Consider the following 114392-nt stretch of genomic DNA (forward strand, 5'->3'; position numbering starts at 1 on the left):
GCGGCGGGTCACAGCAGCGATCAGTAACGATCAAGCACATCAGGGGGTCAGAATTCAGGCGACGTCAGAGGGTCAAGATTCAGCCGTCGTTGACACGCCTTTCGGATATTGGCTGTGGTTCGTGCGTGGCTACCGGTTCGGGCGGTCATTCCGTCGTGTTCTTCCGGCCTGTCGCTGTAGTAGCTGGTAGCCAGGGACACACCGTCGAGGCCGAACAGTTCCCACCACCGCTCTTTGACGTGGAAGAGGTTGGTGTAGACCTCGACCTTCAGACCAGCACCGACCGCGTGTCGGAGGACCGGCTCAAAGGCCGGGCTGAGAGTCGGTTCTCCTCCGATGAGCTGGACGGCCTTCACACCGAGGGTTGTGGCTTCGTCGAGCACTCGAAGCCAGGCCGTTTCGCTCATGGTGCCGTGACCGGCGGTCGGCCCCGACATGGCGTAGCAGTGCAGACACGCGAGCTGGCATCGTCCGGTCAGCTCAAGCTGGAGCCGTGCTACCGCTGTTACCGAAGTGGGGCGTTCAGCGCTCCCCTGCAGTTCCATCAGGGCCGTCTCCCTCGACTGGATTACCGGCATTGAGCACTCACGGTAAAAATACCCTCGCGCTGAGCTACCAAGAGGGAACAATGCCGTCTCCCATGCCGAACCGGCGGTTCCCGTCTGACACGGCCCTCGGTTCCCGGGAAAGCACGTCCCGTTTTACCAGGTCAGCATGTTCTCTATGTGAGCCGGTAATGCGAATTTCCCGTGTTCGTGATCCTGGGCCGAGGAGCCACATCGTTCGGATCCCTTCGCCTCGGGACGTTCTCGATGACGACCCCGCCCCACGAGAGCGCGAAGGCGTACAGATGGTGCGGCGTTCGGTGCCGCTTTCTCGGGGGAATCCGACCGTCAGATCAGGGGGGCGAGACTTCATACTCGGTGGCCTTCCAGGTCAGGGATGGTGTTGTGCTTGAACCATCACCTGACGGGAGCCGCCCGGCCAGCGCACCGGCTGGTGCGCCGTTGTCGACGCGTTGTTCACGCGCTGTCGACGACAGCGATCTTCTCGCAGGTCAGCGAGGGGCGAGCAGGGTCAGCAGGGCGTGGTGGTAGGCCGCCTGGATCGTTGGAATCGACGCAATGCGGATCCGCTCGTCGGTGCCGTGCAACCCCACGTAGTCGACGCCGAACCCGGCCGTGGCCTCGATGCCGAGCCCGGCCAGGTAGTTGCCGATGTTCGACGGCCCGGCGATCTTCGCGGTAGTCGGCAGCCCGGCCGCGTCGGCGGCGTCCAGCAGAGCGGCTTTCAGCGCCGAACCGTCGCCCAGCCGGTAGGCGGGCCACCGGGTGGTGATCTCCACATGGGTCGGCTGAGTGCCGGGCCACGCGGCGTCAACGGCGGCGACGCAGCCACGCAGCAGGTTCTCGGAGGCTTGGTCGTCCAGGGCGGGGGTGAGGCGGACGTCGACGTTGAGGGTGCACAGGTCCGGGACGGTTGAGTACCCCTCACCGCCGGTGATGGCGGTCACGGTGAGCCTGGCCGGCAGCGGGAAGTCGTCGCCGGCGGTTTCCGGTAGTTCGGCGTCGCCCAGGGCTCCGATGAGCGCGGCGGCCTTGGCGATGGCGTTGGGTGTGGGCTTGCTGCCGCCGGAGTGGCCGGCCACGCCGTACACGTGCAGCCGGGCGCGCAGCACGCCCCGCCCGCCGATCACCACATGGTCCGAGCCCGGGTAACCGATCATCACGCCGTCGACACGGTCAGGGGCGCCGGGCCCCTCGAAGTAGGCTTTCGCGCCGCCGAACCGACCGGTGTGCTCATCGACGTCCAGTAACAGGACGGCGCTGCCGTACAACTCCTCTCGGATCGCCTGGAGGCGAGTGAGGATGTGCGCGAAGATCGCCGCTCCGGACTTGGAGTCGGAGGCGCCGCGTCCATGTAGCCACCCGTCGACGAGTTCCCCGGACGTCGGTGGGTGGGACCAGGCGGCCTCATCCCCGTAGGGAGCGGTGTCGAGGCAGGCGTCAAGGACGTAGCGGGGGCCGGCGTGAGCGCCGGTGACCTCGCACACCAGCGCGACCGTCGCCCCGCCCTCCTCGACCAGCCGCCGTGTCTGCAGGCCGTACTCGCCCAGCCAGGCCGCCATGTGGTCGAGCACCGGGCCGTAGGGATCGACGCCACCACGGCTGGGGATACGCACCAGTTCGCGGGTGAGCCGCACCACGGCGTCATGGTCGTCGCGGGCCGCCGCCAATGTGCCAACGATGCTCGTCTGATCGGCGGTCATACCTGTCCCCTTCGCACGACGTTGAGGCCGCTGATCTGCTGCACCGTTTCGATGCGACGGGCCGCCGCATACGCCTGCCGCCCGTGGTCCAGCAGCCGTGACGCCGGTACCGGCCCGACGGTGATGCCGAAGTCGAACGCCTCGTGTGAGGTAAGCGAGGGGATGGGGATCACGGCGTGACGTTCACTGGCGCAGAAGAACCGCTCGGGTGCCAACGCGTCCTCCATGATGCCCAGGTGCAGCGTTTTGACCCCCACACTACGGTCGTTGGGGTCGCGGAGCTTCAACAGCCGCAACAGGTGATCTTTGAGGACCTGGTGGTGCGGCGGGCCGAACAGCACCCGGTAGTAGATCAGCGTCGGCCGTTGCTTCAGCGCCGTCTCGATCGCCTGCAGATACTGCACGTCCCGGGACCTGGACCCCATCACGACCAGGCATTCGCAGGCTTCGCTGACCACGCGAACCATCGCCCGCTGCAGGTCGGGAAACCCGACCAGTAAATGCGGCGCAGCACGCTGGCTGAGGCCCTCGTCCTGATGGGCGAACAGCACATCTGCCGGTAACCCGTAGATGTCGCACAGCGTTTTGCGGTGGCCAATGCTGGTCGTGTGCCGACCAAGCTCCCATCCGCTGACCATGCTCGGCGTCACCCCCGAGTGTCCGCCGGGGGCACAGAGATCCATCTGCTCGACGACGTCTTCCAGCGTCCAGTTCCGAGCCTGGCGGGCCCGACGTAGTGGCGTCGACTCTCGTTCCGTACGGGCCATGGGCCCTCCTCCCGGCGGCGAGCGGGATGGCGTCCGAGCTGCTCACGGATGGTGCACGGTCATTTCCCTGATCGGCTCCTCCGCAAGGAGCTTCTCGCAGATCCGCAGCATGTCCAGGTTTCCTGGGTCGCGGAGCCGCAGGTAGCCCTGCGGCGGGTGCCATGAACCGAACCGGTCGCGTAAATCGTCGGCTGACAGACCCTCGTACTCGCGCACGCGCAGAATCGGGATCGCGTACGCCTGCTCCAGATCTTGGACGTACTCCAGTACCGATGCGCCGTTGCCTACCCGGGTCTGCTCGGCGATCCCGGCGATCCGCTCCGGGGTGCCCACCACCGCGGGACCCAGGTCGATGACGGCGCGCAGCCGGGAGACCGGCGCGTTCAGATAGACCCACCACTGCGTGGACTGACCGGCGAGGAACCGGCGGCGGAACTCATGCCGCTTCAGACCCTGCCAGATGAGGTCGTAGTACTCGGCGTACAGCGTCATCAGAATCGGTTCCGCTGTGTCGCCGCCGTCGAACAGGCTCTCCTGCGCCCCAACCTCCATTGACCTCCTGCCACGAGCGTCGAGCCAATGGTGCCGTCCAGCTGATCCCGGACAGGAAGTTTTGACGAACCTGGCGCATGAGGGCCGTCCCACCCGTGAGCCTCAGAGAGGCCGAGAAGGTGTCGCGGTGAGCGGCGCGTTTGGTGGGCCCGTGGTTACGTTGAGGTGTCTACGCTGGCGTGATGACCGAGCACACCGACCCCGTTGGCGGGGTGGACACGGCTTTGGACCTGGACGCCATCCTGACCGTCGGGTGGGCGGTTCCCGAATCGTTCCCGCCGCAGGAGTTCCAGCGGGCTGAGGCGTTCTGGTGGGCGCGCCGCGCCGAGGACGAGCGTCTGTTGAAGGTTCGTACGACTGCGGCCCAGCTGGTGAAGGGGTGGACCGGTCGCCCTTCGCGTGATGTCGGGTCGTTCGGCATCCAGCTCAATCTGGAAAGCAGTGACCTGGACCTGGGGATCGGCTATCCGGTCCAGGACCGGCAGGGCCTGATCAAAGCGCTTGTCTCGCATACGGCGTTCGAGGGCGAGCACAACACCCGGTTCACCAACACCCGGTTGGTGTTCTCCTTCGAGGTCGACGGCGTTGAGATCGACCTGTCGGTGCTGACGGAAGAGGGCTTCGACGTCGCGTGCCGGATGCTCGACGAGATCGACGCCGGGATGAGCCGACAGGAGCGGATCGCACACACGTGGGTCAAACACCTGCTGCGCGCCAACGGCCGTAGCGAGCAGTACGCGGCATGGAAGCTGGCCACCTATGCCCGCTTCTGCCCGGAGTTCGACTGGGTGCCGATCCCGGAACCGTCGCGATAGAAGGCCGTGGCCGGGCCGTTCCAGGGCGGCCCGGCCGAAGAGGGCGTGTCAGGTGCCGCACGGGTCGGCGGCGTTGATCAGCTTCCAGGTGCGCCCAAAGCCGCACAGGTTCGCCCCACGAACCACCCCAGGTCTAGGCGAACAGGTCTCGCCGTACGCCTGCTGCTGTGAAGAGGTGATCGCGGGAGGCCTCAAGGTCGTGTCGCAGGCGGTCGAGGTCGACGTCGAGTAGTCGGCCCCGCCATTTGCGGATCTTTCCGGCGACGAGCACGGTCTCGACGTTGCTCCGGTCCATCAGCGAGACGACCGCCCCCGGCACGTTGTTGAGCGGGGCGACGTTGAGCGCGGTGGCGTCGAGGATGACGATGTCGGCCTGTTTGCCGGGGGTGAGCGTGCCGGTCCTGTCGTCGAGTCCCAGGTCCCTGGCGCCGTTGACGGTCGCGTATCTCAGCACGTCCCGGACGGTGAGCAGTTCGGGGGTGCCCGGTGACACGGGTCCGCCCTGGTCGAGGACCATCTGGTTGACGACCATGCGCTGCATCGTCATCGCGGAGCGCATCAGCGTGAACGGGTCCGCGGCCATCGTCGTCTCGACGTCCGAGCTCAGCGAGGGCTCCATGCCCAGTTCCCGCATCGTGAGGATCGGCGGGGTGCCGTGCCGCATGACCATCTCGATGGGGAAGGCCAGCGAGACCCGTGCGCCCGCGTCCCGGATTCGCTTCCAGGTCTCGTCGGACATGCCGGTCATGTGGATGAAGAGGTTGTCCGGACCCACCCGGACCCCGTCCTCACCCCTCGCGATCCTCTCCAGGTCCTGCCGCATCGTCCCCCACGAGCCGACCGCGTGGGCGGCGATCCGTACGCCCAGTTCGCGGGCGATCGCCCAGGACCGGCGGTGCGCCTGCCCGCCGAGGTAGATCTCGCCGCCCATGACCATGGTCACCAGCTGATCGTCCGTGGGGAACCACCGTTCCCTGACGCGGTAGGCGTCCTCCGGATACCGGGACCCGGTACGGCCTGCGCCCTCGAAGAGGCCGAACGCGGCACGCCGCCCGGTGTCGACCAACGCCTGGACCGTCGCGTCGGTGTGCTCCGGGGAGTGGTGGATCTGCGACACGTCGAGCACCGTGGTGACCCCCGCGTCGAGTTGCGAGAGTCCCGCGAACAGCACGTTGACGTACACGTCCTGCGGCCGGTAGGCCGGGGCGAACCTTCCGAGGATGTGCTCGCCGTAGTTGGGCTGGGCGCTCGGCGAGCCCGATCCGTCGTCGGTGAGCAGGCCGTTGGGCAGGAAGGCGCGCTCGGCCGTCTCGAACTGGTGGTGGTGCGTGTCGACGAACCCCGGCATGACGACACGTCCCCGGGCGTCGATCACGTTCGCGTCCTGGGCGTCGAGGCCGGGGCCGACCGCGACGATCCTGCCGCCCTCGACCAGGACGTCGGCGTCCTCGAAGTCGCCGACGGCCGGGTCCATCGACATCACCGCCCCGCCCCTGATGACCAGGCGACCACCATCGGGGGGCGCGGGCTCGTTCTCGTTCCACTCGCTGGACATGGGGGTCTCCTTCGCGAGGCACCAGCCACAGGGGAAGAGCACGACATATCGAGTTGATGTGTCTACTCGCCACGGTACGCCCATGAGTGGACATGTCAACTCATGGGTTAAAGTGCCCCCATGGCACAGCTGGGACTGACCGAACGCGAACTCCGCGCCTGGCGGACGTCCTTCCTGATGGTCGAGCTGCTGAGGACACGCGTCGAGCAGCAGCTGCAGGCCGACGGCGGCCTGTCCAACGCCGACTACACCGTGCTCGTCCTGCTGGCCGAGGCGCCGGAGCGGCGGATGCGCGCCTACGAACTCGGCCGGGTCGCGGGCTGGGAGAAGAGCCGCATGCACCACCAGCTCACCAGGATGGAACGGCGGGGCCTGGTCACCAGGGAGCCGTGCGGTTCCCGTGGCGTGTACGCCGTACTCACCACGGAGGGCCTCGCCGCGCTCAGGAAGGCCGCGCCTGGCCACGCCCGGGAGGTCCGGCGCCTGTTCGTCGACCCCCTCACCCCCGAGGAGCTCGAACGGTTCGCCGACGTCGCCGCCAAGATCCTCGACAACCTCCAGGCCGACGCCCAGCCGTAGGAGGCCGGGACGTCGTCGACGCAGCGTACGGGGTCACCGCGCGGAACGCGGCAGTGGGAGCCGTCGTCCGTGACGACCCGTTCGACCCGGGCGGCGCCGTGAACGGTGGCGGTCGGTGAACTCGACCACCGTGACCTCGACGGGCGGCGCCGTGGAGCGCCGTCAGCGGGAGACGGTCTGCCGGGTGAGGAGTCGTCGCACGAAGGCCGTGACGCGGGCGGGAGCCTCCTCGGCCATGAAGTGGCCCGCGTCGATCGGTTCGTAGGTGAAGTCGGGTGCCCAGGCACCCCAGATCTCGGTGGGATCGAACCCGAGCAGGCTTCCCCAGTCCTGGGAGATCGCCGCGACCGGCATCGTGAGCCGCCGCCCGTCGGCCCGGTCCGCCCGGTCCATCTCAAGGTCGACGCTCGCGGTCGCGCGGTAGTCGGCGACGATGGACGGCACCGCCTTCGACGAGGCCGCGATGTAGTGCTCCCGGAGCCGGGGCGAGAAGGTGGTTCCCGTGGGGTCCCAGGCGTCGAGGAACGACGCGAAGAACTCCCCGGCCACGGCGCCGATCATCTTCTCGGGCAGCCCCGGGGGCTGCGCCATGAGGTAGAGGTGCCAGGCGACCTTGGCGTCGACGCCGTGCAGGACGTCCCAGGTGTCCATGGTCGGGAGCACGTCGAGGATGCCCACGTGGGTGATCGTTTCGGGGTGGTCGAGGCCCGCGCGGACGGCGACGAGCGCGCCGCGGTCGTGTCCGACGACCGCGAACCTGTCGTGCCCGAGCCGCGCGGCGACCGTGACGACGTCGTCGGCCATGGTGCGCTTGGAGTAGGTGTCGGGCGAAAGGGCGTCGGGCTTGTCGCTGTCGCCGTAGCCGCGGAGATCCGGTGCGATGACGGTGTGGTCGCGGCTGAGCTCCTGGGCGACGGCGCTCCACATGAGGTGCGTCTGCGGGAACCCGTGCAGGAGGACGACGGGCGAGCCCTGGCCCGCGTGGGCGACGTTGAGTTCGGTTCCGCCCGCTCCTGCGACGCGGTCGTAGGTGAAGCCGGGGATGGTGAGGTCGGTCATGGCGGTGGGTCCTTCGGTCACTGGTGGGGATCGGGGGCGGCCGGGGTGGGGCGGCCGGAGAAGATGCCGTGCTGGTCGGCGCTGACGCCGCTTCGCAGCGCCGGGATGAGGACGGAGTCGACGAGCGCCTCGCGGTAGCGCCGATCGGTGCTGAGGCCGTTGAGCTTGCGGATGACGAGCACGGCCGCCGCGACCTCTTCGTAGGCGAACGGGTCGGCGGACGCCGGAAGCTCGCCCCGGTCGATCGCGGCCCGCAGGACGGCGTCGGGAATCCGGGCGCCGGTGGGGCCCGCGGACTCCTCGATGTGCCGGCAGAGTTCGGGGTCCCCGAGGCCCGCCTGCATGATGGCGAGACTGACCGGAGATCCGGCCTCCACGGTCGCCTCCAGCCGCTCAAGGAGAGCGAGCAGGTCACCGCGGAGTGAGCCCGTGTCGATCGGGTCGGGTTTGTTGCCCGCGGCCGGGCCTGCCTTGATGGCCGCGACCACCATCTCCTGCTTCGTCGCCCAGCGGCGGTACAGGGTCCGCTTCGAGGCCTGGGCCCGGCGGGCCACCTCCTCGAACGTCACCCCGTCGATGCCGGTCTCGCTCAGGAGCGAGAGGACGACGGCGAGGATCTCGCTCTCCCTGGCCGCGTCGCGTGGACGACCGGGAGGCTTCGCGCTGGGCGCACTATTAGGATACGGCACGAGTCGTATCCTAATAGGCAACCGCGCGCTGATCCAAAACCGGGAACCGTCACGGACGCCTAGCCGTCCTCGCGCACCTCGCCGACCGGCCTTCTGACGCCCACTCCCTCGTCCGGGGTGAACCCGAGACGCATGATCATCTGTGGGTGTTCGCCGGACAGCAGTTCCTGCCGGGCGAACTCCCGCAGGTGGGCCATCTCCAGGGCCTGGGTGTGGAAGGCCGCCCGGACGTCGTGCGCGGCGGCGTGCAGCAGGACGCGCTGGAGCGCCTGCCCGGCCGCGATCCAGTCCTCCCTGGAGTCGGCCAGGGTGGTCAGCGCCGCCACCAGCCCGGTCGAGGTCGCGGTGAACCGGTCGGACTCCTCACCCCACGGACGGCCGTGGGCGTAGTCGCGCTGGGGGAAGGCGGGCTCGGTCGTCACCGGCTCCCGGGGGTAGGCCTCGGCGGGGACCCCGTCCACGTGCCCGCTCTCCGGCGGCCTTCCCCAGCGGATGACGTCGAGGGTGAACAGCGTGGCCTGGGACTGCACCTCCTGGGCCGCCTCGGTGAGCGCGGCCAGCACCCGCACCGCGGCCGTCGAGCGGATCGGCGTCAGGCGGGCCCCCTCCATCGCGGCCTGCTGGACCAGTTCGTCGACCAGCCGCTCCGGAACCGGCCGGTCGTCGAACCCGGCCCGGTGGGTGCGCCGCCGTTCGACCTGGCCGTACAGCATCACGGTGTGCTCGTCCGGCTCGACGTGCTCGCCGAGCCGTACGGTGGCCAGCAGGGCGGGGCGGTCGGGGTCGGGGAGCACCCGCACCGGCGCCTCGTGGCCCAGCGCGCGCAGCGCCAGGCGCATGTTCGCCAGGGCGGCGCCGCAGCTGATCAGCATCTCCCTGCCCGTGACGTCGCCGGCCCGCAGCCTCCTGTCACTGTCGGCCCGCAGGGCGATCTCCTCGCCGTCGACGGCGAACGACCAGGGTTGGGTGTTGTGCACGGACGGCGCCCACACCGCCGCCTGGAGCGCCGTGTCGATCGTCTTCGTGACGTCCTCGGCCCGCATGGCTTCCCCTCCCTCTCCCCATGACGATCCCCCGGCGACCGGTGCGACGTCAGCGCCGAAAGTCCCCGATTCGGAGGACCTATGGCCACCCGCCGTCGGCGTGACCTGGAGTCGGCCGAAAGACTCCGGCATCAGGGACTTCCGACCCTCGTCAAGCGGCCTTTCCCGTAGTGAAATGCGGGCAGCCGCGGCATCGTGCCGCCTCGGCCCCGCCCGTACGGCGACCTGGCGGGACCACGACCCGACAGGAGGAAACGTGGACCCCTGGCTCCTCACATACGACGGTTTCGACCCCGCCCACGAGGGGCTGCGGGAGATGTTCACGACGCTCGGCAACGGCTACTTCTCCACCCGGGGCGCCGTGCCCGAGGCGCGGGCGGACGACGTCCACCACCCGGGCACCTACGTCACCGGCTGCCACGCCCGGCCCGCCGGACGGCCCGCCGAGGACGAGGACCTGGTCAACGTGCCCAACTGGCTGCCCCTCACCTTCAGGGCCGAGGGCGGCGACTGGCTCGTCCCCGGTGGGGCCGAGCTGCTGACCTGCACGCACACCCTCGACATGGGCCAGGGAACGCTTTCGCGGCTGGTGCGGGTCCGTGACGACGCGGGCCGGATCACCAGGATGGAACAGCGGCGCCTGGTCTCCATGGCCGACCGGCACCTGGCCGCCCTGACCGCGACGATCGTCCCGGAGAACTGGGAGGGCATGCTCCAGGTCCGCTCCGCGCTCGACGGACGTGTCACCGGCTCCCCGGCAGCCGGGAACGGGTGGGAGGAGCTGACGCCGATCTGCGCACACGCCGCCCACGGGGTGATCGAGTTGCTGACGCGCATCGCGGCCTCGGGCGTCGAGGTCGCGCTCGCCGCCAGGACGACGCTGGCCGGGGGACGGGCCGAGCGGGTCGTCGAGGAGGGCGTCGGCAGGGGCGTCGAGGAGGGCTGGGTGCACGACGACCGCGCCGTGTGGGTGCGGGCGGGCGAGGAGGTGACCGTGGAGAAGGTCGTTGCCCTCTACACCTCGGCGGACCGGGCCGCCACGGAGAGCGAGGCGTCGGCCAGGTCGGCCGTGGTGCGTGCGGGCTGCTTCGCGACGCTGTTGAGACGGCACGCGACCGCCTGGGAACGGCTGTGGGTGAACAGGCACCTGTACGCCGAGGACCCCCGGGCCCAGCAGGTCCTCAACCTGTACGTCTTCCAGCGCGCGCAGGCCGTCTCCCCACGGCCGCGCAGGGCCACCGTGGAGATCGACTTCGCCGAGGGGTGGGGACTGACCCGGACCCGCGTGTTCGCCGAGGCTGACCGCCGTGGATGATGGGACTTTCGCCTCTGCCCCGGTAACCGGTCATCAGACGAAGCTGGCAGGCATGAACGTCGACTCGGCCGGACTGGACGTGCTCTCCCGCCAGGAGTGCCTGGACCTGATCTCCTCGGCCATCATCGGACGGATCGTCTTCACCGATCGCGCCCTGCCGGCGGTGCAGCCGGTCACCTTCTATCTCGACGGTGAGGACATCGTCATCCGGACCGGCACCGGCTCCAAGCTGGCCGCCGCCACCAGGCACACCGTGGTCGCCTTCGAGGTGGACGAGTTCGACGTTCACACCCGCACCGGCTGGTCGGTCACCGCCGTCGGCCGCGCGCACGCCGTGTCCGATCCCGGGCAGATCGACCGGCTCTCGCGGCTGCCGCTGACCACCTGGGCCCCCGGGGAGCGCAACCACTTCATCGTGGTCCGCGCCGAGCAGGTCTCCGGCCGCCGCCTCAGACGCTGACACCACGTTCCGACACCCTCCGGGAGGCGCCGACGCCGTCCCGGTCTTTCGCGTTCCCCGCTCTCACCCCAGGGGGACGCTCCATTCGAGGTGGGTGCCGCCCTCGGGGGGCGAGACGATGGCGAAGGAGCCGCCGAGCTGTTCGGCGCGTTCGGCCAGGTTGCGCAGCCCGCTGCGCCTGCCGTCCTGGGGCATCCCGGTGCCGTTGTCGGTCACCGTCAGGATGAGCCACTCACCGCGCGCCTCCACGCTCACCCCGGCCTTGGTCGCCCTGGCGTGCCGTACGACGTTGGACAGCGCCTCCCGCAGTACGGCCAGCAGGTGTTCGGCGACCGCGGCGGGGACCTCGTGTTCGAGCCGCCCCTCCATCTGCAGCCCCGGCATGAAGCCCAGGTGGCCCCGTGCCCCCTCGACCAGCTCGACGATCTTCCCGCGCAGCCCGGCCTCGGCGTCGCCCTGGGGCGTCTGCAGGGCGAAGATCGTCGAACGGATCTGCCTGATGGTCGCGTCCAGCTCGTCGATCGCGTTCTGCAGCCGGGAGGAGGCCTCGGGCCGTTCGACCAGCCGTACGGTGCTCATCAACGTCATGGCCACCGCGAACAGCCGCTGGATCACCACGTCGTGCAGGTCGCGGGCGATCCGGTCACGGTCTTCGAGGAGGCCGAGCCGTTCGGCGTCCATCCTGCTCTCGGCCAGTTCGAGCGCGATGGCCGCCTGCCCGACGAAGGCGTGCAGGGTGAGCAGTTCGGCCTGGTTGAACGGCATGCGGCCCGGGTGCTTGCCCAGGGACAGCACGCCCCGCACCGCCCCCTCCGCGCCGATGGGCACCGCGGCGATCGGGCCGAGCGACATGTGCTCGGCGACCGCGGCCGGGGTGGCCGCCTCGGCGGGGGCGGTGACCATGAGCGGCTGCCCGCTGGTCAGGGACTGCCCCTCGAAGGAGGCGCCGACCGGGACCCGCTCCCACGTGCCGGGGACCTCCTCCTCGGGGCCGTCGGCGATGATCACCTTCAGGTGGTCGCCCGACCCGTCGGGCAGCAGGACCGCGGCCACGTCGGCGCCCGCCATCTGCCTGGCCCGCCGCGCGATCAGGGTCAGCACCCGCTGCGGGTCGGCCCCGGACAGCAGGCTGGTCGTCACCTCGGAGGAGGCCTGCAGCCACACCTCCCGCCTGCGGCTCTCCTCGTAGAGCCGGGCGTTCTCGATGGCCACACCGGCGGCGGTGGCCAGCGCGACCACGATCGCCTCGTCCTCCTCGTCGAAGGCCCCGCCGCCGCGCTTCTCGGTGAGGTAGAGGTTGCCGAAGACCTCCTCGCGGACCCGGATCGGCACCCCGAGGAAGGAGCCCATCGGCGGATGTCCCGGCGGGAAGCCGTAGGACTCGGGGTGGTCGGAGATGTGGGCCAGACGCAGCGGTTTCGGCTCCTTGATGAGCAGGCCGAGCAGGCCGAGGCCGTGCGGCCAGTGCTCGATGCGGGCGATCTCCTCCTCGGACAGGCCGACCGGGATGAACTGCACCAGGGTGTTCTGCTCGCCGATCGCGCCGAGCGCGCCGTAGGAGGCCTCGACCAGATGGGTCGCGGTCTCCACGATCCGGCGCAGCACGGTCTCCAGGTCCAGGTCGCTGCCCACGGAGACGACGGCGTCCAGCAGGGCGTGCACCCGGTCCCGGGTGGCCAGCACCGCCTCAAGGCGGCTCTGCAGCTCCGTGAGCAACTCGTCCAGTCTCAGGTGCGGCAGCAGGCCACCGGGCTCGATCCTCCCCATACAGCGAAGTCTCGCACCCGAAGATCCCGCCCTGAAGATGGGGGAGTGTCCTTGGCACAAAAAGCGACGAATCGGGCTTTCAGCGAGGCATGGTCAGCACGGGCGGCAGGCCGAACGCGGGGAAGAGGCGGGTGTCGAAGGTGGTGATCTCCGCCACGGCGCCGTCCTCGATCCGCAGGACGTCGATCTTGAAAGCCTTGAACTCCGTCTCCCCTGGCGCCCTGAGGTAACTGGCCGCGGCCGGCATCCGGTTCGCGGCGACCGGCAGCAGCCGCCACTCTCCGGGGTCCGTCAGCCCCCGCCGGAGCAGCGGCGCGATCATGGCCAGTCCGTCGTAGCACATGGGCAGCGGCGGCATCGTGATCCGGATGTCCTCGCGCATCAGGGCGAGCGCGGCATCGGCGTCGGCCCGCTCGTGCGCCTCGATGAGGCGCCTGAGCAGCTCCCGTTCCGTCTCGCTCGGCGGCCGGGGGGCCGGCCGTACCGGGTGGTGCTCCCTGACCGTGGCGCGGGCCCGCTGCAGCGCGCTGTTGGCGGAGGCGACCGTCGTGTCCAGGGCCGCCGCGGTCTCGGCCGCCGACCATTCGAGCACGTCACGCAGGATGAGGACCGCCCGCTGCTTCGGCGGCAGGAGCTGGATCACCGCGAGGAAGGCCAGCTCGATCGTCTCCCTGGTCACCAGGACGGCGTCGGGCTCGGTCTCGCCCGGCGCCACCTGGTCGAGCAACCGGTCGGGGTACGGCTGCAGCCACGGCAGGTCCGCGAAGGACGTGGCCGAGCGCGCCCCGCGCCGGGAGTGGTCGATGCACGCGTTCGTGGCGATCTTGTAGAGCCAGGCCCGGAAGAGCGCGTTTCCCTGGAAACCGTCCCTTCCGCGCCAGGCCCTCAGAAACGTCTCCTGGACGACGTCCTCGGCCTCGTCGAAGGAGCCGAGCATCCGGTAGCAGTGCACGTGCAACTCCCGGCGGTGCCGCTCGACGACGGTGGCGAACGCCGTCTCGTCCCCCGCGAGGGCGGCCGTGACGAGCGTGTCCTCGCCGGTTTCCTGGTGACCTGTCCGCACGGTACGAACCTAACCAGCGACCAGGCCGCAGGAGACGTTGACGGTCGTGCCGGTGATCCCGGCGGCCCTGTCCGAGGCCAGGAAGGCCAGGGTCTCGGTGACCTGGGCCAGCCTGGGCATGCGCCCGAGCATGGTCATCCCGGCCATCGCCCTCTCGAACGCCTCGGGGTCGAAGTCGGTCATCCCGCCGTTCACCTCGACGACCTTCTCGCGCGTCAGGGTCTCGATGACCCCTGCCGTGTGCAGGCCGACGACCCGCACCCCGCTCGGTCCGGCCTCGGCGGCCAGGTAGCGCAGGAACGTCTCGACCGCCGCGTCCGCCGGGCCCGTGCTGCCCATCATCGGGGCCGTTCCCCGGGAGGAGCCGCTGGTGATCGTCATGACGACCCCGCCGCCCCTGGTGGCCATGTGGCGGGCGGCGACCCTGGCGGTGAGGAAGTTCGTCAGCAGGCCGTTCACGACGGCCGTGGTGAGGTCCTTGGCCGACATGTCGACCAGCGGGACGCCCTGCACGTCCCCGCGGGTGATCAGGTTGAGGGACACGTCCACCCCACCGGCCCGGGAGACGACGGACCGGAAGTGTTCCTCGACCGAGTGCTCGTCGAGCGCGTCGACCTGGTCGACCTCGGCGAGGCCGCCCGCCTCGGTGATGTCCGCCGCGACCGCGTCGAGCGACGCGCGGGTGCGTCCGGCGAGGAAGACCCTGGCGCCCTCCCTGGCGAAGGTTCTTGCCGCGCCGCCGCCGATGCCGCCGCCCGCGCCGTAGATGATGACGTTCTTGTCCCGCAGAATCTGTGTCATGCCCCTGTAACGGGGGCTCGGGCGCGAACTCATCGGTGCGACGAAACTTTTTCTCCGGATTTTTCGGGAGATGTCCCAGGGACCTCCCGAGGGCTCCCGGCTCCCGAGTCCCGGCTCTCGGCTCTCGGTTCTCGGCTCTCGGAAACGACGAGGGCCGTCGCACCGGATCCGGTGCGACGGCCCCTGTGGGCTGTCAGGCCTCAGACGAGCGTCAGGAGATGCTGAAGTCGTCGGCGTAGACGTTGCCCTGGCCGTACCAGCCGTGGACGGAGATCTTCACCGTGCCGGAGGAACCGGTGGTGAAGGGCACCGAGACCTGGCTCCAGCCGCCGGAGGAGGCCCAGGCACTGCCGGTCGCGCCGCCGGAGACGTTGAGGAAGGCGTAGTTGCCCTGGACCCAGCCCTTCAGCGTGTAGCTGTGGTTGGGGGTCAGCGTCACCGTCTGGGAGCACTCACCGGTCTGGCTGTTCGTCGCCGCGACCTGCAGGGCGTGGGTGCCGCCGTGGGCCGGGGAGCTGACCACGGTGCCGCCCGACTGGCAGTTCCAGGGGCTGAGCGAGCCCGACTCGAAGTCACCGTTGGCCACCGTGCCACCGGGGTTGGCGCCACCGACCGTGAGGGTGTAGGTGGCGGTGTGGGTCGCCGAGGCGCCCGTTCCCGTGACGGTGACCGTGTAGGTGCCCGGGGTCACCGAGGCGGTGGTGGCCAGCTTCAGCGAGGAGGAGCCGCCCGCGGTGACCGAGGCGGGGGTGAAGGTCGCGGTCGCACCGGCGGGAAGCCCGGTCGCGGCGAGGTTGACCGTCTGCGCCGAACCACTGGTGACGGCGGTGTTGACCGTCGTCGTCGTCGCGTCCCCGGCGATCACCGTGCCGGTGGCAGGGGAGAGCGAGATCGAGTAGTCGTCGTTCGACGTGCCCTTCACCGTGAGGTTGTAGGTCGCGGTGTGGTTGCCGGAGGCCGCCGTGCCGGTGACGGTGATCGGGTAGACGCCCGGGGTCACCGACGAGGTGGTGGCGAGCTTCAGCGAGGAGGAACCGCCCGCGGTGACCGAGGCAGGGGTGAAGGTCGCGGTCACACCGGCGGGGGCCCCGCCGGCCGTGAGGTTGACCGTCTGCGCCGCGCCGCTGGTGACGGCGGTGTTGACCGTCGTCGTCGCCGTCTCACCCGGGTTGACCGAGCCGGAGGCGGGGGAGACCGCGACCGAGAAGTCGTCGGACGGGTTCTGACTGCCGCTGGTGAACGGGGCGAAGGCCTGGCTGAAGTACCAGGTGCTCTGCTCGATGCCGGAGCACTCGTTGGCGCCGGCGGTCCCGGGGCAGCCGCCGTTGTCACGCTGGAGCGCCCAGAACGACAGGTAGGCGAGGTTCTTGCTGATCGCCCAGTTCAGCACGGGGGCGGCGTCTTCGACCCTGAACGTCTCGGCGGGACCGAAGTCGTCGATGCCGATCATCTCGATGACGCCGATCATTCTCCACAGCTGGTCCGACGTCTTGTTCGGGTACAGCTGCGCCAGCTGGTCGTGCAGACCCTGGGCCGCGGTCTTCGTGTCGTTGGCCATGTTGTGGCTGGCGTTGTCGTAGTAGTCGAACGTCATGATGTTGACGACGTCGATCCTGGCGTTGTTCGCCACCGCGTTGCGCAGCACGGCCAGACCGCTGTCGGCCAGGCCACTGGTCGTGGTGGGCAGGGTGTAGGCGAACTCGATCTTCTTGCCGTTGGCGGCGGCCCAGTCCTCGACCTGCTTGATCGCCTTGTTGCGGCGGTCGATTCCGGCGCTGTTGGTCAGCGAGTTGTCCTCGATGTCGAGGTCGATCCGGGTGACGCCGTAGGTGTTGATGACGCTCTTGAAGGACTCGGCGATCGAGTTGACGTTGGTGCAGCTGTCGGCGATCTCGGTGCCGGTGTTGTCGGCCGTGTAGCCGCCGAACGACGGGATGACGTCTCCGCCCGCGGCCCTGATCTTGTTGATCGAGGCGCCGAAGGTGGAGGTCGAGATCGGCATGCTGGTGTCGCCGTTCCAGTAGGCCGTGCACGACCCCTTGGTCGCGGCCTGGATGAACGCCATGGTCAGGTGCTTGGCACCGGACTGCTGGGAGAGCGTCGCCGGGTCCTCACCGGTCCACGCCTCGAAGTAGGGGGCGAAGACCCGCTCGGGCAGGCCTGCGGCTGCGGCCTTGACGGGGGCGGTGGCCTTGTCCGGAGTGGCGCTCGCGGTCGTGGTGCCCATGGCGGTGACGCCGAGCACCGTGACGGCGGTGGTGACAGCCGCCAGGGCAGCACGAAGCGATGTTCTTAGGTGCATTGCAGACTCCCGTAACAGAAGTCAGGCGGGACCCAGTGGGCCCCGGGATGGGGGGGTGGCGCATCCGGCAGGCCGATGCCGTGTCTGATGCGTGGTTCAACGCAGAGTTGGGAGAACGGGTTGCGGATCCGCGTGTGACCTAATGGTTGGATCAGCCCGTATCTTTTGTCAAGTTTCTTAACAATTCCCGCCGGTAAGTTTCTTAACAATTTCCCGGCAGCCACTCTGACCTGGCCTTATACCGCTCGCTTGGAGTCGGAGACCCGCGTTATCAGCGGGGGGTGAACAAGCGTGTACACCCGGGGATGTCGCCCCCGCCGACGGTCACGGAGCGTGACCGTCGGCGGTGTGCCACATGGCCCCCTCGCCCGGTGTCGGCGTCCGGTGCGGCCGGGGGTGTTTCCGGGTCGGGGAAAATGCGGGAAAGGGTGCCGGAAGAACAATCTGGTCAGTCCTGATTCCGGTTTCCTGACACCTTTGCCGGACGTGGCGGACGGCCATCCGGTAGGGAACCCGTACGGATTATCCGGAAAAGCGTAGGAGATGCGTAGACAAAGGGTGAAAAATGGTGGTTCAGAAGTTTGATGAAGAAAGTAGGGATCTCCAGCGGAAAAGGCGGTTGCGATGGTCCGCTCAGAACCGATCGGCTTCTCGCTCGCCGGTGGCCTGTTCGCCACCGTCACCGCGACGGCGGTCGCGTCGTTGCTCTTCACCCCGGGGCAGGTCCGCGGGCGACTGCTGGTCATGGCGATCGCCGTCGGCGGTCAGGCCCTGCGCACGCCCCGCTGGCCCGCCGCCCTGGCCACCGCCGTCCTGGCGTGGCTGCTCGCCACCGGGTTCCTGGTCAACACCGAGGCCGAACTCACCCTCGACGACCATGACCTGCTGCGACTTTTCCTGCTGCTGCTCATCGCGGCCCTGGCCGCAGGCGTCAGAACCGTGGCCGACCGCCTGAGCCTCCCCTCCGCCGGGGCCGCCGGTGCCCCCGGGACCGCCGGTGCTCCCGGGGCCGCGAAGACCGTGGAGTCCATGGGGGACGCCTGACCCCCATGGGTCCCCTGGGCCACCCCGGGACGCTCAGGTTCGGTCGCCGGTGTGGCCACCTTCGGAGCGGGCCCCGGTGGTACCGGGCGGCCGGGGGACAGCGACGCCCCGGCCGCCCGGTGGTCATGGCGCCGTCCGGAAACACAGGCCGGGCGGCGTGTTTTCCACACGGCCCGCGAATACGATCTCCTTGACTGGATCTTGACATTCGAATGTCATCGTCACGAGGTGAGAAACAGCCATTTATCGCGGATTTTCTGCCAGGCCGGTGGGTGTCCGGCGATCGACGGGAACCATCGGGGCCCGGCGGCCGACTACTCGGATGTCCACCGTCCAGATCCACTGTCCAGAACCGGAGACAGGCCACACGCCTCCTCCGGGGAGAAAGGAGGATCGTCCATGGTCAAGAAGACGCTCGACATCGTGGCCCGCAGGAAGAAGACCCGCAGCCGCCTGCTGAACAACCACGGCTGACAGGACTGAGCCAGTCATGGACGGTCGCCGCCGGGCTCTCCCGGCGGCGACCGGTCGGAGACGGCGACCGGTCGGAGGCAGGAGAAGCAGCAGGTGAGCGAGAGGGAGCGTGCGTGACGCAGACCGAGTTCCGGCGGGCGCGAACATTGATGATCTACTGGCACGACGGCGAGCTGACGGCCGAGAACTACCTGGAGAGCCGCTCGACCGACGAGGAGGCCGAAAACGCGGTCGCCGTGAACGCCCAAGCGGTCGAACTGCTCGAACACTTCACCGACTGGACGACCGTCGAGAAGGTCGCCTCCGACCTGGGCGAGTTCGACCAGGGCTCGGTGCGCGAGGCGGTCCTGGCCCTGGCCGAGGCCGGGCTGCTGGTCGAGAGGGGAGCCGAGGAGCGCGAGGAACGCTTCCTCGACGCCTGGCGTGACTGGGGGGAGGAGGCCCGCTTCTTCCACTTCGGCACCCGGAACACGATCTACACCGGCGACAGCCTGGAGCAACGCCGCGCCGACGCCGGTTGGGTACGGCGCACCGGCGGTCCCCCACCGGCCGTCTTCAAGTCCTATCCGGACGCGCCACGGGTCTACCTGCCCAGGGCGTTCCTGCCGCTGGCGGAGCCGTACGGGCAGGTGCTGACCCGGCGGCGGACACACCGCGTGTTCACCGGGGAGCCGGTGAGCCTGGCGCAGCTGTCCACGGCGCTGTTCTACACCTTCGCTCCGATGCAGCTCTACGACGCCGGTGACCTGGGCACGCTGATCCTGCGGACCAGTCCGTGCGGGGGTGCCAGGCACGAGCTTGAGGGCTACGTCGCGGTTCTCGACGTCCAGGACGTGCCGCCGGGGCTGTACCACTACAACGCCGAGGCGCACGCGCTCGAACTCGTCGACCCCGACTTCGACCGGGCACGGCTGCACCGGGTGACCTACGAGTCGGAGATGTGCACGCCGTCGGCGTTCGTCTGCTTCGTCACCGTGGTCTTCGAACGGACGATGTACAAGTACCGGCACTCGCGGGCACTGCGGGTGACGCTGCTGTCCGCCGGGCACCTGGGTCAGACCTTCGTGCTGACCTCGACCGCCGTCGGACTCGGCGCCTGGCAGAGCGCCGCCTTCCGGGACGAGGAGCTCGACGAGGCACTCGGCGTCGACGGCTTCTCCGAGGGGGTGCTGTACATGTTCGGCGCCGGGAACCCCGTCCTCGGCGAGACCGGGATGCCCGAGGGCATCGCCCGTGCCGGGCTCACCGACCCCAACCGGCTCGTCAAGCGCCACCCGGCCGCCGGGTGAGCGCTCCGGCCACGGCGTACGTGCGGCTGTGGCGGCAGCGGTGGGTGCCGTCACTGCTGCTGGTCGGCGTGTGCGCCCGGGTGCCGTTGCAGGCCTACGTCTTCGCGGTGCTGCTGCTGGCGGCCGAGCGGACCGGCTCCTACCCGGCGGCGGGCGTGGTGACGGCGGCCGGCGGCGTCGCCTACGCCGCCGGGGTCCCGGTGCACGGCAGGCTCGTGGACCGCTTCGGGCAGACCAGGCCGCTGACCGCCGCGGCCTGCGTCAACGCGGTCGCCTTCACCGGCCTGCTGGTGACGGCGCACCTGGGCCCGGCCACCGGGGCCCTGGCCGGGTGGGCGGCGGCGGTCGGCCTCTCGCTGCCGCCGGTGGCCGCCGCGGCGCGGGCGCTGTGGTCGCACGTGATCGACGACGACGCGGTACGGCGCACCGCGCTCGCGGTTGACGCCATGGTGCTCGACGTCGCGCTGGTCGCCGGGCCGCTGCTGGTCACCGTGGTCAGCGCGGCCTTCGGGCCCGCCTGGGCCGTCGGCGGCTGCGCGGCCGTACTGCTCGGCGGCACGGTGTGGTTCAGCACGCTGCCGCCCTCACGTTCCTGGACCCCGGCCCGCAGGGGGGCGAGCCTGGCCGGGCCGCTGCGCTCGCCGGGCGTCGTCGTACTGCTCACGGTCTCGGTGCTCACCGGGGCCCTGCTGGGGGTGCTCAGGCTCGGGTTCGTCGAGTTCGCCGGTGAACGCTCCGACGGTCCGGCCTCCGGCGGCCTGGCGCTGGCCGCGTTCGGCGTGGGCAGCCTCATCGGCGGCCTGCTGTACGGCTCACGGTCGTGGCGCGCCGACGCCGCCGTGCGGATGCGGGTGATCCTCGCCGGGTACGGCTGCGGCGTCGGGCTGCTCACCCTCGCGCCGAACGTCCCCACGCTGGTCGCGCTCTGCGTGCCCGCCGGGCTCCTGCTGGCCCCCATGGTCATCTGCAACTTCGAGCTCATCGGCCGGTGCGCCCCTGAGGGGACGCTGACCGAGGCCTTCGCCTGGGGGATCACGGCCACCTTCACCGGGTCGGCGCTGGGCAACCTCGTCGCGGGCGCGCTCGCGGGCACCCCGTCGGCCGTGGTGTTCGCCGCCGCCGCGGGCTTCGCCGTACTGGCCGCCGTCGTCGCGACCGCCGGGGCCGCGGCCCTCCAACCGTCCGGGAAAGGCTCATGATGCGTGTGCTGACACGCTGGTCCCTGGTCGCCGTTCTCCTGGCCCCCGGCTGCGCGGCGGCCCCCGGGGGTGGGGTGGCCGTGTCCTCGACCCCGATAACCGTCACCGGCTGCGGTGGCCCCGCGACGGACGTCGGGGCCCCGCCGGAACGGGTGGTCGTGCTCACCCCGAGCGTGCTGGAACTGATGCTCTGGCTCGGTCTCGGTGACCGGGTCACGGCCATCGGGCAGCGGCCCCGCCCCGGCAGTCTGCCGGAACGCTTCTCCGCGCAGGTCGCCGCCCTGCGGTCACTGTCCGGCAAGTACACCGCGGGCGGCGGCTACCGCCCGGTGCCGAGGGAGGAGGTACTCGCCGCGGAACCCGACCTGGTCCTCGGCGGGTTCGCCAGCAACTTCGACGCCCCCGGGGCCATGTCCCGCGCGGAGCTGGCGGCCGACGGCATCCCGTCCTACCTGGCCCTGTCCACCGCGTGCAAGACGGCGGTGACCGCCCCGCTGACCGGCTTCGACCTGGTGTGGCGGGACCTCGCGAACCTCGGCCGGATCTTCCGGGTGCCCGAACGGGCCGAACGGGTCATCGCGGAGATGCGGCGGAAGATCGCCCCGGTCGAGGCGGAGGTGAGGGACGCGGAACGGCTGAGCGTGTTCCCGTTCGAGTACGACGAGGGGACCGCGACGCCGTACGCACCGGGCAACAGGCAGGCGGTCAACGCGGTCATCGAGACCGCCGGGGGCCACAACGTCTTCGGTGACCGGGACGAGGCCTACACCAAGGTCGGCTGGGAGGAGGTGGTGGCCCGGGATCCACGGGTCATCCTGGTCATCGTCTACGACCGGGGAAGCCCCGCCGCGAACGAGGCCCGCTTCGCCGAGGCCGAACGCTTCCTGACCACCAGCCCGGCGCTGCGCGGGGTACGGGCGGTGACCGAGAGGCGTTTCGCCCGGCTGGTCTACGAGACGGCCTCGGTCGGCGGGGTGCGCAACGCCGACGCCGTGGTCGAACTCGCCGGGCAACTGCGCCGGGCCCGATGAGCGGCCCCCCGCGACCCGCCGGACCTCCCGGCGAACACCCCACCGAACGTCCCGCGGAACACCCGGGCGAACGCCCCGCCGGACACCCCAACGAGCACCCGGGCGAACGCCCCAACGATCGTCTCGGCGAGCGTCCGGGCAAGGGTTCCGCCGAACACCCCGGTAAGCGGTCCGCCGTCCTGCCCCGCCCTCCGCGGCGCCGTGTCGTCCTGGGGGCCTGTGCCGTGCTGGGCGGGCTGCTCGTCGTGGGGCTGGCCGCCTCCGTCATGCTCGGCAGCGTCGCCGTACCCGCCGACACGGTGGCCCGCGTCCTCATGCGGCACCTGACCGGCCAGGGCGAGCCCACGTGGAGCGTCAGCCAGGACACCGTGGTGTGGAACCTGCGCCTGCCGAGGGCGTTGCTGGCCGCGCTGGTCGGCGCGGGCCTGGCCGTGTCCGGCGCCGCGACCCAGGCGTTGGTGCGCAACCCGCTGGCCGACCCGTACGTGCTCGGCCTCACCTACGGCGCGGCCGTCGGGGCGGTCGCGGTCACCGTCACCGGGGTCGCGCCGCTCGGCGGGGCCTCGGCCGGGGTGGCCGCCTTCCTCGGGGCGCTGGGCGCCTTCGCCGTCGTCTACGCCCTGGCCCGTACCGGCGGTGCCCTCGCTCCGCTACGGCTCGTCCTGTCCGGGATGGCCGTCACCTACGCGCTGTCCGGGGTGACCAGCTTCCTCGTGTTGCGGGCCGACGACCCGGGCACCACCCATTCGGTGCTGTTCTGGCTGTTCGGCAGCCTGGCCGAGGCGAACTGGGCCTCGCTCGGGCTGCCCGCCGTCGTCCTGGCCGCGACGATGGCCGCCCTGCTCGCCCAGGCCAGGCCGCTCAACGCGCTGCTGCTCGGCGACGAGACCGCCGCCGGTCTCGGCGTCCCCGCCGCCCGGCTGCGCCGGCACCTGTTCCTGCTCGTCGCCCTGCTCACCGGGGTGATGGTCGCGCTGGCCGGGGGTGTCGGCTTCATCGGCCTGATCGTCCCGCACGCCGCCCGGCTGCTCGTCGGCAGCGACCACCGCAGGCTGCTGCCCGTCGCGGCCCTCGCCGGGGCGGCCTTCCTGGTGCTGGTGGACATCGCCGCCCGTACGGCCCTGCACCCGCAGGAGCTGCCGGTCGGGGTCGTCACCAGCGTCATCGGCGCCCCGCTGTTCCTCTGGCTCGTGCACACCCGGGCCCGCGAGACCACAGGACTGTGAGACCACGATGACGAGCCTGCACCTGCGCGACGTGCGCGTCACCATCGGCACGACCCCGGTCGTCACCGGTGTCAGCCTCACCGCGCCCTCCGGCGGGCGCGTCGGGATCGTCGGGCCGAACGGCAGCGGCAAGAGCACCCTGCTGCGGGCCGTCTACCGGCACCTTCCCCTGGCCGGGGGGAGCATCACCGTCGGGGACGAGGACCTGTGGGCGCTCACCCCGCGCCGGGCCGCCCAGCTGGTCGCCGCGCTGCCCCAGGAGACCCGTTCGGACTTCGACGTCACGGTCTGGGAGATGGCCGCGATGGGCCGGACCCCCCACAAACGACCCTTCGCCGCCGACACCGACCGGGACGTCGCCGCCGTCGCCGACGCCCTCACCCACACCGGGGTCGCCCACCTCGCGGGCCGCCGCTACGCCACGCTGTCGGGGGGTGAGCGGCAACGGGTGCTCCTGGCCCGTGCCCTGGCCCAGCAGACGCCCGTCCTGGTGCTCGACGAGCCGACCAACCACCTCGACGTGCGCCACCAGTTCGACCTGCTCGACCTGGTCACCTCCGCCAAGACCACCGTCGTGGCGGCCCTGCACGACCTCAACCTGGCCGCCGCCTACTGCGACCACGTCTACGTCCTGGCCGAGGGACGCGTGGTCGCGGACGGCCCGCCGTACGAGGTGCTCACCCCGCGGCTCATCAGGGAGGTCTTCGGCGTGGACGCGCACGTCACCTCGGTCCCCGGATCCGGCGCGCCGCACCTCATCCTGCGTCCCGCGGAGGGGGGCCCGACGACCAGGTGAGCTTGACGGTGAGCTGACCCTCGGTCGAGGTCTTGGCGATCAGCGCCCCGGCCTCGGCGTTGAGCTTGACGCCGAACTCGATCTCGATCTGGTCCGGCCTGAGCCTGCCCGACCTGAAGGACTCAAGGGCGTCCGCCGCGGCGACCTCGACCTCGGCCAGCACCTCCCCGAAGCGGCGGGCCACGTCCGTCAGCCCCTTCCTTGAGACCCGCCGTACCCCCTCCTCGTCGGCCGTCTCCACCACGATGTGGCCACCGGTGGTCTCGAACCTGATCAACTCGGACACAGAATCTCCCCTAGTACGGCCATGCGGTCGCGTTCTTCAGGTAATGGGCCGGAGGTGGTCCCTTGTCCGGGTGGCCGGACAGCCAGGTGTCGTGGATCCGCTTCCACCGGCCGTCGGCGCGCAGCTCGTCCAGGACGTGGTTGGTGAACCTCAGCAGCTGGACGTCCCTCTTGCGGAAGGCGAAGCCGTGGGGTTCGTCGGAGAACCAGCTGCAGACGGGGTTGACGTTCCAGACGCACCTGCCGCCTCCGGGCGGCGGGGTCGTGCCTGGCAGCATCCGGGTGTCACCGCTCATCTCCCTGAGGCCGATCAGGATGTTCTCGTCGGAGGAGACGGCCTCGGCCTGTCCCTGCTCAAGCATCAGCAGGCAGTCGCTGGTCACTGCGGCGACGACCGGGACCAGCCCGACCTCCAGCTGCCTGACGTGGTCGATCGAGACGGTCGAGGCCCCGGAGCACACCCGTTTCCCGCGCAGGTCCTCCACCCGTTGGTAGGGGGACCCCCTGCGGACCAGCATGGTCTGGCCGGTGTCGAGATAGTCGCTCGAATAGGCGATCTCCGTGGCCCGTCTGCAGGTCGTGGTCATCGACTGGGCGAAGAGGTCGATGGTCCCGTCGTTGAGCCGCCTGACCCCCTCGGAGAAGGGCACCGTGACGAAGTCGACCCGCTGCCTGGCCTGTGACCCGAACAGGGCCTTGGCGACCTCCATCACCAGCTCGATCTCGAAGCCCTCGAACTCCCCCGTCCTCGGGTTGCGGAACGACATCCTGGGGGTCGACTGGGACACGCCCACCTTCAGCCGGTCCAGGCGGGGCCGTACCGGGGACGGAGGCAGGCTGTAGCGGGGGTCGCAGTCCGGTTCGTCCCTCTTTTTCGCGGGTTCCTGCGGCACGGAGAACATCGCGCCCGCGGGCGTCGGCTCGGTGATCGGCGGCGGCCGGTACGGCGTGGCGCAGCCGGAGGCCGCGAGCACCAGGGCGGCCAGGGTCACGGCGGCTCTTCTCACAGGTACTCCCTGATCCTGGGCCAGAAGCCGAGGCCGGCGGACAGGACGGCGCAGCAGCACAGCGCGACGGTCAGGAGTCCGAGCCGTGACGGCGCCGAGGGCACCTGTACGGCCAGCGCCTGGATCTGCCTGGCCCCGTCTTCGAGCTTCGTGGTGTTGTCCCGGTCGACCACCTCGAAGGCCTCCGCGAACCGTCCGCCGGGCAGCGCGGCGGCGACCGCCCCGTCGTTGTTCCCCGCGATCAGCTCCTGGTGGATCGAGATGGTGTAGGTCTGGCACCAGGTGGTCTCCCGTTCCGCGCAGCGCGCGTTCCGCCGGAAGTTGCGCAGCGACTGTTCCCAGTTGAACGGGCTGGTGCCGCCGAGCAGCAGGTAGGTGTCGGCGTAGGCGGTCAGCGCCGCGCGTTCTGCGTCCACGAGTCTTCGCTGGTCGATCAGGCGTGTCTCGATGGCGCCGAGCCGCCGGTCGGTCTCCGGCCAGTTGCGCAGCGACCAGCCGGTGGCGCCGAGCACAACGGCCACCAGGACCGTGGCGCCGAGGAGCCCGAGGTTGAGCACCCGCCGCGTACGGCGCGCCAGCGACCACTGCGTCAGGACGAGCCCGGCGATCGTCGCCAGGAGCAGCAGAAGGTGGGCGGCCGAGGTGCGCAGCGCGGTGCTCTTGGCGTCGCGCAGGTTGTCGGTCTCGTCACGCTGGAGCCGCGCGGCGGCGGGCAGCAGCACCGTGCGCAGGTAGGAGCTGGCCTCGTGCAGGTAGGCGGCCCCGAGCAGGGCGGGCCCCACGGCCTTCCTCGCCTCGTCCGGGTCGGCCGTCTCGTCCTTCGCCGGGGCGATCAGCGTGCCCGCCCTGTCCACCAGGCCGGTGTAGACGGGAAGCTGCAGGGCGATCTCGGCGACGTTGGTCGCCCGCGAGACGTCTCCCCCGGTCAGGCCGCCCGCGTCGGCCAGACGCCGCCTGATCCGGTCGATCGCGTCGTCGTAGCGCTTGCGCAGGGTCGCCTGGGTCGTGGTCCCGGCCAGGAAGTGCCCGGTGGCCGAGGTGTCGGCCTTGGCGAGCGACTGGTAGATCACCTGGGCGTCGTCGCTCAGCCTGGCGGCCATGTCGGCCTGTTCCCCGCCCGCCCTCTGCAGGGCGTTGTCGGTGAGGGTTCCGGTGACGCCGACACCGATCAGCGTCGTCGCGGTGAGAATCATGTACAGCAGAAGTCTGGTCCGGGTGTGCCTGACTCTGATGTGACCGACCTCCGTATATACAGCTGGTCACCTTCGGCTTCGGCAAGAATGCCACAAAACTTGGCTTTCCTACCAGCGTTCGGCGCTTCCAGAAACCCTGGTAACCACCCCAATAGTCAAATCTTCCCCGTAATGCCGGCCGTTACGTAGTCTTTTACGGTGAGAGTTGAGCCGGGAGAGGAAACCTGGTGGGTACGAATCCGACAGGCCGGTGGCGAGGTCCTGGGAGCGGGGGTGCTGCTCGATCAGAAAACGGTTCTGACGTGCGCGCACGTCATTCCCGACCGCGCCGAGGAGGTCGTGGCGGAATTCGTCGGTCAGCCCGGTGCGCGTCCCGGCACGGCGAAGGTGGTCTCCTGGGTCCCGGCGGACGACGACCAGCGCGGTGACCTCGCCCTGCTCGACCTGGCCTCACCCGCGCCCCTGGAAAGACGGCCGGTGTTACGGCGGCCCGGTCTGTGGGGCCGCGAGGTCTACACGCGTGGTTTTCCCTCCCTCCTCGACGACGGCCTGTGGGTGCGGGCGCGGCTCGGCGGCCGGGCCGGTCCCGGTGGGGAGTGGATCCAGATGGACGCCGAGCCGTACCGGGAGATCCGCCGTGGGTTCAGCGGCGCGCCGGTGGTCGACGGGCGGACCGGCGACGTGCTGGGTGTCGTGGTCAGCGAGTTTCCCGGGCTCGCCGGGCTGGCGTGGATGATCCCGGTCGAGACGATCGTCCACCACCTTCCCGCCCTGGCCGGGATGGTCGCCGACAGTCCCTCCTTCACCGACCAGATCAGGGAGTTCTTCGGGCCCGGCCGTTCCGGCGGCGCGATGGTCGTGGTCACCGGGGACGCGCCGGTCTCCACCTCGCTGGCCGAGCCCGCGCAGCACGAGGAGGACGTCTCCGGCATGACCGTCGCCGAGGTGTCCCGGCAGGTGCACCGCGCCCTCGAACGGCACTCGGAGCGGCAGATGTTCGTGTTCGACGCCGTGGACGCGGCGGACGACCCGGAGACCCTCGCGCAGGAGGTGATCAGGCCGCTCACCGAGGCGGGCCATCAGGTGATCACCGGGCTGCGGCAGGAGTCCGCCCGGCTGCGCAGGATTCTGGACCAGCCCTCGGTGGCCCGGCGGCTTGAGGTCCTGGACGTACGGGTCACCGAGGCACGGGCGGCGGCGCGGGCGACGCGGGCACGGCACCGCGGGGTCGCCCGGCTGGTCACCCCCGTCCCCGACTGGCCGGACGACGGCCCCGCCCTGCAACTGCGGGTCAGGAGCCTGCGCAGAAATCCCACACTTCCCGATCTTGAGGAATGCGAGAGTGAGACAAGGGAACTTCTCCGCAAATCCACTGAGACTCATAGGGAACTCGACAGAATCAACGACGAGTACAAAAGCCTCAAAAGCCTTCTGAGGGCCTACCATTTGGGGTCGGGCGTCGAGCGCTCTGAACGTGACCGAATTCTGGCCGAACGATACACGCGGGCCCACCACCTGCTTTTCACCCTGCCATGTGACCTCGCCGCGGCGAGCGAGGCGGTCGACCATTACATCCGCGCGCTGAAGGAGAACCGATGACTCCGTGCGCCTTCTGTTCCGGCCGGATCGACGAGGACGGTTTCTGCGTCGAATGCGGACTCCCCGCCGGTACGGTCTCCCGGCCCGCCGGTACGGTCTCCCGGCCCGCCGACCCGGTCTCCCTGCCCGCCGTCTCCGGGAGCCGGACGCTCAGGGCCGCCGACGGGCTGGTCTCCGTGCCCGTCCCCTCGGGGAAGGACCCCTCGACCCGGGTGATCTCCGACCCCGGCCGGGTCCGGTTCAGCCGGAGGTGCCGCAAGGGGCACTTCATCAACTTCACCTACGCCGGGCAGCCCGCCGTGCTGAAGGGGTTCTGCCCGACCTGCCAGACGCCGTTCGACTTCGAACCGCGCCTGGCGCCGGGCGAGCTCGTCGCCGACCAGTACGAGGTCGTCGGCCCCATCGCGCACGGTGGCCTCGGCTGGGTCTACCTGGCCCGTGACCGCCACCTCAACGACAACTACGTCGCGCTGAAGGGCCTGATCCAGCCCGACGACCCGACCGCGGTGAGCCTTGAGGTCTCGGAACGACGCTTCCTGATCTCGCTGGACCACCCCAACATCGTCCGCATCTACAACTTCGTCACCCACGACGACAGCCGGGGGGAACGCGGCGGCTACATCGTCATGGAGTATCTCGACGGCCAGTCGCTCGGCGAGGTCCTCGCCAACCGGCAGGCGCGCCCCGAGCCTGAGCACGTCCTCGCCTACGGCTACGAGATCCTCCTGGCGCTGGACTACCTGCACGGCCGTGGCCTGCTGTACTGCGACATGAAGCCCGACAACGTGATCATCACCCCCGAGCGGATGAAGGTCATCGACATCGGCGGGGTCCGGCGCGACGACGACAGGTCCAGCCCGATCGTGGGCACCTACGGATTCCAGGTGAGCGCCAAGGAGATCAGGGAACGCGGCCTGACCGTGCGCTCGGACATCTACGCCGTCGGCAGGACGCTGGACAAACTCCTCGGCGTCGGCGGCCCGTCCCGCACAGGGCTGGCCGTCGAGTCGCTCAGGAGGCTGATCCAGCGCGCCTCGCACCAGGACTGGGAGCGACGCTTCGCCTCGGCAGCGGAGATGCTCGAACAGCTCAGGGGTGTGCTGCGCGAGGTCAGATCCTTCCAGCCGGAACACGTCCCGGCGGCCTTCGAGTCGTCCACGGTCTTCGAGCCGAGCGCCGAACTCCTCGACGGCGGCCTGAGCGCCGCCTCCCCGCTCGAACGCTGGACCCGTGACCGGGGCGGCGCCCTGCTCGGCCTCCCCCCGGCCGCCGCCCTCGTCGCCCGTGGCCTGCCCGTCCCCAAGGCCGACCCCGACGACCCGGCGGCGGGCCTGCTGGCGTCCATCGGGAACACCACCGCCCGTGGCCTGCTCGACCAGCTCTCCGAGGTCCGCCGGTCACCCGAGGTCGGGCTGCGCCGCTGCCGCGCCCACCTCGAACTCGACGAACTCGACGAGGCAGAGAGCAGCCTGTCCGGCGACGGCTGGCGGGTCACCTGGCACCACGGCCTGCTCGCCCTGGCCCGCGAGGAGTACGGCACGGCGCTGTCGTGCTTCGACCGTGTCTACGGCGCGTTGCCCGGCGAGACCGCGCCGAAGCTGGCCCGCGCGTTCTGCCAGGAACTCCTGGGCGACCTCCGTGCCGCCGAGGAGGGCTTCGACGTCGTGTGGCGGCGTGACCGCTCGCAGACCAACGCCGCGTTCGGGCTGGTCAGGCTGCGGGTGCGGGCCGGAGACCGGTCGGCCGCGGTCGGCGTCCTCGACGGGGTGCCGAAGGTCGCCCAGCACCACGACGCCGCCCGGGTCGCCGCCGTACGCGTGCTGTCGGAGGAGTTGCCCGGCGGGAACCTCCCCGGCGCCGACGACCTGACAAGGGCGACCCGGCTGCTGGCCTCGCTGGTCCTCGACGGGGGAGAGCCGACCGGCAAGGTCAGGGACCGCCTCACCGCGGCCGTCCGGGAGGCGCGCGACCGCTCCGCGCCGGACGACGAGGCGCGCCGGGAACTGGAACGGTCATATCTGAGACTCGCCGAGCAGGCCACCACCTGGCAGGACCGGGGCAGGCTGGTCGACCTCGCGCACTCCGTACACCCCTGGAGCCTGCTGTGACCCTGAGGTTCGAGCTGAACATCGACCAGGACCCGGTCCTGACCATCGGGAGGACCGAACTCGACGCCGTCCTCAGGGTCGCCGGGCAGCGGCTCGACGGCCCCGCCGAGCGAGCCGAGCGGTGCGAGGTCCTCGTCATCGACTGCTCCGGCTCCATGGGCGGGCTGAACCGCAGGTCGGAAGGCCGCCGTCTGAAGATCGCAGCCGCGGTGAGCGCGACCATGACGGCGATCGACGTCCTGCCCGACGGGGTGCTCTTCGCCGTCGTCGCGGGCGACCACGAGGCCCGCACCGTCTACCCGCCGACCCCGGCGAGCGAGCGCACCAGGGCCGACGCCAGGGCGGCCGTACGCAGGCTGACCTGCAACGGCGGCACCAACATCGGCGCCTGGCTCACCGAGGCCCGGCGGCTGCTCGCCCCCCACCCGAACGCGCTCAGACACGCGATCCTGCTGACCGACGGCCGGAACAACGAGTCCCCCGAGGAGTTCGAACGGGCGCTGGCGGCCTGCGAGGGCGAGTTCGTCTGCGACGCCCGGGGCATCGGCGAAGACTGGGTGGCCCACGACCTGCAGCGGATCGCCACCGTGCTGCGCGGCTCAGCCGACGCCGTGGTCGACGACGCCGAGCTTGAGGCCGAGTTCAGGAGGATGGTCGAGGCGGCTCTCGGCAAGGTGACCCCGAAGATGTCGCTGCGCTTCACCACCACCCCGCCCGGCAGGCTGGTCTCCCTCAGGCAGGTCTATCCCGAGCGGGCCGACCTCACCGGGCACGTCACCGCGCTCGGGGACCGCGTCTTCGAGCTGGCCAGCGGCTCCTGGGGCGAGGAGTCCCGCGACTACCAGCTCCGCTTCGAGGTCTCCCACGAGGGCGCCCCGCACTTCACCGACCTGCGCGTGGCCCGCGTCGAGGCGGTGGTCGGCGGTGAGCGCCGTGGCGCCGCCAACGTCATGGTCCACTGGAGCGAGGATCCGGACGCCTCGGCGTTCACCAGCCACACGATCTCGCTCTACCAGGCCCAGGACAACATGAGCCAGGCCGTCGACGCGGGCCTGTCCGCCTACGGCAGGAACGACCTGCCCGGGGCCGAGCGCGAGTGGGCCCGCGCGGTCCGCCTGGCCGCCCGCTGCGGCAACCAGCGCGCCCTCGACGAGCTCCAGCGTTTCGTGGAGATCCTCGACCTCGACGAGGGCCGGGTCCGGGCCCGCCCCAACCTGAGCCACCACGACGTCCAGCTGGTCAAGGTGGCCCTGTCCCACTACGAACAGGCGCCGGAGGAGGAACCCGCCGCCGTTCCCGCGGGCCCTCCCTGGGAGTGCGAATGCGGCCGTACCTCTCCCTCGGCCGCCAACTTCTGCATCCACTGCGGCCACCACCGCCGCCCCTGAGCCCCTTCCAAGAGCCAGGGCCGTCAACCACGCCGCACGGGTGAAGTGCCGTTCCTCAGCCTGCGGCCCCGTTGTCCCAGGGTTGCCGATCGCCCTGGAACAGCCGGCCACGCCGCACGGGCGAAGCGCGGTTCCTCAGCCGGCGGCCCGTTGCCCCAGGACCGTCACCTGCCTCAACCCCTGTCGCCCCGGGGCCGCCTCACGGCTTCCAGGCCGGGTCCCTGCCGATGAGGCCGAGCAGCCGGTCGAACGGCGGGGCGTCGTCGGGCACCGCGACCGGCGGCCCGAAGGCGCCGCGCTTCCTGCCCATCTCCGCCATCTGCCCGGTGAAGTCCAGCGCCCGCTCGACCGCCTCGGCGTCCGGCTCGTACGGCTCGCCGACCGCCCTGGACAGGTCCCAGCCGTGCACGACCATGTCGACGAGGAACATGTGGGCCAGCGTGGTCATCGGCATGCCCATGGCGGGGCTGACCCCCTCCCACACCTCAGGGCGCGACCAGACGGCCAGGGTGCGCTCGGCCCGCTCGGGGAAGTCACCCGCGTACGGCCCCTGCTCGACGCGCGGCCCGCCCTCGCCCACCGACTCGAACATCTCGGCCACCCACTCAAGGTGGTTGATCAGGCCTCTGACGTCGAACTCCGCGCACGGCGTGGGGTCGCCCAGCCTCTCCTGTCCCGCTGTACGGACCACTGTGCGGACCAGGTCGGCGGTCTGTTCGGTGGCACGCCTCATCAGCGGCATCATGTCGTCCATGGCAGCCATCCTGCCCGGCTCGTCGGGAACGCGGCTTGTAGAAACGCGACAGCGCGGCTGGGTCGACCCGTACGCGGGGCTCGACGCCTTCGCCTTCGCCCGCCACGCGCCCGCCCCCGGCCTGGCGGCCCACGTGGACCACTTCTGGGTCGTCACGTGGACCGGCCTGGCCGAGCCGTACGAGCAGCGCATCGTCTCGCACCCGACCGTGAACATGGTGATCACCGAGGACTTCCACCGGGTCGTGGGCGTGATCAGGGGCGGGTTCTCCTACACGATGCGTGGCAGCGGCCGGGTGCTCGGCATGCGCTTCGTGCCCGGTGGCTTCCGGACGTTCCTCGGCGCCCCGGTCTCCACGCTGACCGACCGTTTCACGGAGATCGGCGAGATGTTCGGCGCGGCGGGCACGACCCTGGTCGAGCGGGTCCTGGCCGAGCCCGACGCGCGGGCCGCGATCACGCTCGTCGAGGAGCTCCTGCTCGGTCTGGAGCCTGAGCGAAACCCGCTCGCCGAGGAGGCCGCGGCGCTGGTCGCGCTGGCGGAGGACGACCCCTCGATGACCAGGGTCGACGAGCTGGCCGCCAGGTCGGGGCGGTCGACGCGCTCGCTGCAACGGCTGTTCCGCGACCACGTCGGCGTCGGCCCCAAGTGGGTGATCCGCCGTTTCCGGCTGCACGAGGCCGCCGAACGGATCTATCAGGGCCTCGACCTGGCCACGTTGGCCGCCGAACTCGGTTACACCGACCAGGCCCACCTGACCCGCGACTTCACCGCCGCGGTGGGCATGCCCCCCTCGGCCTACGCCCGCCTCGGCCGACGCCCCTGACCTCTCTCGGGACGCTCGGCCCTTCCCGTGCGGCCGGTCAGGGCCTCTGGTCTCTCCGGCCCTCTCACCCCCCGTCCTCGCCGGTCAGCTCCCGGACCCGCCGCAGCAACGCGGCCCTGCGGGCATGAGCCCGTACGGCCAGCGCCAGCGCCACCGCGACGAACACCCCGCCGACCGCCAGCGCGGCCCCGGCCCCTCCGCCACGTTGGACGGCCGCGACCACCAGCACAGCGGTCGTGGCGACGGCGGCGGCCAGTCCGATCCAGGCCGCGATCACCCGGTCCGCGGCGAACAGCGGCACCCGGCGTGTCACCAGCCATCCGCCGTATCCCGCCCAGGCCACACAGCACACCGTGAACACGGCGAAGGCCAGCCGGGTACGGCCCGGCAGCGGTCCGGGCTCGCCCAGCCACAGCGCGCCGACGAAGGCCGCACCGACCGACCCCGCCAGCAGCGCCGTCACGGCCCGCATCCGCCGGCCCTTGGACAGGGCCGACTCCAGCCCCTCGATCGTCTCCCGCGCCGACATGCGCGGCTCCTCCTCGGTCATGCCCGGTACCCCTTCTTCTCCAGATGCTCACGCGACAGCCGACGGGCCCGGTTCAGCCGGGACTTGACCGTGCCGACGGGGACCTGGCAGATCCGTGCGCAGTCCTCGATCGACAGGTCCTCCAGGTAGAAGAGGACGAGGATCTCCCGCTCCGGCACCGGCAGCTCCGCCAGGAGACCCACCAGTTCGGCGCGGTCGACCAGAGCCTCGACCGGGTCCTCGACGATCGCCCTGTCCGCCGCGAGCGCCTCGTGCTCCCTGGCGTACCGGCCGCGCAACCGGTCTGTCACCGACCGGCGTGCGATGGTGAACAGCCAGGGCGCGAACCTGTCGGGTTCCCGCAGCCGAGGCAGGCCGCGGACCACGGCCAGCCAGACCTCCTGGGCCACGTCGTCGGCCCGCTCGGCGTCCAGCATGCGCCGCACATAGGTCCACACCGGCACCCGCCAGCGGTCGACCAGTTCCGCGAGCGCCGCCCGCTCACCCAGCTGGGCCCGCACCACGAGTAGTTCGTCGGTCATCGCGTCCTCCTGTCACCCTGCACAGTCGGACGGCGGAGCGATCAGGTTCACGGCCACACAACCGGGCCTTCCCACCTGGTATCGGGTGATGTTTCACGTGGAACAACCGGAAGCCGTCCCGAGATTCGCAAGATCACGCCTCCGCGCCCACTGGTAGGTTGACGCCGGAACCAGGACAGAAGGGATGTGTCTCCTGTGCTCGACGATGCCGGTCTCCAGGCTCTCCGCGAGGCCGCCCGTTTCTCCCCGGACAACCTCCCGCTGCGGCGGCACCTGGCCGACCAGCTTCTCACCAAGGGATACCTCGCCGAGGCCGAGGCGGAGTACCGCGCGGCGCTCATGCTGGCACCCCAGGACCCGGACATCACAACCGGCCTGGCGGAGGCGTTCACCCGGCAGAGCGCGTACGGCGCGGCGCTGTCGATCCTGGAGCCGCACCTGGCGAGGGCCGGTTACCCGCCACGGATGGGCGTGATCGCGGCCAGGGCACTGCTCGGTGAGGGCGAGACGGCCGGTGCGGCCCGCCGCTACCACGAGGCGGTCTCCCGCGACCCCTCGGTCGCCGCCCCCGACCTGGCCGCCCGGCTCGCGGCGCCGCCGCAGCCCGTGACGGCGCCGCCGAGCCCGCCTCGGGAGGCCGACTCGGAGGTCGAACGCTCCCGGTTCACCTTCGCCGACGTGGCGGGCATGGAGGCGGTCAAGGAGACACTGCGCCTCAAGCTCCTGCTGCCCGTGCAGCAGCCGGAGCTGTTCGCCGCGTTCGGCAAGCGGGCGGGCGGCGGGGTGCTGCTCTACGGCCCGCCGGGCGCGGGCAAGACACATCTGGCCAGGGCCGCGGCCGGTGAGCTCGGCGCGGCGTTCGTCAGCGTCGGTCTGGCCGACATCCTGGACATGTACATCGGCTCCAGCGAACGCAACCTGCGCGCGGTGTTCGAGATGGCCCGCCGCAACCGGCCGTGCGTGCTGTTCTTCGACGAGGTCGACGCGCTGGCCGCCCGCCGGTCCGACATGCGCCAGGCGCACAACCGTCAGATCGTCAACCAGTTCCTGGCCGAACTCGACGGTGTGGACGACGGCGCCAACGAGGGGGTCCTGGTGCTGGCGGCCACGAACGCTCCCTGGTACGTGGACGTGGCCTTCCGCAGGCCCGGCCGGTTCGACCAGCTCGTGTTCGTACCGCCGCCCGACCCGGCCGCGCGCGCCGCCATCCTGCGCATCATGTGCCGGGACAAGCCGCTGGCCGAGATGGACTTCGACGCGGTGGCCCGGATCACCGACAGCTTCACCGGCGCCGACCTCAAGGGGGTGGTCGACCGCGCCGTCGAGGCCAAGCTCCAGCAGGCGATCAGCGCGGGCCGCATGATCCCCCTGGTCACGGCCGACCTGGTCACCGCCGTCGGCCAGGTCAGGCCGACGGCCGTACGCGAGTGGCTGACCACCGCCCGCAACTACGTGCTGCACGCCAACGAGTCCGGCGCCTGGGACGAGCTGATGCCGTGGATCAAGCGCATATGACGCCCGTCCAGGTCGCGCTCGAACGCGCGCGTGGCCTGCTCGGCCTGAACCGTCCGGTCGAGGCCGCCAGGGAACTGCGCGGCGCCGTCGCCGAGGACCCGCAGCACCCGACCGCGCACGCCCTGCTCGCCATAGCCCTGGCCGAACAGGGCGAGGTGGCCGAGGCCGCCGCCGAAGCCGGCGAGGCCGTACGGCTCGCGCCCGACTCCTGGTTCACGCACTACGCCGCCGGACAGGTCCACCACCGCTCAGGCCGGGCCGACCGGGCGCTCCCCGCCGTCACCGCCTCGCTGGAGCTGAACCCCGAGTACGCCCCCACCTGGGAGCTGCTGGCCCGGGTGCACATACGGAGCGGCCGGTGGAGCGAGGCGGCGAAGGCGGCACGCCAGGGGTTGGGTCTCGATCCCGAGGACCCCGACCTGGCGAGCCTGCTGGCGGTCGCCCTGGTCATGCTCGGTGACGCGGCCGAGGCCGTGCCCGCCGCGGCGCTGGCCGTACGCCTCGATCCGGAGAGCGCCGCGGCGCACCTGGCCTACGGCCGCGCGCAGCTGGCCTTCGGCGACCCCGGGGTGGCCGCGGACGCCTTCCGCGAGACACTGCGGCTCAACCCGAGCTTCGACCACGCCAGGGACCTGCTCGTCCTGGCGCTCAAACGCCGCAATCCCCTCTACCGGCTGCTGACCCGGCTGCGCGGCAGGTTCCGCGGCGGCCTGCGTCTGGCGCTGCTGCTGCCCCTGGCGCCGCCGCTCATCGCCGTCTTCGTGCTCATCGCGGTCCTGCACTGGGCGGCGTGGGTCGCCGAGGCCTGGGCGACGCTGCGCCTGTACCGAGGCCGTACGACCCGGCTGCTGCTCGAAGGCACCCAGGTCCGGGTGGCGACGCTCTGCTGCGCGCTCCCGGTCGTGGGCGCGGCGCTGCTGACGTCGGGCGTGCTGGCCGGCCTCGAAGCGATGGGTACGGCGGGCGCCGCGGTCATGGCCCTGGTCACCCCCGTCCAGGAGGCGGCCCACACCGGCTCCCGTCCCGCCCGGCTCCTCCTGTACGGCTGGGCGATCCTGCTCGCCCTCGCCGTCGTCGTGTCACTGCTCCTGACGACGACCACCGTCGCCCTGCTGACCACCTACGCCTCACTCGCCACGATCTGGCTCGCGACCGCCCCCCGCCGCCTGGCACACCGCACCGACGGCTGAGCCTCGCGGCAACCGGTCAGTTTTGGAGAAGCCGTCATGGCTTCGGGTTCCTAGGATGAGATTGTTCAGATCGAGCACCTTCTGAGAGGAAATCTGCCATGAAGGGCACCCAGTCGTCCGCCACCAACACCGAAGCCGCCGAGAAGTACGACGGGTTCACGGCCGAGGAGCGGGACGCGATGAAGGAGCGCGCCAAGGAGCTGAAGGCCTCCTCAAAGCGTGGCTCCCGAGCCCCCAAGGTGGACCCGGAGGTCGAGGTGCTCGCGAAGATCGCCGAGATGGAGGGGACGGACCGCGCCATCGCCGAGCGGCTCCACGACATCGTCAAGAACAACGCCCCCGCCCTCTCCTCGAAGCTCTGGTACGGCATGCCGGCGTACGCCAGGGACGGCAAGATCGTCTGTTTCTTCCAGCCCGCGCAGAAGTTCAAGGCGAGGTACGCCACGCTCGGCTTCAACGACCCCGCGACCCTCGACGACGGCACCATGTGGCCCACCGCCTTCGCCCTGACCGACCTGACCCCCGAGACCGAAGTCCGGATCGCCGCCCTCATCAAGAAGGCCGCCGGCTGAGACATCCCGCCTCCCCGCCGTCGCGTGGCTTCCTGGCGCGTACGGGCTCCACGTGTCCACGCGCCGGCCGCCTCCGGCAACACGACACCACGAGTTCCGGCACGGAGCCGCCGGACCGTGCCCGGCCTCGCCGGAGGCGACGTGCCCGAGGTGGGGACCACACATGTCATCGATCCCGGGCCTGCCGGCCGTACGCTCGGCCACGTGGGGTTCCGGGTGCGTGGGGTTCCGGGTGCGAGAAAGGCGAAGGAACCGGCGCCCGGATCGGGCGGTGCGCGGTACGGCTGTGGCTCAGGCCGTCATCTTCCTCCCTGTTTTCCTCGTTTCCACGTCCGAATCGGTGAACACCGGCCGCGTCCCCTACCGGAACCGACGGAACGGCCCGGCCATGTGGTTCGGCGTCGAACGTGACATGCCGACGATGCTCGAAGCTCCTAGGGCGGACGTCGTGATCTCGGTGATCAATTCGTCCTCCGGAAGCTTCTTCACATAAATGGAAAGCCTCGGCAGGCCGCAGGGAATCCGGTTCGAACCGCATCCTTGACGGCTTCCCGGTCACGGCCGGTTCGCCCGTCGAGCCCTGGTGATCAAAGAGCTAGAGTAATCCGAGGAAAGATCATTCCTGGCAGGGTTTCGTCTCCTCTCTCACCGGCTGCACAGATATGCCTTGACCGTACGATCAAAAATCACCCGGATGGGCCCGGTTTCGCCGGTCGCCTCATCACCGTCCGGCGAATCACGGCGTAGCGCGCGGCGATGAGCAGGAAGCACCGGAAGGAAAACAGTGGATTACTACGCCCATCGGGTGGCTGTGATCACGGGGGCGGGCTCGGGAATCGGTCGCGCGCTGGCCGTGAGCCTGGCTCGGCGGGGCGCGCGGCTGGCGCTGTCCGACCAGAACGCCGAGGCGGTGGCCGAAACCGCGCGACGCTGTCAGCGGTTCGGCGCGCGGGTGCTCACGGACACGGTCGACGTGACCGACCGGCAGGCGGTTCTCCGCCATTCGGCCGCCGTCCACGAGGAATTCGGCCGTGTCGACATGGTCTTCTGCGTGGCGGGTGTCATCCACACCGGAAGGCTGATCAACTCCGAATTCAGTGACTTCGATCACGTGCTGAACGTCAATTTGCTGGGCGTGGTCAACACGGCCAAAACGTTTCTGCCTCTTCTGATCTCTTCGGGAGGCGGGCACGTCGTGACCGTTTCCAGTGCGTTCGGATTCTTCTCGGCGCCGTGCTACACCGCCTACAGCGCGTCGAAGTTCGCGGTGCGTGGATTCAGCGAGTCACTGCGACAGGAGATGCGACTCGACGGGCACCCTGTTTCGGTGACGTGTGTCTATCCGGGCGGTGTCCGTACACCGATCATGCGGAACGGGCGGTTCGCGAAAGGCGAAGACTCCGCCGCCGTCACAAAGAGGTTCGACACGAAGGTCGCACGGATGGACGCCTCCAGGGCGGCCGCGATCATCCTGCTCGGCGTGAGGCGCCGGCAGGCACAGGTGTTCGTCGGAGCGGACGCCAAGATCGCATGGATCCTCGTTCGCGCACTGGGGTCCGCCTACCAGCGTTTGGTGCTCTGGGTCGGGCGGCGATGACCTACCGTGCCCCGATGCCGACGAGACGGGAGACGGGGACGGCAGACCGCCGACCGAGGCCTTTGGCGGTGAACGACAAGAGACGCGCCCGAACTCGTCGCCGAGGAGACAGCAGACGTCCTGAAGTCCGTCTGACCTCTCCTTCCTGACCACGGAAGCGGCCGAACACGGGCGCCGCATGCCGCGTCCTCCCCGTGATGAACGGTGAACACCGGAACGAGGGGTCCGGCTTCTCCTCCCTTTTCGTATCATCGACCATATGACCGGTGAGCCCTCACACCCCGTCCACTCCGGCGAGTGGCGCGTCTCCCACACCGAACGCGAGGCGGTGGTGGAAAGGCTGAGCAAGGCGGCGGCCGATGGGCGCCTCGACCTCGCCGAGCTGGACGGGCGGCTGGAGCGGGCGCTGACCGCCAGGACATACGCCGACCTCGCGCCTCTGACGGCGGACCTTCCCCCTGACGTTCCATCGGCCCCGAGAAAGCCGCTGGTCCTCCAGGGGGGTCTCGGTGGCGTCACCCGAGCCGGTCACTGGCAGGTGCCCGCGAAGGTGGTCGCGTCCGGCGGCATGGGTGGGGTCAAACTCGACTTCACCCAGGCCGGTTGCGATCTGCCCGAGGTCGAGCTGGAGGTGCACGGCCAGGCGGGCGGTGTCACGGTCATCGTTCCCGACGGCTGGGCCGTGGAGACCGTCGAGGTGAACCCGGGCCTCGGTGGCCTGAAGGACAAAGTCACCTCTCCCCGGCTCCCGGGCGCACCGCTGATCCGCATGAGCGGCACCGGTGGCGCGGGAGGTGTGGTCATCCGTCACCCCAACAGCTGGGAACGCCGGAAGCTGAAGCGGGAGCAGTCGCGGTGACGGGGATCTCCGGGTAAGCCGCGCACGAGCGCACGGGACGAGGCCGACGGTGAACTTCGAGGTCGTCACACATGTCATGGCGCCGCCGGAACGGGTCTTCGACATATCGCTGGACGTGGACGTCCACTCCGCCTCGATGGCGGGATCCGCGGAGGAGGCGGTCGACGGTGTGACCGCCGGTGGCATGCGGCTGGGCGACACCGTCACATGGCGGGCGCGGCACTTCGGCCTCCACTGGAGGATGACGTCCACGATCAGCGCCTACGACCGCCCCGCATACTTCGTCGACGAGCAGGTGTCAGGCCCCTTCGAGCGCTGGTACCACGTCCACCGTTTTCACGGTGACGACCACGGCGGCACGGTGATGAGCGACATCGTCGAGTTCACCGCGCCTCTCGGCCCCCTCGGAAGAGCCGCCGAACTGCTGGTACTCCGCCATTACATGCCCAGGTTGATCCACATGCGGAACCAGTACGTCAAGCGGGTCGCGGAAAGCGCTCCGTGACCGCGTCCGCCGCGTGATCACCACCACGAGAACCACGCCCACGAGACCGGCCCGATCGCACGTTCAGCGGCACACGGCCGCCTCGCTGCTCAAGAGGCTCAAGGATCACGCACGGGGGTCTCAAAAGACGAGGAGACCATTCGAATGAGCCCGTCATAGCGAAACGCCCCGGAATCTGCCCGCTCCGAGGCGTTTATCGATGGGGCTACCAGGATTTGAACCTGGGGCCTCTCCCTTATCAGGGAATCACAAATACTCTGGACTTTGAGAGAACCGCCCTCCGACCAGGGATTCAGCGTCCGTGCGAGTTCCCCGGCGTTGTCACGCGGTTAGGGCACGCAAGACCCCGACCGCGTGTGCGGGGGGGCACGTGAGGATCTGCCCGCCCCACCTGACGGCCTTGGGACCGTTCCCCGCGCCGGGGAGCGCCTGACGCGTCGGTCAGCACCACGGCGAGGGTGAAGGTCCGTACCGGGGTGCCGAGAGCCGTCGTGTTCCGCCGTGGCCAAACGCGACCCGGCTACGTTCGGCTCTGCCGTACCAGAGAACCGCTGAACGCCCCCGTGACTGTTCCGAGGATGGTGTAGTTCGCCTGGATCTCCATTCTTTCCTGACCGGTCAGCCGGACACTCATTGTCAGATCCGCCAGGCAGGTCTGCCCCGATGGCGCGTTGGCCGGGGCGCCGGTGGTTCCGGCCTTCAGAACGAGGTGGTCGCCGTTGACCTCGGCGAGCTGCCAGCTACGTGAGCAGCCGGCCTCCTGACCCCAGTCGACGGCACGCTGGTCTGCGACGGTGTCGCCGATACTGCCCTGCTTTATCGTTATCTCGTCAGTTCCTGCCCCTTTTCCCTCCCTGGTGGGGTCGGGGAAGGTCATTGTGACCTGCCCCCTCCAGGTGCCGAGGTACTGCTCCGGCACAGCGCTGCTCCTGTCGCCGCTCTGGGGGAGCAGCCACGCCAGCAGGCTCACCACGAGCGCCAGCACGCCGGTGATCGCGGCGATGACTCCTGCACGCTCACCCACGTTCTGGCCCAGGAAAAGGGACCAGGAGACGCGCTTCCTTTTTCCGGAAGGGGTGTCACCGGGGTGAGGTGTCTCGGAGGCTTCGCCTGTTTCGGAGAGGCCTGTTCGCTCATTCTGGAGAGGAGGTACGGACCCGGCGGGGTCAGGATCCGTGGAAACCTCCGGAGCGCTGTCGTTTCCGTCTGCCTGGTCAGCGGACTCGCATAACTCTTCCTTGCGGGATTCACTGGACTCTCTCGGCCCGGATTCCGGCATATCCGTTTCCAGCTTTCAATAGATGACGCTTCCCAGGTTTATCGAACACCTACCGGCGTTGCCCTGTCAGTACGTTGATCGGGTCCAGTGGTCGGCGACGAACAGGGCGGCGTCGGGGGGATCCCGGTCCTGACGCCGCCCACCCCGTCAGCTCCCGGGGTCTCGCGTGGCCGTACAGGCCCGACGCCAAGGTCACAGGGGGTCACACCCGGGCGCGACCCTTGACCAGCGAGAACAGAGAGGGCCACATCACACCCCCGCCATCCCCCTACTCACAAGGGGCCACGGGGGTCACACCCCCAACCCGGCCCGAGGGGACCGCCGGGACCCGGGTGTGAGAGTCCAACAGGGGGTCAGGCAAAGGGGGAGCCGGTCCGGCCGCACAACTCCCCCAGGCGAGCGCACGGTTTCGTACCAGGTGGCCATCGCCGCCTTCGCCCGCCAAGAGGAGATCACGGCCGCGCGGCACCGAACTGGTATACCTGCTTGTCGGTATAGTTGCGATTTGTCGGTATCCCCTGAGGGGAGACAGGGGGATCTTCCTGATGGGCAGCCGCTTCGGCCCGGTAGCAAAGCTCAGCGGTTCGTGGGCAGCCGCGCTCGTGGCGGGTCTGGGACTCGGTGTTGTCACCAATCTGGCCCAGGGCTGGCTTCCTGGCGCCTGGAACCAGGTCGCCAACTCCGGTGCTGTCTGGTGTGTCCCGGCGTTCGTCGTCGGCGCCCTGCTTGCCGGCTGGGCGTCAGCGCGGTCGGCTGCCACCGCCGGCCTGTGTGCCTCGATCGGTCTGGTCGTTGGGTACTACGGGTACGCGGAGTTCGGCCGTGACGGCATGGGCAGCCTCACCTATCCGCTGATCTGGCTCGCGATGGCGGTCGTCAGCGGCCCGTTGTTCGGCGTGGCCGGGCTGTGGTGGCGGAACGGACGTACCGTACGTCACCGTGTCATCGGCCTCGCCGCGCTGGGAGGCGTCTTCGGGATGGAGAGCATCATGTATGCCTTCGTCCTGCACTACGCCCCGCAGGCATGGGCCTGCCTGGCCGTCTTCGTCCTCGCACCGCTGCTGATGGCACGTCGAGGAGAACGGACGCCGACCCTGCTGACGGCCCTGGTCCTCGCGGCACTGGCGTACCTGGTCGTCTCATTGCCACTTCAACACGTGTCGGCATGAAGTGAATCGCGGACCGCGGACACGGTAAGCCAGGCCATGTCAGCCGACCACGGCTTCGGCTTCACTGAGTCAGTTCCCTCATCCCTGTTCGGACGCCGCTCAGGCGACTCCACCAACGTCCGCCGGGCCCCCTCGCGAGCTACGGCACGGCTTCGTCTCGCCGCTGCCAGACCCCGGTGTCCCCCTGGAGGAGATCTCTCGCCTGGTGGGCCACAGCGTCACGGAACGGGTTTACCACAAGCGGATCCGCCCGGTTCTCCAGAGTGATGGCCATGAACCGCGTCTTTGAGGCCTGATCGGAAACGGTGGTCACGCGAAAAGCAGAAGGGCCGCCATCCGAAGATCGGAAAGCGGCCTTTTCGCTGGTCAGAAAAGTGGGGCTACCAGGACTTGAACCTGGGACCTCTTCCTTATCAGGGAAGCGCTCTAACCGACTGAGCTATAGCCCCTCGCGACATGAAGAACGGTATCGCATCCCGCTTTGGGAGGCGAATCCGTTCGGTCGAACAGGGAAAAGCTTACCCTGTCCCGACACCAGCTCGCGCCATGTCCCCGGCCCCACTCCTGGGGCGGCGCCGGGGACACGACGGCGGTGGTTACTCGGCCTCGCTGAAGGTGACCTCGATGCCGCCGACCAGGTCGGAGGCGATGTTGTAGATCACCGCACCCAGAGTGGACAGAGCCGTGATCAGGACGACGTTCACGGCCCCGATCAGGGCGGTGTATCCGAGGATGCGAACCGGCTCGAACCAGGAGGCGACGTTGAAACCGTTCGCGGACGGCTTGCCGTCGGAGACGGTGAACTGGTTGACCGTCTGGATGATGCTGTCGAACACGCCGAGGCTGTTCAGCACCATGTAGAGCACCGCGACGGCGACGAACAGCACCACGAAGCAGACCAGGGAGACCACGAAGCTGAACTTCATGGCCGACCACGGCTCGACCCTGCGCAACACCAGGTGGGCCTTGCGCGGCGTACGCGGCGAGTTGTCGGAGGCCGGCTTCCTGGAGTCCTGCGACGGGGACGACAAGCCCGCGGGCGGGGGCGGCCCTCCCGAGGGTGACCAGGAGGAGTTTCCCTGCGGAGGGGTCGGACGGACGTGCACCGTGGTGTCGGGCACCTTGCCGTCCTCGGTGGTCGCCGTACCCGGCCTGCCCTTGCCGTCGGCCACCGGCTTGTCAGGCTCCGGGGCGGGCCTGCCACCCCCACCCGCTGACGGCTCACCCGCCTTGGCAGGATCTGCTTCGACGGCTTTATCCATTTTCTCCGACACCTGATCACGTGTTGACGAGGACGCGGGTCGCGATCCTGGCCTTGACTGGGCGCTCACGGGCTACTCACCTTCCCCGTTTTCCTCAGTCTCCAAAGAGTCAGCGTTGCGGGCGAGAGCCACGACGCTGTCTCCATCGACCAGATTCATCAGACGCACCCCCATGGTCTGGCGACCAGACTGCTTGATCTCTCCTGCGCTGGTCCTGATCACCCCGCCGACGGACGTGATCGCGAAGACCTCGTCCTCCGGCCTGACCATGACCGCCCCGACCAGCTTGCCACGGGAACTGACGATCTTCGCGGTCAGGACACCCTTACCGCCTCGCCCCTGCACGGGGTACTGGTCGGCGGGTGTGCGCTTTGCATACCCACCCTCGGTGGCGACCAACACATCTTCGCCGTCGGCGATGCGGTTCATCGCCAGCAGCTCGTCACCGTCGAGGAAACGCATGCCGATCACGCCGCTGGTCGCCCGGCCCATCGGCCGCAGGGCCTCGTCGGAGGCGGTGAAGCGGATCGACTGGGCTCCGCGCGAGATCAGCAGGAGGTCGTCCTCCTCGGAGACAAGCCTGGCCGCGATCACTTCGTCATCTTCTCGCAGATTGATGGCGATGAGACCACCAGAACGCGGCGAGTCGTACTCGGAAAGGCGCGTCTTCTTCACCAGACCGCTACGGGTTGCCAGCACGAGGTACGGCGCGACCTCGTAGTCACGCAGGGCGAGCACCTCCATGACGACCTCGTCCGGCTGCATGGCCAGCAGGTTGGCCAGGTGCTGACCGCGGGCGTCCCTGCCCGAGTCGGGCAGCTCGTAGGCCTTGACCCGGTAGACCCGCCCCTTGTTCGTGAAGAACAGCAGCCAGTGGTGGGTCGTGGTGACGAAGAAGTGGTCGACGATGTCGTCCTGGCGCAGCTGCGCGCCCCGCACCCCCTTGCCGCCGCGCTTCTGCGCCCGGTAGAGGTCGGTGTTGGTGCGCTTGGCGTAGCCGCCGCGGGTGATCGTGACGACCATGTCCTCCTCGGCGAGGAGGTCCTCGATCGACATGTCGCCCTCGTAGGCGATGATCTCCGTCTTGCGCTCGTCTCCGTACTTGGCGGTGATCTCGGAGAGCTCGTCGAAGACGATGGTCCGCTGCCGCTCCGGCGAGGCCAGGATCTCCTGGTAGTCGATGATGTGCGCCATCAACGCGTCGTACTCGTCGGTGATCTGCTGGCGCTCCAGGGCGGCCAGCTTGCGCAGCTGCATGTCGAGGATGGCCTGCGCCTGGACCTGGTCGATCTCCAGCAGGGACATCAGGCCGCCCTGGGCGTCGGCCGCAGAGGGCGAACGCCGGATCAGCGCGATGACCTCGTCCATCCGGTCGAGCGCCTTGAGCAGCGCGCGCAGGATGTGGGCCCGCTCCTCGGCCTTGCGCAGCAGGTAGCGGGTCCTGCGGACCACGACCTCGATCTGGTGGTCGACGTAGTGGCGGACGAACTGGTCGAGACGCAGGGTCCTGGGCACGCCGTCAACCAGCGCCAGCATGTTGGCGCCGAAGGTGGTCTGCAGCTGGGTGTGCTTGTAGAGGTTGTTCAGCACGACCTTGGCGACCGCGTCGCGCTTGAGCACGATGACCAGGCGCTGGCCGACCCGCGAGGAACTCTCGTCACGGACGTCGGCGATGCCGCTGATGCGGCCGTCCTTGACCGACTCCGCGATGGCCAGCGCGAGGTTGTCCGGGTTGACGATGTAGGGCAGCTCGGTGACGACCAGGCACTGACGGCCCTTGGCGTCCTCCTCGACCTCGACGATCGCCCGCATGGTGATCGAGCCGCGTCCGGTGCGGTAGGTGTCGTCGATGCCCCTGCGGCCCACGATCAGGGCGCCGGTGGGGAAGTCGGGGCCCTTGACCCGGGCGATCAGCTCCTCAAGGAGTTCGTCGTCGCTCGCGTCGGGGTTCTGCAGGGCCCACTTGACGCCGTCGGCCACCTCGCGCAGGTTGTGCGGCGGGATGTTCGTCGCCATGCCGACCGCGATGCCCGCCGAGCCGTTGACCAGCAGGTTCGGGAACCGCGACGGCAGGACCAGGGGCTCCTGGGAGCGGCCGTCGTAGTTGGGCTGGAAGTCGACGGTCTCCTTGTCGATGTCACGGATCATCTCCATGGCGATCGGCGCGAGCTTGCACTCGGTGTAACGCATGGCGGCCGGCATGTCGTTGCCCGGCGATCCGAAGTTGCCCTGGCCGTCGACCAGGGTGTAGCGCAGCGCCCACGGCTGCGCGAGCCGTACGACCGTTCCGTAGATCGAGGAGTCGCCGTGCGGGTGGTAGGAACCCATCACGTCACCGACGACACGGGAGCACTTGAAGTAGCCGCGGTCGGGGCGGTAGCCGCCGTCGTACATGGCGTAGAGCACACGACGGTGCACCGGCTTGAGGCCGTCACGGACGTCGGGCAGCGCGCGGGACACGATGACGGACATCGCGTAGTCCATGTAGCTGCGCTGCATCTCCGACTGGATGTCGACGGGTTCGATGCGCTGGTGCTCCGCCGGCGGAGTGTTCACATCCGTCACTGGGATGGGTCCTTTACGAAAGAGAGGTCTGTACGGCTACCGCTACACATCGAGGAAACGGACGTCTCGCGCGTTCCTGATGATGAAGGAGCGGCGCGCCTCGACGTCCTCACCCATGAGGACGCTGAACAGCTCGTCGGCCTGGGCGGCGTCGTCGAGGGTGACCTGCAGGAGCACCCGGGTGTCGGGGTTCATCGTCGTGTCCCAGAGCTGGCCGGCGTTCATCTCGCCCAGACCCTTGAACCGCTGGATGCCGTCGTGCAGGCGCGGGTCGCGCTTGCCCCGCTGTATGCCGTCCTCGATGATCGCGTCACGCTCGCGGTCGGAGTAGGCGTAGGAGGCGTCCTCGCCCCTGCGGTCCCACTTGATCTTGTAGAGCGGCGGCTGGGAGAGGTAGACGTGCCCCGCCTCGATCAGCGGGCGCATGAAACGGAACAGCAGTGTCAGCAGCAGCGTGTTGATGTGCTGGCCGTCGACGTCGGCGTCCGCCATCAGGATGAGCTTGTGGTAGCGGAGTTTGGTGATGTCGAACTCGTCGTGGACCCCGGTGCCCATGGCGGTGATCAGCGCCTGGACCTCGGCGTTCTTCAGCACCTTGTCGATGCGGGCCTTCTCCACGTTCAGGATCTTGCCGCGGATGGGCAGGATGGCCTGGAACTTGGAGTCGCGGCCGCCCTTGGCCGAGCCGCCCGCCGAGTCACCCTCGACGATGAACAGCTCGCACTTCTCCGGGTCGCTCCACTGACAGTCGGCCAGCTTGCCCGGCAGGCCGGAACCCGATTCGAGCAGCGACTTGCGCCGGGTGAGGTCGCGGGCCTGGCGGGCCGCGATGCGGGCGCGCGCGGCCTGCAGGGACTTGTTGATGATGTCCTTGGCCTCGCCGGGGTTGCGCTCGAACCAGTCGCGCAGGTGGTCGTTGCAGGCCTTCTGCACGAACGACTTGGCCTCGGTGTTGCCCAGCTTGGCCTTGGTCTGCCCCTCGAACTGCGGGTCGGCCAGCTTCACCGAGATGATCGCGGTCAGGCCCTCGCGGATGTCCTCACCGCTGAGGTTGTCGTCCTTGCCCTCCTTGAGGAACTTCTGCTCACGCGCGTAGCGGTTGACGATCGACGTCAGCGCCGCGCGGAAGCCCTCCTCGTGGGTGCCGCCCTCCGCGGTGTTGATGGTGTTGGCGAAGGTGTAGACCGACTCGGAGTAGGAGTTGTTCCACTGCATGGCGATCTCGACGGAGATGCCCTCGCCGTGCTCCTCGAAGTCGACCACCGAGACGTGCGCGGGTTCCTTCTTGGAGTTCAGGTGCCTGACGAAGTCGGCCAGGCCGCCCTCGTAGTGGTAGACGATCTCGACGGGTTCGTCGTTGACGGCGTGGTCCGGCCGCTCGTCGCGCAGTGAGATGGTCAGGCCCTTGTTCAGGAAGGCCATCTCCTGGAAGCGCCGCGAGAGCGTCTCGAAGTTCCACGTGGTGGTCTCGAAGATGGTGTCGTCGGCCCAGAAGGTGATCGAGGTGCCGGTCTCGTCGGTCGCCTCGCCCTTCGCCAGGGGAGCGGTCGGCTTGGAGTGGGAGTAGTTCTGCCGCCAGTAGTGGCCGTCGGTGCGGATCTCCACGTCCAGCGCCGTGGACAGGGCGTTCACCACCGAGACACCGACGCCGTGCAGACCGCCGGAGACGGCGTACGACTTGCTGTCGAACTTGCCTCCCGCATGCAGCACGGTCAGGACGACCTCGACGGCGGGGCGGCCCTCCGCCTCGACGATGCCGACGGGAATGCCTCGGCCGTTGTCGACGACCCTGACGCCGTTGTCGGCGAGGAGGGTCACCTCGATCCGGTCGGCGTGCCCGGCCAGGGCCTCGTCGACGGAGTTGTCCACGACCTCGTAGACGAGGTGGTGGAGACCACGTTCACCGGTCGAGCCGATGTACATTCCCGGGCGCTTACGGACCGCCTCAAGTCCTTCGAGGACGGTGATTGAGCTAGCGTCGTAGGACAAGTGCGAAATCCTCCTGCCGCGGACACGCGGCGAACGGCCCTGTCGGCCCCGCCGTGCCCGTCACCGTCGTGAATGCCCCGATGCGCTCACCCGGGGGAAGTCGGCGCGGTGGCCGGGGTGACACGCAAGCGGACTGTGTCCGGAATTCGATTTCATTCTAGCGTCTCCGGACGTGTCGTGCGGCATTGACGGGCTCTGGAGGCCTCTGTCGCGCGTCGACCCTCTGCTTACGCATCCCCCTACAGGGAGGGGGGTAGCCGCGCCAGAAAGGCCGCTGATCCGTTTTCCGAGTTGTTGATCATCACCCATAGGTGTCGCCTGGGCCACGGCTCCCCGTGACACGCAGGCCACCGCTCGGCCGTGGCCCGTTCTGCGGCCCGCGCACCCGCACGCGCCGTACGGTCCCGTCGCCGAGCTCCTCGTTCAGCCGCCTGACGAGCGTGGCCGCGAGCAGCCTGACCTGGGTCGCCCAGGCCGTGGAGTCCGCGATCACCACGACCTCTCCCTCGGCGAAGGTCTCCGGTCTGGTGTGCGCGGCCAGGTCGACGCCGACGATCTCGTGCCAGCGGCCGAACACCCCGCCGACCGCGACCGGCCGCTCCCAGCCCCGGTCCGCGAGCAGGTCGGCGATGGCGCTGCCGAAAAGCCTCGGGTCGCCGCTGTCCCTGCGCTGGCCGTACGGCTTGCGCCGGGGTTCGCGGCGGGGGAGCTGGCCGCGCTTGGCGGCGTCGGCCTTGGCCTGGGCGAGCTTCTCCCTGGCCATCGCGGCGCCCTTGGCGGCGGTCGCCTTGGCCGCCTCCTGCCCGGCCTGCCGCGCGGGTCCCTTCCCGGTCCCCGCTGTGGCCCCCCCCGCGGACCCCCCTGCGGGGCCCTGGGCGCGTCCTGCGGCCGGCTCCTCAGCGGACACGGGCCACGCTTCCCTCGGTCACGTCGAAGCGGGCGCCGATCAGCTCGGCGGGCACGTCGGCGGCGACGGCGGCGGTGATCAGCACCTGCTCGGCGGGCGCCACGATCTCGGCCAGGCGGCGGCGGCGCTGGCTGTCCAGCTCGGCGAAGACGTCGTCGAGGATCAGCACCGGGTCGCCGCCGTCGCTCCTGAGCAGGTCGTAGGCGGCCAGTCTGAGCGCGAGCGCGAACGACCACGACTCGCCGTGGCTGGCGTAGCCGCGCGCGGGCAGCTCGCCGAGGCCGAGGAACAGGTCGTCGCGGTGCGGGCCGACGAGGGTGACACCGCGTTCGAGCTCGGTGGCGCGCACGTCGAGCAGGGCGGCGCGGATGCGCCCCTCAAGGTCCTCCCCGGCCGTTTCCTCCGGTCCGTCCTCGGGCAGGGTGCCGCGGTAGTCGAGGACGGCCGGGGCCGAGGTGGGGGCGAGCGAGGCGTAGGCGGAGGCGACGAGCGGGCGCAGCTCCTCGATCAGCCCGAGGCGGGCGGCGAGCAGCTCGGCGCCGAACTTCGCCAGGTGGGTGTCCCAGACCTCCAGCGTGCTCAGCGGGTCTCCCGCCCCGGCCGCGGCGAAGGCGGCGTCGCTCTCCGCCCGCCTTCCACTCCTGCCGCGCCGTGACTGCGCGGCCACCCGCAGCAGGGCGCCGCGCTGCTTGAGCACCCGGTCGTAGTCGGCCCTGACCCCGGCGAACCGGGGGGCCCTGGCCACCAGCAGGTCGTCGAGATAGCGGCGGCGCTCACCGGGGTCGCCCTTGACCATGGCGAGGTCCTCGGGGGCGAACAGGACGGTGCGCAACATGCCGACCACGTCGCGCGGGCGGGAGACGGGCGAGCGGTTCAGCCTGGCCCGGTTGGCCCGGCCCGGGTTGATCTCCAGCTCGATCAGCGCCCGCCGGTCGTCACGCACGACGACCGAGCGCACGATCGCCCGCGCCGCGCCCTGCCGTACCAGGGGACCGTCGGTCGCCACCCGGTGGCTGGAGTGGCTCGCCACGTAGCCCAGCGCCTCGACCAGGTTGGTCTTGCCCTGGCCGTTCGGGCCGACGAACGCCGTGACGCCCGGCTCAAGGCCGAGGTCGACGGCGTCGTAGGACCGGAAGTCGGTCAGCGCGAGATGGGCGACGTGCACCTCAGGAAGACTAGCCGCCCCCGTCCTTCACCGGAGCCTCGCCGGTCAACGGTCCGTCTCGGCCGGGGGGACGACGTCGGCGCCGGGGGCGTCGGCGCCCTTGCCGGTCTGGCCCTCCTTCGAGGTGACCGCGTGCCCGCCGAACTGGTTGCGCAGCGCCGCGACGACCTTCATGGCCGGGGAGTCGTCCTGGCGGGAGGCGAACCTGGCGTACAGCGCGGCGGTGATGACCGGCAGCGGGACGGCGTGGTCGACGGCCGCCTGGACCGTCCACCTGCCCTCGCCCGAGTCCTCGGCGTAGCCCCTCAGGTCGGCCAGCTCAGGGTCGTCGTCGAGCGCGCGCACCAGCAGGTCGAGCAGCCAGGAGCGGATGACGGTGCCGTGCCGCCAGCTGGAGAAGGCCCCCGCCACGTCGGTCACGACGTCGGAGGCCTCAAGCAGCTCCCAGCCCTCGGCGAAGGCCTGCATCATGCCGTACTCGATGCCGTTGTGGACCATCTTCGCGAAGTGCCCGGCGCCGACGGCTCCCGCGTGCACGAAGCCGCCGTCCTCCGGCTTGAGGGTCTCGAAGACCGGCATCAGGCGCTGAACGTCGTTGTCGGCGCCGCCGACCATGAGGGCGTAGCCGTTCTGCAGGCCCCAGACGCCGCCGCTCACCCCGCAGTCGACGAAGCCGACGCCCCGCTCGCCGAGCTGTGCGGCGTGCTTCTGGTCGTCGAGGTAGTGCGAGTTCCCGCCGTCGATCACGATGTCGCCGTCGGACAGCAGACCGCCAAGCTCCTCGACGGTGGCCTGGGTCGGCGCGCCCGCGGGCACCATGACCCACACCGCGCGCGGCGCCTGGAGCCGTTCGACCAGCTCCTTCAGGCTGGAGACGTCACTGACCGCCGGGTCACGGTCGTAACCGACGACGTCGTGACCCCCGCGGCGCAGCCGCTCGGCCATGTTGCCGCCCATCTTGCCCAGCCCGACCATGCCGATCTGCATACGAGCACCCCCTTCAGGGTTCCATCATCCACCTGTCGCCGAGTCGCGCCAGCGCGAGCCGTACCAGGTGGGCGTTTCCTTCCACAGGGCCGCCGTCGGGGCTGTGGAGGACGTCCTCAAGGCCGATACGCGTGGCCAGACCCAGCTGCCCCGCTTCGTCCACGAGTATCCACGCCGGTCCCTCCTCGCCGTGGAGCAGCCTGGGGCCGGGTACGGCCAGCTCGTCGAGACGCCCGAGCACGGCCCGCGCCCGGGAGACCGCGGTCTCCTCGGCGCCGCCGATGATCTCGACGAGCACCCGTGCGCACCCGAGACCGGTCGCGGCGAGCGCCTCGGCGTCGTCGACGGACCAGACCCCGGCCTCGACGTCCACGCCGAGCCGCCGAAGATCATGCCACAGGCCGGGGAAGCCGGGTTCCGAGAGGTTCACCGAGGCGAAGTCGGGCCGGTCCTGTGGAGCGAGCGCCGCCCACCCCCGTACGGCCTCGCGCCTGGCGCCCTCGTCGCCCCCGGTCATCCACAGGCCCGTGCTCACCCCGACGGGCAGCCCGGGACAGGCCAGCCGTACGGCCCGCACGGCCGCGCCGATGTGGACGGCGCTGAGAGACTCCCTGCCCGCCTCGTCGCGCGGGTGCATGTGCACAGCCGTCGCACCCGCCCCACGCGCCTCACGGGCCGCCTCAGCGAGCTCCAGAGGGGTCACAGGGACCGCGGGGTGCTCGTCGGGCCGTCTGCCGCCGTTGAGACACGCCTTCAGCGTGATCCGGCTCACAGCCTGTGGATCAGCTCGACAGGCGGATGGGCATGATCAGGTAGCGGTAGTCGGGCACGCCCCCGTCGTCCACAGGCTTGCCGCCGGTGAGGATGGCGGGCTTGGTCGAGGTGGTCATCTGCAGCCTGGCCACGTCGGAGTCGATCGCGCCCAGCCCCTCAAGCAGGAACTGGTGGTTGAAGGCGATGTTGATGTCGTCGCCCTCGAAGTCGACCGGCAGCACCTCGACCGCCTGGGCCTCGTCGCCGCTGCCCGCCTCAAGGACGACCTCGCCGTCGCGGAAGGCCAGGCGCACCGGCGTGTTGCGCTCGGCGACCAGGGCCACACGCTTGACGGCCTCGACGAAGGCGCCGGTCGCCAGGTCGGCCCTCGCGGAGAACTCGGTCGGCAGCAGCGAGCGGTACTTGGGGAACTCGGGGTCGAGCAGGCGGGTGGTCGTACGGCGGCCCGCGCTGGAGAATCCGATCATGCCCTCGCCGGTCCCGCCGACGGAGCTCATCGCGATCTCGACCTCGGCGCCGGTGCTGCCCAGGGCCTTGGCCGCGTCGGCGAGGGTCTTGCCGGGGATCATGGCGACGGCGGAGAAGTCGGGCTGGCCCGGCTGCCACTTCAGCTCACGCACGGCCAGGCGGTAGCGGTCGGTCGCGGCGAGGGTGACGGTGTCGCCCTCGATCTCCATGCGCACGCCGGTCAGCATCGGCAGCGTGTCGTCCTTGCCCGCGGCGACGGCGACCTGGCCGACGGCGGAGGCGAACACGTCGCTGCCGACCCGGCCCGCGGCCGGCGGCATGGTCGGCAGGGAGGGGTAGTCCTCCACAGGCATGGTCAGCAGGGTGAACCGGGCACTGCCACAGGTGACGACCGCCTTGGCGCCCTCGACGGCGAAGTCCACAGGCTGTGCGGGCAGCGCCCTGGTGATCTCGGCGAGCAGCTTGCCGGAGACCAGCACGACGCCGGCCTCACCGGTCTGGGGTTCGAGGGTCACCTCGGCGGACACCTCGTAGTCGAAGCCGGAGAGCTTCAGCTGCCCGCCGTCCGTCACCTCCAGGCGCATGCCGGCGAGCACCGGCACGGAAGGACGCGCCGGCAGGCTGCGTGCCGTCCAGGCGACGGCCTCGGCGAGCACGTCTCGCTCGATACGGAACATCACGGGGATCTGCCTCCTGTGTGTGAGCGCTGTCCGCTCGGTGCCTTGGGTTCAAGTGTTCACTGTCCCGCACCTGCGCTCCCCCGGAACCCTTCTGTGGGTCTTGAGTTCTCTAGTTAGAGATACAAGGGGTCATCGCATTAGGGGCGGTGGATACTGTGGAAATCCTGTGTTTCCGCAGATCAGACTAGGTTTTTTCATCCACCGGGGGTGTGGGTGGAGGGTGTGGAGAACTCGGCGGCCTGGGGAGAACCTCGCTGTACCCACAGGCCGTCCCCAGATCGAGGGGTCTTCATCCACCGGTTATCCACGAGGTTTCCCCAGGTTATCCACTGGGTAAGAGGTCGTTTTGTCCTTGTGGAAAACGCTCTTCACAGGGCGTCCCCAGGTTGTCCACGAGTTCTCCCCAAGTTGTCCCCAGGTTCTCCCCAGAGTTGTCCCCAGCTTGCTCAAACGTGTTGAAACCATCGAAACCGGCATGTTCACGGTGGAAACTCCTCCTCCATTGGTTGAGGCGGAGTCGTACATTTGATCCACAAGGTTTTCCACAGCCTGTGTATCGCGTCCGGGGAAAACTCATCCATTGCGCGACTGCTGCTTGATCCTGGTGGTCAGCTCGTTGACCTGGTTGTAGATCGAGCGGCGCTCGGCCATGAGGGAACGGATCTTCCGGTCGGCGTGCATGACCGTGGTGTGGTCGCGTCCACCGAACTGCTGGCCGATCTTGGGCAGCGACATGTCGGTCAGCTCCCTGCACAGATACATGGCGATCTGCCGGGCGGTGACCAGGACCCGCGAGCGCGACCCGCCGCACAGGTCGTCGATCGACAGGCCGAAGTAGGCCGCGGTCGAGGCCATGATCGTGGCGATCGTTATCTCGGAGCCCGCGTCCTCGGTGATCAGGTCCTTGAGCACGACCTCGGTGAGCTGCAGGTCGACCGACTGCCGGTTGAGGCTGGCGAACGCGGTGACCCTGATCAGCGCGCCCTCCAACTCGCGGATGTTGGTGGAGATCCGGCTCGCGATGTACTCCAGGACCTCGGGCGGCGCGGCCAGGCCCTCCTGGATGGCCTTCTTGCGCAGGATCGCGATGCGGGTCTCAAGCTCGGGCGGTTGCACGTCGGTGATCAGCCCCCACTCGAACCGGTTGCGCAGCCGGTCCTCCAGGGTGACCAGCTGCTTGGGAGCGCGGTCGCTGGAGATGACGATCTGCTTGTTGGCGTTGTGCAGGGTGTTGAAGGTGTGGAAGAACTCCTCCTGCGTCTGTTCCTTGCCCTCGAGGAACTGGATGTCGTCCACCAGCAGGATGTCCACAGCCCGGTAGCGTCCGCGGAAGTTGTCGGCCTTGTGGTCGCGGATGGAGTTGATGAAGTCGTTGGTGAACTCCTCCGAGCTGACGTATCTCACCCGGGCGCCGTCGTAGAGGCTCTGCGCGTAGTGGCCGATCGCGTGCAGCAGGTGCGTCTTGCCCAGTCCTGAGTCGCCGTAGATGAACAGCGGGTTGTAGGCCTTGGCCGGGGCCTCGGCGACGGCGACCGCCGCGGCGTGGGCGAAGCGGTTGCTCGATCCGATGACGAAGGTCTCGAAGGTGTACTTCGGGTTGAGCCTGGCGGGTTCCCCCTGCTGCTGGGTACGGCCTCCCCGGCCGTCCCATCTGTTCTGCACGGGGCCCGCGGCCTGCGGGGGCGAGGGGCGGTCGAAGTTGTTCTGCCCGTGCCGTTCGAACCCGTCGGACTCCTGGTGCGGGGGCGCGGGCTGCGGGGTGTAGCCGCCGCGGCCGTACCCGCCCCCCTGTTCCTGCGGGGCCGGCGCCGAGGGCTCCCCCGGGAGGAACGGCTGCTGCGCTCCGTCCTCACCCTGTTGATAACCGTAGTGACCCTGTGGGCCGTGCTGTGGATATTCGGTGGACGGCGTCGGCGCAGGTCCCTGCCCCTGGAAGGGGTTCTGCAGGCCGGAAGCGTTGTGGAGCTGGGGTGTCACGGGCTGTGCATAACCCTGCTGGGGACCCCCAGGCTGGGGATAACCGTGCGCGGGCGGCTGGGGATAACCGTCTCCTCTGGAGACCCCGGGGTCGGAACCGGCCGCGCTGGGGTCGACCATGACCGCGACCCGCATGGGGCGGCCGAACTCCTGGGAGAGCGCGTGGCTGATCAGGGGGCGGAGCTTGTTCTCCAGGACGTCCCTGGCGAAGTCCGTCGGGGCGGCGAGGACCACGGTGTCGTTCATGAGGCCGAACGGGCGGGTCATGCCGAGCCAGACCCGTTGCTGGGAGGGGACGCTCGCGTTGAGGGAGTTCTCCAACGCCCGTTCCCACACCTCGCTGAGGTCCAAGTTGTCCATGCCCGGCCATCCTCCTGTCGACGCGGTCACCGCACCTGCTCACCGCGATCTGTTATCCACACCGATGGCCGCCGGGCACATCGGATTCCCTGTTTTCCACATGTCGGAGCCCCTGCTGCCCGTCCGGGGTCGCCGCTCGGAATCCACATCGAATCCACACCGCATCCACATGCTGTGCACAGCCCCACGGCCGCCGCCAGACACGCCCGGGCAGTGGTGACAAGGGGTTGGAGGGGCCGACAGTAGCCCTGTCCACAGCCTGTGTTCAAGACGTTGTCCACAGCCTAGTGGCACTGTGGGGGAGGCTGAGTGCACATCCTGTGGACGGCGAGGCGTCGGTGGAAAACGGGGCTGTGGATTCGTGGATAACCTATCGTCAGGTGTTCGCCGGTTTGACCTGGGCCTCGCCTTACCCGTAACGTACGACGGTCGGCTTGTCACGCGGAGGCTTTCGCATGCCCCGCTTCCGGCAGGCCAGCCACTGTCGAGCGTCCCCATGTGCTGGGGGCGCGTCCTGAGCCTGGAGCCCACTCGTGAGCAAGCGTACTTTCCAGCCGAACAACCGCCGTCGCGCGAAGACCCACGGTTTCCGGCTGCGCATGCGCACCCGCGCCGGTCGCGCCATCCTGGCCGCCCGTCGTCGCAAGGGCCGCGCAGCGCTCTCCGCCTGACGCGTCCGCCGTGCCCGGTTCGCCGGGCCGGGGCAGTAAGCGAACCGTCGCCCGTCGGCCGTGACGCCGGCGGGCGATAGCCGTACCTGCCCAGGGTCAAACCAAGGTCCTCTCGTGTTGCCGTCCGTGTCCCGCATGCGCCGGGGCGAGGAGTTCGCCGGCGCGGTCAGGAAGGGAAGCCGTGCAGGCCGCCCCACACTGGTCGCGCATTTCGGCATGCGCGCAGAAACGGATGAACCCCCCTTGGTGGGATTCGTCGTGAGCCGTGCGGTTGGTGGGGCGGTCACGAGGAATCGGGTCAAACGTCAGCTGAGACACCTCATGCGAGACCGTCTCGACCGTCTTCCGCGAGGTAGCCTGCTGGTTGTACGCGCCAATCCACCGGCCGCGTCCGCGCGAAGCGAGCGCCTAGCCGCCGAACTCGACGTCGCGCTGGATCGTTTACTCAGGCGGCGTGAGCCCTCCGCGGCTCACAGGGATGGGCGATGATGACGGCGCAGCACACCGCCGGGGTTTCCCCGGCCGCCAGGACCCTGATGGCTCCCATCCGGTTCTACCGGAGCTATGTGAGCCCTCTGCTGGGTCCACGCTGCCGATTCCACCCCTCGTGCAGTGCCTACGGGCTTGAGGCGGTTGCCGTCCACGGGGCCCTGCGCGGCACATGGTTGACGATCCGGAGAATCGGGCGTTGCCACCCATTCCATCCCGGAGGCTTTGACCCGGTGCCCCCACGCCGGGGCCAGTCCGACGAAACGCAAGGGAGCTAGCTCGGTGGAGCTGTCCTGGCTGAACTGGCTGTACACGGCCGTCGCCCAAGTAATCACCTGGATACACCAGGCGTATAGCAGCTTCCTCGACCCGAACAGCGGGCTGACCTGGGCGCTGACCATCATCACCCTGACGGTGCTGATGAGGCTGCTGATCTTCCCTCTCTTCCTCAAGCAGATGCGCTCCTCGAAGAAGATGCAGGAGCTCGCGCCCAAGGTCCAGGAGATCCGTAAGCGCTATAAGAATGACAAGCAGCGCATGAACCAGGAGGTCATGGCGCTGTACCAGGGGCAGGGGGCCAACCCGCTCGGCGGCTGTCTGCCGGTCGTGGCCCAGTTCCCTATCTTCATCTCGATGTTCACCGTGCTGAACGCGATGGCTCACGGCGAGCTGAAGTTCGGCATGACCCAGCAGCTGGTCGACAGCGCCAGGGCCGCGCACATCTTCGGTGCGCCGTTGCCTGCGACCTTCTGGAGCAGCGACGCCCAGCTTCAGGCGTTCGGCGCCAACCCGATCCAGACGAAGATCGTCCTCGCGATCTTCGTGGCGGTCAGCTCGCTGACCACCTTCCTGACCGTCCGGCAGAGCGTGACCCGCTCGATGGCCCAGATGCCGGACAACCCGATGGCGCAGCAGCAGAAGATCCTGATGTACATCTCGCCGCTGTTCGCCATCTTCTCGCTGAACTTCCCCCTCGGTCTGATCCTCTACTGGGTCACCACCAACCTGTGGACCCTGGGCCAGCAGCACTGGTTCTACAGCCGCAACCCCGCTCCGGTGGCCGACGCCAAGGGCAACATGGTGACGCCCGAGCCCAAGCCGGGCCTGCTGGGTAAGGCCAAGAAGGCCCCCGAGCCCGAGGCGCCGCCCGCGCCCGCGCCCAAGATGGTCCGCCAACAGCCCACCCGCCAGCCCCGCAGCAAGCGGACGGGCAGCAAGAAGTCCTGACGATCATCCCGACAGCACAAAGGAGTGGCCGGACGTGACCGAGGCCGAAGCCGAGAAGGAGACCGTGAAAGCGGCTCCGGATCTCGCTGCGCTGGAGCAGGAGGGCGAGATCGCGGCGGACTACGTCGAGGGTCTGCTCGACATCGCCGACATCGACGGTGACATCGACATGGACGTCGAGGGTGATCGTGCCGTGGTGTCTGTCGTGGATGTCAAGGGTGGCGATCTCGTCGGCCCGCACGGCGAGGTGCTTGAGGCGATCCAGGAGCTGACCCGTCTCGCGGTCCACCGTCAGACGGGCGAGCGCTCTCGGCTCATGCTGGACATCGCCGGCTACCGTGAGCGCCGCCGTACCGAGCTGACCGAGCTGGGCACCAAGATCGCCGCGGACGTCAAGCGCAACGGCGAGCCCAAGCCCCTGCAGCCGATGACCCCGTTCGAGCGCAAGATCGTGCACGACGCGGTGGCGGCGGCGGGCCTGCGCAGCGAGTCCGAGGGCGAGGAACCCCGGCGCTTCGTGGTGGTCCTCCCCGCGTAACGACACGACGGAGAAAAGGGCCGCCGTCCCCGGTCACCAGGGGCGGCGGCCCTTTCTTGTGATCCGTTCCCGGCCCGTCCTTGTACGGCTCCGCGAAGCGGGCCGTTAGCCTTAGAACACCCTGCAGAAAGCCCGTCCCGAGGAAGAGTGAGCCCCGAGTGAGTGACCAGATCCCCGAGCCGCCCGAGGTCGCGCGCGAGGTGTTCACCGGTGATGCCTGGTCCATGGCGGAGACGTTCGCCGGTCTGCTGGCCGGCCCCGGGGTGGTGCGCGGACTGCTCGGTCCTCGCGAGGTGCCCCGCATCTGGGACCGGCACCTGCTCAACTGCGCCGTGGTCGCCGAGGCGGTGCCCGCGGACGTGCGCCTGGTCGACATCGGCTCCGGTGCCGGGCTGCCCGGCCTGGTGCTGGCGATCGTGCGTCCCGACATCCATGTCACCCTCCTTGAGCCTCTTCTGCGCCGGACGGTCTTCCTCCAGGAGTGCGTGGACACGCTGAAACTCGGCAACGTCGAGGTGCTGCGCGGCCGGGCCGAGGAGTTCGTCGGCAAGCGCGTGTTCGACGTGGCCTCCGCCCGGGCGGTGGCGCCGCTCGACCGGCTGCTGAAGTGGTCGCTCCCCCTGCTGCGCGAGGGCGGGGAGCTGCTCGCCCTCAAGGGCGAACGGGCAGCGGAGGAGCTGACGGACGCCGAGGCACAATTGAGGACCAGCGGGGTGCGAACCGCCGAGCTTGTTTCGGTCGGGCACGGTAAGGTCGAGCCGCCCGCAACTCTCATCCGGGTGGTCGCCGGTCGGGCCCCCGAAGGAGTACGGCAGGGCGCTCGCCGTAAGGAGCGTGTCTCGCGGGCCAAGCGGGCGCGAGGCCAGTAGAACAGACCGAGCGAAGCGAGTGCGAGGCCAGTGAATGACCATGGAAGTGCGATTGTGAGCGCGGAAGGTGGTCTCGGCTGGCCCACGGGTCCTGTCGTCCCGCCTCGTGAACGCCTTTCCGGTCTTGGTTGGCCCGCATCGGGTTCCACCGCTGCAGTCAGGCCGGTTGAAAGGACGACGACCGTGACCCAGTCCCCCCTTAATCCCGGCGAATCGCCGTTGGTACGAGAGGCACTCAGCTCAGTGGTTTCACGTGAAACATCTACGGCCGCCCCCGGAGACACCATCGGCGCCCGGGACGGTGACTGGCCCCGGCCGCCCAAGACCCGCATCTTCACCGTCGCCAACCAGAAGGGCGGCGTCGGCAAGACCACGACATCGGTGAACCTGGCGGCGGCGCTGTCCATCCACGGCCTGCGGGTGCTCGTCGTCGACCTCGACCCGCAGGGCAACGCCTCGACCGCCCTGTCCATCGAGCACCGTGGCGACGTCCCCGACATGTACAAGGTCCTGGTCGAGGACGTGCCGCTGGCGGAGGTCGTGAAGGAGGTCCCGGAGATGCCGGGTCTCTACTGCGCCCCCGCCACGATCGACCTGGCGGGTGCCGAGATCGAGCTGGTCTCCATGGTCGCCCGTGAGGCCCGGCTGCAGCGCGCGCTCGCGGCCTACACCCAGGTCGAGTTCGACTACATCCTCATCGACTGTCCGCCCTCGCTCGGCCTGCTGACCGTCAACGCGTTGATGGCCGCCAACGAGCTGCTGATCCCCATCCAGTGCGAGTATTACGCGCTTGAGGGGCTCGGCCAGCTGCTGCGGAACGTTGACCTGGTCCGCGCCCACCTGAATCCCACGCTCGACCTCTCCACCATCCTGCTGACGATGTACGACGGCAGGACCAGGCTCGCCTCCCAGGTCGCCGACGAGGTCCGCTCCCACTTCGGGGACACGGTGCTGAAGAACGTGATCCCGAGGAGTGTCCGTGTCTCCGAGGCACCGAGCTACGGCCAGTCGGTCATGACCTACGACCCGGGCTCCAGCGGTGCGATGGCCTACATGGACGCCGCCCGTGAGATCGCCTACCGTGGCGCCGCCGTGTGAACGCGCCGAGATCCGCAGAAACAGCAGGGGAGGGACCGTGGTAGCTAAGACGCCCAGGGGACTGGGCAAGGGGCTGGGCGCGCTCATCCCGACGGGCCCCACCGTGCTGGAGACGACGCCACCGGCCGTCACCTCGACCCTGGTCGTGGACGAGCCCACGGTCCAGCAGCCGAAACCGGTCGCGGGCGCCTACTTCCTTGAGATCCCCGTCGAGGACATCACGCCCAACCCGCGTCAGCCCCGGGACATCTTCGACGACCAGGCGCTGGACGAGCTGGCCATCTCCATCCGGGAGGTGGGGCTGCTCCAGCCCGTCGTGGTTCGCCCGGCCGGCGAGGGACGCTACGAACTGATCATGGGGGAGCGCCGTTGGCGGGCCTCGAAGATCGCCGAACTCTCCAAGATCCCCGCGATCGTACGGAGCACCGAGGAGGACAAGCTCCTGCTGGACGCTCTCATCGAGAACCTCCAGCGCGAGCAGCTCAACCCCCTTGAGGAGGCGGCGGCCTACCGGCAGCTGCTCGACGACTTCGGCGCCACCCACGAGCAGCTGGCCACCCGTGTCGGGCGGTCCCGCTCCCATGTGTCGAACACCCTGCGGCTGCTCAACCTGCCCGCCAAGGTCCAGCTCCGGGTCTCCGCCGGGACGGTCAGCGCCGGGCACGCCCGCGCGCTGCTCTCCCTGAACGACCCCGTGGCACAGGAACGGCTCGCCGACCGGATCGTGGCGGAGCTGCTGTCGGTTCGCGAGGTCGAGGAGATCGTGGCGGTCGGCGACGCCAAGGCGGCGCCCGCCCCCACCACCCGTAAGGTGCCGAGGGCACGTCAGTCGGAGGAGCCGACGCTCCGCCATCTGGCCGACCGGCTCTCCGACCGCTTCGAGACCCGGGTGAAGGTGGACTTCGGCCGTCGCAAGGGGCGCATCGTCGTGGAGTTCGCGACCATCGACGACCTTGAGCGCATCATCGCCACGATGGCTCCGGGAACCATGCAGCAGACCGAAGACTGAAACACCCGGGCGCCTGTTTCACGTGAAACAGGCGCCCGGGTGTTTCACGTGAAACCCTCAGCCCTCCAGTACGGTCTGCCGTACATCGGCCGCGAAGGCGTCCACGTCCTCGGTCGAGGTGTCGAAGGCCGTCACCCAGCGCACCACGTGGGCCGCCTCCTCCCACACGTGGAAGAGATGGCGCTGCTGGAGTTCGGTGATCACCTTCTCCGGCAGGGAGGGGAAGACCGCGTTCGACTGGACCGGATAGCGGAGCGCGACACCGGGAAGGCCGGCGACGCCGTCTGCCAGCCGATGGGCCATGGCGTTGGCGTGGGAGGCGTTCCTGCGCCAGAGGTCGTCGGTGAGGAGTGCGGTCAGCTGGGCCGACACGAAGCGCATCTTCGAGGCGAGCTGCATGCCCTGCTTGCGGAGGAACAGCGCGGGAGCATCCAGCTCGGGCCTGAGGATGACGAGCGCCTCCGCCCCCATGGCGCCGTTCTTTGTGCCGCCGAAGCTGAGCAGGTCCACTCCGACGTCACCGGTGAGCGCACGCAGGGAGCAGCCAAGCTCCGCGGCGGCGTTGGACAGGCGGGCGCCGTCCATGTGGAGGAAGAGTCCGTGGGCGTGGGCGAAGTCGGCCAGTTCGGCGATCTCATCGGGGGTGTAGCAGGTGCCGCACTCGGTCACCTGGGAGATGGAGATGACCCTCGGCTGGGAGTGGTGCTCGTTCCCCAGGATGGAGAGCTGGTCGCGGACGGCCTCGACGGTGAGTTTGCCGTCGTCCGTCGGGATCGGAACGAGCTTGGCGCCGAGCACCCGCTCTGCGGCGCCACACTCGTTGGTGTTGATGTGGGCGCTGCTCGGGCACAGGACGGCGTCGTAGGAGCGCAGGACGAGCCCCAGCCCCACGACGTTGGCGCCGGTGCCGTTGAACATGGCGTAGGCGCTCACCTGGGGGCCGAACTCGGCGCGGAAGGCCTCCTCCATCGCCCGAGTCCAGGGATCGCCGCCGTAGGCGGGAGTGTCCGAGACGTTGGCCTCAACGATGGCGGCGATCACGTCCGGGTGCACTCCGGCGTGGTTGTCACTGGCGAAACTCTTGGGAAGACGCACGGCGTCCACCATAAGTGGAACAATCCGGCGCCGGTCCCCCGGCGCCGGACAAATCAGTTCAAGCAGAGTGCCGAGCGGCGGCCTGTTCCAGCAGGGCCTGGCAGAGGGTGCCGAGATCGTCGCCCGCCGCCTCGATCGCCATGGGCAGCAGCGAGGTCTCGGTCATGCCAGGGGCGACGTTGACCTCAAGGAAGTACGGCAGGCCCGCCTCGTCGACGATGAGGTCGGTGCGGGAGACATCACGCAGGCCCAGCGCGGTGTGGGCCGTGACGGCCATCTCGGCGCAGGCCTGCGAGACCTCGGGGGACAGCCGGGCCGGGGCGAAGAACTCGGTGTGCCCGGCGGTGTAGCGGGAGGCGTAGTCGTACAGGCCGGCGTCGGGCACGATCTCCACCGGAGGCAGGGCGACCGGGCCCTCGCCGAGGTCGACCACGGAGACGGAGACCTCGACCCCTTCGATGTAGCGCTCGATCAGCGCCGTGTCGCCGTAGGCGAAGCAGCCGACCATCGCCGAGGGAAGCTCCTGCGCGGTGCGGACCATCGACGCGCCGAGCGCCGAACCACCCCGGGACGGCTTGACGAACAACGGCAGGCCGAGCCGTTCGACGATCCGGTCGAGCACCGCCGAGGCGCCCAGGTCGTGGAAGGTCTCCTTGGGCAGCGTCACCGACTCGGGGGTGCGCAGGCCGAAGGAACGGACGACGGCCTTGGCGGTCGGCTTGTCGAAGGCCACCCGGCACGCGTCGGGATCGGCGCCCACATAGGGCACCGAGAGCAGTTCGAGCACCGAGCGGATCGCGCCGTCCTCACCCGCCCCGCCGTGCAGGGTGACGAAGACCGCGTCCGGCGGATCGGCGAGTACGGCGGGCACGAGGGAGGCGTCGGTGTCACGTGTCTCCACCGGGATCCCCACCGCGCGCAGCGCCTCACTCACCCGGCGGCCCGACCGGAGGGACACCTCCCGCTCGTAGGACAGACCACCCGCGAGAACGAGCACGTGGCCCAGATCACTCATCCGAAAAAACCTCTCTTCACGGCCCACGCCGAGCCTTTGGGGTCGCTCTCATCACGCCGGGGACGATCGCCACAACGGCGCCGGAAGTCACCGTACGGCACGGCACCCGAAGTGACGTCACCCACCGGTTCTCGGATGGCGCGTGGCGGGCGTCCGGAAGCGGCCGTCGAACCAGCCCCTTCACGGAGCACCGCGCCGAGAGCCTCCACAGGCTCCACACGGCAGGAAGGCGGTGTGGCGAGCGGAAGCGCCCGTCACACCGCCCAGGGAAGCCCGCTCGGACCTCAGGCCAGGTCAGGCCCCGGGGTGTCCACCCCGCCGCGTTCGATGGGCGCGTCCGGCCCGAACGTCTCGCGCGTCTGCATCTCCTGCTCGATCACCCCGGCCAGGCGGCGCACGCCCTCACGGATGCGCTCCGGCTCGGGATAGCAGTAGGACAGGCGCATGTGGCGTGTGCCGCCGCCGTCGGCGTAGAAGCCGGCGCCGGGGACGAACGCCACCCGCTCGGCCACCGCGCGGGGCAGCAGCACCTTGGAGTCCAGCCCCTCGGGAAGCGTGGCCCAGACGAAGAAGCCGCCCGCCGGGCGCGTCCAGGAGCAACCTGCGGGCATCATCGCCTCCAGGGCGCCGAGCATGGCGTCACGGCGCTCGCAGTACAGCTCCCTGAAGGTCTTGATCTGCTGGCGCCACGGCTGGGTCGCGAGGTACTGTCCGACGGCGAGCTGGGTGAAGGTCGAGTGCGACAGGACGGCCGACTCCATCGCCAGCACCAGCTTGTCGCGGATGGCGTGCGGCGCCAGGGCCCAGCCGACACGGAAACCGGGTGCCAGGGTCTTGGAGAAGGAACCGAGGTAGACCACCCCGTCGGGGCAGTCGGCCCGCAGCGCCCGCATGGTCGTGCCCTCGAAGCCGAGCAGGCCGTACGGATTGTCCTCCACGATCAGCACGTCGGCCCGCTGGCAGATGTCCAGGATCTGCTGCCTGCGCGCGGTGCTGAGCGTGACCCCGGCGGGGTTGTGGAAGTTGGGGATGGTGTACAGGAACTTGATCCTGGTGCCCGCGGTCTTCAGCGCGTAGATCGTCTGGGCCAGCGACTCGGGGATGATCCCCTCGTCGTCCATGGCGATGTGGATGACCTTGGCCTGGTAGGCGGAGAAGGTGCCCAGCGCGCCCACGTAGGAGGGCCCCTCGGCCAGGATGACGTCGCCCGGGTCGATGAAGACGCGGGTGATCAGGTCGAGGGCCTGCTGCGAGCCGACGGTCACCACGACGTCGTTGGCGTTGCCCTCGATCCCCTCAAGGCGCATGACCTCGCAGATCTGCTCGCGCAGGTGCGGGTCTCCCTGGCCTGAGCCGTACTGGAGCGCGACCGGGCCCCTGCGGGCCACCAGGTCGGCGACGAGCTCGCCCACGACGTCCAGCGGAAGAGCGGTGACGTACGGCATGCCCCCCGCGAGCGAGACCACCTCGGGCCTCGACGCGACGGCGAAAAGAGCTCGAACCTCGGAGGCGACCATCCCGGTAGCTCGTGCGGCGTACCGGTCGACGTAGGCGTCGATCCGCGACCCCTGGGGCGCGATGGTCTGACCGTGATCTGACTCTTGGGGCACGGTCCACCTCCTTGGTTACGGGGAGCAACGAATGCTCAAGTTAGAGAAACCAGCGTACGACAGTGATGGTTGTCGTCTGCGTGTGGGGACGGGAGACCCTGAAACGAAGGGCCTCACTGAGCTACGATGCCAGCTGGAGACGCCGTTTTCGCGCGTTTTCCGCCACGGCTTGCGCTCGTCTCGCCAGGATTGGGGCCAACAGGTGTCGCGTCGGCTGGCAAACGTCACTCTCGACAATCTTGACGACCTGCCGTACCGGTGCCGCCGGTGCGTGTTCTGGGAGCTTGACCCGGTGAACGGCAACCGTGCGATCGAGGCGGGTGATCCGGGGCTGGAGAAGGAGGCCTGGATCTCCTCGACCCTGCTGGAGTGGGGAAGCTGCGGGAAGATCGTCTACGTGGACGGCGTCGCGGCCGGCTTCGTGCTCTACGCGCCCCCGCACCACGTGCCCCGCTCCATCGCCTTTCCCACCTCACCGGTCAGCGCCGACGCCGTGCTGCTGATGACGGCCCACATCATCCCGGAGTTCTCCGGAGGTGGCCTGGGCCGGATGCTGGTGCAGGGAGTGGCCAAGGACCTCACCCGGCGCGGGGTGCGGGCGATCGAGGCGTTCGGCGACCTGAAGTGGGAGCAGCCCGGCGCGTGCGTGATGCCCGCGGACTATCTGCTCTCGGTCGGCTTCAAGACGGTCAGGCCGCACCTGCGCTTCCCCCGGCTGCGCCTCGAACTCAAGTCCGCCGTCTCGTGGCGTGAGGACGTCGAGGTCGCCCTGGAGAGGCTGCTCGGCTCCATGTCCCCGGAAAGGGCGCTCAGGCCCGTCTGAGATGGTTTGGGCCCCTTCCAGGGCCCTCCTGGGAGACCTCACCGACCTCAAGATTCACGAAAGCCCCCCGCGTCGCGTCGCGGGGGGCTTTCGCCGGGTGGGTGTGCCGCTCGGAAGCGGTGGTACGGCTCCGCTGTGGGGAGCGCAGCCGCAGGGGGCGTCACAGACCCTTTCGACAGGGTCTAGATGATGCCCTCAAGCTCGCGAAGCAGCATCGACTTGGGCTTCGCGCCGATGATCTGCTTCACGACCTCTCCACCCTTGTAGACGTTCAGGGTCGGAATCTGGAGTACACCGTACTGTCCGGCGATCGTCGGGTTCGCGTCCACATCGATCTTGACGATGGTCAGCTTGTCCGCGTGCTCGTTGGCGATCTCCTCCAGAATCGGGGCGACCTGGCGGCACGGGGCGCACCACTCCGCCCAGAAGTCGACGATGACGGGCTTGTCGCTCTTGAGGACCTCAGCGTCGAAGCTGGCTTCGGTCACGTTCTTGATGGCGCCCAAGGTTCCGGTACTCCCTCTTCGTGGTGGTGATCTGGATCAGCTCTCGTGCTCGGCGAGCCACCGCTCGGCGTCGAGCGCGGCGGAGGTGCCCGTGCCGGCGGCGGTGATCGCCTGGCGGTAGATGTGGTCGACGACGTCGCCGGCTGCGAAGACGCCGTCCAGGTTGGTGCGGGTGTAGGGGGAGTCGACCTTGATGTAGCCCTCGTCGTCCAGCTCGACCTGGCCCTTGACCAGCTCGGTGCGCGGGTCGTGACCGATGGCGATGAACAGGCCGGTGGCCGCCAGCTCGCTCTCCTCGCCGGTCTTGAGGTTGCGCAGGCGCACGGCGGAGACCTTGTTCTCGCCGAGGACCTCGACGACCTCGCTGTCCCAGACGAAGCGGATCTTCTCGTTGGAGAAGGCCCGGTCCTGCATGATCTTGCTGGCGCGCAGCTCGTCACGGCGGTGCACGATGGTCACCGAGTTGGCGAACCGGGTGAGGAAGGTGGCCTCCTCCATGGCGGTGTCGCCGCCGCCGACGACCACGATGTCCTGGCCGCGGAAGAAGAAGCCGTCACAGGTGGCACACCAGGAGACGCCGCGTCCGGAGAGGCGCTTCTCGTTGGGCACGCCGAGCTCACGGTAACCGGAGCCGGTGGCCAGGATCACGGCCTTGGCGAGGTGGGTCTCGGTGGCGGTCTTGACGACCTTCGGGGTGACGGTCAGGTCGACCTCGACCACGTCGTCGGCGACCAGCTCGGCACCGAACCGCTCGGCCTGCTTGCGCAGGTTGTCCATGAGGTCGGGACCCATGATGCCGTCGGGGAAGCCCGGGAAGTTCTCCACCTCGGTCGTGTTCATCAACGCACCGCCCGCGGTGACCGAACCTTCGAAGACCAACGGCTTGAGATCGGCCCGGGCGGAGTAAACAGCCGCGGTGTAACCGGCGGGACCCGACCCAATGATGATCACATTCCGGACTTCACTCACTGCTGCGCCTCTCCTCCGTCGTTGCCAGTGGCGTCAACAGATCCTAGGCGCCGGTGATTCCCGTATGTCACGACGGAGCCCGGCATGGACGAATCCATACCGGGCTCCATGATCGTTCGAGAGGACTTCGAGAGGTCGAGGCCCTACTTCCAGCGTGCCAGGGCGGGCTTGCGCACGTTGTCACACTGCGGGCCCGTGACGTAGACGCGCACCGTGTTCCTGGCCTTGTTGCTCCAGAAGAGCATGACGTTGGCCTCCTGGCCGTTGTAGAAGCCCTGGTCGACGGCGAACGGTGCCCTGCCGACCTTCGCGGAGACCTGCTTGACACACTCGTCGAGCTTGATGCCCTCCGACTGCTCCTGGGCCAGCACGATCTGCGCCGGGCCGATGTAGTCGAGCAGCGGCCCGCGCAGCTGCTCCTCGGTGTAGTTCCAGTTGCTGTCGGTCAGCTGGTACCCGTCGCCCTTCGGCACCACAGGCATGGCGTACGGACTGGGCTGGCTGCTTGAAGAGGGGCTCGCGGTGAGCGCGCCACTCGTCATCACGGCCGTGCCCGCGATCGCCGCCGCCACACCCGCCGCCGCGGCCGACAGCGCCCACCGGCGCCGCGGGTTCCCGCGCCGCCGTACGGGCCTGACGGTGCCGTCGTCGCCGACGACCCCCAGCCGTGGCACCAACTCGGGCACGGGCTCGGGCTCCGGTTCCGGCAGGACCGGCTCGGGCTCGGGCAGGGACGCCGCCGTCTCCCACGGCGCGTCGCGCATGATGTCGTCCCAGGCCGGTGCCTCCACCAGGCCTATTCCACCTCCACGGAAGCTCTGGGCCTCTGCGGCCAGCGCGCGGTCGATCCGGAGCGCGACTCCCATCGGCATCGCCGGAGTGGGCGTCGCCGCGAGCACCTCACGGACCGCTGCGAGGTCGGCGAGGCTTTCGCCACAGGGGTCGCAGATCGCGAGATGTTCGCGTACCTGCAGGGCCGTGGCGGCGTCGAGGAGACCCTCTGCCAACTCGGCGAGAGTCTCCAGGTCGTAGTGCGTATCACCCGTCACGAAGTTCTGCTCCCTTCGCGGATGAGACGCGAGTCAGGTCGGATCGGTTCCGCAGGTGGGAAAGAATCGGGGCAAGTTTCGCGCGTCCTCGCGCGCACCTGCTCTTCACGGTGCCGCTCGGCACCTCAAGGACCTGGGCCGCGTCCTCCACGGAGTACCCCATCATGTCCACGAGTACGAGCGCCGCCCGCTGGTCGGACGGCAGCAGCTTGAGCGCGGCGGAGACCTCCATGGAGACCTCACGCTCGGCCGTCTGGTCGAGCACCGGCGTGTCCCGCTCGGCGGCCTCGACGAGTTCGTCGTCCGCGACGGGCCGTACGGACTTCCTGCGCATCCGGTCGAGACAGGCGTTGACCACGATGCGGTGCAGCCACGTGGTGACGGCCGCCTCGCCACGGAAGCTCTCGGCCTTCCGGTAGGCCGAGACGAAGGCGTCCTGTACGGCGTCGGCCGCCTCGTCGGGGTCACCCAGCGTGCGCAGGGCGACCGCCCACATGCGGTCCCGGTGTCGCTTGACGAGTTCACTGAAGGCGTGTGGATCCCCGGCGATGTGACGGGTCAGCAGGTCGGCGTCGGACACGGCCGGTCGCGCCATCTGCTGTCCCGCCGCTGGCGGGGGCTCTGGTGGGGAATTCACGGGAAGAGTCCTGCTTGCCGATCCGGGGATAACACCATTACGTGATAGATGGTGCCACGAAATCTCACATGATCGGCAAGAACTCGACTAAAAGCGATCAAATCACTCTGGCGCTACTTGACGGCGGTCACCTTCACGTCGAAGACGCTTCCGCGGAACATGCCCTGGTAGGGGGGCAGCTTGGTGAACCAGATCAGGACGTAGCGTCCCTTCTCCGTGGAGTCGGCGCTGTAGGTCTTCTTACCGGTCAGTCCGGAGAACTTGTGGACCGTCTTCAGGCCGCCCAGGTCGGCCGAGTCACCGATCCGCAGCTCGACGGTGCCGCTCGGGCTCAGGTTGCCGAAGTCGACCGTCACCTGCTTGACCGGCACGCTCTGCCCCAGGTCGAGCAGGAGGCCGACCCCCTTCTTCAGGTTGCCGAAGTCGGCCGAGGTGTAGGACTCCGAGTGCCAGTCGGTCGAGGACTTGCTGTCCACCGCGTTGAGCGCGAGCTCGGGCCGCTCCTCGCCGTCCGCGCCGAACGGGTCGAAACCGGTGACCGACTTCGGCTTGACCTCACGGGTCTCGACGGGAACCGGCTGCGTCGGGGTGACGGTCACCCCCGCCGTCGGGGTGCCCGCGTTGCCGATGCTGCGGCCGATCGTCCAGGCGCCGACCCCGACGGCCGCCATCACCAGCAGCACGATCGCGGTCATGGCCACCTTGCCGAGCATCCCGCCGCCCTGGGCGGGCGGCGGCCGGTGCTGGACGTGCTGGATCTGCGGGGCGGGGCGCTGGGGCGAGGCGGTGTCCACACCGTCGGAGCGCGAGGCCGTGACCGGCGGCGGCGCCACCGGCATCGGCGTGGGCACCGGGACGGGCCGGGGAACGGCGCTGAGGGCCTCGGCCAGCTCGGCGGGCGTGGCGAAGGGGGGCATCCCCCGCTTGACCTCGGACAGTAACGCCCGGCAGGCGATGGCGTCGAGATAGCCGGGAACCCCCGCCGTGACCTGCCGGGGCGTGCAGAGCTGCCCGTCGTTCAGCGGCGCGGGCGGCAGCCCGAAGTCCTCCTCGCCCGCCCAGTGCCCGGTCAGTCCGGCGTACAGCAGGCGGCCGAGCCCCTCGGTGTCGGCACGGGCCGCGTCCTCGCTCGTGACGTCCATCAGCGCGGCGTCGGTGCCGAGGCCGAGCACCTTGACCGTGCTGCCCGCGGCCGTCCACACCAGGTGCTCGGGGGTGAGGCACAGATGGGCCAGACCGGCCTCGTGGGCGTGCGCCAGCGCCTCCGCCGCCTCGGCGACCAGCGCGGCGGCCCGCTCGGGCTCCAGCGGGCCCGCGGCGACCATGTCGGTGAGGGTCTCGCCGCTGACCCACTCGCTGACGACGTAGGAGCGGCCGTCGTCCTCGGTGGTCGCGTCGAAGACCTGGGTCAGCCGGGGGTCGGTCAATCTGCTGGCGACCCGGGCGGCGGAGATGACCTGCTCCAGCCGGGGGAAGCCAGGATCGAAGGTGTACACCGCGACGGGCCTGGCGAGCACCTCGTCGATGGCCTTCCAGAGTGTCGCGCCGTCCGACTCGTGGACACGGTCCTCAAGCCGGAAACGCTCAGCCAGCTTGGTGCCGGGTTCGACGACGGAGGAACTCATGGGCTCTCCACAAGTGAGAACACGACAGCGCCCCACCAGATTGACACATCAGGACACATCACGCGATGCCGGGTGGATACGCCCACGCCCTCCTGCTTCCATTAGCCGCATGTCGTCACACGCGTTGCACCATGTTAGTCGCGCGCAGGTTCCGCCCGTGTTCTCCTTGTCAGACGCCGGGACCAGGTTCTCGGATTACCGGCGTACCCGGCTCGCGACCATTTCAACGACCGAACTGACCTCGGGGATGCGCATCCGGTGCGCGATGGCCAAGTAGAGAACCATACCGAGGCCGCCACCGGCGGACAGCATCACGGCCGCGCTGAGCGCGTTCAGGCCGGTCAGCTCCTGGGAGACCCACAGCACACCGAGCGCCAGCAGCGCCGCGGGCAGGGCCGCGACGTACATCCGTGACAGGCCCGCGGCGACCGCGCGTCCCCCGAGACCGCCGACCCGGCGGCTGGCCAGGGTCCAGGCGACCGCGGTGCCCAGCACGTAGGTGACGGTGAAGGAGAAGCCGAGCCCCATCACGATGTACTGCGCGGGCAGGGTCAGGTAGGCCAGCAGGCTCAGCAGGCCGTTCACCGCCACGTTGCCGACGGCGACGAAGACCGGCGTCCTGGTGTCGCCGAAGGAGTAGAAGACGCGCAGCAGGAGCTGGAAGAGCGAGAACGGCACCAGCGCCAGCCCGAAGACCTGGAGCACGTTGCCGATGTAGACCGCCGAGTCGACGGTCATGTTGCCCCAGGAGAAGATCAGCACGGTCACCGCGGGGCCCAGCACCATCAGCAGCAGCCCGGCGGGCACCAGCAGCGCCGAGATCAGGCGCACACCGGAGGAGAACTCCTGCGTGACCGCGCCGTACTGCTCGTCGGCGACCGCCCTGCTCATCCTCGGCAGCATCGCCGTGATCACCGAGACCGCGATGATCCCGTAGGGGAGCTGGAAGAACTGGTAGGCGTAGGCGTAGGCGGAGTTGCCCGCGCCGGGGGCCCGCTCACCGGCGCCGGAGGCGAGCTTGGTGGTGATCAGGAAGCCGAGCTGGCTGATCCCGACGTAGGCGAACGTCCACACCGCGGTGCGGCCCATCTCGCCGAGGCCCGCCTCACGCAGGTCGAGCCTGGGCACGAACCGGAAGCCCGCCCGGTGCAGCGAGACGACCAGCACCGCACACTGGGCCACGATGCCCGCGGTCGTGCCGAGACCGAGCAGGGCCAGGTTGGCGTCGCTGACGGTCCCGATGTTCGTGCCCGCCGTACCCAGCGTGAGGTAGTAGGTCAGGGCGACGCCGATCATCACGATGTTGTTCAGCACCGGCGCCCACATCGGGGCGCCGAACCTGTCGCGGGTGTTGAGGATCGCGCCCGCGATCGCGCCGACGCCGAAGAAGGCGATCTGCGGAAGGATGAACTGCGCGAGCCTGACCGCGACCTCGGTCTTCCTGGGGTTCCAGTCGGCGCTGTAGAGGCTGATCAGCGGCCCGGCCAGCAGCACGCCCGCCACGGCGACCAGCGTCAGCACGATGATCCCGAGCGTCATCAGCCGCTGCTCGTAGGCCCGGCCCCCGTCGGGGTCGTTGCGCTGCCGCTTGACGATCATCGGCACCACGACGCTGCTCAGGACGCCGCCGATGAGGAAGTCGAACAGGATGAGCGGGATCGTGTAGGCGACGTTGTAGGCGTCGCCGAGGGCGAGGGTGCCGATGGCCGCGGCGAGCACCGCCGTACGGACGAATCCCGTGACGCGGGAGACCATCGTGCCCGCCGCCATGACCGCGCTCGCGCGCAGCACCCTGCTCATCGTTCTTCCTCCGCCAGATCGCTCGAATCGCTCGCCAGATCGCCGGGCCGCCGGGCCGTCACGACTCGGTGCCCGCCGGAGCGCTCGCGCGCCTCGGTGGTACGGCCGCCGCCGCCCGGCGGCCTCCCCTGCGCCGCAGGACGCGCAGGACGACCGCGGCCAGCAGGACCATGAGGGCCGCCCCGACGATCACCAGGGCGATCCCGGTGTAGCCGGTCGTGCGGACCGTGATCTCGACGGGCGCGCCGTACCTGCGTCCGTCGTCCGTCATCAGCTGGACCTTGACCGTCGTCTGGCCACTGGCCAGCACCGTCATGGGGACCCTGACGGTGTCGCTCTGACCGCCCAGGATGGTCCGGTGGTCCTCGTAGGTCTCGATCTTCAGCAGTTTGGGCTGCTCCGAGGTCACCCTGAGGCGGACCGAGACCTCGCTGCCCGCCCCGGTCAGGCCGTTGCGGACGCTGATCGGCACCTCGCCGTTGGTGCCCGCGAGCGTGCGTAACGGGGACTGCTCGTTGCCGGTGATGGAGACCTGCTTGATGCGGTCGTCGACCGCCGTGTCCACCTGCTCGACGTACGGCGTCGCGGCGTCCCCCCGCTCCCGCCAGGCGGAGGAGGAGAGCCGCAGCAGCGCCAGGTCGAACACGTCGAAGTCCTGCGCCTTGGTGATCGCCGAGGTCAGGTCGGCGCGGCGGCCGACCCGCCTGACGCTCTTCATGTACGGCTTGGCCAGCTCGGCGCGCCGGTCCTGCTCGGTGTAGGTGAGGTCGGCCCGCTGCGGCGCGAGGCCCTTGCCCGGCCTGATCGAGTCGAGCCTGGCCGGAGCCAGCCACGGCAGCGAGGCGGCCGTCTTGACCAGGTCCGTCACATAGGCGGGGTCGGGGGACCAGCGCCGCTGGGGGGCGGCGATCACGGTCCGCCGGGTGGTCACCGGCTCGGCGGCGAGCATCGCGGTCTCGGCGATGAAGCGCCTGCGGCTCAGCACGGCGGCGCCGGGCACCGTGACGTCCGCGCCGAGGGCCTCGCTCAGCGTCCTGTCGGTGAGCAGGGCGGTGACCGGGCCGTTGACGGTGTTCAAGGTCGCCGAGGCGTCCGGCGTGGTCGCCGGAGGCGTCGTCGGCGGCAGGGCGGCCTCGTCGAGCAGCACGGTCTTGACGCCCTGGGCGGCGAGCAGGTCGAGGCCGTCGTAGTCGATCTTCCCGTTGGCCGGCCAGTTCAGGGTGGTGATGAGGTCACGGCCGAAGGCCCTGCTGCCGACCAGCCTGGCCGCCTCTACCGCGGTCTTCGCCGAGTCGTCGACGCCGCCGTGGGCCAGCGCCGCCACGTCGGGGTCGGCGTACGGCGTCGCCACGACCGGCTCGTTGACCAGGGCGGTGCGCAGGTCGCCGAGCCAGGCCGCCGCCGCGGTGTCGCCGGAACGGCTCTCCACCTTGTCCTTGACCTTCACCGAGTACGGCTCGCCCAGGGTCTGGGCGTCGTCGATGAGGGAGGGGTCAAGGACCCAGGTGAGGTTCTTGGCCGAGGCGGTGCTCTGGGCGAGCTTGAGCAGGTTGCCCAGGCGCTTGCCCGGGGCCATGGAGGCCGACAGGGTGTCGTCGAGGAAGACGCCGTCGACGGCCCTGCGGGGCTGGTCGACGATCGGCAGCACCATGGCCAGCCGGGTGCGGGCCACCTGGGTGCCGACGGGCATGTGGACCAGGAAGGTGCGCTGGACGGCGATCGGCTGCCCGTAGACGTCGCGCACCTCGACCATGAGCGGGTAAACCCCGAAACGGGTCAGGCTCAGTTGCTGCGGGGTGAAGGTGAAGTCCCAGGAGGCCTTGGCCCCCGGCGCGAGGCTCTCCGGCTGCAGGACGAGTTCGTCGCGCCAGGAGGTCGGCTGGGCGCCCACTCCGCCGACGTAGGCCTCCATGTCGGAGCGCCGCGTGAACGGCTGGGAGGAGTAGTACATCCTGCGCCGCATGCCGGTGACCGTCTGGGTCCCGGTGTTGACGAAGGTGCCGGAGAACTTGATCTCGGTGGTCGGCTCACGGGTCACGTCCGGCGTCAGCGCGCCGATCACCAGCTGGGGCGCCTGCCGCCCGGCGGCGGTCTCAGTCGTCTGGGCACTCGCCGTACCAGGAACGGCCACGGCCGCGGGGGAGAGCAGCGTGGCGGTCAGTACGGCGAGCAGCGTGGCCTTGCGGATCACGCGCTGGCCCGGGGTCGAGTACGGCGCACGCCCGTAATGCTATGGCCTATCCGGCGAGCGGGAAGGTCACCTGCTCCCTCCGTGACCGGGATTGGGCCAGGTCGATGGTCTTCCCTGAAACAAGCGACAGAAGGTGTTCCGTTCTGATGAGCAGCGCCGTACGACGTTCACCCGTGGGGGTGTGGACGAGGTCGCCGGCGCGGGCGAGTCGTTCGTCGACCAGCGTGGTCAGTCCGTCGGGCAGCAGCAGCGGGCAGACCAGCCCGGCCGCGTAGTCGGTCGCGGAGTTCACCGTGAAGGCGGAGGCGGGCCTGACCTTGCGGGCGCCGAGCGCGCCGCCGACGGCGCCGAGTTTGGGCGGGGAGGCGGCGGAGGCGACGACGGCGACGGGTTCTCGCCCCACGGAGGTCGTGGCCTCGAAGACGGTCACCACGACGCAGGTCGCCGGGCTCACGGCCAGCAGTTCCGGCAGTTCCTCGGCGCACGTCATCACACGGGGAAGGCGTACGATCTCATGATGAACCTGGTGTGCGAGGAGCCAGCGGTGGATCGCGAGGGCGTCCTTCATGTGTGTGCTCCTTGCCTCGACTAGCCTCGACGCACGCCCCCGACGGTCTCTTGACCGACCGTAACCTGGTGATCGCTTGAGGTGTATCCCCAGTGGGGAACATGTTCCGTAACCGAAGGACCTACCCGGCTTGTCCCTTTCAAACCTGACTGAGAAGCAGCGGCACGGTATGAGCGAACTGTTTAGAAAGATCGCCCCCGTAGCCGACGAACTCGGCGAGCTGTTCGCCGCGAAGGGGTACCAGATCGCCCTCGTCGGCGGATCGGTTCGTGACGTCTTCCTCAGGAGGATAGGCAACGATCTCGACCTGACCACCGACGCGCGCCCCGAGGCCGTCCTCGACCTCGTGCGCGGCTGGGCCGACTCGGTCTGGACGGTCGGCATCGACTACGGCACGGTCGGCGCCCGCAAGGACGGCTGGCAGCTGGAGATCACCACCTACCGCAGCGAGTCCTACGACCCCGCCTCGCGCAAGCCGGAGGTGGCCTACGGTGACACGCTCGAAGGCGACCTGGCCAGGCGTGACTTCGCGGTCAACGCGATGGCGCTGCGCCTGCCCTCACGCGAGTTCGTCGACCCCCACGGCGGTCTGGACGACCTGCACGCCAAGGTGCTGCGCACGCCCGGCCCCCCGGAGCGCTCCTTCGACGACGACCCGCTGCGGATGCTCAGAGCCGCGAGGTTCGCCGCCCAGCTCGGCTTCACGGTCGATCCGGCGGCGCTGGCCGCGATGACCGCGATGGCCGAGCGCATCGAGATCGTCTCGGCCGAGCGCATCCGTGACGAGCTGGACAAGCTCATCCGCGGCGCCCACCCCCGCGAGGGGCTGACGATCCTGGTCGAGACGGGCCTGGCCGCCCACGTCCTGCCCGAGCTGCCCAAGCTCCGTCTGGAGATCGACGAGCACCACCGGCACAAGGACGTCTACGAGCACACGCTGATCGTGCTTGAGCAGGCGATCGGCCTTGAGGAGAACGGCGCGGACGGCATCCTGCGCTGGGCCGCGCTGCTGCACGACGTCGGCAAGCCGAAGACCCGCCGCCACGAGGCCGGGGGCCGGGTCTCCTTCCACCACCACGAGGTGGTCGGCGCCCAGCTCGCCAAGAAGCGCCTGACGGAGCTGAAGTTCCCCAAGGACGTGGTCTCCGACGTCTCCAAGCTGGTCGAGCTGCACCTGCGCTTCCACGGGTACGGCACCGGCGAGTGGACCGACTCGGCCGTGCGCCGCTACGTCCGCGACGCCGGGCACCTGCTCGACCGCCTGCACAAGCTGACCCGCGCCGACTGCACGACCCGCAACAGGCGCAAGGCCCAGACGCTGTCGCAGACCTACGACCAGCTTGAGGAGCGCATCGCCAGGCTGGCCGAGGAGGAAGAGCTCGGCAAGATCCGTCCCGAGCTCGACGGCAACGAGATCCAGGAGATCCTGGGCGTGCCCCCGGGGCCCGTCGTGGGACGCGCCTACAAGTTCCTGCTGGAGATGCGCCTGGACAGGGGGGTCGTCGGCAAGGAGACCGCCGCGCTCGCCCTGCGCGAGTGGGCCGAGGAGAACGGGATCTCGTCCTGAACCCCTCCTGGGAGGCCCTCGACCGTGAGCACGTGTGGCACCCCTACGCCTCGGTGCCTCCGGCCGTGCCCGTGCACACGGTCTCCAGGGCCGACGGGGTACGGCTGACGCTCGCCGACGGCAGGCGCCTGGTCGACGGCATGTCGTCCTGGTGGGCGGCCGTCCACGGCTACAACCACCCCAGGCTCAACCAGGCGCTGACCGACCAGCTCGGGGACATGGCGCACGTCATGTTCGGCGGCCTCACGCACGAGCCCGCCGTACGGCTGGCGAGCACCCTGGCGGACATGACCGGGCTGCCCCGGGTATTCCTGGCCGACTCGGGCTCGGTCGCGGTCGAGGTCGCGATCAAGATGGCCTTCCAGTTCACCGGGAGGAGCCGCCTGCTCACGGTCAGGGGCGGCTACCACGGCGACACCTTCGGCGCGATGGCCGTCTGCGACCCGGTCAACGGCATGCACCACCTGTTCTCCGGCGCCCTGCCCGAGCACGTGTTCGCCGACCGGCCGCCCGCCGCGCTCGACGAGGACTACCTGGTCCACCTGGAGAAGACCGTCGCCGCGCACGCGGACGAACTGGCGGCGATCATCGTGGAGCCGGTCGTGCAGGGCGCGGGCGGCATGCACTTCTACCACCCCGCCTACCTGCGCAGGCTTCGCGAGCTGGCCGACGAGTACGGCCTGCTGCTGATCGCCGACGAGATCGCCACCGGCTTCGGCAGGACGGGAGAGCTGTTCGGCTGCGACCACGCCGGGATCCGCCCCGACATCATGTGCCTGGGCAAGGCGCTGACGGGCGGTTACATGTCCCTGGCCGCGACGCTGTGCACGGAGCGGGTCGCCGAGGGCATCGGGACGCTCATGCACGGCCCGACCTTCATGGGCAACCCGCTGGCCTGCGCCGTCGCGGGCGCCAGTCTCGGCCTGCTGGCCGAACGCCCCTGGCGGCGGGAGGTCGCCCTGATCGAGGAAGGTCTGACCCGGGGGCTGGCCGAGGCCGCCGGGGCACCCGGCGTCAGGCAGGTGCGGGTGCTCGGCGCGATCGGCGTCATCGAGACCCACGAGCCGATCGACGTCCGGCGCGTCCAGGACGTGGTGATGGATCACGGGGTCTGGCTGCGGCCGTTCGGGCGGTTGCTCTACACGATGCCGCCCTACTCGATCGGCGACGACCTCGGCCTGGTCACGACCGCGATGACGGCAGCGGCGTTCTCGATCGATCCGCCGAGGTGACCGCCCGGTAGACCACGGCGCCGCCGATGTATCCGGCGGTGATGAGCCCGAGCACCAGCATGGACCTGCCGTCGGCGGGCAGCAGCGCGGCGGCGATCGCGGCGGCGATCACGTAGGTGCCGTTGAAGAGCATGTCGTAGAGGGAGAAGGCCCGGCCGAGGTAGACGTCCTCGATGTCGCTCTGCACACGGGTGTCGGTGCAGATCTTGATGCTCTGTCCCGCCAGGCCGAGCACGAAACCGCCGACCGCGAAGCCCCACTGCTGGAACGGCGCGCACAGCGCGAACGACAGCACCCCCGCGCCGGCCAGCATGGTCGGGATCCAGGTGTCGATCTCGAAGCGCTCGGTCGCCCACGGCGTCAGCACCACGGCCAGGGCGTAGCCGACCCCCGAGGTGGCCAGCACCAGGGAGGCCACGTCCAGCGCGTTCTCCGCGCTGTGGGCGAAGTGGTTGCGCGAGAGCATCACGATCATCGCCGTGCACATGCCGTACACGAAGCGATGGGTGGCCATCGCGCCGAGCGCGGCCGCGGCGGCCCGGTGACCAGCGATGTGACGCGCGCCGTCGACCAGGCCGCCGACCACGTTGCGCAGCGCCTGGCCGGCCTGCGGCCTGCCCGCGTCGTGGACCGGGCCGAGGAGGCGCCTGTCCATGGTCCTGGCGATCAGCGCGCTCGAACCGAAGGTGACGCCGGAGATGATCAGGAGAGCCGCCGTGCTGCGGTGGTCGCCGCCGAGGAGCCGGTTCAGCAGGTAGCCGAGCCCCGCGCCGACGAAGGTCACGACGGTGCCCGAGGTGGGGGTGACCGCGTTGGCCGCCAGCAGCCGGTCGCCGGGGACGACGTGCGGCAGCGAGGCGCCGAGGGCGGCCAGGAAGAAACGGTTGACGCCGAGCACGGCGAGCGCTGCGGCGTAGAAGACCCCGTCGGGGACGCCGACGAGCAGCAGCGCGGCGGCCAGGAACAGCAGCGTCGCGCGCACCATCGGCGCGATCACCAGGATCTGGCGCCGGGACCACCGGTCGATGAACACGCCGACGAAGGGACCGAGGATCGAGTACGGCAGGAACAGCACGGCCAGCCCGACGGCGACCTCCGCCGCGCTGGTGTTCTTCTCCGGGCTGAAGAAGGCGAATCCGGTCACCGCGAACTGGAAGACACCGTCGGAGAACTGGGAGGCGAGACGGGTACCGAACAGCCGCCTGAAGTCCTGGCCCCTCAGCAGTACGCGTAGGTCGGATGCGAATGACACGGGCTCAGCCTACGCGTGGCGAATCGGCCACGACGTCAGGAGGAACCCGCCTTGCCGGACACTTCATCACCTTTCATGACGTAACGCTGATCAGGAAGAACGAGCTGACATGGTCACGTACCCTCGGTCGGGTGACAGCTGATGAACACGTCGTGCTCGTCGACCCCGAGGGAAACGCGATCGGCACGGCGCCCAAGGCGACGGTGCACGGTTCCGACACGCCTCTGCACCTCGCCTTCTCCAGCTACGTGTTCGACGGCCTGAGACGGGTGCTGCTCACCCGCAGGGCGTCGCACAAGATCACCTGGCCGGGGGTGTGGACGAACAGCTGCTGCGGGCACCCGCTGCCCGGCGAACCGCTGTCCGGCGCGGTGCTGCGCAGGCTCTCCCACGAGCTCGGTCTCTCCGTCACCGGTGTCGACCTGGTGGTGCCGGACTTCTCCTACCGCGCGGTCATGGACAGCGGGATCGTCGAGCGGGAGCTGTGCCCGGTCTACCGGGCCGTGGTCGACGCCGAGGCCGTCCCCAACCCCGAGGAGGTCGGGGAGACGCGCTGGATGCCGTGGCGGGAGTTCGCAGCCGGGGTGCTCAACGGTGACCTCGCGGTCTCCCCCTGGTGCCGCGAGCAGGTGCCCCACCTGGTGAAGCTCGGCGACGACCCGCTCGGCTGGCCGGTCGCCGACCCGGCGGAGCTGCCGCCCGCCGCCCGTCCCGCCTGACGGCTCGACCCGGCCGTCCGGCCGTACGGCGAGGCCCTCCGCCCGGACCGGGTGGAGGGCCTTGTCATTGGCGGGATGGGCTTCAGCGCTCGACCTCGCCACGGATGAACTTCTCCACGTACTCCCTGGCCTCGTCGTCGGAGTACTGCTCCGGCGGGGACTTCATGAAGTAGGAGGAGGCCGACAGGATGGGCCCGGCGATGCCCCGGTCAAGAGCGATCTTGGCCGCGCGGACCGCGTCGATGATGATGCCGGCGGAGTTGGGGGAGTCCCAGACCTCCAGCTTGTACTCCAGGTTCAGCGGGGTGTCGCCGAAGGACCTGCCCTCAAGGCGGACGTAGGCCCACTTGCGGTCGTCGAGCCACGGCACGTGGTCGGACGGGCCGATGTGCACGTCGGCCTTGCCCATCTCGTGCGGGATCTGCGAGGTGACCGACTGGGTCTTGGAGATCTTCTTGGACTGCAGGCGCTTGCGCTCCAGCATGTTCATGAAGTCCATGTTCCCGCCGAAGTTCAGCTGGTAGGTGCGCAGCAGCTCGACGCCGCGGTCCTCGAACAGCTTGGCCATCACCCGGTGCGTGATGGTGGCGCCGACCTGCGACTTGATGTCGTCGCCGACGATCGGCACACCGGCCTCGGTGAACTTCTCCGCCCACACGGGGTCGGAGGCGATGAAGACGGGGAGCGCGTTGACGAAGGCGACCTTGGCGTCGATGGCGCACTGGGCGTAGAAACGGTCGGCCTCCTCGGAACCGACCGGCAGGTAGGAGACGAGGACGTCGACCTTGTTGTCCTTCAGGACCTGCACGACGTCCACCGGAGCCTCGTCGGACTCCTCGATCATGTCGCGGTAGAACTCGCCGAGACCGTCGAAGGTGTGACCGCGCAGCACGGTGACGCCGAGCGGCGGCACGTCGCAGATCTTGATGGTGTTGTTCTCCGAGGCGACGATCGCCTCGGAGAGGTCGCGCCCGACCTTCTTCGCGTCCACGTCGAAGGCGGCGACGAACTCGACGTCGCCGACGTGGTAGTCACCGAACTTGACGTGCATCAGGCCCGGCACCCGGCTACCCGGGTCGGCGTCCCTGTAGTAATGCACGCCCTGCACGAGCGACGAGGCGCAGTTGCCTACACCGACAATGGCTACGCGCACCGAACCCATGGCACTCGCTCCCCTTGTTCTTAATGGTCAATTGTCTTCCGAGGCGGGGTGCCGCCCCCTGTTATCCGTGCCGGGCGCGGGCGCCCGGGAGGTCCCTTCCTGTGTGGAGCGTCGCTCCTGTTCGGACGCGGAACTCCGTCGCTCCGTGGCGATCAGCTCATTCAACCAGCGCACTTCGCGTTCGACCGACTCCAGACCGTGACGCTGGAGCTCTAGCGTGTAGCTGTCCAGCCGCTCCCGGGTCCTGGCCAGAGCCGTACGGACACCGTCGAGCCGCTCTTCGAGCCTGCTGCGGCGGCCTTCGAGAATCCGCAGCCGCACCTCTGTCTCGGTGTGCCTGAAGAAGGCGAAGTGGACGCCGAAGCTCTCGTCCTCCCAGGCGGAGGGACCGGCCTGGGTGAGCAGCTCCTGGAGGCGCTCCTTCCCCTCCGTCGTCAGCTTGTAGACGATCTTGGAGCGTCTGCCGGTGAGCGTGATGGGGCTCTCGGCGGTGGGCACGTCCGAGTCGTCGTCCTCGACGATGAGCCCGTCGGTCAGGAGCTGACGAAGGCAGGGATAGAGCGAGCCGTAGGAGAACGCGCGAAACATCCCGAGGAGAGAGTTGAGCCGTTTGCGCAGCTCATAACCGTGGAGCGGGGTCTCGTGCAGCGACCCGAGCACGGCGAGCTCTAGCACGCCGCCACGTCCGCCGGCCACGGGAAACCACCACCTCTCGCGTCGATGTATCGAGCCGATACATCCTGAGGATACGTCGGGCCAACATATCTCTGCAATTAACGACTTTCCCAAGAGGTTGGGCGCAAACAGTAAAAAGCCGTAGTCTGGCGCTTATGTGGTCACAGCGAGCGGCAGCGGGCTTGCCCCCCGGCATGGCCAAGACCACTTCCCAATGTGGGAAATTCCACGCTCGGATGGGGGTGGTCTGCCATCGTGGTCCGTGGAACCAGCTGACGGCCTCACCCGTCCTCGGGAACGGAGATCCGCCCCAAAGGGGCGGCTACCAGTGAGCCAAGGCGCTGAGAAAGATCGCGTTCAAGCGGTAATCTCACCCGCCTGCACGCCGTCGTAGACCCCGATGACCGAACGAGGACGCGTGAGTTACAGCAACAGCCATGACCCGGAGCCGTACGGGCGCTCTCAAGCCCCTGACGCGTCTCGCCAGGGACGGCGCCGTCGCTCAGGCACGGGAGCCGCTTCCTCCGCGGTTCCCCCGCCACCGCTTCCCCAAACCGGAGACGCCGGTCAGGCGACCCAGGTTTACCCCCAGCCGAACTTCCAGGGACGGCCGCCTTACGGTGCCCCTGGTCCTGGGCAGGGCGGGCAGGAAGCGCCCCCGCTCGGTGGGCGCAGGGCGGAGGCCGCCTTCGAGGACACCCAGGCCATGCTGGCCGCCCAGGCCGGAGGCTCGTCGCCCACGGCCCACACGGCCGTGCACCAGTCCCCCATGCCGCAGGCCGCCCCGCAGGCGGGACCCGGCGCGCGGGCGGCCATGGACGACCAGGCCACCCAGATCGGCTCGCCCATGCAGGCGTCGGGACCGGCCACGCAGATGAGCACGGGCGCCTCAGGAGGCCCGGCGGCCCCCGGCGGACGCAGGCGCGCGCGCCGCGGCTCCGCGGCGCGGGCCGGCTTCCAGGGACAGGGTGGCGCCGAGCAGCTCGACGGTCCGGGCGGCGGTGGCCCCACGGGTCCCGGCGGAGGCAGTGGTCCCGGTGGTCCCGGCGGCCCTGACGACGAGGACGACCGCAAGCCGCGGCGTACGGGCTGGAAGCGATTCCTGCCGAGCTGGAAGATCGTGGTCGCGGGCTTCACCATCTTCGTCGCGGGCGTCTTTGGCATGATCGCCGTCGCTTACGCCAACATCCCCGTCCCCACCACCACCCAGGCGGACGTGGACGACGAGGGCAGCGTCATCTACTACAGCGACAAGACCGTGCTCGCCCGCCTCGGCGTCAAGCGGACGATCGTCTCGATCGACAAGGTGCCCGAGCATGTCAAGGACGCGGTGATCGCCGCGGAGAACCGCAGCTTCCGCGAGGACAGCGGCATCGACTTCAGGGGCATGGCCCGATCGCTGTGGAGTACGGTCAGCGGCGCCCAGGTCCAGGGCGCCTCGACGATCACCCAGCAGATGGCTCGTAACTACTACGACGGGCTCAGCCAGGAGGTCTCGATCCAGCGGAAGATCAAGGAGATCTTCGTCGCGATCAAGATCAACAAAGAGCTGCCAAAGGACAAGATCCTTGAGCAGTACCTCAACACCATCTACTTCGGCCGCGGAGCCAGAGGCATCCAGGCCGCGGCCAAGTCGTTCTTCAACAAGAACGTCGACGAGCTGACCCCGGAGATGGGCGCCTACCTCGCGGGCCGCATCCAGAACCCCGACGCCTTCGACCGCGCGGAGATAGCCAAGAACCTGGCACCGACCCAGGAGCGCTACACCTACGTGATCAAGGGCATGGCCGAGATGTTCCCCGACAAGTACGGCTCGCTGCCCACCAAGACCCCCACGGCTCCCAAGCGGGTCACCTACGCCAACAAGGACTACTACAAGGGCATCAACGGTTACATGATCACCGAGGTGCTCAAGGAGCTCAACCGCCGGGGGATCAGTGAGGAGGACGTCAAGCGGAACGGCTACAAGATCTACTCGACGTTCGACAAGAAGCTGATGCTCGCGGCGAAGAAGGCCGTCCAGGAGAACACCTCGGGCCTGTCCCCCGAGATCCACACCGGTCTGGCGGCCGTCGATCCCCGCAACGGGCGGGTGCTCGCCTTCTACGGCGGTCCCAGCTTCACCAAGACCGAGTGGAACGACGCGTTCATGTCGCAGAAGCAGGCGGCCTCGGCGTTCAAGCCCTACGTGCTGGCCGCCTGGCTTGAGGCGGGCAACAGCCTCAACAGCTACCTGTCGGGCAAGGGTCCGATCAAGGCGCCGGGCACCAACCCGATCAAGAACTCCCACGACATCCCCGGTGGCTCGGTGAACGTCGTCAGGGCCACCGCCGAGTCCGTCAACACCGCCTTCGTGCAGATGGGCGAGGAGGTCGGCCTCGACAAGGTCATCGGCATCGCCTCCGGCGCGGGCCTCAGCGAGGAGCGGCTCAAGGAGGCGGAGCAGCGTCACGCCTTCGCCATCACGATCGGTTCGGGCCAGGTCACCCCGGTCGAGCAGGCCGGTGGCTACTCGATCTTCGCCAACGCCGGCAAGCACTACGACAACCACGTCGTGATCAAGGTTCTCGACCGTGACAAGGTGACGGTGCTCAAGGAGAACGACCAGCCGACCCAGGTCATCAGCCCCGACAGCGCCGCCGACGCCGTCGCCGCGCTCCAGCAGGTGATCAAGGATCCCAGGGGTACCGGCCGCGCCGCCGCCCTGTCCGACCGGCCGGTCGCGGGCAAGACCGGAACCAACGACGAGAACAAGGAAGCCTGGTTCGTCGGGTTCACCCCGCAGCTGTCCACCGCGGTCGGCATGTACCGCCAGCAGAAGAAGACCAACGCTGAGATCTCGCTGGGCGACATCCAGGGCGCGACCTACCCCACCCGCGTGTGGCACGCCTTCATGCAGGAGGCCATGCGCGGCAAGGAGGTCATGCAGTTCCCGCCGCCCGCCAACGTCGGTACGGACAAGAACCTCGCGCCCAAGCCCGAACCCTCGCCGACGCCGACCGCGACCGAGAACCCCGACGACGGCGACGGTGGTTACGGCGACTACGACGGTGACGGGAACGGCGACCAGGGCGGTGACCAGTGTCAGCCCGGGGACATCTCCTGCGACTCGTCGCTGGACGACAACGGCACCGGGACCGGTCAGCGCGAAGACCCTGACGGCACCGGCGACGGAACCGGTGACGGTACCGGCGACGGGATAGGCGACGGCACGGGAGACGGAACCGGCGACGGCATCGGGCTCGACTCGGGAGCCGCGCCGGGTGCGGCCGTACCTGATCCAAAACCGACAGGACAACACCATTGATGAAGAGCGCCCAGACAATGCCTGTCGCGCTGCCCTCCTTAGGCGCGCGAGTCACCCCCTACATCCCCCTGGCCCTCTTCGGGGCCCTGGGGGCGGTGCTCTCCTTCCTGTGGAAGTGGCCCTGCCGGTTCGGCGGGGCCTGGAACGACGGAACCCTGCAGTTCACGAACTTCTGTTACACCGACATCTATCCGCTGTGGTGGAACGAGAAGCTCAGCGAGGGCAAGATCCCCTACTTCGACTATCCGGTCGAGTACCCCGTCGGCATCGGCGGGATCATGGAGATCTTCCGTAGGATCGCCTCCTCCATGGCTGATCCCGCGGTCGCCTTCTACGACCTGACCGTGATCCTCATGGCCCTGTGCCTGATCGTCGGCGTGGTGCTCATGGCCGCGCTCGCCGGTCCCACCCGTCGCTGGGACGCGCTCTGGTACGCCCTGGCCCCCTCGCTGATCCTCACCGCCTACATCAACTGGGACCTGGCGGCCGGCGCCCTCGCCCTGGCCGCGATGCTCGCCTGGTCGAAGCAGCGGCAGTGGCTCGCGGGCGTCATGCTCGGGCTGGCCATCGCCACGAAGTTCTACCCGGTGATGTTCCTCGGCCCGCTGTTCCTGCTGACGGTGCGCACCGGGAAGTGGAAGCCGTTCCTGCAGACCGTCGGCGGCGTCGCGGCCTCCTGGCTCGTGGTCAACGTCCCGGTCATGCTCGCCGCCTTCCCCGGCTGGAGCAAGTTCTACGTCTTCAGCCAGGAGCGGCGCGCCGACTGGGGATCCATCTGGTACTTCTTCGGCAACAAGCAGTGGCCGTTCCTGGGCGATCCGGCACGGCTCGACATGCTGGGCATCGTCTCGCTCGGCGCCTGCTGCCTGGCGATCGCCGTGCTCGCGGTGACGGCCAAGACGCGGCCCCGGCTGATGCAGCTGTGCTTCCTCACCCTGGCCGCCTTCATGATCACCAACAAGGTGTGGTCGCCGCAGTACGTCCTGTGGCTGATCCCCTTCGCCGTCCTGGCCAGGCCGAACTGGAAGCCGATCGCCCTGTGGCAGATCGCCGAGTGCTGGTACTTCTTCGCGATCTGGCTCTACCTCCTGACCCAGAGGCCGGAGAGCGCGGCCCTCGGCATCACCGACGACACCTACTTCACCGCCGTGTGGGGCCGGGTGATCACCATCCTGATCATGATGGGCTTCGTGGTGCGCGACATCCTCAGGCCGGACAAGGACGCGCTCAGGCAGGACGGGATCGACGACCGGTCGGGCGGGGTCTTCGACGGCGCCCCCGACAAGTTCAGGCTCGCCCTCTCCTGAGACACAACCGTTGACCCTGTTCGCCGCGCCCCTGTTCACGACCGACTGGTCGCTGACGGGGGCGCTCGTCTCGGTGGCGGCCTGCGCGGTGGCCGTGGTGGCGCTGGCCAAGCTGGCAGACACCGAGACGGCCGAGCCTGAGGGGCGGCGCCCCGGTGGCTGGCGGGCGGCCGTGGCGCTGCTGCTCTGGCCGACGTCGGTGTTCCTGGTGGCGGGCTACGACGAGTCGTTGTTCCTGGCCCTGGCGATCCCCGCCTGGCTGGCCGCGCGCCGGGGCCGCTGGCCACTGGCCGCCGCCCTGGCCGCGGGTGCGTCATGCGTACGGATCACCGGGCTGTTCCTCGCCCTCGCCCTGATCGTCGAGTTCTTCGGCTCCGGCACCCCGGTACGGCGGGCGGGATGGCTGGCGCTGCCGTTCGCGCCGTTGCTGCTGCGCTCCGGCTGGCAGCGGCTCAACGGCGGAGACTGGCTGACCTGGGGGCAGGCGCAGGAGGCGGGCTGGGGCCGGTGGTTCGTGTGGCCCTGGGAGTCGCTGGCCTCGATCTGGCGCTCCGCCCTCGCCGAGGAACGCTCCGCGTTGCTGTTCCAGATGGAACTCGCCGGGGCGGTCTTCGCGGTCGGGCTGGTGCTGCTGTTGCTGTTCCTGCGGCGCTGGAGCGAACTCGTCTACGTGGGGCTCCAGGCGGGAGTTCTGATCTGTTCGGCCTCCTACCTGGCGATTCCGCGCGCCGTACTGCTGTGGTGGCCCGTCTTCGTGCTCGTGGCCAGGGCCGGCGCCCGGGGACGCTGGTGGGTGCTCGTCGTCTACGCGCTGCTGACGACCCCCCTGATGCTGCTCAACGCGCTGACCTATCTGGAGAGTGTCAGGGCGGGGTGATCATCCCTACCCACTTCCGGCGAAAAGTAATCCAGAAAAGTTATCCACAGGCTGGGGATTACCATCCCTTGTCGTGGACGGAGCCCCCGTACGGCTTGCCGAAACGGCTACGCTCGAACACATGCCGCTAATCGGAGCTCATGTCGACCAGGACGATCCACTGACCCACGCCAGGGCGCGCGGCGCGGAGGTGGCGCAGTTCTTCCTCGGAGACCCGCAGGGCTGGAAGGCCCCCGTCATCGGGGACAAGACACGGGACATCAAGGACTCCGACGTCGCCGCCTACGTCCACGCCCCCTACGTCATCAACGTGGCCACCTCGAACAACCGGATCCGCATCCCCAGCAGGAAGCTGCTCAGCTCCCATCTGGCGGCGGCGGCCGAGGTCGGCGCCAAGGGCCTCATCGTGCACGGCGGCCACGTCAACGCGGGCGACGACCCCCAGAAGGGCTTCGACAACTGGCGCAAGGTGTTCGAACGCCTTGAGGAGCACGAGGTCCCGGTGCTCATCGAGAACACCGCGGGCGGCGGCAACGCCATGGCGCGGAAACTGGAGAGCATCGCCCGGCTGTGGGAGGCCCTCGACGGCTTCGACGTCGGATTCTGCCTGGACACCTGCCATGCCTGGGCCGGAGGCATCGACCTGGAGCAGGCGGTCGAGCAGATCATGGCCATCACCGGCCGGATCGACCTGATCCACTGCAACGACTCCCGCGACGCCGCGGGCTCGGGCGCGGACCGGCACGCCAACCTCGGCGCGGGCCAGATCGACACCGACCTCATCCTCGCCGCCTGCCGGAAGGCCAACGCCCCCATCGTGGTCGAAACCCCCGGCGACGGCCAGGCGGAGGACATCGCCCTGCTGAGAAAAGAGTTGGCTCAGGGGTAGAAGCCGCCGTGGTAGATGCCGAAGGCGACGCCTACGAAGGAGGCCACGATGCCCACGATGTTGAGGGCGCGTTCCGGGGTCGTCGCCGAGACGTACTGGGAGTAGAGGCCGCCGACGAACCCCACCACGCCAAGCCAGCAGGCAACCGCGTGCGCGGCGGGGAAGAACCCGGCGACGAAGGCGATCAGACCGCAGGCGATGGTGACGACGCTCAGGACGTTCTGCACGGGATGCCGCTGACCGTCGTTGTCCAGTATTCGGGAGATCGGGTTCCCAGGTAGACGAGGCGCGTCCGACATGTTTCCACCTCCCCTTTCCTCTGCTAGAGGAGTGCCCGCGTCCTGACGGCCCAACCATTGACAGCCTGGTAGGCTGGCACGGCTACGTCGCATGGGTGTGTCATCGCCACCCTCCGCCATGGGCGCCGAAATGGGCGTCCGCGGTGAAGACGTCAGCGTCCTCCTGTCACGACACGGTGTCGTGACCGCAAAAGTCCAGAGGAGGTTGGAAGCCAGCATGCGTCGTTACGAAGTGATGGTCATCCTCGACCCTTCGCTCGATGAGCGCACCGTGGCCCCTTCCCTCGACCAGTTCCTCAGTGTCGTCCGCAACGACGGCGGCACCGTGGAGAAGGTCGACGTGTGGGGTCGTCGCAGGCTCTCCTACGACATCGCCAAGAAGCCCGAGGGCATCTACGCCGTCATCGACCTGACCGCCGAGCCCGCGACGGTCAAGGAGCTCGACCGGCAGATGAACCTCAACGAGGGCATCCTCCGCACCAAGGTCCTGCGTCCGGACGTGCACTAACCCCGACTTTTGTCGGGAGGCAGCCGTACTCTGAGCCGATAGACCGCGAAAGGCCGCAGGAAGGGCAACGCTAGCCATGGCAGCAGGCGACACCACGATCACCATCGTCGGCAACCTCGTCGACGACCCCGAGCTGCGTTTCACCCCTACGGGGCAAGCCGTGGCCCGGTTCCGCATCGCGTCCACTCCGAGGTTCCTGGACAAGCAGACCAACGAGTGGAAGGACGGCGAAGGCCTGTTCCTGACCTGCAACGTGTGGCGGCAGGCGGCGGAGAACGTCGCCGAGAGCCTGCAGCGCGGCATGCGGGTCATCGTTCAGGGACGGCTGCGCCAGCGGTCCTATGAGACCAAGGAAGGCGAGAAGCGCACGGTCTACGAGGTCGAGGTCGACGAGGTCGGCCCGTCCTTGAGGAACGCGACCGCCAAGGTCAACAAGACCGCCCGTCAGGGCGGTGGCGGTGGCTTCGGCGGCGGTCCCGCCAACGACCCGTGGGCCTCGGCCGCGCCCGCTCCCCAGGGGGGCGGCAACTACGGCGGTGGCGGCAACTACGGCGGCCAGCAGTCGGGTGGCGGCTTCGGCGGCGGTCAGCCGTCGGGCGGCAACTACGGCGGCGGCAACAACTTCGGTGGCGGCGACTTCAGCGACGAACCGCCCTTCTAGGTCCATCCACGGCCGTCCTCCGGGGCGGCCGGGGCCGCACTGAGAAAACCAGTCCATATCCGCAGCGACCATTCCCGCCGCACGGCGGGGCTCTGAAAGGAGCACCACGATGGCCAAGCCGGCACTGCGCAAGCCTAAGAAGAAGGTTTGCCTGTTCTGCCACGACAAGATCTCCTACGTCGACTACAAGGACACGGCGCTGCTTCGGAAGTTCATCTCCGACCGCGGCAAGATCCGTGCCCGCCGGGTGACGGGCAACTGCACCCAGCACCAGCGTGACGTGGCGACCGCTATCAAGAACGCTCGTGAGATGGCGCTCCTGCCGTACATGAGCACCGCGCGCTAAGGAGGTCCGGACAGATGAAGCTCATTCTCACCAGTGAGGTCACCGGCCTCGGCGCCCCCGGCGACATCGTCGAGGTCAAGAACGGCTACGGCCGTAACTACCTGCTCCCCCGTGGCTTCGCGATCCTGTGGACCCGCGGTGGCGAGAAGCAGATCGCCTCGATCAAGAAGGCGCGCGACGCCCGCGAGATCCGCGACCTGGGCACCGCCCAGGAGGTCGCCGGTCAGCTCAAGTCCCTCAAGGTGGTGCTGAAGACGAAGGCGGGCGAGTCCGGCCGTCTCTTCGGTTCGATCACCACGAGTGACGTCGCCGAGGCCGTCAAGGCCGCCGGCGGCCCGGTGCTCGACCGCCGTCGCATCGAGATCGCCTCCGCGATCAAGAGCCTCGGCTCCCACCGGGTCAGCGTCAAGCTGCACCCGGAGGTCTCCGCAGCTCTCGACGTCGAGGTCGTCGCGGCCTGAGGCCACGCCGGCACCGTACGAGATCGTCGGTGACAGGGCTCCCTTCCCGCTGGAAGGGAGCCCTTGTCCGTTTGGGAGGCGCTATTCCCGACCGATGGGGCTGGTTAACTTACCGTTACCGACAATACGTACAATTCGGGAGTTGTCGTTTCCCCTGGAGGTCCTCCATGCTTCGCCCCTCGATGCTGCTCGCACTCGGCGCCCTCGCCGCCACCGCGGTCGCCTGTGCGCCCGCGTCGGATTCGACGACCGGCACGGGCGCCGACGCCGGCAAGGCCGACGCGTCCGCACCCGCCACCTCCTGCGCCAAGGACCAGCTCGCCCTGAAGACGCCGGGCAAGCTGACCGTCGGCACCGACAAGCCGGCCTACGAGCCGTGGTTCAAGGACGACGACCCGTCCAACGGCAAGGGTTTCGAGAGCGCCGTCGTCTACGCGATCGCCAAGGAGCTCGGCTTCCAGAGCGGTGAGGTCGCCTGGTCGACGGTGAAGTTCGACTCGGCCTTCGCCCCCGGCGCCAAGCAGTTCGACTTCGACCTCAACCAGGTCTCCGTCACCCCCGACCGGGCCAAGGTCGTCGACTTCAGCGACGGCTACTACACGGTCAAGCAGGCCGTCGTCGCGCTGGCCGGTTCGAAGACGGCCGCCGTCACGGACCTGGCGGCCCTGAAGACCGCCAAGATCGGTGTGCAGGTCGGGACGACCTCGCTGCAGGCGGTCAAGGACGTCATCCAGCCCTCCGCCGAGCCGAACGTCTACAACGAGCAGATCGACGTGGTGAACGCGCTGAAGAACAAGCAGGTCGACGCCGTGGTCGTGGACCTGCCGACCGCCTTCTACGTGACCGCGGCCCAGGTCGAGAACTCCAAGCTGGTCGGCCAGTTCGGCGCCGCCTCCGGCACGCCCGAGGTCTTCGGCGCGGTCTTCGAGAAGGGCAGCCCGCTGGTGCGCTGCGTCAACGAGGCGATCGGCAAGCTGTCCGGCTCCGGTGAACTGGCCAAGATCGAGCAAGAGTGGCTCGGCTCGGCGGCGGGCGCTCCGGAGCTGAAGTAGTGACCGTCCGACCCTCGCCGGACGCCTCGGGCTGGGTGAAGAGCACCCGGCAGGTGGAGCGGGAACGCCTGCTCAGGCGGCGTTCGATCCGCTCGGGGTCGATCGCGACCGTCTCGACGCTCCTGGTGGTCGTCCTGCTGGTCTGGGGCGTCACCGCCTCGCCCGGCTGGGTGCGGGTCAGGGAGACGTTCTTCGACCCCGAGCAGTTCGTCAGGGCCTTCCCCGACGTGCTGAGCGGCTTCCTGCTCAACGTCAAGATCTTCCTGATCGCCGAGCCGCTGGTGCTGCTCGTCGGCCTGGCGGTCGCGCTGGTCCGCGGCCTCAGGTCGCCGGTGTTCTTCCCGCTGCGCGCCCTCGCGGTCGCCTACACCGACGTCTTCCGCGGTGTGCCGACCATCCTGGTCATCTACCTCGTCGGCTTCGGCCTGCCCGCCCTCGGTCTGCAGGGCATGCCGACGGATCTGGCGACGCTGGGCGTCATCGCGCTCACGCTGTCCTACGGCGCCTACGTCGCGGAGGTCTTCAGGGCGGGCATCGACTCCGTCCACCCCAGTCAGATCGCCGCGGCCAGGTCGCTCGGGCTGGGACACGGCGGCACCATGCGGCACGTCGTGCTGCCGCAGGCCGTACGGCGGGTGGTGCCGCCACTGCTCAACGACTTCGTCTCGCTGCAGAAGGACACCGCGCTCGTCGCCACGATCGGTCCGCTCGAAGCGCTGCGCCAAGCCCAGATCCACGCCGCGAGCACGTTCAACTACACCCCCTACCTGGTCGGGGCGTTGCTGTTCATCCTGCTGACCATTCCGCTCGCCCGTCTCACCGACTATCTGGCGGCCAGGTCCCAGCGGCGGAGGGGCCAGTGAAGGACACGAATCTGCTGACCGTCGAGGGCCTGTGGAAGAGCTACCACGGCCACGCCGTACTGCGGGGCATCGACCTTGAGGTACGGCCTCACGAGGTGGTCTGCCTGGTCGGCGCCTCGGGGTCGGGAAAGTCCACGTTGCTGCGCTGCGTGAGCCTGCTGGACACCGTGGACGACGGCTCCATCCACCTCGACGGCAGGGACATCACCGACGTCCGCGCCGATCCGGACGCGGTACGCAAGCGCATGGGCGTGGTCTTCCAGGCCTTCAACCTCTTCCCGCACATGACCGTGCTCGACAACATCACGCTCGCCCCCCGCAAGGTGCACGGCGTCGGCAGACGGCAGGCCGAGGAGCAGGCCCGTGAGCTGCTGGAGAGGTTCGGCCTGGCGGACAAGGCGGGGGCCTACCCCGACAGGCTCTCCGGGGGTCAGCAGCAGCGGGTGGCCATCGTCAGGGCGCTGGCCGTCAAGCCGCTGCTGATGCTGCTCGACGAGGTGACCTCCGCGCTCGATCCCGCGCTGGTCGCGGAGGTCCTTGAGGTCATCAGGGAGCTCAAGGCGAGCGGGATGACCATGATCCTGACGACCCACGAGATGGGTTTCTGCCGGGAGATCGCCGACACCGTCTGCTTCCTCGACGGCGGTGTGCTGCTGGAGAAGGCGCCTCCCGAGGAGTTCTTCACCGACCCCAAGGAGCCGAGGACCAGGCAGTTCCTGCGCAGTGTGCTCGACGCCCGTCGCATCTGAGCCTCAGCGTCTGTGCCGTCCCCGCAGGCCGGAGCCGGCGGGGCCGCTCCCGTTCCCGGCGAGCACGCTGTTGTGTCTGCCGTACAGGAGGTAGACGAGCAGGCCGACGGCCATCCAGGCGGCGAAGTACAGCCAGGTGACGATCTGGAGGTTGACCAGCAGCCACAGGCAGGCGGCGATCGAGGCGACCGGCACGAAGGGGGAGAACGGCACGCGGAAGCCCCTGGGCAGGTCGGGCATGGTCCGCCGCATCCTGAGGACTCCCGCGGCCACGGCCACGAAGACGAACAGGGTGCCGATCACGACCAGCGGTTCGAGCGTGAGCACCGGCACGAACTCGGCCATGAGGATCGCCACGACGCCGATGAGCAGCGTCACCCGGGTCGGGCTGCGGTAACGCCGGTCGACCCTGGCCAGTGAGCGGGGGAAAAGGCCGTCCCTGGCCATGGAGAACATGACGCGGGTCAGGCCGACGAGCAGCACCAGGACGACCGTGGTGAGGCCCAGGACCGCGCCGAGGTTGATGACGTGCACCATGAAGCCCTCACCCGCCGCGCGGAAGGCGTTGGCGAGCGGCGCCTCGGTGTCGATCCTGTCGTAGGAGATCATGCCGACCATCACCAGCGCGACCGCGATGTAGACGACCGTGGTGACGATCAGGCTGCGGATGATGCCCTTGGGCACCGACAGGGGGGCGTCCTCGGCCTCCTCGGCGGCGGTGGCCACGACGTCGAAGCCGATGTAGGCGAAGGTGATGACCGCCGAGGCGGCGAAGATGCCGAACCAGCCGAACGCGCCCGGCTGGCCGAACAGCAGGCCGAGCAGCGGTGAGTGCAGGGCGTCGACGGACGGCCCGGCGGGGGCAGGGGGAACCGGGATGGCCGACAGGTTGCGCTGGTCGAAGTGGGTGGCGCCGACCACGATGACGGCGCCGATGGCCAGCAGCTTGGCGGCGACGATGACGCGCAGGGCCCGCAGGCCGATCCTGGTGCCCAGTGTGATCACGACCGTCATCAGCACCAGGATGAACAGCGTGAACAGGTCGAACCCCTCGGAGCGGCCGACGAACGAGGCCAGGGGTTCGGGGAAACGCACTCCGAGGTCGGTGAGCAGCTGGGCGGCGTACAGCGACCAGACGCGGGAGACGCCCGCGCCGGCCAGCAGCAGTTCGAGCACCAGGGCCCAGCCGACCGCCCAGGCCCAGACCTCGCCGAAGATGACGTAGGTGAAGGTGTAGGCGCTGCCCGAGGTGGGCAGCGCCGAGGATAACTCGGCGAAGCAGAAGGCGACGAGCAGGCTGGTGATACCGGCGATCATGAACGAGAGGACGACGCCGGGGCCCGCCATGGTGGCCGCCTGGCGTCCGGCGAGGCTGAAGATGCCCGCACCGATCATGACGCCGACGCCCATGACCACGAGGTCCATGGGGCCGTACGCCCTGGGCAGGCCATGGCGCGCGCCGCCGGTCCATCGGTTTGTCGCTTCACTGGGGGGTAGGCGGCGGACGATCGACGAGGAGTGACCTTCGGGCACGACGTGTCCCAATCATGGAGGGTGGACAACCGTATTGCCGGACTGCTCACAGTGCCGCAGGGGGCGCCGTGGGACAAGAGTCTGCTGGTTACGTGGCGGACACCTCCCGATCACGCACCGATCACCAGCCACGCCCCGCCTCTGGCCCGCAGCCCCAGGGCGAGGAACCGGGCGCCCATCCACACCCCCAGCGCCAGCCACAGCATGACCAGACCGCCGCCCGACAGCACGACCGCCAGCGCGACCGGCAGGTAGGCCAGCGTCGTCCACAGGCCCGCCCAGGCGAGGTAGCGCTGGTCACCGGCGCCGATGAGCACCCCGTCCAGGACGAAGACCACTCCGGCGACCGGCTGCAGGAGCGCCACGACCAGCAGCGGGCCGAGCAGGTGCTCCGTGACCTGGGGGTCGGCGTCGAAGACACCCGGCACGAACGGCCTGGCGGCGAGGACCAGGAGCCCGAGCACCACGCCGGAGCCGACCCCCCACCCGACCATCCTGCGGGTCGCCTGCCGTGTCGCCTCGGCGTCCCCGGCGCCCAGGGCGTGGCCCGTGATGGCCTGCCCGGCGATGGCGATGGCGTCCAGGGCGAAGGCGAGCAGTGTCCAGATCCTGAGGGCGATCGTGTGGGCCTCGATCTGTCCCTCTCCCATGCGGGTGGCCAGCGTGGCCGCCACGGCCAGCACCACCTGCAGGCACGCCGTACGGATGATCAGGGCGACCCCGGCCGTTCCCGCCGACCTGATGCCCGCCAGGTCGGGGCGGACCGGAGCGCCGTACCGGCCGAAGACGAGGGCCAGGTAGACGACGGCGCCCAGCGACTGGGCCAGCACCGTGCCCCAGGCGGAGCCCGCCACACCCCAGCCGAGGCCGAGGACGAACAGGACGTTGAGCAGCGCGTTCAGCGCGAAGGAGCCGACCGAGACCAGCAGTGGGGTCGTGGTGTCCTGCATGCCCCGCAGTACGCCGGTCCCGGCCAGCACCAGGAGCATGGCGGGCACGCCGAGCAGGCTGATCCGCAGGTAGGTCACCGCCTGCAGGGCCATCTCCCCCTCCGCGCCGACCAGGGAGACCAGTGAGGGCGCGAGCGGCCAGACAACGGCGATGATCGCCAGCCCGGCGGCCGCGGCCAGCCAGAGGCCGTCGCCGCCGTGCCGTACGGCCCGCGCGGTGTTGCCCGCGCCGACCTGACGGGCCACCGCGGCCGTCGTGCCGTAGGCGAGGAAGACGCACAAGGAGACCAGCGCGCCGAGCACCGTGCTCGCCACGCCGACGGCGCCGAGCGCGGGCGCGGGCAGGTGGCCGACGATGACGGTGTCGGTCAGCAGGAACAGGGGTTCGGCCACCAATGCTCCGAAGGCGGGGACCGCCAGACGCAGGATCTGCCTGTCATGGTCGCGGCCCGTCCGGGAGGTAAGCGGCATAGCTGCATTGTGTCTCTTACCACCGAGGAGGCCGTCGGCGGGACCAACGGGACGGCCGGGGAGGCTCACGGCGTGTCGCCGCAACTTTCTTTTCTCCACAGGCAGTGGATTAAGTTTTCCCAGCTCAGAAAGGCCTTGTGGACAAACCCCACTGGTTATCCACAGGACTTTCCCCAGGCTGCCCACATGTCTGGCCGAGAACTGCACACCTTATCCACACCCCTGTCGACAGGCCGCGTTGCCACGTCGTCCGGTGGGCGCGAGACTGTCAGACCGGTCGGCTAAACCTTAAGATGGCGAAACCATGTTCGAATGAGGGGGTGCGAGGTGAGCATCGCGGAGCCACCTGTCTTCGAGCCTGGATTCGAGCGCACCCCGCCGAACAACATCGAGGCCGAACAGTCCGTCCTCGGCGGCATGCTCCTGTCCAAGGACGCCATCGCCGACGTCGTCGAGATCCTCAAGTCCGACGACTTCTACCGCCCCGCCCACCAGCTCATCTACGACATCATCACCGACCTGTACGGCAGGGGCGACCCGGCCGACGCCGTCACCATCTTCGGTGAGCTGCAGAAACGCGGCGAGGTCGCCCGCGTCGGCGGCGCCGCCTACCTCCACACGCTGACCTCCGTCGTGCCGACCGCCGCCAACGCGGGCTACTACGCGCGCATCGTCCGCGAACAGGCCATCCTCAGACGCCTCATCGAGGCGGGCACCCGCATCGTCTCCTTCGGGTACGGCGGGCAGGACGAGGAGGTCGACGACCTCGTCGACCGCGCCCAGGCCGAGATCTACAAGGTCACCGAACGCCGCACCTCCGAGGACTACGTCCCCCTCGCCGAGATCATGCCGGGTGCCCTCGACGAGCTTGAGGCCATCGGCGGCAGAAGCGGCCAGATGGTCGGCGTCCCCACAGGCTTCCAGGACCTCGACGGCCTCACCAACGGCCTCCACCCCGGCCAGATGATCGTCGTGGCCGCCCGGCCCGCCATCGGCAAGGCGCTCGCCCTCGACACCCCCCTGCCGACGCCGGACGGCTGGACCACCATGGGCGAGGTCGGCCGGGGCGACCACCTCATCGGCGCGGACGGCAGGCCGACCCGGGTCGTCGCCGTGACCGACGTGCTGCACGGACGACCCTGCTACGAGGTCGAGTTCGACGACGGCACGGTGATCGTCGCCGACGCCCTGCACCAGTGGCGGACGGTCCACGCCGTGGTGACGACCGAGGAGATCGCCCGCACGCTCCGCGCCGAGGACGGCGGGCCCGCCCACGCGGTCGCGGTCGCGGCGCCGTTCGACCTTCCCGAGCGCGACCTGCCGGTGCCGCCGTACGAACTCGGGGGCGGGCGTATCCCCCCTGCCTACCTGCGGGCGTCCCTGGAACAGCGCCGCGAGCTGCTCAAGGTCCTGACGGGCGGCGATGAGCGGGTCCGGATCCCCGCGACGGAGGGACCGCTCGCCGAGGACGTCCTCGAACTGGCCCTGACCCTCGGCCACCGGGCGACCATGAGCGGGTCCGTGATCGACCACGTGATCGACCTCGCCACCGAGCAGGTCCGGCACGTCGTGGACGTCAGGGCGGTGCCCTCGGTGCCGGTCAGGTGCGTCGAGGTGGACAACGCCGACCACACCTACCTCGCGGGAAGGGCCTGCGTGCCCACCCACAACAGCACGCTCGGGCTGGACTTCGCCAGGTCCGCCGCGATCAGGCACGGCATGACCACCGTCGTGTTCTCGCTGGAGATGTCGCGCAACGAGATCACGATGCGTCTGCTGTCCGCAGAGGCCAAGGTGTCGCTGCAGTCGATGCGCTCGGGCACGATGACCGACGACGACTGGGCCAAACTGGCCAGGCGGATGGGCGAGGTGGCCGAGGCGCCGCTGTTCATCGACGACTCGCCCAACATGTCGATGATGGAGATCCGGGCCAAGTGCCGCCGCCTCAAACAGCGCAACGACCTGCGCTTCGTCATCATCGACTACCTGCAGCTGATGTCCTCGCCGAAGAAGACGGAGAGCCGGCAGAACGAGGTCTCGGAGATCTCCCGATCGATCAAGCTCCTCGCCAAGGAGCTTGAGGTCCCGGTCATCGCGATCTCCCAGCTGAACCGTGGTCCGGAACAGAGAACCGACAAACGCCCCATGGTCAGCGACCTTCGCGAATCCGGATGCCTGACCGCGGACACCAGGGTTCTCCGTGCCGACACCGGAGCCGAGGTCTCCCTCGGCGAACTGCTGGAACGCGACGAGCGAGACATTCCCGTCTGGTCGCTGGACGAACGACTCCGCCTCGTGCCGCGCACGATGACCCACGTGTTTCCCAGCGGGGTGAAGGAGGTTTTCCTGCTCCGCATGAAGTCGGGGCGTGAGATCAGGGCTACGGCCAACCACCCCTTCATGACCTATGATGGCTGGCTCCCGCTGGACCGGCTCGGCGAGGGGACACGGCTGGCCGTACCCCGGCATGTGCCCGCTCCCCGGCAGCTCAGAGAGTGGCCGCAGGAGAGGGTCGTGCTCCTGGCTCACATGATCGGCGACGGGTCGTTCGTCAGGTCTCAGCCGATTCGCTACGCCAGCAAAGACGAGGCGTGTCTGACGGCCGTGACCGAGGCGGCCACGCACTTCGGTGTTACGGCGGTCCGGGATGACTACGAGGCGGCCAGAGTGACCACCCTGCGGTTGCCCGCCCCCTATCGGCTGACCCACGGCAAACGCAACCCGATCGCCGCCTGGCTGGACGCGCTCGGCCTCTTCGGACTGCGCAGCCACGAGAAGTATGTTCCCGACGAGGTCTTCTCACTGGCCCGGTCTCAGACCGCCCTCTTCCTCAGGCATCTGTGGGCGACCGACGGCTGTGTCTGGTGGGACGAGAAGAACGGCCAGGCACGTGTCTACTACGCATCGACGAGCCGGCGTCTGGTGGACGACGTCGCCAGGCTCCTGCTGCGTTTCAACGTGATGACACGGATCAAGCAGGTCCGCAAGGGAAACCACCGTCCGGGCTACCAGTTGCACGTCTACGGTGCGGAGAACCAGCTCCGCTTCCTCGACGACATCGGCGTCCACGGTGAACGGGCCGAACAGGCCGCGCGCTGCGTCGCGGCATTGCGTGAGGTCACGGGTAACACGAACCTCGACACGATTCCTCGTGAGGTCTGGGATCGTGTCAAGGACGTGCTGGCGGACAAGCGGATGACCCATCGGGAGTTCTCCTTTGAGCTCGGCACGCAGTTCTGCGGTAGCGCCCTGTGGAAGGGCGCTCCCAGTCGGGAGCGTCTGGGCAGGGTCGCCGTGATCCTGGACGACGCCGAACTTGAGATGCTCGCGACCAACGACGTCTTCTGGGACGAAGTGCTGTCGATCGAAAGCCAGGGGGAGGAACCTGTCTACGACGCCACGGTCCTCGGTACCCACAACTTTGTGGCGAACGGCATCAGCGTCCACAACTCCATCGAGCAAGATGCGGACATGGTCATCCTTCTGCACCGGGAGGACGCCTACGAGCGGGAGTCGCCCCGGGCGGGTGAGGCCGACCTGATCGTGGCCAAGCACCGTAACGGTCCGACCGCCACGGTCACCGTGGCCTTCCAGGGGCATTACAGCCGTTTCGTCGACATGGCGCACTGAGACGCCCGGTCCGTTGTGGCCGACGGTGGTTTCGCGGGGCCAGGCGTCCGTCGCGGACTGGAGGAGCGGGGTCGTTCCCGGGCCGACACGTGCTCTGAGATCCCCTGTGGGCGTCCGGCTCAGCCGTCCCACGGCCCCGCCGTACCCGGTTTGCGGTGGTTTCGGAGGCGGCTCCCACGTGGTTGACTGGCGCGATGAGTGATGATCCGGAGAGTCTCTTCTTCCCTTCGGCTGAGGCGTTCGAGGAATGGCTGGCCGCCAACCACGCCTCCTCGTCAGGGCTCTGGCTCAGGGTCGCCAGGAAGGTGCCGGGGGTCGAGTCGCTGGACTACCCCCAGGCACTCGACGTGGCGCTGTGCTACGGCTGGATCGACGGGCAGAAGAAGGGCTTCGACACCACGTACTGGTTGCAGCGGTTCACCCCGCGCAGGCCGCGGAGCAGGTGGTCGAAGGTCAACCGCGACAAGGTCGCCGCACTGCTCGAACAGGGCAGGATGCAGCCCGCGGGCCTGCTGGAGGTCGAGCGCGCGAAGGAGGACGGCCGCTGGGAGGCGGCCTACGAAGGGTCGCGGACCGCGACCGTCCCCGAGGACCTGGAGCTCGCCCTGGCCGGCAACCCCGCCGCGCGGGAGTTCTTCGCGACGCTGGACAGCCGTAACCGCTACGCGGTCCTTTACCGTGTCCAGGACGCCAAGAAACCGGAGACCAGGGCACGCCGCATCGAGCGGTACGTCACGATGCTCGCCGAGCACAAGAAGATCTACCCCTGAGCCCTACAGGATCGGCCGGACGTGGGTGGTGAGGCGGTCGCCGTCCAGGACGTGCAGGGCGATCTGCGGAGGCAGGGAGAGGTCGAACGAGCGGCGTTCCGCGGTCTCCGTGGGCAGGAGCAGGGTGTTGATCACACCGGGGGCGACCAGCAGGGGACGACCGGCGAACCAGGTGCTCGCGGGGGTGTGGGCGTGCCCGGCCAGGACGGCGACCACCTGGGGGTGACGGCTCAGGACGGCTTCGAGCCGCTCGGGCTCGCGCAGCCGGATGTCGTCCACGTACGGGATGCCCAGCGGGACGGCCGGGTGGTGCATGCCCACGAGGGCCGGGACGTCGGGCGACTCGGCGAGCACCCCGTCGAGCCAGGCGAGGGTCTCCTCCGTCAGCAGGCCGTCGTGCCGTCCGGGAACGCTGGAGTCGCACAGGGCGACGACGAGGCCGTCGAGCCGCAGGACCTGGTTGACGGGGTCGTCGCCGTCCTGGTCGAGGAGGACCTTGCGGAAGGCGGCCCGGGAGTCGTGGTTGCCGGGGCAGATCACGGTCGGGTGGCGTGAGGTGAGCGCCTGCCTGGCGATCTCGTACTCCTCCACCGTGCCGTGGTCGGCGATGTCCCCGGTCACGATGACGGCGTCGAGCGGACCGGGCAGACCGTCCAGGTGACGCATGACGGCTCGGGTCCGTTCGACGCTGCGGGGGGAGTCATCGATGTGGATGTCGCTCACGTGGGCCAGTGTCAGCATCGTCCAAGATTGACATGCGTCAGGGGAGCAGGACGAGACGCCCCCTGAGGCCGCCCCGGCTGAGCCGTTCGTGGGCCTTCGCGGCGTCGTCGAGGGGGAGGGTGTCGGCGACCCTGAGGCTCAGCCGTCCCTCACCCGCCAGTCCGGCGAGCTCGGCGAGCCGTGCGCCGTCGGCGCGGACCCAGACGTTGGACACCCTGGTGCCGCGCAGCGGGCGGGGGACCGCGCCGTCGAGGACGGCCGCGAAGGAGCCGCCGCCGCGTACGGCGGTGAGCGCAGCCGTACCGACCACGGCGGCGTCGACGGCGCCGTCGACCCCTCCGGGCACGAGTTTCCTCACGGCCGTGCCGAGTTCGGCACCGCGCGGCACGAAGAACTCGGCGCCGAGACGGCGGACGAGGTCCTCGTCCTCCTGGCCCGCGACGGCGACGACCCGCAGCCCGCGCAGTACGGCCAGCTCCACGGCGTGGCCACCGACCGCCCCCGCGGCGCCGGTGACCAGAACGCTCTGGCCTTCGGACAGTTCCAGCAGGTCGAGGGCCTGGTCGGCGGTGAGGGAGTTGAGCGGGAGCGTGGCCGCCTGTACGGCCGTGACGCCGTCGGGGATGAGGGCCAGGGCGTCGGCGTCCAGCACGACCTGTTCCGCGTAGGCGCCCAGGGGAAGGTCGAGCCGGTCGACCAGACCCACGACCCGGTCGCCGGGGGCGAACCCGGTGACGCCCGTGCCGACCTCCTCGACCACCCCGGCCAGGTCCCAGCCGATCCCGTGCACGTCGCGCTGGTCGGCGAGCCCGATTTCGACGAGGACTCCCGCCCTGGTCGCCACGTCGACGGGGTTGACGCCCGCCGCCTCGACCCGGACCCGGACCTGTCCCACGCCCGTCTCGGGGACGGGAACCTCCTCGATCTCAAGCACTTCCGGTCCGCCGAACGAACGAACGACCACAGCGCGCATCATCGCCTCCTCAGGGTTTCGATGAGGCGAACCTATGGAGTGTTACTCTCCATAAGGAAGTACGCACCCGGAAGTGCGTACCGCACCGGAAGGGGCGCCATGACCACCCGTACGGCGGCGCAGCGGCGGCAGGAGGCGAAGGTGGCCTACGACGCCTTCCTGGCCACCTGCCCGGCCAGGCAACTGCTCGACGCGATCAGCGACAAGTGGGTCAGCCTGGTCCTGAACGCGCTGTCCGGCGGACCGAGGCGCTACAGCGACCTGGACAGGATCATCGCCGGCGTCAGCCAGAAGATGCTCACCCAGACCCTTCGGAGCCTGGAGCGCGACGGCCTGGTCGAAAGGACGGTCACCCCCTCGGTCCCGGTGCGGGTCGACTACGCCCTCACCGATCTCGGCCGTGACCTCCAGGTCCTCATGCTGGCCATCAAGTCGTGGGCGGAGGGCAACATCGAGCAGGTCCGCGACGCCAGGGAGGCCTACGACGCGCGATCAGGCGGTTGAGCCGCCGTCGGCGACGATGTCGGCTCCGACCACGTACCCCGCGTCGGCCGAGGCCAGCCACAGGACCGTGCCGGTCGCCTCGTCGAGGGAGCCGACGCGACCCGCGGGGATCTGGTCCTTCACGCGTTCGGCCCGGTCGGCCTCGGTCTCGCCGGGCCGCATGGACATCGACGTGTCGTGACTGCCGGGGCTGAAGGCGTTGATCCGCACGCCCTGGCCGATGTACTCCAGCGCGGCGGTGCGGGTCAGCGCGGTCACCGCGGCCTTGGAGGCGGCGTAGGCGCCGAACCCGGGCAGGCGCTTGTGCGCGCCGATCTGCGAGCTGAAGTTGACGATCACTCCGCCGCCCCCGGCGACCATGGCCGGGATCTCGTGCTTCATCGACAGGAAGACGCCGGTCAGATTGACGTCGAGCACCCGGGCGAAGTCATCCTCCGGCTGGTCGGCGACCTTGCCCGTGGCCAGCACCCCGGCGTTGTTGACCGCGACGTCCAGTCTGCCGTACCGGCCGACGATCTCGCCGACCAGCGCGGCGACGGAGGCCGAGTCGGTGACGTCCGCGGTCAGCGCGGCGATCCGGCCACCGTCGGCGTCGGCGTCGGCGTCGGCGTTGGCCAGCTTCACGGTCTGCTCAAGGGCCTCGCGTCCACGGCCGGAGACCACCACCTGGGCGCCCTCCCTGGCGAAGCCGAGGGCGACGGCCCTGCCGATGCCCGACCCGCCCCCGGTGACCAGGACGACCTTGTCGTGGAACCTCATGTCCCCTCCATATAGGAACGATCAGTCAAGAATTTTGAGTGCCTGAGCGGCCGCGTCGCGCAGCCGTTCCGGAGCGGACCGGCCCTTGGCCGTCAACCGCAGCCCCTGCAGGAAGACCAGCAGGAACCGGGCGAGCGCCACGGGATCGCGGTCGGCGGGCAGTTCCCCCTGCGCCCGCGCCCTGATGAGCGCCGAGGTCAGCGCCGTCTCCAGGCAGGTCCAGTTGGCGTCGACGATCCCGGCGACCCGCTCGTCGCCGGGAAGGAGCTCGCCCGCCGCGTTCACGATCATGCAGCCGCGCCGGTCGCCGATCGAGTCCTCGGTGTAGAGCTCGACCAGCCCCCGTACGGCGGGCAGCGCGGCCCCGGGCTGGGACAGCAGCTCGACCGGCGAGGGGTTCCTGGAGTTCGCGTAGCGCCGCAGCGCCTTCAGGTAGAGGTCGTGCTTGCCGCCGAAGGTGGCGTACAGGCTGGCCCTGCCGATGCCCAGCCGGTCGACCAGGTCACTCATGGAGGTCGCCTCGTAGCCACGCTCCCAGAACAGCTGGAGAGCCGCCTCAAGGGCGACCTCCGGGTCGAACTCCTTCGTTCTCGCCATGGGGAGAAGGCTACGCCTATCTGGAACGAACGGTCAAATAAAAGTACGGCCCACGCCTCCGCGCGTGGGCCGTACCCGTACCTACTCCCAGCGGAACAGCCGGATCGCCAGTGTCACCGTGACCAGTACGGTCCCCGCCATCACCACCAGGTGCAGCGGCTGCGGCGCGTGCCCCGCCCACGTGTCACGCAGTGCCTGGGCGAACGGCGCCAGCGGCAGGAAGTCACCGATCCGGCGCACCAGGTCGGGCAGCATCTCGCGGGGAATCCACATGCCCCCGACGAACAACAGCGGGAACATCAGCAGCGAGCCGATCCCCGACGCCGACTTCACGCTCGGCGCGACCGCCGCGATCAGCAGGCCGAGACCGAGCAGCGAGGCGGTGCCCAGCAGGAACACCCCGACGAAGGCCAGCGGGCTCCCCGGCAGGGGGACCCCGATGGTCACGTGGCCCAGCACGATCAGCAACACGGTCGACAGCACCGCGACACCGATGTTGTTGACCACCTGGGCGATCAGCAGCCGAACCGGTGGCACCGGCGTGGTGGACAACCGGCGCAGAATGCCGTTCTCCCGATAGGCCACCAGTACGGCGGGCAGTGCGGACAACGCCATCGTCACCACGGACAGGATCACCATCATGCCCGGCAACTGGGTGTCGATCACCCGCTGCCCGCCCATCTCGGCACTCGCCTCCTGGAAGGAGGGAATGCTGCCCAGCCCCAGCAGCAGTCCAAGCGGCAGCAGGATCGCGAAGATCGGTCCCGCCGGGTCACGGAGGAAGAGCTTCGCCTCCATAATGATCATCTTGTTCACGTGGAGATCTTCTTTCCGGTGAGGGCGAGGAACGCGTCGTCGAGAGTGGCCTGCTCGGCCCGCAGGTCCTTGGGGACGACCCCGGCCATGGCCAGGGCGGTCGTGACCGCCAGCAGCAGCTCACCGCTTCCCGTGACCTCGACCCTGGCGCCGTCCCGCCGTACCGCGCTGACCTGGGGCAGGTCGGCGAGCGGCGCCGTGTCGAAGAGGGCGGGGGCGCGGAAGGTGACCCGTTGGGAGTCCCTGACCCGTGCGATCAGCCCGTCGGGGCTGTCCACGGCGACCAGCCTGCCCGCGTCGATCAGCGCGAGCCGGTCACAGAGCCGTTCCGCCTCCTCCATGAAGTGGGTGACCAGCAGGATCGTCACCCCGTCCGCCCTGATCTGCTCGATGAGCTCCCAGGTGTCCCGGCGGGCCTGCGGGTCGAGGCCGGTGGTCAGCTCGTCGAGGATCGCCACCTTGGGGTTGCCGACCAGCGCCAGCGCGATGGAGAGCCGCTGCTTCTGACCGCCGGAGAGAGTGGCGTACCGCGCGTTCCGCTTCTCGGCGAGCCCGACCCGCTCGATCAGCGCGCGCCAGTCGGCGGGCTCCCGGTAGAAGGAGGCGTACAGCTCCATCGCCTCCCACACCTTGATCTTCGCGGGCATGGCGGAGCTCTGCAGCTGGACGCCGAGCCGCTCCTTGATCTCGGCACGATGAAGGCCACCCAGCACCTTCACGGTTCCGGCGTCCGGGACGCGCAGCCCCGCGACGCACTCGACGGTGGTCGACTTGCCGGCGCCGTTCGGGCCGAGGACGCCGAAGATCTCCCCCTCCTCGACGGAGAAGGACACGCCGTCGACCACGAACCGGTCGCGGTACTTCTTTCTGAGGCCGTTGACCTCGATAACCTTCATGCCGACGACGCTAGGAAACCTGGCCCGGAACCCAGAAGCCGTTTGGATACACGGCGAAGGTGGGGTTTCCTACACCCCGAAGGGGAGTTGTTGTCATTGGATGTCCGGTTCGGATCGCCGACACTCATATCCATGAGGCGACACACGGTGGCGGTCGGCAGAGCCCTGGCGATGGGGACGATGGCCCTGGCGGACCTTGTACTGCTTGTGATGAGCATGTTCGCCGGGCTGCTCACCATCATCGGAATGATCTTCTTCTTCCCGCCCGTGATCAGGGTGATCCGATGGCGTACGGCCATGGCCAGAAGGCTGACGGGCAGGTGGCTCGGCACCGAGGTGCTCCCGCCGTACCTGCCGCCCCCTCCGCCGGTCAGGCCCCAGCCCGACGGCTGGTACCGCTACCAGCGCCAGCTCTACAAGACGCCGTGGTGGCCCAACTGGAACAACCGGACAAAGTGGATATTCACCGACCCCGCGACCTGGCGTGACACGGCCTGGGTGCTGCTCAACCCGATCGTCGGCGGCAGCCTGGCGGTGGTCCCCCTGCTCATGGCCGGTTACGGCCTGACCCTGCCCTGGCGCTGGGCGCCGCAGGCCGCCCCCCTCGGGCTTGTCATCGCGGCCCTCGGCGTCGCGGCGACCCCGTGGCTGCTGCGCTTCTACGGCTGGTGGAACAGGCTGCTGCTCGCGCCAACCGCCAGATCCGTGCTGGCCAGCAAGATCAGGCGGCTCAACCAGGTCAGGCTGGACACGGTGGACTCCCAGGCCGCCGAGCTACGGCGGATCGAACGCGACCTGCACGACGGCGCCCAGGCCAGGCTCGTCGCCATCGGCATGACCCTCGGCGCGGCCGAGGAACTAGTCGACAAGGACCCCCAGGCTGCCAAGGCGCTGCTGGCCAAGTCGCGCGAGGCCTCATCGACCGCCCTCACCGAACTGCGTGACCTGGTCAGGGGCATCCACCCGCCGGTCCTGGCCGAACGGGGACTCGGCGACGCCATCAGGGCGCTGGCACTGGACAGCCCACTGAAGATCAAGGTCACCGTCGACCTCAAGTCACGTCCCGAGGCACCCGTCGAGTCCGCGGTCTACTTCTCGGTCAGCGAACTGCTCACCAACGCCGCCAGGCACGGCGGCGCGGAACGCGTCTGGATCGACATCAGCGGCCAGGGCAGGACACTGCGCGTCACCGTCACCGACGACGGCTCCGGCGGCGCCGACCCCGCACGCGGCAGCGGTCTGGACGGCATCGAGCGACGCCTTGCCGCCTTCGACGGGATACTCGCCCTCAGCAGCCCGCCCGGCGGCCCCACCACCGCCACGATCGACGTGCCCTACGCGCTGGTCACACCGCAGGGGGACACCCCCTCCATGCCCCGGTGGAAGTACGCGGCCGTCGCGATCGGCTGGTGCGTCGGCTGGCTCCCCACGTTCCCCCAGGGCCTGGTCCCCGCGATCCTCAAGATCACCGGTGTTGAGGAACGAAGCTGGTTCCTCGCGCTCTACCTGCCCGAGCCGCTGCAGTGGCCGATGATCGTCTTCAACATCCTCCTCGGAATGGCCCTGTACGGCATGGCGATCGGCATCCCCACCGCTCACGCCCACAAGCACGAACTCAGGAACGGATGCATCTAAAGTGGGACCGGTGCACCCCAGAGTCGTCATCGCCGAAGACCTCTACCTGCTGAGAGACGGACTGGTCCACCTGCTTCAGGCCCACGACTTCGAGGTCGTCGCGGCCGTCGAGTCGGGTCCCGAACTGCTCACCGCCCTGACCACCCTGCGCCCCGACGTCGCCGTGGTCGACGTACGGCTCCCGCCCACGTTCACCGACGAAGGCCTGCAGGCGGCGCTGACCGCCCGCAGGGCCGTACCCGGCCTGCCGGTGCTCGTCCTGTCCCAGCACGTCGAACAGCTCTACGCCCGCGAACTCCTGGCCGACGGCTCCGGCGCCGTCGGCTACCTCCTGAAGGACCGGGTGTTCAACGCCGAACAGTTCATCGACGCCGTACGGCGGGTCGCCGCGGGCGGCACCGCCATGGACCCCGAGGTGATCGCGAAACTCCTGGCCAGTACGGCCAGGCACGAACCGCTCGGCGAACTGACCCCCCGCGAACGGGAGGTGCTCGAACTGATGGCCGAAGGCCGCTCGAACGCGGCCATCGCCCAACGGCTCTACCTCAGCGAGAGCGCGGTCGGCAAACACACCGCGGGCATCTTCACCAAACTCGGTCTGTCCCCGTCGGACGACGACAACCGGCGGGTACTGGCGGTGCTGGCTTATCTCAACGCCGCTAGGTGACATGGCGCCGCCTTCGGCGTCGCGGGGCTTGGGCGCTTCGGGCCGGTGCTTTCCCTCGTCGTTCGTCCGCTGCGCTCCCTCTCTCCTCAGTCCAAGCGTCGGCGCGCCCGAACCGTTTCTCTTTGCGACGCCTTCGGCGTCGTGGGCTTGGGCGCCCTGAGTCGGTGCTTTCCCTCGTCGTTCGTCCGCTGCGCTCCCTCTCTCCTCAGTCCAAGCACCGACGCGCCCAAGCCGGCACTCCTCACTTCTTGGAGGGGTGGCCCAGGCGGAGGGGGAGTTCGCTCAGGCCGTTGATGACCAGGGAGGGGAGGCGGTTCGGGGTGGGGGTTTCCTGGGCCAGGGTGAGGTCGGGGAAGCGGTCGAACAGGGCGGGGAGGGCGATGACGGCTTCCAGGCGGGCCAGGGGGGCGCCGATGCAGTGGTGTACGCCGACGCCGAAGGCCAGGTGTTCGGCCGGGGGTCTGGCCACGTCGAAGCGGTCGGCGTCCTCGCCGTGCTGGTGCGGGTCGTGGCCCGCGGCGAAGTAGGTCGCGAGGATGGCGTCACCCGCGGGAATGCGCACCCCGTCCACGTCGATGGGCTCCGTGGCGTACCGCAACGGGAAGTTGGCGACCGGCGGCGCCCAGCGCAGGGCCTCCTCGATCACCGCCTCCCAGGTGACCTCCCCCTCCCGGATCCGGCGTAGCTGCTCGGGGTGGGTGAGCAGGGCGTGGACCGTGCTGTCGATCAGGTCGACGGTGGTCTCGTGCCCGGCACCGAGGAGGGCCAGCAGAGTGTCGCGCAGCTCGTCGTCGCTCAGCCGGTCGTCCTCGTAACGGGCGTTGATCAGCTCCGTGGTCAGGTCGTCCCCGGGGTGCTCGCGCTTGTGGGCGATCAGGGCGGGGAAGAACGTCCTGATCCTGGCCGAGGTCTCGGCCGCCTCCTCAGCGGTCGCGGCACTGTCGATGAAGGCCGTGGAGATCCAGGCGACCTCGGGACGCATGTCGTCGGGGACGCCGAACAACTCGCAGATCACCCGCAGCGGCATCGGGTGGGCGTAGGCGACGCGCAGGTCGACGACCTGGTCGGCGGGCAGTCTGGTGAGGTCGTCGATCAGCTCGGCGGTGATCCGCTCGATGATCGGCCGCATGGCCAGGGTCCGGCGGCCGGTGAAGCTGGGGGCGACGAGGTTGCGCAGTCGCCGGTGCTCCATGCCGGAGGCGTTGACCAGGTTCCGCATGCCGATCCACAGGTTGAGCCAGCCCCACTCGGGCCGTTCGTCGACCTGCGGCCACAGACTCCAGTACCGCTGCGGGTCCTTGCTGACCCGGGGGTCGAGAATGACCTGTTTGAGCAGGTCGTGGCGGGTGATGGCCCAGACGGGCACGCCACCGGGAAGTTCGACCTTGACCACGGTGCCCAGGGCACGCAGCCGGGACACCTCACCGGGAACGTCGCTTCCGTAGGGGTCCAGGACGATGGGTGAAGAGGAAATGGCCATGCGGACGCTCCCTGGAGGTCGAGCGGATTGACGCGGGCCGGGACGAGCACACGGCGGCGGACGGGGTCGTCGCGTTCCGGAGGCCGAACCGGCGGCTCCACCGCCATGGGGGTCGCCCCTGCCACCGATGATCAGGGGCCGTAAGAACCACGGCTCCCCGTTGTCGAACATTCGCCGGAGAATACCCAAACACTAAATACGACAACGTCACAAGTCAACGATTCCTCGTCGTCGGGAGGCCACCCCAACGGCATGGAGAATCGTCGGCTCGGCGCGCGATAAGGCAGGTCAGGCAGGCCGTACGGTCAGGTGGTCGGCAGGTGGAAGCCGTCGACGGCGAACCACAGGAGGAAATCCCGTACCACGGAAAAAGCCTGAACCAGAAAAGGGTGGCCACTGGAAAGAAAATGGTTAGCCCTTTTTTCCGTCCGGAGGGAGTTTCGCTACGACTCGGGCTCGGGAGCCGTTCGGGCGGCCTCCAGGAACTCGACGCAGCGGCCCAGCAGGGTGATCAGCGTCTCGCGTTCCTCGGGGGTGAACTTCGCGGCGAGCCCCCGTTCGACACGCACCGCGCGGGGGTCGGCCGCGGCCAGCACCTGTTCGCCCTTCTCGGTGAGGCGGGTCTCCAGGACGTTCCTGTGCCACTCGTGCGGGGTGCGCTCGATCAGGCCGTGCTCCTGGAGGTTCTTGAGCACGGTGTTCATCGTCGGCGGGGTGACCGCGCACGCCCTGGCCAGCGCGGCGGCCGAGATGCCGGGGCTGGCGGAAAGGTGCAGCAGCGCCGCGTACTGCGACACGGTCAGCCCGGCCTGCTTCAGCGCGGCGTTCTTGGCCGCGTTGAGCGCCTGCTCAGCGCGCTTGAGGTGGGAGCCCAGGCGCTCGGAGAGCGGCAACTCGGTCATCTCCGCATGGTAACAACCCGTGAATTAAAGCGTTGACGACCATTAGAGTTCTAACTAGAGTTCGCTTCCGAACAAGCGATATGACTCTGTCAAGCATGTGAAGCCGAACAGAAGGGCACCATGTCTTCGCCTCGTCTGATCGTGGCCGCCGCGGCCACGACCCTCACCGCGCTGCTCTCCCTCGCCCCCGCGCTGCCCGCCTCCGGTGCGCCGGCCACGACAGACCAGATCACGCGGGCGCGGATCTCCACCGCGTACGAACTTCCCGGCGACCGGGTCTACCCCGAGGGCGTCGCCGTGGATCCGCGCACCGGCGACCTCTACGCCGGCTCCTACACCGACGGCACGGTCTTCAAGATGACACCGGGTCACCGGGTGGCCCAGGTCTTCCTGCCCGCGGGCGCCGACGGGCGTGACACCGCCAACGGGCTCAAGGTCGACCGGGCGGGACGGCTGTGGGTCACCGACTCGACGACCGGGGTCTCGGTCTACGACACGCGCACCCGACGCCTGCTGGCGAGCTTCGACGTCCCCGGGCAGGCCCCGGACAACCCGGCCTTCGTCAACGACCTCGCCATCGCCCCGGACGGCAACGCCTACCTCACCGACAGCGTCCGCTCCGTGGTCTACCGCGTCACGCCGCGTCAGGTGGCGGCCGGAGGCAGGACGACGCTCACCGTCCGCTTCGACCTGGGCGAGGCACTCGACCCCCACGGGCCCGACGCGTTCACCCTCAACGGGATCGTCGCCGACCCCTCGGGGCACTACCTGCTGACCCCCGACATGACCGGTGGCGACCTGTACCGCCTCGACATCGCCTCAGGAGCGATCCGCAGGGTGACGCTGACCGGAGGCGACACGCTGCACGCCGACGGGCTCGAACTGCGGGGCGGCAGGCTCTGGGTGGTCCACAACACCGAGAACACCATCAGTCGCTGGAAGGTGACACGGGACGGCGCCGCGGCCAGGGTCGAGCGGCGGCTGACCGACGAGGCCCTCCAACTCCCGACGACGTTGGCGTTCGGGAACGGCACGCTCTACGTGGTCCGCTCCCAGTTCGACAAGGGCGGCCCACTCGGCTCGGGAACCCCGCGGACCCCCTTCACCATCGCCTCGGTACGGGGCATCTGACCACGCTCCCCCACCTCGCGAGAATATGGGACATTCATTACCCGTTCCTGGGAAATGTCGCCCGACGCGGGATGGGGGAGACGGCCGTGCCGCAGTGGCTTCAGGCAGGTCTGTGGGGAACCGCCGCCGGGGGAGCCCTCGTCGTGGGGGCGGCGGTCGCCTGGCTGGTACGGGTCCCGGCCGTGATCATCGCCGGGATCATGGCCTTCGGCGCGGGCGTGCTGATCTCGGCGCTGTCCTTCGAACTCGTCGACGAGGCCGAACGCTCAGGAGGGCTCCTCCCCACGGCGGTCGGCTTCCTCGTCGGCGCCTGCGCCTACGTCGCGGCCAACACCCTCCTCGCCCGGTACGGCGCCCGCCACCGCAAACGCTCCGGCGACAGGCAGCCGTCCGAGGGCGACATCCAGGGCAGCGGTACGGCCATCGCCGTCGGCGCCCTGCTCGACGGAGTCCCCGAGTCGGTCGTGCTCGGCCTGTCACTGCTCGACGGCCGGGGCGTCGGGATCGCGGTCCTGGGGGCCGTCTTCATCTCCAACGTTCCCGAGGGGCTCTCCAGCGCGGCGGGCATGAAGCAGGCCGGGCGCGGCGCGCCGTACGTCTTCGGGGTCTGGGGCGGCATCGCCCTGGTGAGCGGGCTGGCGGCCCTCGTCGGCCACCTCACCCTCCAGGACGCCTCACCCGCGACCGTCTCGGTGATCACCGCCGTGGCCGCAGGGGCGATCCTCACGATGGTCGCCGACACGATGATCCCCGAGGCCTTCGAACGCGCCCATCTCTTCACCGGCCTCATCGCCACCCTGGGCTTCCTGGCGTCCTTCACCGTCGAACGCCTCGGCGCGTAGCCGGTCCGGAGCCACAGACGTCCACCCGGGTCCGTGCGCGCTCAGCCCTACGCGAGGGGTGAGTCTGAGCGCGCACGGACCCCGTGTCCGCCTTCGGCGTTCCCCTGCTCGGCCCGCGCCTACAGCCTGATCAGGAACACCGTGTTCTCCCGCCGCTGTGATCACCCACGGAGGGGTCCCGGGATAACCCCCGGGACGGATCGCCGCTCGTCCGGCAGAGGGACGATCCGTCGGTACGGCGACGGCCACCATGTGATCGCCATCCCGGCGACGCCTCCCACCCGGCGTCCACGGACGACATCCGGGGATGGCGCGAGCCGTCAACACACGCGCTCTTGGCACAGCACCGAACCCTGTCGGAACGAAAGCCGGAGAACATGAACGTGTACAAGAAGGCTTTGCCCGCCGCGCTCGCGGCGGCCGCGCTGGCCACCCTGACCGCGGCTCCCGCGTCCGCGGCGCCGACCACCCTGGACGTGACGGTCAAGGTCCAGCTCAGCCACACCTCGACCGTGAAGGAGTCGGCCGGGGTGTGGTTCACCTGTCCCGGCAACGAGGTGATGACCGGCCGTTCCCACTCCGGGGACGAGAACGGCTCCACCACCTACTACTGCAGCACGATCACCATCAACGACCAGCCGGTCCAGAACGTGGTGAAGGGACTGTGGAGCGCGGGCCTGAAGGAGAGCAGGTCGTCCTACACCGCGCCGAACGACCAGGCCGTCATCGGCAGGTGGCACTCGGGTGACGAGAACGGTTCCACGAAGTACCTCGCGGCCATGTTCTTCTGGCAGGGCAGGCAGGTGCGCTTCTCCTCCCCCGCGTGGAGCGGCGATCTCAAGGAGAGCAGGCACTCGTGGCGGGCGAACGCGGGCCAGGTCATGACCGGCCGGTACCACTGGGGTGACGAGAACGGCACCACGAGATACCAGTACGCCACGGTGACGATCGTCGACTGACGATCCGGTTCCGGCGGTACCCACCGAGCCCCCTCGGTGGGTACCGCCGATCCACCATGGGTGGGGCGGCCATGATGATGGATGCTGTGATCAACACATCTGAGGGGGCTTCGTGAGCATTCAGGAGTTCGACCGGCGAGCGGTGCGGGACAGCGTGGACGTGGTCGCCGCGGTGACGATCGACGATCTCGACAGGCCGACACCGTGCGCGGGATGGACGGTGGCCGACCTGCTCGCCCACATGACCGTCCAGCACCACGGGTTCGCCGCCGCGGCCAGGGGCACCGGAGCCG

At 69.3% G+C, this 114392-nt stretch carries 106 protein-coding genes and 1 tRNA gene (1 of these 107 running past the window's edge); 53 read left to right on the forward strand and 54 right to left on the reverse strand.

From position 1 onward, the window contains the following. Positions 1-47 precede the first annotated feature (47 nt). The 4 genes from ABZ470_RS35970 to ABZ470_RS35985 all read right to left on the reverse strand — a co-directional run bounded on the left by ABZ470_RS35970 (position 48) and on the right by ABZ470_RS35985 (position 3588). Entirely contained in the window at positions 48-545 is a 498-nt protein-coding gene (locus tag ABZ470_RS35970) for a radical SAM protein (protein ID WP_362917103.1), read from the reverse strand. Positions 546-1057: 512 nt separating this feature from the next. After that, positions 1058-2269: a M20/M25/M40 family metallo-hydrolase gene (locus ABZ470_RS35975; RefSeq protein ID WP_362917105.1), complete on the reverse strand. Its 1212-nt coding sequence runs from the start codon at positions 2267-2269 to the stop codon at positions 1058-1060. Beyond that, complete coding sequence (locus ABZ470_RS35980; RefSeq protein ID WP_362917107.1) at positions 2266-3036, reverse strand: helix-turn-helix transcriptional regulator; 771 nt, start codon at positions 3034-3036, stop codon at positions 2266-2268. The genes ABZ470_RS35975 and ABZ470_RS35980 overlap by 4 nt, the downstream gene beginning before the upstream one ends. Before the next feature lie 42 nt (positions 3037-3078). Next, the gene (locus ABZ470_RS35985; RefSeq protein ID WP_362917109.1) at positions 3079-3588 is read right to left on the reverse strand and encodes a hypothetical protein; all 510 of its coding nucleotides are present in this window, start codon (positions 3586-3588) and stop codon (positions 3079-3081) included. 182 nt (positions 3589-3770) lie between these two features. Here ABZ470_RS35985 and ABZ470_RS35990 point away from each other — a divergent pair, with 182 nt between their 5' ends. Further along, complete coding sequence (locus ABZ470_RS35990; protein ID WP_362917111.1) at positions 3771-4403, forward strand: hypothetical protein; 633 nt, start codon at positions 3771-3773, stop codon at positions 4401-4403. Between the two features lie 133 nt (positions 4404-4536). On the opposite strand, the gene ABZ470_RS35995 is transcribed toward ABZ470_RS35990, so the two are convergent. Continuing rightward, complete coding sequence (locus ABZ470_RS35995) at positions 4537-5958, reverse strand: amidohydrolase family protein (protein WP_362917113.1); 1422 nt, start codon at positions 5956-5958, stop codon at positions 4537-4539. A 120-nt stretch (positions 5959-6078) separates the two neighbouring features. Here ABZ470_RS35995 and ABZ470_RS36000 point away from each other — a divergent pair, with 120 nt between their 5' ends. After that, a complete protein-coding gene (locus ABZ470_RS36000; protein ID WP_362917115.1) occupies positions 6079-6537 on the forward strand; it encodes a MarR family transcriptional regulator in 459 nt (152 codons plus the stop codon). A gap of 162 nt (positions 6538-6699) precedes the next feature. On the opposite strand, the gene ABZ470_RS36005 is transcribed toward ABZ470_RS36000, so the two are convergent. The 3 genes from ABZ470_RS36005 to ABZ470_RS36015 are packed head-to-tail and all read right to left on the reverse strand — an operon-like array spanning position 6700 to position 9328. Then, on the reverse strand, positions 6700-7596 hold the full coding sequence (locus ABZ470_RS36005) for an alpha/beta hydrolase (protein ID WP_362917116.1): 897 nt from the start codon (positions 7594-7596) through the stop codon (positions 6700-6702). 17 nt (positions 7597-7613) lie between these two features. Continuing rightward, on the reverse strand, positions 7614-8285 hold the full coding sequence (locus ABZ470_RS36010; protein ID WP_352013588.1) for a TetR/AcrR family transcriptional regulator: 672 nt from the start codon (positions 8283-8285) through the stop codon (positions 7614-7616). A gap of 59 nt (positions 8286-8344) precedes the next feature. Further along, entirely contained in the window at positions 8345-9328 is a 984-nt protein-coding gene (locus ABZ470_RS36015) for a nitroreductase family protein (protein WP_362917118.1), read from the reverse strand. A gap of 256 nt (positions 9329-9584) precedes the next feature. Here ABZ470_RS36015 and ABZ470_RS36020 point away from each other — a divergent pair, with 256 nt between their 5' ends. After that, a complete protein-coding gene (locus tag ABZ470_RS36020) occupies positions 9585-10643 on the forward strand; it encodes a hypothetical protein (RefSeq protein WP_362917120.1) in 1059 nt (352 codons plus the stop codon). 52 nt (positions 10644-10695) lie between these two features. Beyond that, positions 10696-11103: a pyridoxamine 5'-phosphate oxidase family protein gene (locus ABZ470_RS36025; protein WP_362917122.1), complete on the forward strand. Its 408-nt coding sequence runs from the start codon at positions 10696-10698 to the stop codon at positions 11101-11103. A 63-nt stretch (positions 11104-11166) separates the two neighbouring features. Here the strand turns inward: ABZ470_RS36025 and ABZ470_RS36030 are convergent, their stop codons facing one another. From ABZ470_RS36030 to ABZ470_RS36045, 4 genes are all read right to left on the reverse strand, one after another. Continuing rightward, on the reverse strand, positions 11167-12870 hold the full coding sequence (locus tag ABZ470_RS36030; RefSeq protein ID WP_352013592.1) for a GAF domain-containing sensor histidine kinase: 1704 nt from the start codon (positions 12868-12870) through the stop codon (positions 11167-11169). Between the two features lie 79 nt (positions 12871-12949). Then, the gene (locus ABZ470_RS36035) at positions 12950-13933 is read right to left on the reverse strand and encodes an RNA polymerase subunit sigma-70 (protein ID WP_362917125.1); all 984 of its coding nucleotides are present in this window, start codon (positions 13931-13933) and stop codon (positions 12950-12952) included. Positions 13934-13942: 9 nt separating this feature from the next. Continuing rightward, a complete protein-coding gene (locus tag ABZ470_RS36040; RefSeq protein WP_362917127.1) occupies positions 13943-14734 on the reverse strand; it encodes an SDR family oxidoreductase in 792 nt (263 codons plus the stop codon). Between the two features lie 211 nt (positions 14735-14945). Next, positions 14946-17036, reverse strand: a complete 2091-nt coding sequence (locus ABZ470_RS36045; RefSeq protein WP_362917129.1) for a glycosyl hydrolase family 18 protein — start codon at positions 17034-17036, stop codon at positions 14946-14948. Positions 17037-17660: 624 nt separating this feature from the next. On the opposite strand from ABZ470_RS36045, the gene ABZ470_RS36050 reads away from it, so the two are divergent. The 6 genes from ABZ470_RS36050 (at position 17661) to ABZ470_RS36075 (ending at position 24095) form a co-directional block, all read left to right on the forward strand. Then, positions 17661-18080 carry a hypothetical protein gene (locus tag ABZ470_RS36050; RefSeq protein WP_362917131.1) on the forward strand — a complete coding sequence of 140 codons (420 nt, stop codon included), beginning with the start codon at positions 17661-17663 and terminating at the stop codon, positions 18078-18080. A gap of 587 nt (positions 18081-18667) precedes the next feature. Further along, the gene (locus tag ABZ470_RS36055; protein ID WP_362917133.1) at positions 18668-19843 is read left to right on the forward strand and encodes a SagB/ThcOx family dehydrogenase; all 1176 of its coding nucleotides are present in this window, start codon (positions 18668-18670) and stop codon (positions 19841-19843) included. Next, positions 19840-21042: an MFS transporter gene (locus ABZ470_RS36060; protein ID WP_362917135.1), complete on the forward strand. Its 1203-nt coding sequence runs from the start codon at positions 19840-19842 to the stop codon at positions 21040-21042. Before ABZ470_RS36055 ends, ABZ470_RS36060 begins: the two co-directional genes overlap by 4 nt. Continuing rightward, on the forward strand, positions 21039-22073 hold the full coding sequence (locus ABZ470_RS36065; protein WP_362917137.1) for an ABC transporter substrate-binding protein: 1035 nt from the start codon (positions 21039-21041) through the stop codon (positions 22071-22073). The genes ABZ470_RS36060 and ABZ470_RS36065 overlap by 4 nt, the downstream gene beginning before the upstream one ends. After that, entirely contained in the window at positions 22070-23299 is a 1230-nt protein-coding gene (locus ABZ470_RS36070; RefSeq protein WP_362917139.1) for an iron ABC transporter permease, read from the forward strand. The genes ABZ470_RS36065 and ABZ470_RS36070 overlap by 4 nt, the downstream gene beginning before the upstream one ends. Before the next feature lie 7 nt (positions 23300-23306). Next, positions 23307-24095 (forward strand): ABC transporter ATP-binding protein, encoded by a 789-nt coding sequence (locus ABZ470_RS36075; RefSeq protein ID WP_362917141.1) that lies wholly within the window; start codon positions 23307-23309, stop codon positions 24093-24095. Here ABZ470_RS36075 and ABZ470_RS36080 read toward each other — a convergent pair. The 3 genes from ABZ470_RS36080 to ABZ470_RS36090 are packed head-to-tail and all read right to left on the reverse strand — an operon-like array spanning position 24055 to position 26580. Next, positions 24055-24381, reverse strand: coding sequence for a CU044_2847 family protein (locus ABZ470_RS36080; RefSeq protein WP_362917143.1), 327 nt, complete (start codon positions 24379-24381; stop codon positions 24055-24057). The two genes, ABZ470_RS36075 and ABZ470_RS36080, sit on opposite strands and share 41 nt — an antisense overlap. Positions 24382-24391: 10 nt before the next feature. After that, positions 24392-25387 (reverse strand): transporter substrate-binding domain-containing protein, encoded by a 996-nt coding sequence (locus ABZ470_RS36085; protein ID WP_352013603.1) that lies wholly within the window; start codon positions 25385-25387, stop codon positions 24392-24394. Beyond that, entirely contained in the window at positions 25384-26580 is a 1197-nt protein-coding gene (locus ABZ470_RS36090) for a hypothetical protein (RefSeq protein WP_362917145.1), read from the reverse strand. Before ABZ470_RS36090 ends, ABZ470_RS36085 begins: the two co-directional genes overlap by 4 nt. Before the next feature lie 198 nt (positions 26581-26778). On the opposite strand from ABZ470_RS36090, the gene ABZ470_RS36095 reads away from it, so the two are divergent. Genes ABZ470_RS36095 through ABZ470_RS36105 form a run of 3 tightly spaced genes read left to right on the forward strand, consistent with a single transcriptional unit; the run spans position 26779 to position 31675 of the window. Next, positions 26779-28179 carry a serine protease gene (locus tag ABZ470_RS36095; RefSeq protein ID WP_362785205.1) on the forward strand — a complete coding sequence of 467 codons (1401 nt, stop codon included), beginning with the start codon at positions 26779-26781 and terminating at the stop codon, positions 28177-28179. Continuing rightward, complete coding sequence (locus ABZ470_RS36100; RefSeq protein ID WP_362917147.1) at positions 28176-30287, forward strand: tetratricopeptide repeat protein; 2112 nt, start codon at positions 28176-28178, stop codon at positions 30285-30287. Before ABZ470_RS36095 ends, ABZ470_RS36100 begins: the two co-directional genes overlap by 4 nt. After that, positions 30284-31675, forward strand: a complete 1392-nt coding sequence (locus ABZ470_RS36105) for a vWA domain-containing protein (RefSeq protein WP_362917149.1) — start codon at positions 30284-30286, stop codon at positions 31673-31675. Before ABZ470_RS36100 ends, ABZ470_RS36105 begins: the two co-directional genes overlap by 4 nt. A gap of 199 nt (positions 31676-31874) precedes the next feature. On the opposite strand, the gene ABZ470_RS36110 is transcribed toward ABZ470_RS36105, so the two are convergent. Further along, complete coding sequence (locus ABZ470_RS36110; RefSeq protein WP_362917151.1) at positions 31875-32429, reverse strand: TIGR03086 family metal-binding protein; 555 nt, start codon at positions 32427-32429, stop codon at positions 31875-31877. Here ABZ470_RS36110 and ABZ470_RS36115 point away from each other — a divergent pair. After that, positions 32428-33255, forward strand: a complete 828-nt coding sequence (locus ABZ470_RS36115; RefSeq protein ID WP_362917153.1) for a helix-turn-helix domain-containing protein — start codon at positions 32428-32430, stop codon at positions 33253-33255. The genes ABZ470_RS36110 and ABZ470_RS36115 overlap by 2 nt on opposite strands. Before the next feature lie 64 nt (positions 33256-33319). On the opposite strand, the gene ABZ470_RS36120 is transcribed toward ABZ470_RS36115, so the two are convergent. Then, positions 33320-33805 carry a hypothetical protein gene (locus tag ABZ470_RS36120; RefSeq protein ID WP_362917155.1) on the reverse strand — a complete coding sequence of 162 codons (486 nt, stop codon included), beginning with the start codon at positions 33803-33805 and terminating at the stop codon, positions 33320-33322. Next, on the reverse strand, positions 33802-34326 hold the full coding sequence (locus ABZ470_RS36125; RefSeq protein ID WP_362917157.1) for a sigma-70 family RNA polymerase sigma factor: 525 nt from the start codon (positions 34324-34326) through the stop codon (positions 33802-33804). Before ABZ470_RS36125 ends, ABZ470_RS36120 begins: the two co-directional genes overlap by 4 nt. Before the next feature lie 195 nt (positions 34327-34521). Between ABZ470_RS36125 and ABZ470_RS36130 the strand changes: the two genes are divergently transcribed. From ABZ470_RS36130 to ABZ470_RS36155, 6 genes are all read left to right on the forward strand, one after another. After that, the gene (locus tag ABZ470_RS36130; protein WP_362917159.1) at positions 34522-35841 is read left to right on the forward strand and encodes an ATP-binding protein; all 1320 of its coding nucleotides are present in this window, start codon (positions 34522-34524) and stop codon (positions 35839-35841) included. Then, positions 35838-37031, forward strand: a complete 1194-nt coding sequence (locus tag ABZ470_RS36135) for a tetratricopeptide repeat protein (protein ID WP_362917161.1) — start codon at positions 35838-35840, stop codon at positions 37029-37031. Before ABZ470_RS36130 ends, ABZ470_RS36135 begins: the two co-directional genes overlap by 4 nt. 98 nt (positions 37032-37129) lie before the next feature. Beyond that, positions 37130-37603, forward strand: coding sequence for a DUF1801 domain-containing protein (locus ABZ470_RS36140; RefSeq protein WP_362785184.1), 474 nt, complete (start codon positions 37130-37132; stop codon positions 37601-37603). 784 nt (positions 37604-38387) lie between these two features. Beyond that, the gene (locus ABZ470_RS36145) at positions 38388-39200 is read left to right on the forward strand and encodes an SDR family oxidoreductase (protein ID WP_362917163.1); all 813 of its coding nucleotides are present in this window, start codon (positions 38388-38390) and stop codon (positions 39198-39200) included. A gap of 259 nt (positions 39201-39459) precedes the next feature. Continuing rightward, the gene (locus ABZ470_RS36150) at positions 39460-40059 is read left to right on the forward strand and encodes a DUF1707 domain-containing protein (protein ID WP_352013617.1); all 600 of its coding nucleotides are present in this window, start codon (positions 39460-39462) and stop codon (positions 40057-40059) included. A 49-nt stretch (positions 40060-40108) separates the two neighbouring features. Further along, entirely contained in the window at positions 40109-40564 is a 456-nt protein-coding gene (locus ABZ470_RS36155; RefSeq protein WP_362917165.1) for an SRPBCC family protein, read from the forward strand. Positions 40565-41084: 520 nt separating this feature from the next. Here the strand turns inward: ABZ470_RS36155 and ABZ470_RS36160 are convergent. Next, a complete protein-coding gene (locus ABZ470_RS36160; protein WP_362917167.1) occupies positions 41085-41588 on the reverse strand; it encodes a hypothetical protein in 504 nt (167 codons plus the stop codon). An 800-nt stretch (positions 41589-42388) separates the two neighbouring features. Between ABZ470_RS36160 and ABZ470_RS36165 the strand changes: the two genes are divergently transcribed. Next, a complete protein-coding gene (locus ABZ470_RS36165; RefSeq protein WP_362917169.1) occupies positions 42389-43012 on the forward strand; it encodes a DUF6518 family protein in 624 nt (207 codons plus the stop codon). Positions 43013-43387: 375 nt separating this feature from the next. Here the strand turns inward: ABZ470_RS36165 and ABZ470_RS36170 are convergent. The 10 genes from ABZ470_RS36170 to dnaA all read right to left on the reverse strand — a co-directional run bounded on the left by ABZ470_RS36170 (position 43388) and on the right by dnaA (position 56146). Beyond that, positions 43388-43461: transfer RNA gene (locus ABZ470_RS36170), tRNA-Ile, on the reverse strand. 147 nt (positions 43462-43608) lie between these two features. After that, complete coding sequence (locus ABZ470_RS36175) at positions 43609-44274, reverse strand: DUF3566 domain-containing protein (protein WP_362917171.1); 666 nt, start codon at positions 44272-44274, stop codon at positions 43609-43611. Between the two features lie 72 nt (positions 44275-44346). Beyond that, on the reverse strand, positions 44347-46839 hold the full coding sequence (gene gyrA, locus ABZ470_RS36180; protein ID WP_352013622.1) for a DNA gyrase subunit A: 2493 nt from the start codon (positions 46837-46839) through the stop codon (positions 44347-44349). Positions 46840-46881: 42 nt separating this feature from the next. Beyond that, a complete protein-coding gene (gyrB, locus tag ABZ470_RS36185; protein ID WP_362917173.1) occupies positions 46882-48828 on the reverse strand; it encodes a DNA topoisomerase (ATP-hydrolyzing) subunit B in 1947 nt (648 codons plus the stop codon). Positions 48829-49129: 301 nt separating this feature from the next. After that, entirely contained in the window at positions 49130-49735 is a 606-nt protein-coding gene (locus tag ABZ470_RS36190; protein WP_362917175.1) for a DciA family protein, read from the reverse strand. Further along, entirely contained in the window at positions 49725-50900 is a 1176-nt protein-coding gene (gene recF / locus ABZ470_RS36195) for a DNA replication/repair protein RecF (RefSeq protein ID WP_352013625.1), read from the reverse strand. The genes ABZ470_RS36190 and recF overlap by 11 nt, the downstream gene beginning before the upstream one ends. Before the next feature lie 45 nt (positions 50901-50945). Beyond that, positions 50946-51887 (reverse strand): phosphogluconate dehydrogenase (NAD(+)-dependent, decarboxylating), encoded by a 942-nt coding sequence (gnd, locus tag ABZ470_RS36200; protein ID WP_352013626.1) that lies wholly within the window; start codon positions 51885-51887, stop codon positions 50946-50948. 13 nt (positions 51888-51900) lie between these two features. Beyond that, positions 51901-52659, reverse strand: coding sequence for a 3-keto-5-aminohexanoate cleavage protein (locus ABZ470_RS36205; RefSeq protein ID WP_362917177.1), 759 nt, complete (start codon positions 52657-52659; stop codon positions 51901-51903). Between the two features lie 10 nt (positions 52660-52669). Next, on the reverse strand, positions 52670-53809 hold the full coding sequence (dnaN, locus tag ABZ470_RS36210) for a DNA polymerase III subunit beta (protein ID WP_362917179.1): 1140 nt from the start codon (positions 53807-53809) through the stop codon (positions 52670-52672). Between the two features lie 573 nt (positions 53810-54382). Next, positions 54383-56146 carry a chromosomal replication initiator protein DnaA gene (dnaA, locus tag ABZ470_RS36215; protein ID WP_362917181.1) on the reverse strand — a complete coding sequence of 588 codons (1764 nt, stop codon included), beginning with the start codon at positions 56144-56146 and terminating at the stop codon, positions 54383-54385. Between the two features lie 533 nt (positions 56147-56679). On the opposite strand from dnaA, the gene rpmH reads away from it, so the two are divergent. From rpmH to ABZ470_RS36255, 8 genes are all read left to right on the forward strand, one after another. Beyond that, positions 56680-56817 (forward strand): 50S ribosomal protein L34, encoded by a 138-nt coding sequence (gene rpmH, locus ABZ470_RS36220; protein WP_171200567.1) that lies wholly within the window; start codon positions 56680-56682, stop codon positions 56815-56817. 126 nt (positions 56818-56943) lie between these two features. Further along, on the forward strand, positions 56944-57306 hold the full coding sequence (gene rnpA / locus ABZ470_RS36225) for a ribonuclease P protein component (protein ID WP_352013724.1): 363 nt from the start codon (positions 56944-56946) through the stop codon (positions 57304-57306). Next, positions 57306-57584 (forward strand): membrane protein insertion efficiency factor YidD, encoded by a 279-nt coding sequence (gene yidD, locus ABZ470_RS36230; protein ID WP_352013725.1) that lies wholly within the window; start codon positions 57306-57308, stop codon positions 57582-57584. The genes rnpA and yidD overlap by 1 nt, the downstream gene beginning before the upstream one ends. Positions 57585-57588: 4 nt before the next feature. Further along, entirely contained in the window at positions 57589-58533 is a 945-nt protein-coding gene (gene yidC, locus ABZ470_RS36235) for a membrane protein insertase YidC (protein WP_352013630.1), read from the forward strand. Positions 58534-58567: 34 nt separating this feature from the next. Then, positions 58568-59071, forward strand: a complete 504-nt coding sequence (locus ABZ470_RS36240; RefSeq protein WP_352013631.1) for a R3H domain-containing nucleic acid-binding protein — start codon at positions 58568-58570, stop codon at positions 59069-59071. 158 nt (positions 59072-59229) lie between these two features. Next, on the forward strand, positions 59230-59940 hold the full coding sequence (gene rsmG / locus ABZ470_RS36245) for a 16S rRNA (guanine(527)-N(7))-methyltransferase RsmG (RefSeq protein WP_362917183.1): 711 nt from the start codon (positions 59230-59232) through the stop codon (positions 59938-59940). Positions 59941-60183: 243 nt separating this feature from the next. Continuing rightward, a complete protein-coding gene (locus ABZ470_RS36250) occupies positions 60184-61038 on the forward strand; it encodes a ParA family protein (RefSeq protein ID WP_352013633.1) in 855 nt (284 codons plus the stop codon). A 37-nt stretch (positions 61039-61075) separates the two neighbouring features. Beyond that, positions 61076-62047: a ParB/RepB/Spo0J family partition protein gene (locus tag ABZ470_RS36255; protein WP_352013634.1), complete on the forward strand. Its 972-nt coding sequence runs from the start codon at positions 61076-61078 to the stop codon at positions 62045-62047. 57 nt (positions 62048-62104) lie between these two features. On the opposite strand, the gene ABZ470_RS36260 is transcribed toward ABZ470_RS36255, so the two are convergent. The 3 genes from ABZ470_RS36260 to ABZ470_RS36270 form a co-directional block, all read right to left on the reverse strand. Further along, positions 62105-63142: an aminotransferase class I/II-fold pyridoxal phosphate-dependent enzyme gene (locus tag ABZ470_RS36260; RefSeq protein ID WP_362917186.1), complete on the reverse strand. Its 1038-nt coding sequence runs from the start codon at positions 63140-63142 to the stop codon at positions 62105-62107. Between the two features lie 58 nt (positions 63143-63200). After that, entirely contained in the window at positions 63201-64157 is a 957-nt protein-coding gene (locus tag ABZ470_RS36265; RefSeq protein ID WP_352013636.1) for a D-alanine--D-alanine ligase, read from the reverse strand. A 284-nt stretch (positions 64158-64441) separates the two neighbouring features. After that, on the reverse strand, positions 64442-65674 hold the full coding sequence (locus ABZ470_RS36270; protein ID WP_352013726.1) for a PLP-dependent aminotransferase family protein: 1233 nt from the start codon (positions 65672-65674) through the stop codon (positions 64442-64444). 295 nt (positions 65675-65969) lie between these two features. Here ABZ470_RS36270 and ABZ470_RS36275 point away from each other — a divergent pair, with 295 nt between their 5' ends. Continuing rightward, positions 65970-66590 (forward strand): GNAT family N-acetyltransferase, encoded by a 621-nt coding sequence (locus ABZ470_RS36275; protein ID WP_184716989.1) that lies wholly within the window; start codon positions 65970-65972, stop codon positions 66588-66590. 182 nt (positions 66591-66772) lie between these two features. Here ABZ470_RS36275 and trxA read toward each other — a convergent pair whose 3' ends face one another. The 8 genes from trxA to ABZ470_RS36315 form a co-directional block, all read right to left on the reverse strand. After that, positions 66773-67096 (reverse strand): thioredoxin, encoded by a 324-nt coding sequence (gene trxA, locus ABZ470_RS36280; protein WP_352013637.1) that lies wholly within the window; start codon positions 67094-67096, stop codon positions 66773-66775. 36 nt (positions 67097-67132) lie between these two features. Next, entirely contained in the window at positions 67133-68065 is a 933-nt protein-coding gene (trxB, locus tag ABZ470_RS36285) for a thioredoxin-disulfide reductase (protein WP_352013638.1), read from the reverse strand. A 143-nt stretch (positions 68066-68208) separates the two neighbouring features. Next, positions 68209-69114 carry a hypothetical protein gene (locus ABZ470_RS36290; protein ID WP_362781964.1) on the reverse strand — a complete coding sequence of 302 codons (906 nt, stop codon included), beginning with the start codon at positions 69112-69114 and terminating at the stop codon, positions 68209-68211. Continuing rightward, positions 69104-69709 (reverse strand): RNA polymerase sigma factor SigM, encoded by a 606-nt coding sequence (gene sigM / locus ABZ470_RS36295; RefSeq protein ID WP_184716997.1) that lies wholly within the window; start codon positions 69707-69709, stop codon positions 69104-69106. Before sigM ends, ABZ470_RS36290 begins: the two co-directional genes overlap by 11 nt. Positions 69710-69864: 155 nt before the next feature. Beyond that, on the reverse strand, positions 69865-71376 hold the full coding sequence (locus ABZ470_RS36300) for a protein kinase family protein (protein WP_352013640.1): 1512 nt from the start codon (positions 71374-71376) through the stop codon (positions 69865-69867). A 195-nt stretch (positions 71377-71571) separates the two neighbouring features. Further along, entirely contained in the window at positions 71572-73176 is a 1605-nt protein-coding gene (murJ, locus tag ABZ470_RS36305; RefSeq protein WP_352013641.1) for a murein biosynthesis integral membrane protein MurJ, read from the reverse strand. Between the two features lie 58 nt (positions 73177-73234). Next, positions 73235-75367: a DUF6049 family protein gene (locus tag ABZ470_RS36310; protein ID WP_362917188.1), complete on the reverse strand. Its 2133-nt coding sequence runs from the start codon at positions 75365-75367 to the stop codon at positions 73235-73237. Between the two features lie 46 nt (positions 75368-75413). Next, the gene (locus ABZ470_RS36315) at positions 75414-75935 is read right to left on the reverse strand and encodes a YbaK/EbsC family protein (protein WP_362781969.1); all 522 of its coding nucleotides are present in this window, start codon (positions 75933-75935) and stop codon (positions 75414-75416) included. Positions 75936-76104: 169 nt separating this feature from the next. Here ABZ470_RS36315 and ABZ470_RS36320 point away from each other — a divergent pair, with 169 nt between their 5' ends. Together ABZ470_RS36320 and ABZ470_RS36325 are read left to right on the forward strand one after the other, a co-directional pair. Beyond that, a complete protein-coding gene (locus ABZ470_RS36320) occupies positions 76105-77502 on the forward strand; it encodes a CCA tRNA nucleotidyltransferase (RefSeq protein WP_352013644.1) in 1398 nt (465 codons plus the stop codon). Further along, entirely contained in the window at positions 77472-78734 is a 1263-nt protein-coding gene (locus tag ABZ470_RS36325) for an adenosylmethionine--8-amino-7-oxononanoate transaminase (protein WP_362917190.1), read from the forward strand. Before ABZ470_RS36320 ends, ABZ470_RS36325 begins: the two co-directional genes overlap by 31 nt. Here ABZ470_RS36325 and ABZ470_RS36330 read toward each other — a convergent pair. Then, positions 78685-79986: an MFS transporter gene (locus tag ABZ470_RS36330; RefSeq protein ID WP_362917192.1), complete on the reverse strand. Its 1302-nt coding sequence runs from the start codon at positions 79984-79986 to the stop codon at positions 78685-78687. The genes ABZ470_RS36325 and ABZ470_RS36330 overlap by 50 nt on opposite strands. Positions 79987-80117: 131 nt before the next feature. Between ABZ470_RS36330 and idi the strand changes: the two genes are divergently transcribed. Next, the gene (gene idi / locus ABZ470_RS36335; RefSeq protein WP_362781978.1) at positions 80118-80705 is read left to right on the forward strand and encodes an isopentenyl-diphosphate Delta-isomerase; all 588 of its coding nucleotides are present in this window, start codon (positions 80118-80120) and stop codon (positions 80703-80705) included. Between the two features lie 82 nt (positions 80706-80787). On the opposite strand, the gene ABZ470_RS36340 is transcribed toward idi, so the two are convergent. Further along, complete coding sequence (locus ABZ470_RS36340; protein WP_352013648.1) at positions 80788-81867, reverse strand: inositol-3-phosphate synthase; 1080 nt, start codon at positions 81865-81867, stop codon at positions 80788-80790. 27 nt (positions 81868-81894) lie between these two features. Next, a complete protein-coding gene (locus tag ABZ470_RS36345; RefSeq protein WP_352013649.1) occupies positions 81895-82563 on the reverse strand; it encodes a PadR family transcriptional regulator in 669 nt (222 codons plus the stop codon). Between the two features lie 685 nt (positions 82564-83248). Between ABZ470_RS36345 and ABZ470_RS36350 the strand changes: the two genes are divergently transcribed. The 4 genes from ABZ470_RS36350 (at position 83249) to ABZ470_RS36365 (ending at position 88922) form a co-directional block, all read left to right on the forward strand. After that, positions 83249-85849: a transglycosylase domain-containing protein gene (locus ABZ470_RS36350; RefSeq protein WP_362917194.1), complete on the forward strand. Its 2601-nt coding sequence runs from the start codon at positions 83249-83251 to the stop codon at positions 85847-85849. A 17-nt stretch (positions 85850-85866) separates the two neighbouring features. Continuing rightward, positions 85867-87156: a glycosyltransferase 87 family protein gene (locus tag ABZ470_RS36355; protein WP_362917196.1), complete on the forward strand. Its 1290-nt coding sequence runs from the start codon at positions 85867-85869 to the stop codon at positions 87154-87156. Between the two features lie 10 nt (positions 87157-87166). Further along, on the forward strand, positions 87167-88033 hold the full coding sequence (locus tag ABZ470_RS36360) for a hypothetical protein (protein WP_362917198.1): 867 nt from the start codon (positions 87167-87169) through the stop codon (positions 88031-88033). Positions 88034-88154: 121 nt separating this feature from the next. Continuing rightward, the gene (locus tag ABZ470_RS36365) at positions 88155-88922 is read left to right on the forward strand and encodes a deoxyribonuclease IV (protein ID WP_362781990.1); all 768 of its coding nucleotides are present in this window, start codon (positions 88155-88157) and stop codon (positions 88920-88922) included. On the opposite strand, the gene ABZ470_RS36370 is transcribed toward ABZ470_RS36365, so the two are convergent. Further along, on the reverse strand, positions 88913-89221 hold the full coding sequence (locus ABZ470_RS36370; RefSeq protein WP_362917200.1) for a hypothetical protein: 309 nt from the start codon (positions 89219-89221) through the stop codon (positions 88913-88915). The two genes, ABZ470_RS36365 and ABZ470_RS36370, sit on opposite strands and share 10 nt — an antisense overlap. Before the next feature lie 217 nt (positions 89222-89438). Between ABZ470_RS36370 and rpsF the strand changes: the two genes are divergently transcribed. The 7 genes from rpsF to ABZ470_RS36405 all read left to right on the forward strand — a co-directional run bounded on the left by rpsF (position 89439) and on the right by ABZ470_RS36405 (position 93861). Continuing rightward, entirely contained in the window at positions 89439-89729 is a 291-nt protein-coding gene (gene rpsF / locus ABZ470_RS36375; RefSeq protein WP_068928239.1) for a 30S ribosomal protein S6, read from the forward strand. A gap of 76 nt (positions 89730-89805) precedes the next feature. Further along, entirely contained in the window at positions 89806-90390 is a 585-nt protein-coding gene (locus ABZ470_RS36380; protein WP_352013655.1) for a single-stranded DNA-binding protein, read from the forward strand. Between the two features lie 109 nt (positions 90391-90499). Next, positions 90500-90736 (forward strand): 30S ribosomal protein S18, encoded by a 237-nt coding sequence (rpsR, locus tag ABZ470_RS36385; protein ID WP_012895699.1) that lies wholly within the window; start codon positions 90500-90502, stop codon positions 90734-90736. 14 nt (positions 90737-90750) lie between these two features. Further along, positions 90751-91197 carry a 50S ribosomal protein L9 gene (rplI, locus tag ABZ470_RS36390; RefSeq protein WP_352013656.1) on the forward strand — a complete coding sequence of 149 codons (447 nt, stop codon included), beginning with the start codon at positions 90751-90753 and terminating at the stop codon, positions 91195-91197. Positions 91198-91364: 167 nt separating this feature from the next. After that, positions 91365-92249, forward strand: coding sequence for an ABC transporter substrate-binding protein (locus ABZ470_RS36395; protein WP_362917202.1), 885 nt, complete (start codon positions 91365-91367; stop codon positions 92247-92249). Further along, positions 92249-93112: an amino acid ABC transporter permease gene (locus ABZ470_RS36400; RefSeq protein ID WP_362917204.1), complete on the forward strand. Its 864-nt coding sequence runs from the start codon at positions 92249-92251 to the stop codon at positions 93110-93112. Before ABZ470_RS36395 ends, ABZ470_RS36400 begins: the two co-directional genes overlap by 1 nt. Then, positions 93109-93861, forward strand: coding sequence for an amino acid ABC transporter ATP-binding protein (locus tag ABZ470_RS36405; protein ID WP_362917206.1), 753 nt, complete (start codon positions 93109-93111; stop codon positions 93859-93861). The genes ABZ470_RS36400 and ABZ470_RS36405 overlap by 4 nt, the downstream gene beginning before the upstream one ends. A gap of 3 nt (positions 93862-93864) precedes the next feature. Here ABZ470_RS36405 and ABZ470_RS36410 read toward each other — a convergent pair whose 3' ends face one another. Both ABZ470_RS36410 and ABZ470_RS36415 read right to left on the reverse strand, forming a co-directional pair. Further along, positions 93865-95286 carry an amino acid permease gene (locus tag ABZ470_RS36410; protein ID WP_362917208.1) on the reverse strand — a complete coding sequence of 474 codons (1422 nt, stop codon included), beginning with the start codon at positions 95284-95286 and terminating at the stop codon, positions 93865-93867. 218 nt (positions 95287-95504) lie between these two features. Next, entirely contained in the window at positions 95505-96815 is a 1311-nt protein-coding gene (locus tag ABZ470_RS36415; RefSeq protein ID WP_362917210.1) for an MATE family efflux transporter, read from the reverse strand. Between the two features lie 327 nt (positions 96816-97142). On the opposite strand from ABZ470_RS36415, the gene ABZ470_RS36420 reads away from it, so the two are divergent. After that, complete coding sequence (locus ABZ470_RS36420; protein WP_362917212.1) at positions 97143-100445, forward strand: replicative DNA helicase; 3303 nt, start codon at positions 97143-97145, stop codon at positions 100443-100445. Positions 100446-100639: 194 nt separating this feature from the next. After that, positions 100640-101215, forward strand: a complete 576-nt coding sequence (locus ABZ470_RS36425) for a YdeI/OmpD-associated family protein (protein ID WP_362917214.1) — start codon at positions 100640-100642, stop codon at positions 101213-101215. Between the two features lie 3 nt (positions 101216-101218). On the opposite strand, the gene ABZ470_RS36430 is transcribed toward ABZ470_RS36425, so the two are convergent. Together ABZ470_RS36430 and ABZ470_RS36435 are read right to left on the reverse strand one after the other, a co-directional pair. Beyond that, a complete protein-coding gene (locus tag ABZ470_RS36430) occupies positions 101219-101956 on the reverse strand; it encodes a phosphodiesterase (protein WP_362917216.1) in 738 nt (245 codons plus the stop codon). Positions 101957-101975: 19 nt separating this feature from the next. Continuing rightward, a complete protein-coding gene (locus ABZ470_RS36435; protein ID WP_362917301.1) occupies positions 101976-102911 on the reverse strand; it encodes an NADP-dependent oxidoreductase in 936 nt (311 codons plus the stop codon). 99 nt (positions 102912-103010) lie between these two features. On the opposite strand from ABZ470_RS36435, the gene ABZ470_RS36440 reads away from it, so the two are divergent. Further along, entirely contained in the window at positions 103011-103415 is a 405-nt protein-coding gene (locus tag ABZ470_RS36440; protein ID WP_352013666.1) for a helix-turn-helix domain-containing protein, read from the forward strand. Here ABZ470_RS36440 and ABZ470_RS36445 read toward each other — a convergent pair. The 4 genes from ABZ470_RS36445 to ABZ470_RS36460 form a co-directional block, all read right to left on the reverse strand. Next, a complete protein-coding gene (locus tag ABZ470_RS36445; RefSeq protein ID WP_362917218.1) occupies positions 103404-104174 on the reverse strand; it encodes an SDR family oxidoreductase in 771 nt (256 codons plus the stop codon). The two genes, ABZ470_RS36440 and ABZ470_RS36445, sit on opposite strands and share 12 nt — an antisense overlap. A 21-nt stretch (positions 104175-104195) precedes the next feature. Beyond that, the gene (locus ABZ470_RS36450; RefSeq protein WP_352013668.1) at positions 104196-104771 is read right to left on the reverse strand and encodes a TetR family transcriptional regulator; all 576 of its coding nucleotides are present in this window, start codon (positions 104769-104771) and stop codon (positions 104196-104198) included. 81 nt (positions 104772-104852) lie between these two features. Then, the gene (locus ABZ470_RS36455) at positions 104853-105578 is read right to left on the reverse strand and encodes an ABC transporter permease (RefSeq protein ID WP_362917303.1); all 726 of its coding nucleotides are present in this window, start codon (positions 105576-105578) and stop codon (positions 104853-104855) included. 5 nt (positions 105579-105583) lie between these two features. Continuing rightward, positions 105584-106483 carry an ABC transporter ATP-binding protein gene (locus ABZ470_RS36460; protein ID WP_362917220.1) on the reverse strand — a complete coding sequence of 300 codons (900 nt, stop codon included), beginning with the start codon at positions 106481-106483 and terminating at the stop codon, positions 105584-105586. A 132-nt stretch (positions 106484-106615) separates the two neighbouring features. Between ABZ470_RS36460 and ABZ470_RS36465 the strand changes: the two genes are divergently transcribed. Together ABZ470_RS36465 and ABZ470_RS36470 are read left to right on the forward strand one after the other, a co-directional pair. Next, entirely contained in the window at positions 106616-108118 is a 1503-nt protein-coding gene (locus ABZ470_RS36465; RefSeq protein WP_362917222.1) for a histidine kinase, read from the forward strand. 10 nt (positions 108119-108128) lie between these two features. Continuing rightward, entirely contained in the window at positions 108129-108785 is a 657-nt protein-coding gene (locus ABZ470_RS36470) for a response regulator transcription factor (RefSeq protein WP_352013671.1), read from the forward strand. Between the two features lie 241 nt (positions 108786-109026). Here the strand turns inward: ABZ470_RS36470 and ABZ470_RS36475 are convergent, their stop codons facing one another. Further along, positions 109027-110265 (reverse strand): cytochrome P450, encoded by a 1239-nt coding sequence (locus tag ABZ470_RS36475; protein ID WP_362782023.1) that lies wholly within the window; start codon positions 110263-110265, stop codon positions 109027-109029. 443 nt (positions 110266-110708) lie between these two features. Further along, on the reverse strand, positions 110709-111167 hold the full coding sequence (locus ABZ470_RS36480; RefSeq protein WP_362782026.1) for a MarR family transcriptional regulator: 459 nt from the start codon (positions 111165-111167) through the stop codon (positions 110709-110711). 120 nt (positions 111168-111287) lie between these two features. Between ABZ470_RS36480 and ABZ470_RS36485 the strand changes: the two genes are divergently transcribed. The 4 genes from ABZ470_RS36485 to ABZ470_RS36500 all read left to right on the forward strand — a co-directional run. Beyond that, complete coding sequence (locus tag ABZ470_RS36485; RefSeq protein WP_362917224.1) at positions 111288-112298, forward strand: SMP-30/gluconolactonase/LRE family protein; 1011 nt, start codon at positions 111288-111290, stop codon at positions 112296-112298. A gap of 86 nt (positions 112299-112384) precedes the next feature. Further along, positions 112385-113140, forward strand: coding sequence for a ZIP family zinc transporter (locus tag ABZ470_RS36490; protein WP_362917226.1), 756 nt, complete (start codon positions 112385-112387; stop codon positions 113138-113140). A 377-nt stretch (positions 113141-113517) separates the two neighbouring features. Next, positions 113518-114099 carry a hypothetical protein gene (locus ABZ470_RS36495; protein ID WP_362917228.1) on the forward strand — a complete coding sequence of 194 codons (582 nt, stop codon included), beginning with the start codon at positions 113518-113520 and terminating at the stop codon, positions 114097-114099. A 112-nt stretch (positions 114100-114211) separates the two neighbouring features. Further along, on the forward strand, positions 114212-114392 hold the start of the coding sequence (locus ABZ470_RS36500) for a TIGR03086 family metal-binding protein (RefSeq protein WP_352013677.1). Its footprint extends 419 nt past the window's final position; only the first 181 of its 600 coding nucleotides appear in the window; the start codon lies at positions 114212-114214; its stop codon lies beyond the right edge, outside the window.

The sequence above is a fragment of the Streptosporangium sp. NPDC020072 genome (assembly GCF_040631445.1).
Lineage (GTDB): Bacteria > Actinomycetota > Actinomycetes > Streptosporangiales > Streptosporangiaceae > Streptosporangium.

Coding starts and splice junctions, on each gene's coding strand:
- ABZ470_RS35970 (WP_362917103.1), bottom strand. CDS start 545: ATGGAACTGCAGGGGAGCGCTGAACGCCCCACTTCGGTAACAGCGGTA.
- ABZ470_RS35975 (WP_362917105.1), bottom strand. CDS start 2,269: ATGACCGCCGATCAGACGAGCATCGTTGGCACATTGGCGGCGGCCCGC.
- ABZ470_RS35980 (WP_362917107.1), bottom strand. CDS start 3,036: ATGGCCCGTACGGAACGAGAGTCGACGCCACTACGTCGGGCCCGCCAG.
- ABZ470_RS35985 (WP_362917109.1), bottom strand. CDS start 3,588: ATGGAGGTTGGGGCGCAGGAGAGCCTGTTCGACGGCGGCGACACAGCG.
- ABZ470_RS35990 (WP_362917111.1), top strand. CDS start 3,771: ATGACCGAGCACACCGACCCCGTTGGCGGGGTGGACACGGCTTTGGAC.
- ABZ470_RS35995 (WP_362917113.1), bottom strand. CDS start 5,958: ATGTCCAGCGAGTGGAACGAGAACGAGCCCGCGCCCCCCGATGGTGGT.
- ABZ470_RS36000 (WP_362917115.1), top strand. CDS start 6,079: ATGGCACAGCTGGGACTGACCGAACGCGAACTCCGCGCCTGGCGGACG.
- ABZ470_RS36005 (WP_362917116.1), bottom strand. CDS start 7,596: ATGACCGACCTCACCATCCCCGGCTTCACCTACGACCGCGTCGCAGGA.
- ABZ470_RS36015 (WP_362917118.1), bottom strand. CDS start 9,328: ATGCGGGCCGAGGACGTCACGAAGACGATCGACACGGCGCTCCAGGCG.
- ABZ470_RS36025 (WP_362917122.1), top strand. CDS start 10,696: ATGAACGTCGACTCGGCCGGACTGGACGTGCTCTCCCGCCAGGAGTGC.
- ABZ470_RS36030 (WP_352013592.1), bottom strand. CDS start 12,870: ATGGGGAGGATCGAGCCCGGTGGCCTGCTGCCGCACCTGAGACTGGAC.
- ABZ470_RS36040 (WP_362917127.1), bottom strand. CDS start 14,734: ATGACACAGATTCTGCGGGACAAGAACGTCATCATCTACGGCGCGGGC.
- ABZ470_RS36045 (WP_362917129.1), bottom strand. CDS start 17,036: ATGCACCTAAGAACATCGCTTCGTGCTGCCCTGGCGGCTGTCACCACC.
- ABZ470_RS36050 (WP_362917131.1), top strand. CDS start 17,661: ATGGTCCGCTCAGAACCGATCGGCTTCTCGCTCGCCGGTGGCCTGTTC.
- ABZ470_RS36065 (WP_362917137.1), top strand. CDS start 21,039: ATGATGCGTGTGCTGACACGCTGGTCCCTGGTCGCCGTTCTCCTGGCC.
- ABZ470_RS36070 (WP_362917139.1), top strand. CDS start 22,070: ATGAGCGGCCCCCCGCGACCCGCCGGACCTCCCGGCGAACACCCCACC.
- ABZ470_RS36075 (WP_362917141.1), top strand. CDS start 23,307: ATGACGAGCCTGCACCTGCGCGACGTGCGCGTCACCATCGGCACGACC.
- ABZ470_RS36090 (WP_362917145.1), bottom strand. CDS start 26,580: ATGATTCTCACCGCGACGACGCTGATCGGTGTCGGCGTCACCGGAACC.
- ABZ470_RS36100 (WP_362917147.1), top strand. CDS start 28,176: ATGACTCCGTGCGCCTTCTGTTCCGGCCGGATCGACGAGGACGGTTTC.
- ABZ470_RS36115 (WP_362917153.1), top strand. CDS start 32,428: ATGGCAGCCATCCTGCCCGGCTCGTCGGGAACGCGGCTTGTAGAAACG.
- ABZ470_RS36110 (WP_362917151.1), bottom strand. CDS start 32,429: ATGGACGACATGATGCCGCTGATGAGGCGTGCCACCGAACAGACCGCC.
- ABZ470_RS36120 (WP_362917155.1), bottom strand. CDS start 33,805: ATGACCGAGGAGGAGCCGCGCATGTCGGCGCGGGAGACGATCGAGGGG.
- ABZ470_RS36125 (WP_362917157.1), bottom strand. CDS start 34,326: ATGACCGACGAACTACTCGTGGTGCGGGCCCAGCTGGGTGAGCGGGCG.
- ABZ470_RS36135 (WP_362917161.1), top strand. CDS start 35,838: ATGACGCCCGTCCAGGTCGCGCTCGAACGCGCGCGTGGCCTGCTCGGC.
- ABZ470_RS36140 (WP_362785184.1), top strand. CDS start 37,130: ATGAAGGGCACCCAGTCGTCCGCCACCAACACCGAAGCCGCCGAGAAG.
- ABZ470_RS36150 (WP_352013617.1), top strand. CDS start 39,460: ATGACCGGTGAGCCCTCACACCCCGTCCACTCCGGCGAGTGGCGCGTC.
- ABZ470_RS36165 (WP_362917169.1), top strand. CDS start 42,389: ATGGGCAGCCGCTTCGGCCCGGTAGCAAAGCTCAGCGGTTCGTGGGCA.
- ABZ470_RS36175 (WP_362917171.1), bottom strand. CDS start 44,274: ATGGATAAAGCCGTCGAAGCAGATCCTGCCAAGGCGGGTGAGCCGTCA.
- gnd (WP_352013626.1), bottom strand. CDS start 51,887: ATGCAGATCGGCATGGTCGGGCTGGGCAAGATGGGCGGCAACATGGCC.
- dnaA (WP_362917181.1), bottom strand. CDS start 56,146: ATGGACAACTTGGACCTCAGCGAGGTGTGGGAACGGGCGTTGGAGAAC.
- yidD (WP_352013725.1), top strand. CDS start 57,306: ATGACGGCGCAGCACACCGCCGGGGTTTCCCCGGCCGCCAGGACCCTG.
- ABZ470_RS36265 (WP_352013636.1), bottom strand. CDS start 64,157: ATGAGTGATCTGGGCCACGTGCTCGTTCTCGCGGGTGGTCTGTCCTAC.
- ABZ470_RS36270 (WP_352013726.1), bottom strand. CDS start 65,674: ATGGTCGCCTCCGAGGTTCGAGCTCTTTTCGCCGTCGCGTCGAGGCCC.
- sigM (WP_184716997.1), bottom strand. CDS start 69,709: ATGGCGCGACCGGCCGTGTCCGACGCCGACCTGCTGACCCGTCACATC.
- ABZ470_RS36300 (WP_352013640.1), bottom strand. CDS start 71,376: ATGAGTTCCTCCGTCGTCGAACCCGGCACCAAGCTGGCTGAGCGTTTC.
- murJ (WP_352013641.1), bottom strand. CDS start 73,176: ATGAGCAGGGTGCTGCGCGCGAGCGCGGTCATGGCGGCGGGCACGATG.
- ABZ470_RS36315 (WP_362781969.1), bottom strand. CDS start 75,935: ATGAAGGACGCCCTCGCGATCCACCGCTGGCTCCTCGCACACCAGGTT.
- ABZ470_RS36320 (WP_352013644.1), top strand. CDS start 76,105: ATGAGCGAACTGTTTAGAAAGATCGCCCCCGTAGCCGACGAACTCGGC.
- ABZ470_RS36340 (WP_352013648.1), bottom strand. CDS start 81,867: ATGGGTTCGGTGCGCGTAGCCATTGTCGGTGTAGGCAACTGCGCCTCG.
- ABZ470_RS36350 (WP_362917194.1), top strand. CDS start 83,249: ATGCTGGCCGCCCAGGCCGGAGGCTCGTCGCCCACGGCCCACACGGCC.
- ABZ470_RS36355 (WP_362917196.1), top strand. CDS start 85,867: ATGCCTGTCGCGCTGCCCTCCTTAGGCGCGCGAGTCACCCCCTACATC.
- ABZ470_RS36365 (WP_362781990.1), top strand. CDS start 88,155: ATGCCGCTAATCGGAGCTCATGTCGACCAGGACGATCCACTGACCCAC.
- ABZ470_RS36370 (WP_362917200.1), bottom strand. CDS start 89,221: ATGTCGGACGCGCCTCGTCTACCTGGGAACCCGATCTCCCGAATACTG.
- rpsF (WP_068928239.1), top strand. CDS start 89,439: ATGCGTCGTTACGAAGTGATGGTCATCCTCGACCCTTCGCTCGATGAG.
- ABZ470_RS36380 (WP_352013655.1), top strand. CDS start 89,806: ATGGCAGCAGGCGACACCACGATCACCATCGTCGGCAACCTCGTCGAC.
- rpsR (WP_012895699.1), top strand. CDS start 90,500: ATGGCCAAGCCGGCACTGCGCAAGCCTAAGAAGAAGGTTTGCCTGTTC.
- rplI (WP_352013656.1), top strand. CDS start 90,751: ATGAAGCTCATTCTCACCAGTGAGGTCACCGGCCTCGGCGCCCCCGGC.
- ABZ470_RS36395 (WP_362917202.1), top strand. CDS start 91,365: ATGCTTCGCCCCTCGATGCTGCTCGCACTCGGCGCCCTCGCCGCCACC.
- ABZ470_RS36410 (WP_362917208.1), bottom strand. CDS start 95,286: ATGGACCTCGTGGTCATGGGCGTCGGCGTCATGATCGGTGCGGGCATC.
- ABZ470_RS36415 (WP_362917210.1), bottom strand. CDS start 96,815: ATGCCGCTTACCTCCCGGACGGGCCGCGACCATGACAGGCAGATCCTG.
- ABZ470_RS36425 (WP_362917214.1), top strand. CDS start 100,640: ATGAGTGATGATCCGGAGAGTCTCTTCTTCCCTTCGGCTGAGGCGTTC.
- ABZ470_RS36430 (WP_362917216.1), bottom strand. CDS start 101,956: ATGCTGACACTGGCCCACGTGAGCGACATCCACATCGATGACTCCCCC.
- ABZ470_RS36435 (WP_362917301.1), bottom strand. CDS start 102,911: ATGCGCGCTGTGGTCGTTCGTTCGTTCGGCGGACCGGAAGTGCTTGAG.
- ABZ470_RS36440 (WP_352013666.1), top strand. CDS start 103,011: ATGACCACCCGTACGGCGGCGCAGCGGCGGCAGGAGGCGAAGGTGGCC.
- ABZ470_RS36445 (WP_362917218.1), bottom strand. CDS start 104,174: ATGAGGTTCCACGACAAGGTCGTCCTGGTCACCGGGGGCGGGTCGGGC.
- ABZ470_RS36450 (WP_352013668.1), bottom strand. CDS start 104,771: ATGGCGAGAACGAAGGAGTTCGACCCGGAGGTCGCCCTTGAGGCGGCT.
- ABZ470_RS36455 (WP_362917303.1), bottom strand. CDS start 105,578: ATGATCATTATGGAGGCGAAGCTCTTCCTCCGTGACCCGGCGGGACCG.
- ABZ470_RS36460 (WP_362917220.1), bottom strand. CDS start 106,483: ATGAAGGTTATCGAGGTCAACGGCCTCAGAAAGAAGTACCGCGACCGG.
- ABZ470_RS36465 (WP_362917222.1), top strand. CDS start 106,616: ATGAGGCGACACACGGTGGCGGTCGGCAGAGCCCTGGCGATGGGGACG.
- ABZ470_RS36475 (WP_362782023.1), bottom strand. CDS start 110,265: ATGGCCATTTCCTCTTCACCCATCGTCCTGGACCCCTACGGAAGCGAC.
- ABZ470_RS36480 (WP_362782026.1), bottom strand. CDS start 111,167: ATGACCGAGTTGCCGCTCTCCGAGCGCCTGGGCTCCCACCTCAAGCGC.
- ABZ470_RS36485 (WP_362917224.1), top strand. CDS start 111,288: ATGTCTTCGCCTCGTCTGATCGTGGCCGCCGCGGCCACGACCCTCACC.
- ABZ470_RS36495 (WP_362917228.1), top strand. CDS start 113,518: ATGAACGTGTACAAGAAGGCTTTGCCCGCCGCGCTCGCGGCGGCCGCG.